The organism is Photobacterium leiognathi (genome assembly GCF_030685535.1).
GTDB lineage: Bacteria > Pseudomonadota > Gammaproteobacteria > Enterobacterales > Vibrionaceae > Photobacterium > Photobacterium leiognathi.
Map to the genome: position 1 here is coordinate 1 of NZ_CP131599.1, position 115343 is coordinate 115343.

Here is a 115343-nt window from a genome sequence, read left to right on the forward strand (position 1 = left end):
ATTAACTAAAACCCAAAGACCTTAAATTTGTTTTAAGGTCTTTTTTTATTCAATCAAACATTAGAGAAACAAAAATAAAACAACGTGTAATTAAACACCACATGGAATAAACAATTCTTAACATAATCTTTTTTAATACTTTCTATGTTTTGTAAAAAAGTGTAAATGAATACAACACAAACAGTAAGTGATTGATAAATAGATACTTAATTATATATCCAACTAGATTGGATAATTTGATTATTCATACCTCAAACCTATAATTCACGTAATTTTATAAATTAGAGATAGTAAAATTTGGTATTAACTTCCATGAAGAAAAGTATCATTCGTTTTTTATCATTAAATATCATTTTTGTGCTTTGCATGATCTTGTACAACTATGTACATATTAATATGATTGAATATGATATTAAAAACCATTACGACCGAATTATTTCTGCCAGTAACGAGTTTTATCAACACTATTTAAACACAGAAGTAGAGAATAAAGAGCCGGGTATATATACCGAATCAACTTGAAGATGCTGTTTTTAGAACCTGAAAGTTATCATTAATTCGAGATATCAACGAACCTGCGATCTCTGGAAGAGTCACAGTAAAAAATTGATCTATTGCAACCTTGAAGTCTCGTTTGGTTTTGAAGTAAACATTGTTTCTCGACTTCTCGTTCATTACTTTCCATAACCGCTCTATCGGGTTGAGATTAGGGCTATAAGGCGGAAGGTAATGGAGTTCTATATTGAGGACAAAGGCAGCGCCTTTAACCAAATCACTGCGGTGATATCCCGCACCATCCAAGATAATATGAAGTTTGTGGGTTAATGGATAACTGTCTCTTAACTTACAGAAAAAGCGAACAATCGTTTCACTGTTCATGCTCTCATAATCGTGAACAATAGTTGCACCAATATCCGACAGATTCAGTGCACCAATAATGTTTAATCGGCTACGATTACCGATTGTTTCAATCAATTTATCTTGCCCAGTACGTATCCAGCCATGAGATATTTTTGTGGATAATGTTGGGTGAACAGCGTCGATAAAGACTATCGATTCATCTTTGCCACAACTCACCTTTAGGACGTTATAAGCCTCAATAAATGCTTTCTGCTCTGATTCATCAAACTTGTGTGGCACGCCTTTCGGTTGCTTGTAGCTAAAACCATGGAGGTGAAGCCATTTGTTCATACCCGAAACCGTGTAATCGAGCCCAAATACCTCTTTAACATAGGTGACAATCTGATGAGTATGAGAATTGGTTTTCTCAGTTAAATGCTCGATGAGGTGCATGGTTTGACTTGCTGAGAGCTTACTCTGACTTCCACCGTTTTCAGGCTTAAGCTTTTCAGAAAGAACGTAGTCGCTCAGGTGGCGTGCAACGGTCGACTCATGAATGCGAAGAGCTTGAGAAATCATAATTTGACTCCAACCTTCAAAAGCCAGCAGAACTGCCTTTATGCGGTCGCACACTCGACTATCACGCTCAATGTGGTGCATTTGTTCGAGTCGTAATTTCTGTTGAGGAGTCAGTATAATTTTCATGCGCTTAGCATGATCCTGATTTTAGAGAAAATCAAGCAACTTCAATGATCACGGGTATATACATTATCAGGTGATAAGCATCGTGATTACGACCTGTCGCAAGGCGGATTTATAGTATCTGAAAAAAGCGACGTACCTAATCTCAATAAATATATAAATTTATACCCAAGTGACTTCAATATGCCTGATTCAGAGCAAAGTCACTGAGTTGAATTCAAGGAAGACAACGAAGCGGAATAGCGGGCTCTTTCCAAGTTGTCTGACGCAAGAAGTCGGCTCAGTGACACGCTCCCAAAGGGCGAACGTCCTTAGCTCTCAAACTTTGTTAACGATTCTCAATGTAGAACCACTATATCTTCGAATCGTTGCCGCGCCTGAGAACTAAGGTCGTCTCGCTGAACACTGCATCTTGAGGTTGCTTGGGTATTATTGAAAGCCATGAATAAAAAAATGGATAGAAGCTCTCGCCCCTATCCATTGTATTTTCAGCTTATCACTTACGCTTACATGCTCTTATTATTTCGGAGCATTACATGCCAGCACTTAAGTGCATGCCGTAAAACATGCCACGACCGATTAGCTCTGCTACTACAATCATGGTAAACGCCATTGCCATCGGAAGTACTGTCACTTTCTTACGCTGAACCACAGGCAATAACCACAACACCATCGCAGCTACCGTTAAAACGATACGGGTTAGCTGTAAGCTTGTGTGCTCAGGTACGACGGCTAATGCAGTCGTCACACTGGTTTCAATGCTTGCAAGGTGCGATGAAAGCAACATCACAACCATCACGACAGCGAACATGCCAACCAGCCCCATGATAGGTAACAGCTTATTCGCCGCTGTGCTGTCATGTTTTGCTACTGATAGCAATAGTTGTGCTAATGCCGTACCGCTGATCAGCATAGTGATCATAAATGCCGCAGGTGTGAGCGGTGTGTACCATGTCGGAACGGTATCAATCATGTAAACCATGGTCATGGCATACATAAAGGCAACACCCACCAGCATTGCGCCCACCATAAAGGCTTTGCGAATTGCCACACTGCCAAGCTTTAATACTGACAATAACCAGAACATGCCACCTAAAGCAAAGAACGCACTGCCCGTTGCAATTTCATTTGATAGCCAAGAGCTACCCAACATGTTCAACGCATTCATTGCGCGCAGTGGGCTACCAAGGTGCATGATAGACGCTAAAAAGCCCACACCCATGATTGCCCATAAACCGAACATCGCTTGATGCAGACGCTTTTCCGCTGCCAGTGACAGCTGTTTTGTTAACATCATGGTGGCTAACACTAAAAATGCACCAACCGATGTTTGTGCCAATACCGTGAAAACGATAAGCGGCCATTCATGCCATGCCATATTACACTTCCTTCGGGTTTGCCAAGTGACCTGTGGTATCTCCACATGGACGCGCATGGCGGTTCGGTTTAATGATGATGTTTGGTTGCGTTAATGATGCTTTTGGTAGCGGTGCGACTTCTGCATGGCTGCCGTATTTAGCACGTAGCTCCGCAATAGGACCAAACTCCAATGCACGTAGTGGACAAGAATCCACACAAATAGGTTGTAACCCTTGACCCACACGCTCGTAACAACCATCACATTTGGTCATGTGACCTTTTTCAGCGTTATATTGTGGTGCACCGTAAGGACATGCCATACCGCAGTACTGACAACCGATACATTTTTCAGTATCCACCACCACAAAACCGTCTTCTTTACGCTTGTGCATTGCGCCACTTGGACACACCTTGGTACAAGCAGGTTTAGTACAGTGATTACACGCAATAGATACGTAGTAAGAAAACACGTCTTGACGCCATGTACCGTTATCTTCTACCCAATTACCACCTGCGTATTCATACACACGACGGAAGTTAACACCCACATCTAAGTCTTTGTTGTCTTTACAAGAAAGCTGACACGTTTTACAACCGGTGCACTTACTTGAATCAATATAAAAGCCGTATTGTTTCATGCTTTAACCTTATGCCTTTTTCACCAGTTGAACTTCCACTAAGTTAGTGTGCTGTGGGTTACCTTTCGCCAGCGGACTTGGACGCTGTGACGTTAATACGTTGATACAGCCACCTTTATCGACTTTGCGTTTATCCGGTGCGTACCATGCGCCTTCACCCAACGCGACCACACCTGGCAGAATACGAGGAGTCACTTTAGCTGGAATTTGAGTTTCACCACGATCGTTGAAAATACGGATCAAATCGCCATTTGCGATACCACGTTGCTGGGCATCAATCGGGTTAATCCACATTTCTTGACGTGCCGCTTCTTTGATCACATCGACGTTGCCGTAGGTTGAGTGACAACGGGCTTTGTAGTGGAAACCTGTTAGCTGCAATGGGAATTGCTCACGCTTCTTCGAGTCCCAACCATCAAACGTCGACACATAAATCGGCAATGGGTGGATCACTTCATCATCTTGTAGCTCCCATGTTGCCGCAAGGTGTGCTAAACGCTCAGAATAGATCTCAATCTTGCCCGATGGTGTAGTTAGTGGGTTCTTCTCTGGATCTTCACGGAAGTCTTTGTAAGCCACAAAGTGACCGTTTGGATCGCGGCGCTTGTAGATACCTAGCTTACGCATGGTTTCAAAATCAGGCAGTGATGGATCTTGCTCACGGGTTAATGCATACAAGTGACGTAGCCACCCTTCTTGATCGCGACCTTCAGTAAATTGCTCGCCCACGCCCATACGTTTTGAAATTTCAGAGCAGATCTCGTAAATACCTTTGGCTTCAAATTGCGGTTCAATCGCTTTATCAGCAAAAATGAAGTACGGCATGTTGGCCGCTTTAGTATCCATACAGAAATCAGATTGCTCTGAGGTTGTTAGATCCGGCAGTACGATATCGGCATATTTGGCAGATGACGTCATGTGGTTATCAATCACCACAATCAGCTCACAGGCTTTGTCGTCTTGTAAAATATCGTGCGTTTTATTGATGTCCGAGTGCTGGTTGATCAAGCAGTTACCAGCGTAGTTCCAGATCATCTTAATTGGTGATTTAAGCTGTTTAACACCACGGACACCATCACGTAAATCGGTCATCTCTGTGCCGCGTACAATCGCATCTGTCCATAGGAACATTGGGATCGACGCTTCAATTGGGTTCGTTAAGGTTGGGAAACGAACAAACGGAATGTTGTAGTCAGATTCACGCGCACCAGTACCACCACCGTTAATGCCCACGTTACCCGTTAGCAGTGCCAACATTGCGATCGCACGACAAGCAATTTCACCGTTTGCAGTACGTTGTAAGCCCCAGCCTTGCAGTACTGCACAAGGTTTGGTTGAGCCAATTTCACGGGCTGTTTTAATAATGGTATCAACTGGAATGCCCGTAATTTGTGCCGCCCACTCAGGGGTTTTCACAATACCGTCTGCGCCTTCACCTAAGATGTAAGACTTGTAGTCACTCTTCGCTGGTGCTGATACTGGTAGGGTTTTCTCATCGTAACCGACACAGTATTTATCCAAGAATGGCTGATCGACCAAATCTTCTTTGATCATCACATACGCCATCGCAGCAACGAACGCAGCATCTGTACCAGGACGAATTGGGATCCACTCATCTTCACGACCACCAGCAGTGTCGGTGTAGCGAGGGTCAATCATGATCATGCGCGCTTTTGAGCGCTCTTTTGATTCCATTAGGTGATGGATCAAACCACCGCCTGACATACGGGTTTCAGCAGGGTTATTACCGAATTGAACAATCAGCTTGGTGTTTTCAAGATCAGAGAACGAGTTACCTGCGCCCCAACCACCATAGGTGTAGTTAAGACCTTCTTTGATTTGTGCTGTTGAGTAGTCGCCGTAGTGATTTAAGTAACCACCACATAAATTCATCATACGTGCCACAAGCGATCCCGCTGGCGGCCATGATTTAGTCACAGTGCCGCCAAGCGTACCTGTGCCGTAGTTAAGGTAGATCGCTTCGTTGCCATGATCTTTGATGATTCGCTTCATGTTATTAGCGATTTCATCGTAAGCCTCATCCCATGTAATACGTTTGAATTTACCTTCGCCACGATTACCGACACGCTTCATTGGGTACTTCAAGCGATCTGGATTGTAAACACGACGACGCATTGAACGACCACGTAAACACGCGCGCACTTGGTGATTACCGTATTCGTCATCACCTGTGTTATCGGTTTCTACCCATTTGATTTCACCATCAACTACGTGCATACGTAATGGACAACGGCTACCACAGTTTACGGTACACGCACTCCATACGATTTTTTCGTTCACCGCTTGCTCGGTGGCAGCAGCAACAGGGCTAGATTTAAATGGCAGGGTCATGGCGCTGGCAGTCGCAGCCAATCCACCGACAGCACTCGACGTTTTCATAAAATCACGTCTTGAGAGGCCACCGGAAATCATTGCTTTCAGTGTGTTTTTCATAGGACAACTACTCATAAAAAATGCGAAAAGACTCTCGCGGTCTTTTTCTGGGCGTCCTTTTACACTTAAAGCAGAGGATGAAATATTGCGCTCAATCAATAAACCGTATTTGAAATATAAAATTCCACCAACGTTAAATCACAACTGAGAAGTTAGTCACAAAATTTTATAAATTTAAATTATCCAGAATATTTAACAAATTTATAATCATATAAATAAATATATCAGCACCATGACTTTTTTGATTTAGCGCAATTTTTTCCGCTTGTTAACTCGGTATGCTCCGCCAAAAATTTATAAAGTTGAAATAATGCATTACGAATCTACACTTTTTCGCCTTCTTGGTGGCTTATTGTTCTACTCACCAAGCTCAAACAACGGCTCCACCATTCTGCAAGCCTTCGCTGAACAAGATGATGATTTATTAAAAAATATTGCAGCACTTGCGCACGCTGTTAACAGTGACGAACTTGAATCCGATCACTTCCATTTACTGCAAGGTAGCGGTGATATGCCATGTCCGCCTTGGGGATCGGCGTATTTAGATAAAGAAAATGCCCTGTTTGGCTCATCGACCTTGCAATACCGTGAGTTCACTCGCCAGCAAGGCTTTGCCTGCGATACCGGAATGCGTGAGCCTGAAGATCACATTGGTTTAATGCTGATGTTAGTCTCAATATTGCTAGAGCAAGATAATAAAGCGGCAGCGCATGAGTTATTTACTCAACATCTCATGCCATTTGCCCCTTTCATGCTAGAGAGCATGCAGCAACATGCAAAAACCGATTTTTACCAACAACTTGCCGCTTATACGCTGGCATGGTTGACCATCTATTGTGAAGAACAACAATTGGAAATCGTGAACCGTCATAACTACTGGCAAGAGGCGTAATGATGAAACACGATAGCGCCGATTTAATGCAGCAAGAGAGCGAAGTAAACCACAGTCGTCGTGGTTTATTTCGCGCGCTATCTCGTGGTGTTTCACAATCAGTTGAGACACCAGAGGCAGGAAAGATAAATGCAGGAAGACCACTTGGCGCTGTTGAAGAAAGTCTATTTACGCATCTCTGTGATAACTGTTCGGCATGTGTGAGTGCTTGCCCACAGAATATCTTAACTATGGGTAACAATGGGCCTGTGATGGATCTCAGCTGTAACCATTGCACCTTTTGCCAAGCTTGTATTAATGCTTGTCCGACTCAAGCACTTAATACTCTAAACATCACAGATACAGGCTGGCGTCCCACTTTTAGTAAAAGCTGTAACGCTAAGATCTTTGATAATTGCCAAGAATGTGTCGATGATTGCCCGAAACAAGCACTCAGCCTGATTGCTAACAGCACGCCTATTTTAAATGATGATTGTAATGGCTGCGGAGAATGCCTATCGAGTTGTTATATTGGCGCGGTGTGTTAATAAATTAAATAATCAATGGCTAACAATCAGAGAAGTAACAGAATCACTCCCTGAAATTATGCTATCGATACAATTAAATTAATAATTTAAACAGTACATGGCGCTAGCGAAACTTATAGTTAACCCCTATTGATATTGCCATTCCGTCATTTTTTACAGAGACAAGCTGAGTGGCTCCCATATTGTATTCTTTCGGTTCGTAATGTTCTTGCAGCCATGCTCCAGTCACTAGCCAATTATCATTAAATTTATAACTCATTCCGAGACGGTATCGCTTATCTTTTCCGCCTAGACTATCAATCACTTCATCTTCACTATAACCCGCCATAAACAACCAATCACCCCATTGGTAACTACTCGATATGGCAACGCGTTTGCTATTTCTCTCCCCAACAAGTAAACCAAATGGGTCGTTGTATTCACTGTAGTGAATGCCTTTTCCATCCCACATTGTTTCACTAACAGAAACATTTATTGTCCATACTTCTGTTGGTAACCAAGAAAAATAAAAACTAGTTTGAGAGGGTAAGTCAAAGTTAGCCTGCTTATCACCAAAGTCACTGCCATATTGATGCTTTACCGCAAAGCTTAAATCAGATCTTGGTTTCCAAGTTAGGCTCAGAGCCCCAGACCAGCCGTTGTCTCTGCCTTTCCATCGGCTATGTTTATCGTGACCAAAATGGCGACGATTCTGCTCTAGCTCGTACTCGGCATGCATATATTCAGCACTTGCTGCAATGCTCAATGTTCCCCAACGGTACGCTAATGTAGGCACAGCCGAAAGCACGATTGGGCTAACCCGTGTTTCATAAAATAATGGAAGAAAACTCGGACCAATTTCAGGCACAGAAATATCAGCTGCAATTCGACTATAAAGACCAAATCCGGCATAAAAATTATGACTTAATGGCGATGATATAAAGAATGATGGTATTGGATGTTTCTTTTCGTACTGAGACACCTTACCAAAGATTTCATAATCTGATGTCACGCTGTATTGTGTCATCGCAGCGGTGATATTTTTAACTTCCAACTGAGTAATACTTGAGGGCGCAAGCGCAAGTACACTGGCATCCAATGCAATAGCACCATTAGCAGACGCCAGCGCAGTATTGGTTGCCGATGATTCGGAAAAACTTAATCCTGTCGCAAATAGTGATGAAGAAAAAAATAACGGGAAAAATGAGATAATTTGGCGAGACAAAGAAATTCCTTAATATAAATATGCACCACGTGATTCAGACATATATAAAGAAGCACTTAAGTACGTTTAAAACTAAAATATATTAATAATTTTATTTATATAAATATGGGGAGACTGGTTAAAACTTATATTTATACCAATAAGACATCTGCATCTTTACTTATTTTAAATAAGCACTGATTTCAATCACATCACACTATAGAAGATCATTTTTTATGCTCATATCTCATTGTAATTATTGTTATTTTACACATTTATATTATGTGCTTTATAAAAAATAAGTAATCAAATGTAAATTTGAAAACACTCGCCCTTAGTTAGCAACGAAACTCAATAAATACCTTTAAGGTAAGAATGTATTTAACCCACATCGGGTAACAAGACTATGAGGTAACATCACTAGTTCACAGTTTCGATTCTCTTCACAACAGCATAAACCACTCATCCTTCATAACGACCACTCATCACACTATTCTGCCACTCACACATTGAGCGCATGCAGTGAATATAAGAGGCGAATATCATACGTCCTAAGCTTCCCCAAACACTCAATTAAGGACAATTGCTATGATGTGGTTTCTCACCTGTGTCGCAGCCCTCATTGGCGGCTACTTCATTTACGGTGCTTTCGTAGAGAAAGTATTCGGCATCAATGAACAACGTAAAACCCCTGCTCATACCAAAACTGATGGTGTCGACTTTGTACCTATGTCGACCAAACGTGTTTACCTTGTTCAGCTACTCAATATTGCAGGTGTTGGCCCTATCTTTGGTCCAATCATGGGTGCACTGTATGGCCCTGCCGCTATGCTTTGGATTGTAGTCGGCTGTATTTTCGCAGGCGCAGTACACGATTATTTCTCTGGTATGTTATCTGTCCGTAATAGCGGTGCGTCAGTGCCAAGTATTACAGGTCGCTACTTAGGTAATGGCGCAAAACATTTTATGAACATCTTTGCCATTGTCCTATTGCTTCTTGTGGGTGTGGTATTTGTTTCTGCCCCTGCCGATATGATCACAAATCTGATCAACGAACAAACTAGCCTAACGGTTAACGTTACCACTATGGTTGTGCTGATCTTTGGCTACTACATTCTCGCGACGATTGTGCCTGTCGATAAAATCATTGGTCGATTCTACCCACTGTTTGGCGCACTGCTTATCTTCATGTCGGTTGGCCTAATGACTGCGATTGCGTTCTCTAGCGAACACACAGTAATGGGTGATTTCAAAGTAAGTGAAATGTTTACTAACCTAAACCCAAATGACATGCCGCTATGGCCTGCGCTGTTCATTACCATTGCATGTGGTGCTATCTCTGGTTTCCATGCGACACAATCACCACTGATGGCGCGTTGTATGCACAATGAGAAAAACGGTCGTTTCGTATTCTACGGTGCGATGATCGGTGAAGGTGTGATTGCGCTAATTTGGTGTGCTATTGCGTTGTCTTTCTTCGGCTCACTGGAATCACTATCAGAAGCGGTGAAAAGTGGTGGTCCGGGTAACGTGGTTTACAGTGCATCCTTTGGTTTATTAGGTACATTCGGTGGTATCTTGGCTTTCCTTGGTGTGGTGATTCTACCAATTACGTCTGGGGATACTGCATTTCGTTCAAGCCGTTTGATCTTGTCTGAATACTTCAACGTTGAGCAAAAAACACTGCGTAATCGTCTATTAATGGCTGTGCCACTGTTCGTATTGGGTGGCATCTTAACTCAGGTTGATTTCGGTATTATCTGGCGTTACTTCGGCTTTGCTAACCAAACCACGGCGGTAATGATGTTGTGGACGGCTTCAGCTTACCTATTGCGTCATAACAAGCTGCACTGGATCACCACAGTTCCAGCTATCTTTATGACTACAGTGTGTGTGACCTTCATTTTAAACAACAGCACACTCGGTTTTGGTCTTCCAATGCAGATCTCAACTATTGCAGGTATCGCTTTCTCGCTCTTCGTGACAGGTTATGTGATCAAAACATCGAAAGGCAAAGGTGAAACGGATTTAGCTGATGAAGAGCAAACACCAACAACCTCTGAAACAGCTTGATAAACCGATACTTTTATTTACCTCGTCATTGTTCATAATGATGTAATAGTAAGAGCCTGCTCAACGCAGGCTCTTTTTGTTTGCCTTACAATCTCGGCATTCTTTTCAAGGTTAGGCTCACCATGGAACTGGTTCTCTCCCTGCTACAACAATTGTGCGTTTACTTAGTATTGGCTTATATGCTGAGTAAAACCCCGATCTTCTTGCCTTTGCTGAGTATGTCATCTCGCCTCAGCCATAAAGTGATTTGCTATTTACTGTTTTCAAGTTTCTGCATTCTTGGCACTTACTTTGGCTTACATATCGACGATGCAATTGCGAACACCCGTGCTATTGGTGCTGTAATGGGCGGATTATTTGGCGGTCCAGTGGTGGGTTTTGCGGTTGGTTTAACGGGCGGTATTCATCGCTATACCCTTGGTGGCTTTACCGATCTTGCCTGTACTATTTCAACCACTGCCGAAGGCTTAATCGGTGGTTTACTCCATGTTTACCTGCTTAAACGTAACAAAGGCGCATTGTTATTTAACCCTTGCATGGTGTTTGGTGTCACCTTTGTTGCTGAAGTGGTGCAGATGCTCATATTAATCACTGTCGCCAAACCTTTCGAGCAAGCCTATGAGCTAGTTTCTACCATTGCCGTTCCAATGATCATTGCCAATTCCGTTGGTGCGGCCTTGTTTATGAGTATTCTGCAAGATCGTAAAACGATATTTGAAAAGTATTCAGCCACGTTTTCACGTCGCGCTTTAACCATTGCAGATCGCTCGGTGGGGATCCTCAGTACCGGTTTTAACAGTGACAATGCCAATAAGATCGCGCGTATTATTTACGAAGAAACCAATGTCGGCGCAGTTGCCATTACCGATCAGGAAAAAATCTTGGCCTTTGTCGGTATTGGGGACGATCATCATCAACCTAACACCCCCATTTCATCGCAAAGCACCTTAGATTCGATGGCAAAAAATGACATCATTTACCTCGATGGACGTGAACATCCTTACCAATGCTCATTAGCATCACACTGTAAGCTGGGGTCGGCTCTGATCATCCCGCTACGAGCAGGTAATAAAGTAGTTGGCACCATTAAACTTTATGAGCCTAAACGTAAGCTCTTTTCTACCGTCAATATGTCGATGGCAGAAGGAATTGCGCAGCTATTATCAAGCCAAATTCTCTACGGTGATTATTTGCAGCAACAAACCTTATTATCACAAGCTGAAATTAAGCTGCTACATGCGCAAGTAAATCCTCACTTTTTGTTTAATGCACTTAATACCATCAGTGCCATCACCAGACGCGATCCTGATAAAGCCCGTGAGCTTATTCAAAACTTATCGCAGTTTTTCCGTAGTAACTTAAAACAAAACATTAATACCGTGACGCTGCGTGAAGAGTTAGCCCATGTGAACGCCTACCTCACGATTGAGAAAGCCCGTTTTACTGATCGCTTAACCGTGAAGATTGATATTCAAGATAAACTGCTTGATACCAAGCTACCAAGTTTTACCCTACAACCTCTGGTTGAGAACGCCATTAAACACGGTATATCCGAGATGTTAGAAGGTGGAACAGTGAAAATTTATAGCAAACCTCACCCACAAGGTGATGAAATCATCGTTGAAGATAATGCGGGTAATTATCAGCCACCAGCAGATAATCATGTCGGTTTAGGGATGGAGATCGTCGATAAACGGCTATCAAATCAATTTGGTCGTGACTCAGCGCTAAAAATTGCCTGTGAGCAGCACCAATTTACCCGAATAAGCTTTATTATCCCCCACGCACAATAAGTACAATCAAAGCACATAAAAGGTCATGTTAGATGTTAACTGCGCTGGTCATTGATGATGAACAATTTGCCCGTGAAGAGCTGGCTGAGTTATTAGAGGAAACGGGTCACATTGAAGTGATTGGAGAAGCGGCTAACGCCATTATGGGGCTCAAGAAAATCAATGAGCTAAAACCTGATGTGGTGTTTTTAGATATTCAAATGCCGCAAGTTACAGGCATTGAATTACTCGGCATGTTAGATCCCGACACCATGCCATATGTGGTGTTTGTGACCGCTTACGATCAATATGCGATTCAAGCGTTTGAAGATAATGCTTTTGATTATTTGCTCAAGCCTGTTGATCCTAAACGCCTTGCTAAAACCATTAACCGCTTTCATAAAGTCGTCACGCAATCAGACCAGCCTCAAGCAGTATCAGCCCTTGTGCCAGAAAAGCTAGAGCAAATCCCTTGTATTGGTCATAACCGCATTGTGATCATTGCTACCGACAATGTTGAATGTGCATATAGCAATATCAGTGGTGTTCATGTTCGTACGAGTGAGCAAACCGCAAGCACACAACTAACCCTAAAAATCTTGGAAGAAAAAACGCCACTGGTGCGTTGTCATCGCCAATATCTCATCAACATTAAAGCGATCAGCGAGATTAAATTGCTGGAAAATGGACTAGCCGAAATCATCACCACAACAGGATTTGAAGTACCAATCAGCAGACGTTATCTAAAACCCCTGAAAGAGATGCTTGGTATTGTAAGTTAGTCACGCCTTTCCCATTCATGCCTAGACATCAAAGATCTCGGTAATTACAGATAATCAGTACCGAGATCCTTGTGTTCACTCTTCACCTACCTACCAGTAAGCGACTTTTTACATAAAAATAAACTGACGATATAAATCATTAAGTCTTGTTCTGATCTCGCTGATTTGCGTTTCATCATTGGCATCACAAGCTACCAATAGCAGTTTTTCAGTCGCTGTGATCTGCTGGCATAACTCAGATAAGTTGGCACAAAATGCAGTGGTATGTTGTGCTGGCTCTTGGTTTTCAATATTCGCTTTTTGACGTTGAGAAGACGCTGGCGTGATCTGGTGAGCTTGGTTGTACGCTTCCTGACGCTCACGACGTTGTTGTGATTCACTCATCGCTTGCTGCATCGCTGGCGTAATTTTATCTGCATACAAAATCGCTTTACCGTTAGCATTACGGGCTGCTCGACCAATAATTTGGATCAGTGCCTGAGTTGAACGTAAAAAGCCTGCGTGATCGGCATTTAACACCGCCACTAATGACGCTTCTGGAATATCTAGCCCTTCTCGTAACAAGTTAATACCGATCAGAACGTCATACTTACAGGCTCGTAAATCATCAATAATTTCAACTCGCTGCTCGGTTTTTACATCCGAATGAATATAGCTAACCTTGATCCCTAATTCGGTCATTACGTCATACAACGCTTCTGCACTCTTTTTGGTTAAAGTCGTTACCAATACCCGTTCATCTTTTTGAGTTCGTTCTGCAATTTCTTTGAGTAAATCTTCAGTTTGGCTAGCCAATGGGCGTACTTCAACAATCGGATCAAGTAACCCCGTTGGACGAATGATTTGCTCTGTCACATGTTGTTGTGATTTTTTAAGCTCATACTCTCCCGGTGTTGCTGAAACAAAAACTGTTTGCGGCTTTAATTTCTCAAATTCACTAAACATTAATGGACGATTATTCTTCGCCGAAGGTAAGCGGAAACCGTAATCAATCAAGGTTTCCTTACGGCTTTCATCGCTACGATACATGGCTGAGATCTGCGGGATCATCACATGAGATTCATCAATAAATAACAGACCATCTTTTGGTAAATAATCCAATAAGGTTGTTGGTGGTAAAGCGGGATCGCGATCGTTAAGATAACAAGAATAGTTTTCTAGTCCTGAGCAATAACCAAGCTGCTGCATCATCTCAATATCATGCATAGTGCGCTCATATAGCCTTGCCGCTTCTACAATGCGATTTTGATCATTGAGTTCAGCGACTCGCGCTTCTAAATCTTTTTCAATTTCAATACTCGCTTTTTGTAATTTTTCTCTTGATGCGGCATACAAGGTTTTTGGTGACACAAAGTAATGTTCAATATCGCCTAAAACTTTTCCAGTAAGTGGATCTATCCATTGCAGCTTTTCGATCGTGTCGTCAAACATCACTACACGTACGGCTTTTGATTCTGAATCTGCAGGAAAAATATCAAAAATTTCACCATGAACACGGAACGTTGCTCGTTCAATAGTACGCTCACAACGGCTGTATTGCAGTGCCGCTAAACGTTGAATGAAATCTTCACGATCTAACGTCATCCCTACCGATAATGGAATTTGTACTGCACGATACTGCTCAGGATCGCCTAAACCATAAATCGCAGAAACCGAAGCCACCACAATTACGTCTTTACGCTCAATTAACGATTTTGTGGTCGATAAGCGTAACCGCTCAAGTTGTTCATTGATCGCGGAATCTTTACGAATAAAACGATCACTGCCGGGAATATAGACCTCAGGCTGATAGTAATCGTAATAAGAAACAAAATACTCAACGGCATTTTCAGGAAAGAAACGTTTCATCTCGCTATAGAGTTGGGCAGCCAATGTTTTATTGTGCGCAAGAATTAAGGTTGGGCGTTGCAGGCGATGGATCATATTTGCCATCGTGAACGTTTTACCAGAACCCGTTACACCTTGAAGCGTTTGATGGGTCACGCCTGATTGAATATTACCAATCAATCGCGCTAACGCTTCTGGTTGGTCACCAGAAGGTGGATAAGCAGAATGCAAAATAAACGTGTTCTGAGACATAGACATTACCTTTTAATAAGTGGCTGTTGTCAGTATACATAACGAGTGACTTTTTACCGCTTAAAGCCGCTTAACCTAACAAAAAACCATTTGAAATATTTTTATAATCAACAAATTAAAAGTAAAACACCGCATTTAACTGCCTATTAAAACAGTCAGCTTTGGCTAGCAGCATATTAGAATTAACCACTCGATACATAACTAACAGTGATGTTTTACATACGGTTTCATGCATATATTTTGATATGTTAACACCATAAAGTGAGCTCATCCTTTAGAACGAGATACCACGAGGCTCACTATGACAAACCGTTTTGCACCCTCAGCGATTTCACTTGCACTTCTAGTTTCTTTTTCAGCAACAGCTGATTACGCCAGCTTAGAGACCTACCAAGGTAAACCTGCAACCAAGCATACTCAGCAAGCCAATACGACATTGGCAAAAACACTACCTTGGCAAGATATCAGTGCTTTTGAGCGCACAAATAAAGGCTTAATTGCAGAGTTTGGCAGCCATGAAGCTGGCGAGCTAAAAAACCGTTTTGACTACATGTCTGATATGAGTGTGGATCAATTACCTGCATCGGTAAATCCATCTATTTGGCGTCAAGGTATGCTGAACTATACCGCAGGCGGTTTGTATCAAGTCACCGATGGCGTATATCAAATTCGTGGCGCAGATTTATCAAATATGACGATTTATCGCACTGATAACGGTTATGCTATTCATGATCCTCTGCTATCGAAAGAAGCGGCGGCAGCATCATGGGAGTTTGCCAAAATGCATCTGCCGAAAATTAACGGTGAGCACAAAATTACCGGCATGATTTATTCACACATGCATGCCGATCATTTTGGTGGTTCTCGCGGTATTTTTGAGTCAGGTGATTTTGTTGAAGGTGCGCCTATCTATGCCCCAAATGACTTTATCAAAGAGCTGGCTGATGAAAATGTCATTGCAGGTGCTGCAATGGGACGTCGTGCTAACTACCAATATGGCACTACACTCGATAATAACACCCAAGGTATTGTTGATAATGCGCTCGGTTTAGGTACATCACGGGGTGAAGTAACCCTGGTTGCCCCAACACAAGAAATTGAAGAGCGTGAAAAAATAGTCACCATTGACGGATTAGAGTTCCATGCCATCAATATGCCAGGTGCCGAAGCGCCAGCAGAAATCGTGCTCTATATTCCTGAATACCGCTCATTAAATACAGCGGAATTAACCTACGACGGCATGCATAACATCTACACCTTCCGTGGGGCAAAAGTGCGCGACGCACTGGTTTGGACTAAGTACCTAACCGAGCTAAAACTGCACTATGTTGATAATGGTCTGGTTGACAATATTCATGCCGCCCACTCAGCCCCTGTTTGGAATGATGTAAAGACCAAAAACAATGAAATTGCAGACTATATGACGCTCCAGCGTGATAACTATGGCTTTATTCATAATCAGGCGATGCGCCTCGCGAATCACGGTGTAACGATCCATGACGTTGGACGCGAGATTGAAAAAATCGTGCCTCAATCTCAAAAAGACACATGGCATACCAATGGCTATCACGGCTCATATAGTCACAATGCACGCGCGGTGGTGAATTTATATCTTGGTTATCATGATATGAACCCGGTTAATACCAACCCATTACAAACAAAAGATAAATCATGTGTCTACGTAAAAGCCGCTGGTGCAGATACATTATTTAAAGCAGGACAAGCATATTTTAAAAATGGCGAATATCAAGAGGCATCACAGTTGTTTAATGATCTCGTGCAATGCGACCCAAGTAATATCGATTACCGATTTGCCCTCGCTGATAGTTTTGAGCAACAAGGCTACCAGTCTGAAACCATGGCTTGGCGTAATTCATACCTACAAGGTGCTGTCGAGCTTCGCACCGGGGAGATCCAACCATCAATTAAACTCGCATCAGCAGATGTGATCGCCAATACTCCAACAGGGATGTTCTTAGACTTCCTAGCTGTAAGACTCAATGCAGAGAAAGCAGAACAAACTGGGTTAGACTTTAATTTTGGGATTCATCATCCAGATTTAGATGAGTCTTACTACGGTGAAGTTTCCAACTCTAATATGGCAAATATTCAAGTTGAAGAATTACCTAAAACAGATGTTGCCCTACAAATCACGAAAGCAGATATGACGGCAATGGTTTTAAGTCAAGTAACTCTTGATGAGTTAGTGAAATCCGGCAAAGCAAAACTAACGGGGAATACGTCTCTGGTTACTCAACTTGCTAACTCATTAGATGACTTTGATGGCATGTTTGAAATCCTTCCAATGCCCGAAAAATAAGTACTTCTCATCATGAAGTAAAGCCTCTGTGTTCAGCCTGTATCTGGTTAAACATAGGGGCTTAATTATCTCTCACCCACCTAATTATCACTTTATCTACATTTCCATAGTAGCCATAAAAGGCTCTGATAATACGAGTGCGTTATAGCCATACGTATCACTGTTACCCTAATAGTAAGAACCAAGCTTTTAATCCAGATATGCTTATTAAAAAGGATTCGAAGATGATTCCTTGCCATTTTAATATTAACAGCCACTACTCATTTTTTTCTGCACGGGAAACTAGGATATTACATCTGTCACCCCAAGATACTTTAAGGTTATATCTTGGGTTATCGGATCCAATAATAACTATATTTATACCTTTCTGGGAGGAGTATAATGACTCGCATGAAGGCATTCCCTCCACTGCAGTCAAATCTTCATTAAATTTAAACTCTACTCCACCATGCATATCTGAAGCCATCATAGACTTAATAGTAACAGGAACGAGCTGTCGCCCTTCTGTACCCAATTTCGAATCATCAGATGCAGCAAACACCGATGCAGAAGCTAATAACGACAAAAGTAACGTTTTTTTCATGTGACGTACCATAATAATCTCCTTAAATATAATTCGCACACATCAAATGCAATCAAGCGCATATTGATTGCAACATGCCCAGTAGATGCTAGTACAGGTAAAGAGAATTACTATTTTTTTAAAGCGAATTTTCTATCTGCTTTATTTAAACAAAAAGTTGCAGGCAACATTTGTTTCTTATATCGATAAATCAATTTGTGAAAAAGTTACGGTGATATTGGTAATGGGGCATTTTGTGCAGGCTTTACCGAAGCAGGTGTTGATTCATGCCAAGGAGATAGCGGGAGAACAGGATGCGCGGAACCAAATAAGTATAGTGTATATGCTGATATTGCAGCATTAAGTGAGTTTATCGCTTCAATTATGAATATAAAAAAGCCTACAAAATGCAGGCTTTTTTGTAGCATTAGTTTTTATCGCAATAACACTGCAACACTCTATTATAGTGCTGTTTTGCTTCATCTATTTCAGCAAAAGTATACGAACTAATAGACACCTCTGCCCCTTTACTTGAGCGATCATAAACATAAGCCATTAGCTCACTTTCAAAGGTTTTTTGTTCAAGTAACAGTTCTACTTTTTGACCTTGCTGATTCTTATAAGAAATATAATTTTGAATGTAGCACTCACCACGTATTCTGCCGCCGCCTGTTTTAACATGGTTACCAAGTTTGTTAGTTGTAGGATCAAAATCCAATAACGCGACGAACAATTCTAAACTTTCTACGACGTCTTTATCTTTCGCACCAAAAACACGATTAGCCGCACGAGGAAAACGATCTCTTAATTGCTTTTCTAATGCACGTACGATGTCATTATGATCTGACGGAGAAAATTTCCCAGGCTCTAACTTTCGATAAAGGCTAATAAGTTGCGCTTCTGTGTTTCTACCTGACAAGATAGAAGCCATGATTTTATCTTTTAACGGTGTATTCATTTTTATTAAGAAAAACAGGAAGATAATGCGTTTTAACTCAAAGCAATAATGGTATCAATAATGAATAAACATTATGAAACAATTCACTGAAAAATGACTTACATTTATTTCTCAATTTGCTGAATATCGATACAATCTTGCCGACTGACATGTAGAAGTACAAACATATAGAAGAACTAAAACAATGAATAACACTAACGCATTTCACTTACTACTTAAGCAAAGTCGTGAAGAACACGGTATGACGCAAGTTGATGTCGCGAAAAGCCTTAATATTGCAAGGCAGACTTACTTAGATTTAGAGTACGGACGCACACAACCACGACTAGATACACTCTTAACACTAGCATCACTTTTTAATAAAAGTGTCGCGTTTTTTGCGGGTGAACGCCCCTCATTAGATGGGTTTGAAACAAAAGCGTTATTTGAAGAGTTGCAACAACGTTATGTGGCGCTTTCCGATAACATGCCTGATACAGCCACAGCTACCCCAGAATAAAAAAAAGGCCACTGACTGATCAGTGGCCCTTACCGACAATATCTACAGACAGCACCTAGATACATCGACGGTTAAATATTTTGCAAGGATTAGGTTGTAAGGCTGAGAACCCCCCTGTCTCTTATACACAAATCCCTAAGCCAATGCTTGGGGATTTTTTTGAACTAATTTTATGTTTCATGATCTGATCATCTAAGCAATGATAAGGATGATTATGATGACCTATATAGAACCAACTCTTTGGGCTCAAAAACAATTCGGTCAAGCCGATCTTAATGACCCAAGACGCACTCAAAGACTCGTTGCTCTAGCTACCTCTCTGGCTGAACAACCTGGTGTCCCTATCTCAAAACTCATCATCTCCCCAGCCGATATGGAAGGGGCTTATCGCTTTATTCGTAATGACCAAATCAAAGCAGAAGATATTGCAGAAGCTGGATTCTATGTCACAGCACAAGAAGCTTTAGAGCAACAAACACTGCTTGCATTGGAAGATACCACTTCTCTAAGTTACTCACATCACAGCATACAAGATACACTCGGGCATTCCAATCAAGGTAATCGACACAGAGCAATGTTCGTTCATTCAACATTGCTTTTTGCTCCCGAAACTCACACTGTGGTTGGTTTAATCGAACAACAACGCTGGACCCGAGATATTGAAAAACGTGGTCAAAGACACCAGCACGCAACTCGACCATACAAAGAAAAAGAAAGTTATAAATGGGAACAAGCATCTCGCCATGTTGCAGAGCGACTAGGCGAGAAAATGTCAGAGGTTATTTCTGTATGTGATAGAGAAGCCGATTTATTCGAGTACCTCACTTACAAGCACGAGCAACAACAACGATTTATCGTTCGCTCAATGCAAAGTCGCTGTATCGAGGAGCATGATAATCGTCTTTATGACTACGCTTCCAAGTTGTTATCAGCAGGAAGCAAAGAGCTAAAAATACCGCAAAAAGGCGGTCGTAAGTCTCGCACGGCTCATCTAGACATCAAATATGCTCCCGTGACACTTAAGTCTCCCGCCAATAAAAAAGAGTTCGATAATATCTCTCTCTACTATGTTGGATGTATAGAGCAAGGTGAGAGTGACGACAAGCTCGCATGGCATTTACTGACATCAGAGCCTGTAACGAACAAAGAGGAAGCACTTAAAATCTTCAGTTATTATGAGCGTCGTTGGCTGATAGAAGATTTTCACAAGGTTTGGAAAAGTGAAGGCACGCAAGTTGAACAACTGAGAATGCAAAGTAAAGATAACTTAGAAAGGCTCAGTGTTATTTTGGCATTTATTGCTACTCGTTTACTCCAGTTAAGATTTATGAACGAATCTAAAGAGTTATCTAGTAGCTGTTGTGAACGGGTGTTAAAAGGTAAAGCGTGGAAGCTTATGTGGTTAAAATTAGAGAAGAAAAAAATGCCCAAAGAAGCACCAAATATATCGTGGGCTTACAAAAGTATTGCACGGTTAGGTGGTTGGAAAGATACCAAGCGGACGGGTCGCGCTTCTGTAAAGACATTATGGCAAGGATGGTTTAGGTTACAAACCATCCTTGAAGGATATGAACTAGCTAAGTCTCTTGAACACAATGACTTGTGATCAAGAGACAGGAGAAACCCCAGCCTTTTTGTAGGGTGTTGCGTATTACATGCGTGCTTTGAAGATCGCTACGATTTCTTCTAGGCTCGCTTTGCGTGGGTTCGTTAAAGAACACGCATCGTTTAGAGCGTTTTGCGCCATGAACGCTAGCTTATCTTCAGTTACACCTAAATCAGCTAGGCGTTGCTTGGTGCCTACCTTTTCAGATAGTGCATCAATGGCTTCAAGGGCTGCATTTACTGCTTGCTCTTGGGTCATTGCTGCAGTGTCGATACCCATTGCTTTCGCAATATCAACAAAACGCTCTGGTACTTGCTTCGCGTTAAAGCGCGAAACTTCTGCCAATAGGATGGCGTTACATAGGCCATGAGCCAGGTCGTAAACACCACCTAATTGGTGTGCCATTGAGTGAACGTAACCTAAAGATGCATTAGAGAATGCCATACCAGCAAGGTACTCGCCGTACTGCATTGCATCACGTGCTGCGCGATTTTGACCGTCGTTCACAGCAGTTTCTAGGTTGTTTACAATCAGCTCAATCGCTTTAATGGCAGAGGCATCAGTGATTGGTGTCGCTGCAGTTGAAACATACGCTTCAACGGCGTGCGTTAATGCATCCATACCGGTTGCAGCGGTTAGGAACTTAGGCATTGCTACCATTAGCTCTGAATCGTTCACTGCAATAATTGGCGTGAAGTGCTTATCAACCACTGGGTATTTGGTTTCATCTTCTTGGTTAGTGATGATTGCAAACACTGTCATTTCTGAAGCAGTACCTGCTGTTGTGTTCACGGTTACCAATGGAAGCTGTGGCTTTTTAGAAAGGTGTACACCTTTAGAGTAATCACGAATATGACCACCGTTCGCTGCCACCAATGCGATACCTTTAGCAGTATCGTGTGATGAACCACCACCGAATGAAATCACAAAATCAGAATGGCTGTTTGCAAGTAGCTCTAGGCCATCTTCAATGTTTTTCTCTGTTGGGTTTGGCTGCACACCATCGTAAATAGTGAAATCAATACCGTGAGCGGTTAGCTCGTCAGTTAGCTTGCTAACTAAACCCACTTCAACTAATACACTGTCTGTCACGATTAGGGCTTTTTTCAGCTCTTTTGACGCAAGTTCCGCACCTAAAGATTGAATAGCATTAGGACCCATTAATGTTACAGGTGGCATGTAGAATACATTGCTCATAATGAAGCTCCGTTAATATTTAAGAATTTATGTTGGCTTATCGCATGTGCCATAAACCGGAATTTTTTACAGAGTGTGAGTAGCAAAGTGAGTGTTACCAGCACCGAATCGTTATGGTTGTTGTTGGTGTCGATGCCGACATCTTCTCATTTACTGAAATATAAACAATAGAGTTAAAAGTAAATAACTATTACGTACAGGTAATAATAAAAGTGAGCGTATTGTTTGCAGCGCTCAGCGGCTTATTTATCTGCTGCTGATAGTAGTTTTTCAGCAAAGCTTAGGTGCGCTTTAGGTTGAGTGAACACCACACCAGAGTGTGAACGCTCTGCAGTGCCTTGTTTTTGGTAGTGCTCTACATTCATGCTGTTAGCAACAGCTTTTTCAAATTGTACGTTACCTGTGAAGTCGCCATCTTTAGCTGAAACGTTGTAAGACATAGCGATAATAGCGGCTGCGATGGTTGCTTTAATAACTGTTTTCATGAGTAATAAAACCTTGTGTATTTATGTTTGTGAACGCCTTGTGCGTTTCGATGGGTGTATTATTAATAATTACCTAAAAAACAACAACACACCCAAAACACAAAAGATTATTACCAAAATGTAATAATAAGTACCAAGGTAAGGTATGTAGAGAAAGGAAGGGAGCAGTAGAAAGCGAAGCCATCTAGTAATCACTACTACGTTTGGCATAGATTGACGAATCAGTGTGACGTAGTGTTATTAAGATACAGCCTAAAGTGACATCTATAAGAACAGATCATAAAGCTAAACTCATTTCTGCTCCTTTCCTCTTGAGTGCTTTTACTTATGCGAATAATAGTAATGTAATTTTTGATTAGCTGACTGTTTATCTGAACAACTATAATCAAGCATGATATCTATTTTATTTCATATAAAATAAAAGATTTAGTCTTACCTAAAAACCAAAGATAATTAAAATATTATGATTTTAATTCTAGTAAGAAAGATTTTTAAATACATTTTTTTACTTTCTAAACCGAAATAAATTTAAGATTAACCTCATGATAATTATAACTTTAACAGAATGCCTTTGACATTGTTTGAGATGTATTATTCTTATAAAAACAAGACCTTACAAAACAAATTAAATGCTAATTTAAATTTATTTCTAACATTAACCCTTTCATTAAAAATTTATTTTAGGTACAGTGCCGCCGTCACTGTCTAAGTTTAACTGATCTTTTTAATTTAATTTTTAACTAAAAAAGCCATTTACCAATAACTCTTTTTTTTGCTACTTTGAATTTAGTTATTTTAAGTTTGGCTTATTGGCACAGCTCAGATTCAAGCGTTTTAAAATATCATCTCAACACATAACAAGGTCATAAATACAGACAAAAACTGGCTAGTAACAGCAACGTTATACTAAATATGGAGACCTAATGGATTTAGAAATTTATCAAGTTGATTCGTTTACGACAAAAGCGTTCAAGGGAAATCCTGCGGGAGTCTGTATAACGGCCAATGGCTTAAGTGAAAGTTTGATGCTTTCAATTGCTGAAGAAATGGCTGTATCTGAAACGGCATTTTTATCGCTTTCTGATATGACGTTAAGGTGGTTTACACCTAAAGCAGAGGTGAAACTATGTGGTCATGGAACACTCGCTGTTGCTCATGTGCTTAAAGAGCGTGGACAAGTAAAGTCAGGTGATAGCGTTAATTTTAAAACACTATCAGGCACTTTAACTGCACTCATCAATGAATCTACAATCGAATTGGATTTCCCATCACCAGTCATTGAATGTGATATTCCTCAATCCCAAGAACTACTCGACAATTTAGGTTTAGAAGAAAGTCATGTTCGCTTCTTTGGAGGCTTTGAGACGAAGGTCTTTATAGAAGTTGACAGTGAAGAAACACTACTAAATATTCAGCCCAATTTTGAAGCCATGAAACAAAGAAATGGTCGTGGTGTTCTAGTAACTACCCAATCGGAAAGTAACGAATTCGACTTTATTTCGAGATACTTTGCACCTTGGGTTGGAGTAAATGAAGATCCTGTTACAGGTTCAGCACACTGCGCTTTAACCGTATATTGGTCAGAAAAACTGGGTAAGTTAGATTTTAAAGGTTATCAAGCATCTGAACGCGGTGGGCATGTTGCGACTGAACTTTTATCTAATGGACGCACTAAATTGATAGGTGCTGCAGTAACCGTCATTAAAGGGATTATGCAGGTATCTGCCGCATAACTGCAAATCAGGGTATGTGTCAAATAGTCGGCACATATCTAAACGTTAGACAAAACCCAAACTACCTCTTAGTCAGTAAATATAACTGTGTGGCTCTTTCCTTTCCGTTAACATAACAAAATATTCCACAACACAACTTCGTCAAAAACTACCTCGATAAGAGAAGTAGTCATTGGTTTTTAGCGATAGCTACGTACGTAAAGAATCTATAAACAGGTTTAGCAGATGAGGTTGTTGAGGATGGTAAGCACTAATCGCAACAATTCTTCTTTGGTACTTTTTATGAGGTATCGTTATGATATTAATGTCATTTTTGAATTTATCTAATGCAAACCAGTAAGGAATAACAGAAACACCGACGTTATCCGCAACAAGTTGAGTGATAATTTCCAAAGAATCGAGATCAAAAATAGGCTCTAATGTTATTGCTTCAGCTTGAACATAAGATTCAGCGATTTTGCCTCCCCAACACCTTGGGTCATAACGAATATATGGATTCTGACTCAATATTTTTTTTGCCGTACTGTGCACACTCTTATGACAGATCACAGCTAACGGCTCTTCTCTTAATATCCAATACTGTAAGCTTTTGGGAATGTCTCCGAATGGCATCATCATAATTGCAGCGTCAATATCGCCATCAATCACTTGTTGATATAAATCAATAGAGTTCCCGGGGGTAATACTAAATTTAGCGTCAGGTGCTGCCGTACGAAGATACTGTAATATAGAAGGTATATAAGCCGTTAACGATGTTGAATTTACACCAACGCTTTTGCTTTCGGCAATAGCATTAAACAACTATTCGTAGGTTGTACAGTATTCCCCGCTCGACTAAAAAGCTTACACTTAAACTCTCTTTCAAGTGATTGAATTCTCTGACTTACAGCCGCAGGTGTGAGAAGTTGCTCTCTTGCAGCAGCTGCAATAGAACCTTGCTCAACAACGGTAATAAGCGTTTCAAGAAAGCGAGTATCCATAGTTTTCCTTACGAATGAAGAAACAATAACTTAGTTTTTCTAATGACTTTTTCCCACTAAAGTATCGTTACTTTTTAGTGAAGTCCAACTCAAGTGCTGAATAATAAGAGAAATCCTAATGTTAACAACACAATGCTCCCAACAAGACGATACCAAAAGCAAACCTAACCGTCCGGGAGGATTATATTCTAGCTATGTAAAAATGGGTGATCAGTTATATATATCAGGACAAACATCAAGAGTTGATGATTGTGTTATGCAAGGGCGATTAGGGGATACCCTCACCATTGATGATGGAAAAAAAGCCGCTCAACTATGCGCACGTAACGTACTAGATCAAGTTGATCAATTCTGCCACGACAATGCAGCTGAAATAAAAGCAACGATTAAATTACAAGTTTTTATGCAAGCTACTGAGAATTTTAATGATCATGCCAAAGTCGCTGATGGTGCCTCAGAATATTTACAAGAAAAGCTTGGAGAGCAAGGTCGACATTGTCGAACCGCTGTTGGGGTAGCAAGCCTTCCTCGTGGTGCTGCTGTTGAAATTGATGCCATTTTTGAATTAGTAAGCGACTGATTATGTTAAATAAAAAAGAAATAGAAACCGCTTATAAGCGCGTACAACCACATCTAAAGTCCCTGCCTTTAATGACAAGTGATTATATTAATACACAGCTTAATGCTGATGTTTTCTTTCAATTTGAAGGTGCTCAAATCACAGGCTCGTTCAAGGTTAGAGGTGCATTGAATACGCTGCTAACGTTAAAAGAGCAAGGCAAGATCCCTAAGCATGTTGTGACATTTAGTTCCGGTAATCATGCTCAAGCCGTCGCGTATGCATATAAAAAATTAGCGATACCTGCGACAGTTTACATCCCCAAAACAGCCGCTGAATTTAAAATAAAAATGACACGCTTTTTAGGTGCAAAGGTTGTTGTGACTGATGATAGAAAAGAAGCAGAGTGCTTTTCGCAACAGCTTGCAGAGCAAGGGGCAACATTCATCCATCCCTACGATAATGACGACGTTATCTTAGGACAAGGTACAAGTTGCTATGAGGCATTATCCAATGGATTACAGCCTGATACGATTTTTGCACCAATCGGTGGCGGCGGCTTAATTAGTGGGACATTGCTCGTGGCGCAACGATTATCCCCCTCTTCACTTATTATCGGTGGTGAGCCACAGCAAGCTAATGACGCTTATCAAAGCTATATAAAAGGTAACATTGTTGGTTTTAACAACTCACCAAACACAATTGCAGATGGCGCAAGAACCTTGCAGATCTCTGAACGTACTTTCCACCAAATAAAGCAACTGGATGATATTTTGTTAGCTTCTGAAAAAGAGATAAAAGATTGGACCAGACTTCTTTTTTCTCATTTAAAAGTTACGGTTGAACCTACCAGTGCTGTGGCAATGGTCGCTTGTCAAAAGTGGTTAACGCGTCAGGATCAAAAAAAGCGTAAATCTGTACTTGTCATTCTTTCTGGTGGCAATATTGATGACACCACTTTTCAGGCACTTTGGGATAAAGAACATATAGAGTAAAGTTGCTCTATCATAAGTTATTCAGTGGTCTTTGATATCTACCGCTGGTTTAACAAGAATTAGGAGCCAATATGACGATTGCCCCCTTGTCATATTAAAGATAGTGATGATTAATAATGTAGGTTACTGCCTCAATCTACAGATTTACCACTCACCAACAAGCAAACGACTTTTCACACCATTAACTTGCAAGCCCATCACTTCAAATACATCATCAAAATTGCGACAAGCTAACGGTAAATGAGGCAAAGATAATACGGCTTCATCAAAAAAACGTTTCTGCTCTTGCTCGGTTTGCCACGCGATTTGCCACCAATTGACGATACGCTCTCTCGAATCAATTAAACGACGTCGAGTCGGCACACGTGCTCGTTTTTGGTTATTTTCGGTTTTACTTGCTGGCAATAAATTCCATTTATCATTATTCGGCCAGTAAGCAAATGGTAGACAGTGATCTACTTGATAATCAGGTTGTAAGCGTCTACCACTCCAAACACTTTCCAGCTCAACACCATTTTGCTGTAAAGCCTTGATCTTTTGGCGCACACCACTGGTATCATGGCTTTCATCAATCCATTTCAAGCAATCGAAATAGGTTTGTAAAGGAATACCTCGCTCTTCATTTAATTTATAGCGACGCATTTCCGCTATCCATTGATTAACGACTAATGGCTCAATCCAACTACTATATAAACGCAAACATTCCCATAAACTTTCGTCTAACACGAAATTACCAAACTCAGCTAACGCTTCAAGTTCCAGCACAAAAGCATCCGTTGTACGTGCTTTCTCTCGTTCCATTTGAAATAAGGTATTCTTTTTATCACCTTGATAAATAAAGGTAACAGGACCATCTTGAATCGTTTTTAAACTATCTCGAATTGCAGTTTGGAGCGCTTTTGCTTCATCACCAACAAACATAGCTCCTATTGATAAATCATCTGCACTAAGATGCGTCAGCTTTTTCCAGCCTTGTTCTTTTACAAAACCAAGACCTTTTTTACAATCACTACTTTGCTGAATACCACAACCGTCAATATCAATGTCTATCAAGCGCTTAAACTGTCGTATCCAGTACAGCGCCACTAAGCCTAGTGGTAAACGTACCTTGTTATCTTCACGGCTAAGTACCGCACCGGGATGTGCATCTGCGATATGTAAAAGTGTACGTAGTAACGCCAATTTATAAGTAGCAGATTTGGCATCATTCACAATGATTTGCCTAACCTTGAGCAGATCGCCTGTACCATCATCAGGCAACTGCATCACTACTGTTTGCCATTGCACGCAATTGCGGCCTAATTCATCAGCGTCTAAGTCAGAAATCAAGTTAACTTGAAGCGCATGTTTCTGTGCCAACTGTTCTAGCTCTTCAACACTGACATCATAAGCTTTTCGAACATCAGAAAAGTCGCCATAGCGCAGCGAGATCACTAACTTTCCACTCGGTGCGAGAAGGTTGGATAATTTACGAAAAGCACGTTCACGCACAGAAGATGAAAGGTGCATCCAGACTGCAGATAACAAAATACAATCAAAACGAATACCAAGCTCAACAATGCTGTTTAGCTCTGGTAATTGATCATCAAGCCAAGTGATTTTATCCGCATACTCTTGCGTATATTTTTCACCTTGTTCACGTAATGCTTGCGCGGGCTCTATCGAATAAACATCACAATGATGCTTCGCAAACCATAGTGCATCACGTCCTGCTCCTGCACCAACATCAAGCACTTTCAAAACATTTTTTGATGAACTAGCAGGCCAATGTGCTTGCCAATTTTGATGCACTTTCTCAAAGCTCAACGACTGGTATTGCTCACTCAGGATAAGCGCATTTTGGTCATAAAAATCAATGGTTTTAGACATGATGATAGTTCAGAAAATAACATGTTTTCATCATACTGTAAGTCATTGATATTCACGATATGAAAATCAGTAAGTTATTAAGTTTACGAAGGTTTAAATAATGTGTGAGCGATAATCTAAAGATATGAATGTGATACTTGTATGAAAATGTAATTCGAAATGAATGCAACATCTCATTCTGACCAACCAGAAACTCTCTTTTCCCTTTAAATGTATTCGGATCCTGAGAATCTCTATACCCAAGTAACTTCAAGATGCAGTGTTCAGCGAGACGACCTTAGTTCTTAGGCGCGGCAACGATTTGTAGATATAGTGGTTCTACATTGAGAATCGTTAACAAAGTCTGAGAGCTAAGGACGCTCGCCCTTTGGGAGCGTGTCACTGAGCTGACTTCTTGCGTCAGACAACTTGGAAAGAGCTCGCTATTCCGCTTCGATGTCTTCCTTGAATTCAACTCAGTGACCTCGCTCTGAATCAGACATATTGAAGTCGCTTGGGTATAGATGTAATCAATGTCCCAGAGAAGCGGTTCTCTTCGTATAAAGATTAACCGTCGAGGTTTCCATAGTCTCTATTGTAGTGATAACAACTAGCACAAAGTGCTAGTTGTTATTGAGTGACAATTACTTGGTTAAAGTAAGAGAGTGAACAGGTAACCCTAAGGTCTTCAATTGCGGTTCTAAACTCTTAGCATCACCGACAACAATAATCTGATAGTCTTTAGGATTAAACCATTTATGTGCTAACTCATTCATCGTGCTTTTACTGATACTATCAACAATATGATTGCGCTGAGCGACAAAATCTTTAGGTAGATTATAAGTTAGAATATCACCTAGTAAGGCTGCTTTCTGACTCGGAGTCTCATAACTAAGGGCATCTTGCTGACCAACCGCTAAGCGCATAAAGTTAACCTCTTTATCGGTTACCCCTGATGTACTCATTTTCTTAAGTTCAGCTAAGAATTCTTTAATCGAAGCAACAGTAGCATTTGCGCGAACTTGAGCGTAATACACGCCGAGCCCTACCTCTTTACCACCACTGAAGTAACCGCCAGCCCCATAGGTATAGCCTTTATCTTCACGTAAATTCATGTTAATTCGACTATTAAAGTTACCCGCTAAATTAAAGTTCGCTAACTGAGTTTTAAATAGCTCACCCGTTGCATCAAATGGCATCCCTTGACGCGCTAAACGGATCTCCGTTTGTGGAGCATCAGTCTTATTCACTAACCAAATTGCTTGCTGCTTTAATACAGGTAGAACTTGTGGCGTAATACTTGGTGCTGGTGCCCCTTGCCATTGACCAATAGGCGCTAATGCTTTCGTTAATTGAGACTGGGTAATATCTCCTACAACAACCGCATCAGCACCGTTTGGCGTGTAATAACGCTGGTAGAAATCTTTCACATCTTGCAGCGTAATATTACTCAATGTTTTCTTGGTACCACCTTCTGGACGACTAAATACCGTCCCTTTAAATAATACTTCTCGGGTTGCTTGGCTTGCTAACCAATCAACATTTTGGTGCGCATAAACAATACCTTCAATCATCTGCTTTTTAAGGCGGTTAAAATCACTTTCTTTAAACGCTGGATGGAATAAACGCTGCTCTAATAACGCCATAGTTTCAGGTAAGTTTTTGGTTAATGTGCTTAGTGATATTGTTGTGCCATAAAGCCCTGCATGAACAGAAATACTGCTACCTAGCGTCTCTAACTTAGAAGCTATTTCTTCAGCAGTAAACTTCTCTGAACCTTCATTCATCATGGCTGCGGTTAGCTCAGCTAAGCCTTCTTTACTCGCAGGATCTAAACGATGTCCAGCTGGTACTGTTAACTGCAAGCTAATGGTTGGGGTTTCTTGATACTGAGTACCAATCACTTTGATCCCGTTCGCCAAGCTAAACTCATATAGTGTTGGCATTACCGCTTTAACAGGTTTTGAAGCCTTCGGCATTACTGAACGATCAAAGTTGTCTTTGACGGTGCGATACGCCAGATCTTTATCTTCAATCTTGGGATTTTTCGGTAACACACGAGGGGCTGGCGTATAGTTAGGTTTTGCCGCCTGCAGCTGTAATTCACCATGTGGAACAACACTTACCGTAACACTAGGATGCTGATAAATATACTGATTATAAGCCTGCATAACGCTTTGCGTGTTCACTTTATCAATGTTCGCTAGATCCGTTGAAATATAGTTCGGGTTACCAAATAATGTCTGATAAGCCGCTAGTTGTGAGACTTTACTGTCGACACTTTGTAAGCCATAAATCATACTCGCTTCAACCGAACCTTTAATTTGATCCAGTTGTGCTTTTTTGATCCCTTGTTGTTCAATACCATTAATTACTGACATTACTTCTTTACGTAATGTATCTAGGTGACCTTTGCCACCACTTGGTGCCCTCGCATACACATACATGGTACAAGCAAGCTCTGCACAATCTTGAAAGGCCTCTGCATCAACAGCTTTACCTGTCTTCACCAGTTTTTGATAGAGCAAGCTATTAGTACCGTTACCAATCACTTGGCCTAAAATATCTAGTGATGGTTGTACCGTTGCACCTAAATACGCTGTCGGCCATCCCATAACTAACATAGGTTGCTCAATATCATCTTGCAATGTAATGTAACGATCAGACGGCAATGTCACAGGCTGCTTCGGTGCATTCTTCACTTCAGGACCACGCGGAATAGAGCCAAAGTATTTATTTACCCACTCTAATGTCTGCGCTTTATTAATATCACCACCAATGGTCAACGTAGCATTATTAGGTCCATACCAACGAAGGAAAAAGGCTTTTAGATCGTCCACATCAACACGATCTAAATCTTCCACATAACCGATGGGTTGCCATGAATATGGATGGCTACGTGGATATAGGGCTTCATCCATTCTTTCATCAACCAAACCATACGGACGGTTTTCAACACTTTGTGCACGCTCGTTTTTCACCGTATCACGCTGAATTTCGAACTTACGCTGTGATACTGCATCCAGTAAGAACCCCATACGATCGGACTCTAACCACAAGACTTTTTCTAGCTGATTCGCAGGTATCGTTTCATAGTAATTTGTAAAATCACGGCCTGTACTACCATTTAGATCACCACCCGCTTCAGTGATCAATTTAAAATGCTGTTGATCACCAACGTGCTTAGATCCTTGGAACATCATATGCTCAAAAAAGTGAGCAAAACCTGACTTGCCTTGTTGCTCGTGTGCTGAGCCCACATGGTAAGTCACATCCACACTCACTAACGGATCAGAATGATCCGGCGATAAAATAACAGTCAAACCATTAGCTAAACGGTATTTGCTATAAGGGATCATAACTTCACCCTTCACCGCTTTGACTTGCTCGACAAACGTCACTCCTTTCGGTAACGCTTGCGTTGATGACGACTCTACAAATTGACTATAGCTCGCTAGTGACAGCAAAACACCACTCAGGATCCATTTTTGCATTCTCGAATTCCTTAAAACGGTAATGATGGAAAAGTCTCGGTACTACTGAAGCTAATGCGATATAACGTGATGTTTTTCAAATAAATATAATTACAGTACACCACCAAAATCACATTCATAACTAACGGCCAAACATAAAGAACTCCTATAATTGACATTCAGCACAACAGTAAAACCTAGTACTGTATTTTTTAAACCACAATAAAACTTTATGACTTTCTTTTATCAGGAAGTAGGTGAAAAAAATGTCGAAAATAGTAATTCTGAGTCCAGAAAAACGAAACAACAACACGAGTTGATCTTGATGTGATTGAACAGCTTTGCGATTACTTAGATATTACGGTAGGTGAGTTGTTTGAAATCCAGAAAGACAGCAAAACTGATTAGATTATCTAATAACGACAGTGCTAACCGATGAGATAATGATTAAAGCCTACGAAAAATGGTGGTCACCGTTTGGTCACCGAGGATTTTTTTAGTGATTTTTTACAGACGTAAAAAAACCCGCAATTGCTTGCGGGCTTTTCTATTTGGCTCCTCCTGCTGGACTTGAACCAGCGACATACGGATTAACAGTCCGCCGTTCTACCGACTGAACTAAGGAGGAATTGTTTGGAGCAGGCAGCGGGAATCGAACCCGCATCATCAGCTTGGAAGACTTAAACCCACCCGTAATTTAATTAGAAAAAAGAGAAAGTGAAAAGTTAAGTTTTTTAATTTCAGTATATTACAAACACCACATTTGTATAACCTTTAGCCGTTTTTTAAGCAATTAGACCACTTACGATCGCATTTTGGTCACCAATTTATGTGTATCTTTTACACATAAATTTCACTTCTATTGTTTCTTTTGATAGAAAAATCATTATAAAAGCTAATTAATAAAACAGTCTGACTAACTTAAAACACTTAAGAAAGTAAGTTAATTTTTCACATCTCGATTTGGATAAATCTAGCTTTTCCTCAATCCCATACGGCACAACTGACGAAAGTCTTTCGGGCTCACATCAGTATGACGCTTGAAAAATTTAGTCATATTCGTTGCTTCATTAAAGCCAAGTTGTTCAGTTATATCTGTGATTGAATATTGGCTAAAAGCTAACTGAAGTTTTGCTTCAATCAAAGCTCGTTCATCCAGCAATTCTTTAACACTTATCCCTGCGTTATCTTTCGCTAACTTATCTACCTGTTTAACACTTTTCCCAATAGACAAGGCAATCTCTGCGACTGAAAGGCGTTGACGAAAGTGTTCATCGGTGTAACTTTTTAAACGGTAGAAATCACTAACACCTAACTGCACTTGTTTGGCATTAGCCTTATAGATAGGTACGATGGTTTTTAGCAATACGCTACGGAGTAAACTGCGAATGATTTCTGTGCGAAATTCAAATTCAGAATAGAACTCTTGCACCATAACTCGAAACAGAGCGTCGATATCATCGGTGATATTGTAGATGCAAAGTAGAGACTAACGACTGATCACAGATAAACGCTTTCTCTTCATACTCAGCCGCTAACTCAAATTTGCTGTCTTGATAATGTAGACCCGCCAAATTTTGATACCCACCGACGAAGTTTCCATCAATTTAAATACTGCGTTGAAACTGCTCGGCGGCTAAATCGCTGTCACCTTGATAAAAGTAGTTAAATCCAAGGTGGCAATACACCATTGGGCTGTTTTCATTGAGAGAAATAGACTCCTGCAACATTGTTTTAGTCATCTCGTAATCGCCCAATTGCTGATAAACAAAACCACATTTACTTTTAAATTCATGCTCAGAAAGCAGCGATTTATATAGGTTGGTAACAATCATGGCCAACTGACACATCTGCGCAGCCATTAAGGTTTCAAACAAAAATTTCAGTTGGGACTCTGTAATTGAAAGTGACTCAAATAACTCACTCATTACTAGAGTAAAACTGTAAGCGCCTCATAAACCCCGCATTCTAATCACCTAACACGAATAATAAGATCAAGTCTCCAACCATAAGGAGATTTGAAATGGGAAAACGACGCACCAATCAAGAATGGCAAACGCTCATCGAGCAATCTGAATCGAGTTCATTGTCAACGCATGCATTTTGTAAGCTCAATGAACTCAATCCCTCAACGTTTTATGCTAAGCGCCTGCAACTCAAAAAAGCATCTTTCTCTCAAAGCTTTGTGCGAGCTGAGGTCGTCGAAAAGACGACGAAGTATCAAGCTCAAATAGCAACCGCTAACATGACTCTTCTTATCAATGATGTTGAACTGAGCATTCCGCCAGGCACGCCAGCGGCCTACCTGGCAGAGCTTATCGGTGCGTTGTCATGAAACGCATGCTCAGCGCCCCAGAGATTTACTTATATCGTGAAAGCGTCGATTTTAGAAAGTCCATCAACGACCTTGCTGCGATTATCGAAAGTGACACCAACTTACCTTTAGGAAGTGGTGCGCTGTTCCTGTTCACCAACAAACAGCGTGACAAAATCAAAGTGCTGTACTGGGATAAAACAGGCTTTGCGCTTTGGTATAAGCGCCTTGAAAAAGCCAAGTATAAATGACCATCAAAAGAGAAAAATGAGGTGTTTAGCTTAACTCAATTCGAGCTTGATAGACTGCTTGCTGGCTTCACGATTATCGGCCACAAACCCGCTCGAATAAACGATTTTACAATGACTTAATCGATAATTTAGCCTTATCCACCAAGCGTTAACGGCACGATTTTAGTATAATAAATGCCATGAAAAAGACGCCAAATATTAACCCTGAAAGCCAAGATGTTGCCGAGCTACAAGCGATGGTGAAAGCATTGATGGCGTCAGAAATCCAATTGAAACAAGAGCGCCAATCTCTACTTGAACAGCTCAAGCTTGCCTTCGACCGTCAGTTCGCTAGACGCTCGGAGGCATTAAAGCCTTGCAATGAATCGCAAGGTGATCTCTTCAACGAAGTGGAATGTGAAGCCGCTAAGGAAGAAGAGGTTGAAGTGGTCACGACAGCCACTAAAAGGAAGAAACGCGGTAAACGCAAGCCACTTCCAAAGACCTTGCCTCGTGAGGTTATCGAACTCGATTTAGACGACCATGAAAAGCAGTGTTCATGCTGTAATCATGAACTTCATAAAATCGGTGAAGACCGCAGTGAAAAGCTGGAGTTTTCACCAGCCGTGCTCAAAGTGCTGGAAGATGTTCGTCCTAAGTATGCTTGTCGTCAGTGCGAGCAAACTGAAGACAACAGCCGTATCGTTCAAAAGCCAGCGCCGCAAAGTATTATCCCTAAAAGCTTCGCGACAGAAAGCTTGCTGGCAAATACCAATACGCAATGCCACTTTACCGCCAAGAGTCGTTGTTTACTCAGTCGGGAATCGAGCTATCGCGAACCACCATGGCAAGGTGGGTTATCCAAGTCAGTGAAAAGTTCAAACCACTCTATGCCGCCCTAAAAGAGCACTTACTTCAACAAGTTGTGATTCAGGCGGATGAAACACCACTCAATGTTCTCAAGGAAGATAAGCAATGCTACATGTGGCTCTACTGCTCGGGCGCAGACTCGCCCGATGCCGCACTTCCTAACGTGAAAAATATCGCCTTGTACGATTATCAAAACAGTCGAGCGAGAGCATGCCCTGTTGCCTTCTTAGGGGATTACAGTGGTTATCTGCAAACCGATGGCTATGGGGCCTATGATGGGCTTCACCAAGTGACCAATGTTGGCTGCTTGGCGCATGCACGTCGCAAGTTCATGGATGCTAAGAAGCTGCAAGGCAAAGGTAAGTCAGGTAAAGCAGATAAAGCGCTTAGCAAAATCCAGAAGCTCTATGGGATAGAATCGCGCTTAAAAGGTGCGAGTGTCGAAACACGAAAAGCAGAACGTCAACAGTATGCTAAGCCGATACTGGATGAGCTGTACGAGTGGATGACGACTCAACGAGTGATAGCATCTAGTCCGCTCGGCAAAGCGATAAAATATACGCTCGGCCAATGGCCCAAGCTCATCCGCTATATCGATGACGGTCATTTATTAATCGACAATAATCGCGCTGAACGCGCAATAAAGCCGCTGGTCATTGGCAGGAAGAACTGGTTGTTCTCGAACACACCAAATGGTGCTGCGGCGAGCGCGATGCTTTACAGCATCGTGGAAACAGCCAAAGCCAACGGGCTTATCCTCTATGACTACATGGTCAAGTGCATGAAAGAGCTCGCGAAAGCTGAGCCTGATATCGATGCGCTCCTACCTTGGAACTTCAAACATTAACAACATCGCCCCGTGGGTTCATGGGGCGCATACGTAAAACTTTCATGCTCTAACCAGTCGAGTTGATTTTATCTTGTTCACGATCTGCTTGGGCAAATTGGGCACTTAAAAACATCAAACGATCGTTAAACTTTGACTCAACGTCTTGTTGTGATGGTAGTGAAAGAAGTTGGTTTTGTAGATATTGATAGAGTTCTAACCATTTAGTGCTGATCATACATAACGTCCGACTTAAATTTCAGCACTAATATTGAGTATTTTATTAATGGTCAAAAGGTTATTTTTACCCCTGAAATGGTAGTTTTTCTCCCTTTACTATCAAATATGTTTTTAATCAATTATTAAAATATAATAAGCGCTATATCCATCATCATTTTAAAACTCTCTTATATTCATAGCAAACGCATGTATTTCTTTTTATTAAAAAAATTAAAAGTGTAGATAGAAGCTAACCTACGTTTTTTGTATTCACACTTAGCTATTAATAATTGGTTAAAATGTATATCGAGGGCTTAGACAGTTAACTTCCGTCACTCCCTCCTTTTATTAAAGATACAAATAAGCTAACAGCAGTTAATATACGGTCACAGACAACAATGCCCTTCTATGAAATGAATGCGAAGGGCATTATATGAATGATTACAATGTTATCGCATCAAGATCGTTGGCATATTTTTGCAACAAGTGATGCTCTTGTTTTTGTTGCTCATCACTATCGTTAATAGCCAGAATTTGATTTTCCAACAGACCTTTTTGAGCATTAAAGAAAGCATCGATCATGTCACTAACAGATTTCGTTAATTCACGGATCACGATATTACAAATTTGTTCAACCGCTTGATGAACCTCAATAGCTTGTTGACGCTGAGCTTGATTTTGTTTTTCCTGCTCAGAATGCGCTGAATATGTATCCCAAAAGAATGTCACAACTTGGATCGCAATTGCAGCTCTACCAGCCCATTGACCTAGTGTTTTTTCCCAACGTCCTTTTAAGCCTGGTATTTTTAGCTTACGCCCCATTAACAAGGCTTCTTTTAAATTGCCTTCATTTGAAACAAACTGTCTCATCTGAGATAAGGCGTTATCAACAATAGGATTGGAAACAGACTCTAGATCATGATGTGTCATCGTCGATTCAGAAGACAGATCAACCAATAAACGGCTGGAAGATTGACCTAATTGATTTTGCACCCACGTTTCCATTTCACTATAAAGCGGTGAAAATAGACTTTGCAGACGACTGTCAAACTGAGCTTGGTCAGTAGAGCTCCGTAATATTTGACTAACTTCTGATTTCGATAGCGTAACTTCATGAGAAATATAACTGCGAGCTTCTATTTTTAAGGCATTTTGCTGTGCTGTTTGCTGGCGACATTCATCATTAAGAGTACGAAGCTTACCGGAGTCACTTTCAAAATAAGACAAGGACTCCAATGCGGGCGTATACCACAAATTGTGGATCAATCCTTTCACTTCTTCTAACAACCGAACTTGGGTTTCCTGCTCTTGTACCCAATCAGAAAAAGCAGCGATAAAATCAAGGTACCCAGAATGTTCAAGTAATTTATCACTGTGTTTTAAGCGACCTGTCAACGCCGTTTTTACGTTCATTGGATAAATTTGAATATCTCGAACCTGCTCTTCTGATATGCCATATTGCGAAGCCAATTGGCATAAGATCGTCATAATTTGACGATGAGAGGCTATTTTATCTTCAATGTTAGTAAGCTGATGATTCAAAACAATAAAAACATGTTTACCTTGCTTTACCATATCAAATAAACGTTCATAAACATCTTTTGCATCTTGATCACCTTCTCGGATCACAAACAACATCGCACTGGTACGTTTAATTTGTTCATTCGTTGTATTTTCATGCTCTATTGGTGCGTTAACCCCTGGCGTATCTAATAAGTGATAACCATTCCACTCATAGCAATCAATGCTATCTGTTGTTGGAATATCGTTCACCACAGCCGACTCAGTCCCTAAAAGAGCATTTACCAACGTACTCTTACCTGCATTATAAGAGCCATAAAGCATCACTTGCAGTGTCTTATCAGCAATACGCTGCTGGATCTCAGATTGAACACGAGTTAATGCGGCAGCATCCATATGTTGACTGACAATCGATTTCGATTGCTCAAGGTTTGACAATACATCACAAAAAGCATGATTCATCGCTTTAACTCCACAACTTGTGTTTCAAACAATTCAATTTCAAGCGCTATACGCTCAGCAAAACGTTGGGTCGGTAGGATAGAGGTAATCACATCTTCAAACACGTTTTCAACCAACTTTGGCAAGACTTCATTAATTCGTGAAACCGTTTTAGTAATCACACGTTCACTGGAAACCCCCACCGTTTCTTTTACGGTTTCAGTTTCAACAAAATATTCTCCAGCATAACTAGCCGCCGTACCGCCAAGCAAACCACCAAGGGCGCCGCCAATAACAGTTCCCACACCAGGAAAAATAAGACTGCCAACATAAGCTCCTGTTGCAGCACCGCCCGCGGCACCAACACTTGAGCTCACACTTTTTGCAACTCCCCCTTTCACTTGCTCAATATCAACCGTAATGTCTTCAAATTCACCTAAAGAATCACTCGATAACGCACAAGAGACTGCCTGCATTTGTGAAACGTACTCAGAAAGAACCTTTTGCAAAGAGTCATTAATAGTGTGCTCTAATAGCTGATTGATCTCTTGACTCATAGCCTCTTTATTTCGGCTTTTCGCATGTCGTTCAACAATATCGGGGATATTAACTACAACCTCATTAGTAATTTCAAGAGATAAGGATCTTTTGCTATGGCGAAGATCATTGATGACCTCTTGAGAGTCTTTGATCAATGCATTAACTTGTGGTTTTACATGTTGATTCAAAGAGCCAAGTACATCAGTGTCAAGAAAGTTGATGATTTGCTGCTCAGCTTTTTTGACTTTATAGGCTTTGGCTTCGTTTATAATGCTCTCTAAACACCCAAACAATCGATCTAATCCAGCCTCAGCAAAGGCATTGTCAGAATCACAATATTTTTTATAGGCAAATACAGAAATAGAAACCGCAAGCTTAACAGGTACTGCCAAATCCAAGCCACGAACACGTTGAATTACATCATCTTCCTGAAGGAGTCTTACATCCTGTGATTTGTTTTTCAGTATTTGGATAATATCGTCGTTTTCTTCATCGTATTCTTCATCCATTACATCACTACGAGTAATAACCGATTGAAGCGGCTTTTTCTTTTCTAGCTCCAGTTTGAGATCGTTCAGCTCTTGAACTTGACCTGGAGAGCTTGATGGAGTTAGCCAAAGTACAGCATCGGCGCTATCAGTAAATCGTCGAGTTAAATCTCCGTTTTCATCATTAACTGAATGTAAACCTGGAGAGTCCAGTAAAACTAAATTATTACCTAACTCAACCCCTTGAATCGTGACGGTTGTTTCAACAACACCTTCAGCAAATACCTCATCAAAATACTGAACCTGACCATTTTCAAATCGAAATCGCTTGATTTGTGATGCATCAAATTGAGATGTTAAAAAGTTACAAAAAGAGCTCTTACCAGCATTCACCTTGCCAAACACCAAAAAAATCACCCGATCTTGGTATTGCTCAGAGAGTGCTTTCATAGGTGACGCGGCTTCTAGCTTTTGCTCCCATTCATCAATGCTCAATAACACCGATTTTTTTAACTGCTCTGACAGCTGATACAGCTTATTATCGTGATTAATCTTTGAAAATTTTACATTCAATGCCTGACGCAATGTTTCTTGCAATACATCTTTCTTATGCTTTAACGCCTCTTCCTTACCTGATACAGCACGAAAATCGGCATCAAAAGTCTCTAAAGCCGTTATAAATGGATTTTGATGCATAATTTTACTTCATCTCATTTAACTGATTATATAGTTTTTCAATATCGGCTAATTGAGCATCTAAGCTCATCACTTCATTCTGTATCTGAGTTGCTTTACTCGAACTGTAAAAAGCAGTTTTGGTTTTCTTTTCCATCAATGAGGAGTCTGAAATAGCTAAAGCTGCTAAATCTTTATATGACATTTCCGTAATGCCATATTTCTCAATAATCACTTTTGATTTTTGCTGAGCAAATGACTGCAACGCTCTGACTTTTTGCGCTTTGATACGGGCTTGCTCTTGGCGTTGGGCTTCTTGACGTTTTTTTTCCGCTTCCGCTTGTAAACGCTCTCGCTCTTCTCTTGCTTCACGTCGAGCACGACGTTCTGCTTCTTCTCTTTGCTCTTCATCGTAAGCATTTTTTGCAAATGCCGTAACGCCAGCAGCCACTGCTGCACCAATTAACCATGGAATAGCCATAATCTTTTACCTTCTCGCCGATACAGCACTAACCAATTGTGCAATTTCTTGTTGATAATGTTTATATTGAGAACTCAAACGATATTGATACTCCGATAAATCCTCAATAACTTGTTTTTTAGCTTGGTCTAGCTCAACAAGTAATTTACTTTTTAAACGATGGATCTCATTAGCTCTAAAAGTCGTAATTTCTTTTTTCAACGTTTCTGTCAATGTAAATATGGAGTTCATCCCACTTTTTTCGCAAAAAATAGGCTTCGATTCTTGTATCCCTTTTAAATAACGGGTCGCTGATACAGAAATCACATTCAGATCCTGTAAATCCATTGAATTTTTTAACTGCTGAGCAATCGTTTGTTGAACAAGAGATAAATCTTCTGGTGTTTTTTGATCGATTTGAGTCAAAATCAAAAACATCTTTTTACGATAATTTTTATCTTGTTTGGCTAATTGCTGAAACACATTCATTTCATATTTATCTAATTCACCTGCTGTGACTTGATGAACAAGAAAAATAAAATCAGCAACTTCAAATGCACCTTTCATTGCAGCAGCATCATCTTCACCGTGAACATCAGCATCAAGTCCTGGTGTATCTACCCAAATAACATGATTATGTTCATAATCTTCATTACAGATCGTTTCTCGCTTATCAGCTGTTTTAAATTTATTATGACCGACAATGGCATTTAATAATGTGCTTTTACCGTGATTGTATTTACCAAACACCGCAATTCTTGGTAAGCTCTTTTTATCACTTAATAAATACATTAAGCGTTTTAAATTTCGTTCAGAACTTGGAATAATGCGAGTAAATTGTTCTATATTCATTTTATAACTACTCTATATATTTCATCATAATGACATTGTTCTTGAAGTTGATTGCATACTTCGGCATTTTTTTGATAATACTCATCTAATGAGATCACAGAGAGAAAAAATGCCTGATAGCCTTCATCAATTCGACAAACTAAAGGCCGCTGAGCGTATATCTTGCAGCCTTTCTCGAATGAGTAATGTTTACAGATCCCATTACCATTATGATAATTGTCTAACGCTCTTACTTGGCTAATGTTTTGACAACACAAACCGCATCTTGAGCAAGGAAAACTCATAAATGAATCAATGCCTCACCTTGAAGCAACAATGCAGAGATCCCTTTAGCCCATTCGCGATATGTAATAGCTAAATTAGGATTTAACTCAAAATGCTCAACAATCATATCAATCAAACTTTGTTCTTCTTCAGACACAACACCATCGGCATAAATTAATGCCATCAGTTCCAGTAAAGCAATTTTCTTATGGCTTTCTAATTCAAAGGTATCAAGAATCACTGATAAGTCGAAATTGTGATGATTATAAGAAATATCATCCATTTGCATTTCCATACAATATTTTGCAATGACGACCTGCTCTTCAGATGAAAAGTTCTTATCAGAGTGAGCTATATGATGAGCTAGGTGTAAGAAAGCTTCTTTTTCACCTAAATTTAATCGATTTAAAAACATACAACACCTACACAGTAAAGAAGTGCTTTGTTATATACCTTTTTTATTAACTATAGTGTGACAACACACAAAGAAATAATATTTAAAAACATGATGTTAAATGAGCATTTCTGAATCAAGTACATCTTTTACATTACGCACATTAATATGCAACAGCAGCATATATTTAACCCATAAGATATAACACACACCCTCAACATTAATGGGGAGAAATGTAGCTAAGACGGTAGAGTCATCCTTTGAATTAGTCACATGAACCATCGACCTAGTGAAAATTGTCTATGAATAACGATGAACCGATTCCAAGGCTATAAACTCAATGTGGGGGCTTTATGATCTAAACAACCTTAGGTAACCATCGCTTTCGTCAAACACAGGGGTTTATTGATTACCGATTGGAACTAATAAAACGGTCGGACCTAAACTCTCCCGATTACTCAACGCTATCAACTAGAAGTGGCACAGTCGTATTAACAACACCTCATTTCAATAAAGGTGAAAGCCATCCTGTGATATTGCAGCTTTCGCAATTGATTCTACTGGGTTTAAGGTAGTTTGATCCTGACGGATAGCGGACAAAAACATGCTTAGTTCGAAGCACACATGAAAAAGTCCATTTGGGCACCAATAATAATCATTATATTAGTCGGTAGTTGAGGTACGAAGGTAAGCACGGATCTGCATGGTTTCCCCTCAATTGGTTCAATTTAAGTTGGTTTCTAAATTCAGTTCAGTATAGATGGTTTTACAAATGAAGCGGTAAGGGTTGAGAGGCGGTAGGGAGTGGTTTTGTTCGGGTATACCTAAAAACAGTCATTCAAACAATATAACTCTCTTATAGAATTTAAACTTTAGTTACATCAGAATACAGACTGTATGATTTAACACTTAAGTTTACACTGACTGCTTTCTAGAAAATGTCGTAATATAAAATTAAGAGATATGAAAATAAAATTACTAGGTTTATTGATATTTAGCTTTCCCTGCTTTGCTCTTTCGTCAGCTGGTTATGAAGTCTCTGTGATGGTTAAAGATTCAGAAAAAGAGTTAATTTTCCCGCCAATGGAAATGCCTTCATTCGGTAAAAAAGTAATTTCTCAAGCAGGGGATTGTATATACTCTGGAGAAATCACCCAAGAAAGTAAAACTTCTATTCGATTAGAGGCGAAAATGTCTTGTCATTATAAAGACGGTGACTCTTTTATGGACATGCCAGGATTCTCTCTCAATAGTTCTGGTCAAGAAGCGAGTATCGAAATTGGGGATGAAGGTGCAAATATGTGGAAGTACAGTGTTGAGGTTAAGCCCAAAAGTTAAGTTTATATATCAATAGACTTCGGCGTTAATAGTTAACTTTGACGCTTTGATTTATAACTTTTTTAAAGTGCCACCTAAGATTTAGGTGGCATCTATTCGATTAATTTTCTATAAAAATCATTAATAACGTTTCAAAACGTCAATAATATTAGCTTTCTCATGGGCATTAATAAGAGCATTGATGTCACCATCATTCTGGAATAATTCAGACAAGGCCATAATTGTATTAATGTGGCTATTAGAATCTTTTGCCGCTAAGGTAATTGAAAGGTACACATCGCCATTATCCTCTGATTCAAAGTTAACACCACTCTGGAATACAGTTAGCTGAAGAGCAGACTCATTAACTCCATCTTCAGGTCTGGCATGAGGCATCGCGATTTTAGGAGCTAATACGTAATATGGACCGATTGCTTTATGTTGTTGTTTTATCGCTTCTACATAGCGAGGTTCAACTTTATCGTTACTTATCAATGTTGAACATGCTAAATCAATGGCAGAATCAACTGAAAGATTTGATTCAGAGGTAATAACAATACCTTCAGGACCAATTAAATCATATAAACTCATGATACAACCCACCCTAATACTAGTCCAACTACACCAAAGTCAAAATCAGAGAATGTTGTTGCTTCAAGCCCTAGACCACCAAGCACTGGCAGTAACAGCATAGGTAATATTGAAATACAGATCCCCTGCGTGAACGCACCTAAGATTGCACCTCGTAAACCACCTGTCGCATTACCATATACACCCGAGGCACCTCCGACAAAGAAATGAGGAACGACTCCAGCAACAATAATTGTCCACCCCATCATTCCTTGAATAGCCATCATAAGAAGACCAGCAGAAAAAGAAGACAAGAAACCAATTAACACTGCGTTTGGTGCTACAGGAAAGACCATTGGACAGTCCAGAGCAGGTTTTGCTCCAGGTACTAATTTATCTGAAATACCTTTAAATGCAGGAACGATTTCAGCGATTAACATCTTCACGCCTTGCAGAACGATGTATACGCCACCAGCAAATGTTAAAGACTGCATAAAAGTAAATACAACCCAGTTTTGACCATTGGAAATCGTATTAACAAACTGTCCACCAGCAATGACAGATGCAATCATGAAAAATACTGCCATTGTTGCTGCAACTGCGACTGGAGTATCTCTTAGAAACATTAAGCTTTTGGGTACATTAATATCTTCTGTTGTTTTAGAAGTATCACCAAACTTGCTGCCAATATAACCAGAGATCACGTATGACAGTGTAGAAAAGTGTCCCATTGCTAATTGATCTGTGCCCATGACTTTTTCAGTATATTTTTGGGCGATAGCTGGCATTATAACCATGAGTGCACCAACGATTAGTGAACCAATAGCAACTAATGCTGTACCTTTAATTCCCCCCGTAGATAAAATAACTGCAACTAACATCGACATGAACATCGTGTGATGTCCCGTTAAAAAGATATATTTTAACGGTGTAATACGAGCCAAAATAATATTAACAATAAAAGCAAAAAACATGATTAGTGCCATTTCATAACCAAACGTTTCTTGAGCAACAGCTACTATCGCTTCGTTATTGGGAATAACACCACTTACGCCAAACGCTTCTGTAAATACTGTTGAAAAGTTATTTAAAGCGCCAATCAAAGCATTTGCACCAAAACCAAGAATTAAAAATCCCATTACCGTTTTGATGGTGCCTTTTAATATTGTTGATATATCTGATTTCTGTGCAATTAAACCAATAAAAGCAATTAGTCCAACCATAATGGCGGGCTCTTTTAATAAGCCCAGCATAAATTCAAAAAAGTTGTGCATGGCTATAACCTTAAATAAATACTTTTAGTTGGTCTTCAATAGATGCTTTATCAAAAATATTTTTAAGGCTAACAATATTTTGTTTTCCAGCCGCTTCTAATTGTGTTGCAACATCAGTTGCTGCTACCCAAATATCAGCATTACTTGATGATGCCGATGATAAATCCTCATGATCAATATCCGCAACGAAACCGATTTTATTTGCTACATCTTTAACAGCCATTTCCATCATTAAAGAAGTGCCTAAACCGTTACCACAAACAACTAAGATCTTTTTCATTTTAATATTCTCTCTGTAGGATATTCAGGGGAAGCTTATTTCCAGCCCTTTTATTATGCAGAAAGCTTAAAGATTAAATTAACTTTAGAAATAGATCTAAGTCACAAAAGCAAAATGAGATTGTGAGGCAGATCAACTAATAGAATAATTAAAACAAATGATAATTCTTAATTTTTTATGGAAAATAAAAGAGTGTGATGAATATTACATTATGCTTTATTGCACTTTTTCCTTATTTAAAATATATAGCCGAATCTAATTAATTGATGATAGAAATCACTTACCATAATCTTTTAGCATTTTCTTAAGGAGAGTATTTACATCCTTTGTTTTTTTATTTCTTTTAGTAAGAGCACTTAATGAAGAAGGCGCTTCTAAGGTCTCTTCCTTTCCATCACTTTTACCTGTTTTTTGAAGCATTTTTTGAACAGAGGCCATTAGAAGGCGAACATCTTCCTCCCTGTCATTTTTCAACAAGACGACATTTTCTGACTCAACTGCCACAATAGTTAAGACGCCATATTTCACTGATTCAATTTTTTCACCGACCATTATTGATTCAGGAGCAACAGTACTATCAGTCAGCTTTCCCGCTCTAAGTTTTGCAGCACTAATAGCCCTGATGTTACCTGTGTTTTCGAAGAATACGATAACTGTATGAGTGTTAAAATAATCGATCACTCTAACGTAACCATGTTTATTCGTCTTAAACCTTGCGCCATTCTGCATATCTTGCGGAGCGGTCATTTTTTTTGCTTCTATCATCACAACAACATCCTAACTACACTGGCAATATGATAGCCATTTTTATACTCCATCCCAAAAGTTATGTATAAATAGATATCTAAATTCATTCTATTTATTCGCTATGGCAGTACTCGTATCAAGATAAATGCATTTCCCGATGAAATAGATTTATCACCTGTGACCAATAAATACATTTGAGAATAATACTCATCATGTTTTTACATAAAATATTGAGCTAACTTGCACTTTATAAATTATCTCTCTTTTACTCAATTTGAACAACAAAATAAGCACTAAGTTTTATATTGTCATATATATAATTATTGGTGGTCAAGATAGTGAAAAAACTTCTGTCATTAAAAGAATTAAAAAGATGTACCTTTAGTGTGCACCCAAACGCCAAACCTGCCTTTGACTTTTTCTTTAATCACACCCATCTATTCTGCAGGAGTCGATTAAACACTTCGACTTTGCATGTACTTAATCAAAACCAAACATTTTATGGAATAAAGAAACAGGAAGATGAAATAGCACTATTTTCAGGATATGAATTTATCGGATTTGATTTAGCCAATATCGATGTAACACAACACAATGTCATTATCTTGCCCTCACTCACTGATGAAGAAATCACACTGCAAGCATGGATTGCCACTTTACGCGTTGTATTAACCTCAGCCCCAACTGAGCATCTAGAGAAGTTCAGACGTGCATTAAATGATTCTGTACCATCTTACTGTATTAGGCACCTATTCGAGCAAAAATCTATTACGCAAAAGGTTTGGAGTGAGATAAACGCAGTATCTCGCGATACATTGGCAAAACAAAATCAAAAGATGAATAAGACAAAAGAACCTCAAATCTCAATTTTCGAGCGACTTGAAAATGAATATGCTGGATAAAGGTGAAATAACATCGCGCTTCAAAGAAAGGAACAAAGCTCGCTTTTTTCAAGCGTTGTTTCCTTTTTCAAAAAAAGAAAATGCTGCCATCGCAAAGGAAGTAATTCGGCTTTGTGCATTACTATCAGATAAACACCGTGATTCTTTTGAAGAGTACTATTTATTAATTGAGGAAGCACAAAAACACCAAGAGATTTCTTCAATTGATACGATTTCCCTACTGGAAATGATTACGAAGAAGAAACAACTTGGAACTCACTTTATTCCCGCTTTTATTTGCTCAACATTATTGCGTACTTCTTACAACAAAGATAAATTTGAACAATATAAAGCCTTGGCCTTACTCACTATTGCTCGTTTATCTTACATCGGTGAACATGACTCAAAAATAAAGACACTGAGTGATGAAATTAGACTCTTTTGTTAATACAGCCATAAAATGATAATTACAGCTATTAAATGATAATTATCACAACCATAAATTGCTCTTTCCTTTTCATGGTCTAAACTTTAGTAAGTTTACGACATTTCTCTGTAGAGGCAATTTATATGTCTTGCCTACCAACGCTCTCGACAACAACTATTTCTGCTTTAGAGAATGCTTTTGATACGCCCGCTCGTAATCTAAAAAAATCTCGCGGAAAGAATATTCATCGTTTTGCAAGCGCAAAAATGGGAAAGAGGATCACTGTAGAATCATCTCTAGAGTGTGATGCTTGTTATCATTTTGATTTTGAAGCAAGTATTGTTCGATTTTGTTCACAACCAATTCGACTTATATATTTTATCAATGGGAAGCGTCACACCTATGTTCCTGACTTTTTAGTTCAATTTGATACCCATGAATTTGTTTTATATGAAGTCAAATCAGATTATGCCAAGAATAAACCTGATTTTGATTTTGAATGGGAAGCAAAAGTCCAAGCCGCATTTGAATTAGGACTAGAATTAGAGCTTCTTGAAGAAAGAGATATTAGGGATAAGGTGATATTAAAAAACCTAAAACTCATGCATCGATACGCTTCAAGAGATGATTTGGATAATGCACAAAATGCTTTGTTAAGTCTTTTAAAAAATAATGGTACTCAAACTGCAAGATCATTAGGGGAACATTTGGGCCTAAAAGGTCGAACAATTTTACCAATTCTATGCAATTTACTATCAAGGTGTTTACTCTATACGTGCTTAAATAAGCCGTTGTCACTTGAATCTCAATTTAAGTTAGGTAGTTATGCCTAAGAAAGCATTTTCGAGTTTCTACAGAAAAGTATCAGCGACAGAAGCTCAATCTGCATCGAGTGAATCTGAATTTGAAGTTAATTATTCAGAAGTTGCTACGTATAAAGATATTTCTGCGTTTCCAGATAAAATTGCTGCGGAGATTTCATTCCGACTAAACATTCTTTGCTTATTGAACCTTAAATGTAAAAAGATTGTTCCTAAATCAATTGAGCCACACCGCGTAGAATTACAGCGGAATCATGAGAGAAAAATACCCAGTGCAATAACCATTTATCGATGGTGGCTTACTTTTCGAGAATCACAGTACAACCCCATTAGCTTAGCCCCTGATTTTAAAAGTAGAGGTAATAGAGAGGCAAAAGTTCCAGCACTTGTTGATGCTATTATGGAACAAGCTGTAGAAAGTGTTATTTCTGGGCGAAAGGTCAATATTTACTCTGCATATAAACATGTTCGGCGCAAAATTCGTCAATATAACTTAAAGTACGGTACGAAGTATGAGTACCCCGCATATGAATCAATAAGGAAACGAGTAAAAAAGAAAACACCGTTCGAAGTTTTAGCAGCAAAGAAAGGCGAACGAGTAGCCAAGAGAGAATTTCGTCGAATGGGGAAAAAGATCCTTACTTCTAGTGTACTAGAGAGAGTTGAGATAGATCATACTGTCGTTGATCTATTTGCCGTACACAAAGAACATAGAATCCCATTAGGGCGACCTTGGCTGACCCAGTTAGTTGATTGTTACAGTAAAGCTGTTATTGGCTTCTATTTAGGCTTTGAGCCCCCTAGTTATGTGTCGGTTTCATTGGCGCTCAAAAACGCTATACAACGCAAAGATGACTTAGTTTCTTCATACGAATCGATTGAAAATGAATGGTTATGTTATGGGATTCCTGATTTACTGGTAACAGATAATGGTAAAGAATTTTTGTCTAAAGCGTTTGATAAAGCATGTGAATCACTGTTGATAAATGTACATCAAAATAAAGTCGAGACACCCGATAATAAACCGAATGTTGAACGTCACTACGGTACTATCAATACTTCTCTATTAGACGATTTACCAGGGAAAGCTTTCAGTCAATACCTTCAGAGAGAAGACTACGACTCCGTGGGAGAAGCAACTCTTACATTAGATGAAATTAAAGAAATTTACTTGATTTGGTTAATAGATATTTATCATCAAAAACCGAATAAAAGAGGAACTAATTGCCCAAACATCGCATGGAAAAGAGGCTGTGAAGCATGGGAACCCCAGGAGTTTTCTGGAACGAAAGAAGAGTTAGACTTCAAATTCGCTATCGTAGACCATAAGCAACTTAACAAAGAAGGTATCACCGTTTATAACGGACTTGTGTATAGCAGCGAACGTTTAGCCAAATATCGAGGGCGTAAAGGAAATCATAAAGTTCAGTTCAAATATAATCCTGAGTGTATGGCTACTATTTGGGTATTAGATCAAGATGAAAATGAATATTTCACAGTTCCTGCTATTGATTATAAATATGCAAGTAGTGTATCCCTCTGGCAGCACAAGTACAATATGAAGCATCTAGAAGAACTAAATTCTAAAGACTATGATGAAGACAATGAAATTGATGCTGAAATAAGAATTGAAAAAATTGCAGACCAATCAATTCTTAAAACCAAAAAAATCACCGCTCGGCGACGCGGAGCAAGACACCAAGAGAACAGTGCTAGGGCTAAAACCGTTAGCGTAACTAAGCCTGCACCTGACAAAGCAAATGAAGAAAATACTGTCATTGATGATAGCGATTGGGAGATCGATTATATTTGAAGGTTTCCGTGTTTATGAACACTCGTGAAGAGCGAATATCAAAAGCAAAAAAAGCATTTGTATCTACTACAAGTGTGAGAAAAATTTTGAGCTATATGGATAGATGTAGAGACCTATCCGACTTTGACTCTGAACCAACTTGTATGATTGTTTTTGGCGCATCGGGCGTGGGTAAAACGACTGTGATAAAAAAATATTTAAGTCAAAACAAACGAGAGTCTGAAATGAGGGGCGATATAATTCCAGTCCTACATATCGAATTGCCGGATAATGCGAAGCCAGTAGATGCTGCAAGAGAGTTGTTGTTGGAAATGGGTGATCCACTAGCGCTTTATGATACAGATCTAGCCAGATTGACAAAAAAACTCACGGATTTAATACCTTTGGTTGGAGTTAGGTTAATTATTATCGATGAGTTTCAACATTTAGTTGAAGAAAGATCAAACCGGGTTCTCACGCAAGTAGGTAACTGGCTAAAAATGATACTTAATAAAACGAAATGTCCAATCGTTCTTTTTGGCATGCCATATTCAAAACTTGTACTGGAAGCAAACTCACAACTAAATGGACGATTCTCCATTCAGTTTGAACTGCGCCCCTTCAGTTATGAGAGTGGTAAAGGTACATTCGAAAAATTTTTGAAGCACCTTGATAAAGCTTTACCTTTTGAAAAGCAGGCTGGTCTAGCTAACGAAAGTTTACAGAAAAAATTATACGCATTCTCTCAGGGAAACATGCGCTCATTGAGAAATCTAATTTATCAAGCATCTATTGAAGCAATTGATAAGCAACATGAGACTATCACCGAAGAAGATTTCGTTTTTGCATCCAATTTGACCTCTGGTGATAAACCTTCTACCTGGAAAAATCCTTTTGATAAGAATGTTAAAGTGACGAAAGACATGTTGCGGTCACCACCAACGGATATTGGATGGGAAGACTATTTGAGAAATACCACGTCAAAGAAAATTAGAACTTCAAAACAGAGAAAAAACTATTTCGATTAACACCAAGATTATCAAAATTTATCAATATCAGACCAGAAGAATCATGATAGTAGTATCTGCAACTAAACAGGCATTTGAACTAATCAACTAAAGATCTCAAAAACGTCACATTATCTGTATCGACCACTCTAGCTCATGGGCAAACTCGAAAAAGCGATGAGGTAATTCTCACTCGTATTTATACAATAACTGATATTGGTTTATGGTAAAAGCTCCCTCACATCACACTCAAGCACTTTTGCTAGTTGATATGCTTTTTCCAATGTAATGTTTACTTCACCACGTTCAATTCTACCAATGTAACTTCTATCTATATCTGCTTGTAGTGCGAGTTGATCTTGTGAAATACCTATATCACGGCGCTTTTGACGTAAGTTTGTACCAAATCGTTTTGCTAAGTCTTTCATTTTAATAGAGACCTAAAATGAAAGACTATCCAATATTGATGATTATGTTACCACGGACTATAATCCGCAAATTAACATAAGAAATGTTCCCATGACTGATTTAGTAAAAATACATCCTGATATATTGATGGCTTTAAATAAAGTAAATATCGAGCAGTTTAAAGTAACGACAATTCGAGACTTAATTATGCAAGTGTCTCCTAGTTATACAAATAAAGACACTGCTAGACTTTTTGTGTCGCGAAATCTGATGGATTTAGTAGAAAAAGGAGTATTAACTTCTATCGGTTTAAGACACAGAAAACGCTTTAAAAAATGTGATGATTTCCATTTGATAAAATTCAAAACTAAAAAGCCACACAAAAACCAAAATGAAAAAAAAGCACTAAAGATTCAATCAACTAAACCTGCCTTAATTTCAGATAGTTGCGTCAAGTTATTAAAAACACAAAAAGCTAAAATGGAAGCTGAATTGTCTATCAAGATGGCTGAAACAGAACAATACCAAGTCATGATTGAAGAGTTTCCTGAAACAACTGACGTTGCATTAGCACTTCACTCTGAAGCAAAGACAAATGCAGCAGAAATCATCGGCAAGATTCGAGCTATTTCTAACCTACTGTCACATAGTCATAAATAAGGAATAATATGCTTCGATTCTGGCAAAGCGAATGTATATCTAAAGCGCTCAATCATTACAAAAATGGATATCACCATTTTCTTGCTCAAGCTACTCCTGGAGCAGGAAAAACACTGATGGCTGCTCATTTATCAGAAGAATTATTTAAAAAAAACATGATAGACCTTGTCATTTGTTTTTCACCTTCCAAAGCTGTTGCTTTAAATATTCAAGAAACATTTTCTAGCGTTTTAGATTGTTCGTTCAACGGTCAAGTAGCATCACTTGGGTGTTCAATGACATATCAATCAATGCAATACCTCCCTAATGATTTTTGGAAAACAATCTCTCGTCGTCGTGTCTTATGTATATTTGATGAAATTCATCATTGTGGAGGGAATGAAGACTCTGATACCAACAGCTGGGGGCAAACCCTCGTACATGATATTCAAAAGTCAGCGCTTTATACTCTGGCATTGACTGGAACACCTTGGCGATCAGATCGATTACCCATAAGCTTACTATCTTATACCGATCCTGAAGGACAGGTAATTTGTAATTATCAATATTCTTTAAAACAAGCAGTCAACGATTTCGTCTGTAGACGCCCGAATATCGCATTAATTGATAATGAAAAAGTCTCACTTCAAAATGAAACTGTTTCCGATAAATACAGTTCTATTAATGATCTCCTTGAGTATAGTAATGCGCATTATGCTTGTGTCCTTCATAACAATGATGCTTTAAATGCTATTATAGGTTTAGCCGTCAAAAAACTAGATACAATAAGACAAATTTCACATAAGGCAGGAGGCTTAATCGTTGCTGCTTCTATCGCGCACGCCCAAATAGTCGCTCAAATACTAGAACAACAATTTAATCAAAGCTGTGTACTTGTGACTTATAAAGAAAAGCAAGCAAATAACTTAATACAAGCATTTAAGCATAGCAATACTCAGTGGATTATCAGTATTGGCATGATTAGCGAAGGAACCGATATTCCTCGGCTCCAAGTTTGCTGTCATCTTAGCAACATCCGAACAGAACTACACTTTCGTCAAGTTTTAGGCCGAATTTTAAGAACTACAAGTTCATTAAATCAAGAAGCATGGTTGTACACATTTGCAGAAAGTAATTTGGTGAGGTTTGCGGAACAAGTCGAAATGGATATTCCTGACAGTTGTTCACGAATATCTATATCTAACAGCAGCGATTGGGTTGACAATGATTCAGGTTTTACTCAAGAACCTGAGACTCTTAACATAGAGAATAATCACTCAAATCAACCATCTAAACTTATATGGGAAAATTCTAACGAAATCAGTTCTTCCTTTGCAAATACTCGAACCGAATATTCATCGATTATATTAGGCAAATATCATACTCGGGTAATCAATGCTTTTACTTATGATTAATAAATTCAATCGTGATTATTTCCATAAGTATCTATCAATAATTAGACCTTTATTCATAGTTTAAAAGTAGGTATGCGATGTTTTTACAGAGACCCAAACCGCACTCAGATGAAAGTTTAGAGAGCTTTTTCATCAGAGTCGCAAACAACAACGGATATGAAGACATTCATCGCTTTCTCCTTGCAACAAAAAAGTACCTGCAAAATTTACAACATAATAAATTTGAAGCATTTCCTACCGATATAACCCAAATTAACCCTTACTCATCTAAAAACAATCATGGTTCAAGAGTTGCGGCGCTTCATAAAATAGCTCTCATGACGTTTAATGAGTATGCTGAGATACTCTCTTTAGCTATAAACAGAACATCATTAACCTATTCACCATCAACAACAGCTTTAGTCCGTGGAAGTGAAGTCATTCCTCGGTCATTATTGAGGTCTGACGCCATTCCATGCTGCCCAAAATGCTTAAAAGTAGACGGATATGGGAGCTATCTATGGCACTTCAAAGGCTATGATTATTGCCATAAACACCATGTTTCCCTGAAGAACACCTGCAACTGTGGTGCTAAATATGATTACCGAACATCTGGTCTAAGTGGTATTTGCCAAACATGTAATACACCACTTCCACTAAATACAAAAGATACAAACAACCCTAAAAAAATTATTGCTTTATGGCTTTCGGGCAAGAACGAAACTCTCCTCCCGGAATTACCTCAAAGCTATCGGTGGGGGTTAATACATTGGTGGACTAAGATCAGTAAACAAGAGTTTGATGCAGCTTCATTCATCAGCTTTTGGCAGCTTTGGCCTGAATCCTTTCACAATCAGATCAAAGCTAAAATAGAATACAACTTAGAGTATTCAACAAATCATCGTGATGACTTAAGAGTAAAAGATTTACTCGATGATTTATTCTTTAGTTGTATTCGATTACCTGAAAGAAATTTAAAATACAATCTCATACTCAATGAGATCCTAAGCTTTATAGATACTCATTTATGGCAAGATGATGGGTTACTAGCTAACCTAAAAATGAATGCTATTGAAGTCTGTATATTTCTTAACTGTTCACAAGAACAAGTTATATCGCTAGTTGAACAACGACTTCTTAACACCACCCGTAAATCCAAACAAAACCAACCATTACGTTTTACAGATTATCTATTCCATTTAGGCGACGTTTATTGTCTTTGGATTGCTGCATTTCAGACCGATGAGTTCAACCGTACGTTTATCATCTCGAGGTAAGTAAAATAATGATGACACTCACTGAATTGATTGAAACGTCGTCTGATATAACGAACGACCTCAGAAGAGCTTTTCGTCCACTAAGTCCACATATCGATATTACGGGAAATGAAAGCACAGCCCTCATCATTTTAGCGAATCTCACAGCTAAAACATTAAAGCAAAATAATCTACTCGATAAAGATAATTGCCTAAAACTATTGAGAGATAATGACTGGTGGTCGAGATGTATAAATACAGTTAAATTTCGACATAGCCATAACGTTAAATTCCCTAACATTATGGCTATTGGCATAATCAGGGCTCTACCAATAGGGGAGATACCTCGCTACTTATTATCTTCATCAAAGTTAGAGAAGCATGCATGGGCATATTCGAAAAATGCAAAAGACGTTAATATTTCAAGCTTTTTAACAAGTGAGTTTGTATGGCAAGGGAAGATCTGTTGTTTAGGTATATTACTTTCTGATGAGAATCATCATCTATGGGAACACTTAAAGAAACTTGGTTGTTATCAAAAAACACGTCAACTCGTAGTCAAGCAGCTCAAGAAAATACCAAAATATCATATTAACACTTCTTTAAGTGACAATTATATTAAACAGGTATCTTTCCCTGACGGAGAAGGCTCTTATTTATCGTTATCACCCGTTACCTCTCAAACGATGCAAAATGATTGCTGCATAGCACTCAATGAACAATATCGACTGAGTAAAATAATGAGAGTTAGCCGAGTTACAAATATGGGGGTACTTCCGATTAGTTGCAGTGGAGCCCTACGAATGTTAAGTCATACTGTTAACTTTGGGCTAGCTAAACATTACCAAAAAACAACGCATCATTATTGGTTAGATAAAGACTCTATTAAAGCTTTTTACGACTTTTCTGACTCATCAAACTGGCTTATGCCTCGCCGACAAAAACAAATCAAAATCGATCAGATCAAAGATACGATTGCACAAATGCTATCTCGTTGGCTAGCCTCACAAAATAATATACATCAGCATAACAATTTAGAGCTTATTCATAAACTAAACAATGAGTTATCAAAAATACAGAAACTCCGAAAATTTGCTTATGAACCGAAAGTATCAAAGCTTTTACTTGGCCAAATTGAAAAAGCAAGAAATACACAACAAACTCATACTCCACCAAATGAGCACTTCAATAAACAACTTCTTCTATTACCTAATTTATCTGTTTGTGGAGCATCTGCTTCGAGTTCATCGGTAACAATCGGAATGCCTGCAATGACCGCATTTTATGGCTTCATTCATGCCTTTGAGAGAAAACTGCAGCCAGCATTTCCTAATATTAAAATTGACTCATTTGCACTCTGTATTCATTCATTTCACCTACAAAAAAGAGGCTTAACTCGAGAGTACGTTAACAAAACGAATGGAAATATTTCGCCTCCAGCAACTCATGATGAATGGCTCTGTGACTTTAACGCAAGTTTGATTCTTAACATAACAAACTGTTCCCCATTTAATGAAAAAATGGTTTTAAGGGCAATTCCCAAAAGGCTGGCAGGAGGAAGTGTAAAAATAAGTATTAATGATATAAAAAATATCGAACTAGGTTCTAGCTTTATTAGATTAGTTGAGCGGATACCTTGTGCAGAAGGGAAATGGCTCACTCTTTCTAAAGAACCAATTCAAAGCTTTGATGACATTAGCCAACAGATCAAAAAGTCTCAGCAACACATTCCAACTAATATTGGATATCACTACCTAGAATTCCCCTGTGAAAGGCCTTTCGCCTTGAGAAAATATAAGCATGCTTTCGTTGAGCCAATCATTGGCCTAATAAAGCTAATATCAATCAATGATAGGACAAGTTTGAATGACTTATTTTGGTACCAAATTAATAAACCAAACTACACCACGATAGAAACAAGGGATAAACATAATGAAGCTACCAATTCACCTTTCCTACGAACGCTCAATTCATCCCAGTGATGTTTGCTTCTTTTCTGTTTTACCAGATGGCAACAGAGATCCATTATCATTTGTAAGCCGAAAGGTTCTCGGCCAAAAGGAAGCCGCAAAACTTGCTTACGATGAGGGTGGAAACCCAAAAAAAGCAGCAACGCCTGAAGTTTTAGCAGAAGGAAACCCACACCGAATAGACTATTGTAGTGTTCCCTCTGGCGCAGAACACATTGATTGTATTTTCTCTGTGTCATTCTCTTCAGAGCTACGCAAACCTTACAAATGCAGTGATCCTAACGTTAAGAAGACCTTAGTAAAGTTAGTTAAATTATATGAATCGAAGATAGGTTGGGAAGAGCTCACGAGCCGATTTCTTCTAAATATTACGAAAGGGCAATGGTTATGGAAAAACACAAAAAAAATGTATCGGCTAGATATAGAAATTCAACCTTGGCCTTGGAAAGAAGATCCTGTCACTTTTGAAGATATTAAAACAAACTATTGCACTTACAATGACTTCGAATCCGATACTCAATGGCAAAAGTTAAAACAACTCATAATAAATGCATTTTCCAAAGAAGACGGCCTCGCTATTTTCGAAGTAAAGGCGCGTTTAACCCTACCGACCAATGCAATACTTTACCCTAGCCAAGCATTTATAGAAAAAAACAAAAACAAAAACAATCATGAAGCGAGTCGTATATTTCAACATACCTTAATCAATGGACAAAAAAGCCCTATTATTGGTAGCTATAAAGCTGGAGCTGGTATTTTCATGATTGATGACTGGTATCCTGATGCTGACGAACCAATACGTATTGGGCGATTCGGTGTCCACCACCAAGATGTAACGTGTTACCGCCATCCGTCCACTGAACAAGACCTTTTTTCTATATTAATGCAGGCTGATCAATATATAACTTTGCTCTCTAGCAAAAGAAAACTGCCTGAAAAGAAAATAAATGAACTGCACTTTTTAATGGCTAATCTTATTAAAGGCGGGCTATTCCAACACAAAGGAGAGTAAGTTATGAATTGGTATTATATTTCAATTCACTTTATTTCAACTCACTGTAATAACGAGGCTCTTGCAGCTAAATGTATAAAAATACTGCACGGATTTAGCTATCGTAAAGAAATACGTTCAATTGGTATCTCTTTTCCTAATTGGTGCGAAGAAACTGTAGGAAATAAAATATCATTTGTTAGTACAGACAAGATTATTCTGGAGTCCTTAGTTAAGCAAAAATACTTCATTGAGATGCACAATCTTGGCTTTTTCACCATATCAGAAACATTAGTTGCCCCAACTGATTGCGATTTTGTATCTTTTAAACGTTATCAAAAGATTGATAAATCATCGGCAGCAGGGTTTAACCGGAAAATTCAAAGACTAGCTAAAAGAGCAAAAGCTAGAGGTGAAGAGTTCGATTTCACGAAATATAACGTACATAAACAATACGATTTAAAATCTATCACTCATTGAAAGAAGAGAGCAAAAGTAAAGGAAAAGATTTCAGATTAAATATCCAGAAAACAAATGAAGTAAACCTAAACGATATACCTCTTTTTAGTAGCTACGGATTGGCAAACACAGATAACTCAATACAGTCAGTACCTTTTGTTTAGCTATTTGAACTACCTAACATAATGTCTTGAATATAGTATTTTATCTGACAACAGACTAGAAAAAGCTATATTTTAAAAGTTAAAACAAACTGCCGAATAGGTAGCTGACAAACAAATAAAAAATATTTTTCGACCTCCAAACGGATTACTGCCGAATAGGTAGATATTTAATAGCAGAGGCTTTATTACGTAATTTGTTAGAGCCAAATCAGGAAGTAACGTTCTGATCTGCTATATTAGTTAATCATCATAGCCTTATGACGAACCCTTGTTACAAAATAACAAACTGTGAACAATACTACAAAATCCTAATCAACAACGGCTCACTCACGTTTGAATTGATGTCTCTATGTCATTAATAGTGTTACAAAGTTTTATTGATTCTGTATTCTAAATTACGGTCTTTGGAGTTGACGAACATCCTTAGCCCCCTTCAAAGCAAATTTAATTACTTTAAAAAGTACGCTAATTCAGTCCCGACATATTCCCTTGGTAGTTAGCATAATGACAAAGTCGCTTGGTAATTACGATACGACAGAATCGCTTGGTGATCACACAAAGCAAACCATGATTCTTAAAACGCTTTGAGGCAAAAACTGCTTAGATTATTTGCTCTATTTCGGTTAGCAGATATTAGGAAAAGTAAGGGTGATACTCGGTATAACCTTTGATGATATTTCCATTATTTACTTATATAAGGTGGCTTGGGCTTGTCCAACAATTCGGTTATGTGCGTAGTTCGATATCTTGCACTGAACACAGAGGCTTTACTAATTTTGCTTCGTCTTGATAACGATTTCTAGCCTCCCAAAGATCAACTGCGTGTTGGATATTAAGCCAAAACTCCGGAGTATTACCTAACGCAGCAGAAAGCTTAATTGCAAGTGGGACTGTCAATGTACCACCATTAATCAAATTACTGATCGTGTTGCGGTGAACACCCATGGCCTCTGCTAGAGTTTTAGATGTAACTCCCATTGGGTCTAAAAACTCAAGTTTAAGCATTTCACCTACACAAACTGGGCGACGCTCAGTTCTACTCATTCCCTTTAACCTCAATATTTATGAAAGTCTATTCAGTGCTTCTGCCACACCGTAAACCCACTGAAAAATAAACAATACTATTTGTTTACTCTTATCTAGAATATATCTTTCAAGCTCCCTGAAAGATGTTCAGTTGTCACACTTTTCCTAGATAGCCATGTTGATAAAACCTAAGTTTCGATCTTTATTGTTACAATTGGATTCTGACACCCATAATAGAAACGAGCTTCGGAAGAAGAAAAGTTTCAATCTTTAATGTACACCCACAACTACGGCAATAGCTTGCCGTAGTAAATTTGATCGTCATTGATCATTAATGGTTGAAGTGTAAAGTTCGCTAATCGCACTCAACTTTGACTCTAATATCAACTTAGTTGAGTTACTTAAATGCCTTTCATTAAGGATCTTGATATTACGTTTTAACTGCCCGTATGTGCCATTAAGGTTTAATTTAACGCCTTTGTTAGTTACATAAAGAGAGCAATAACGACGTATATCACGTTCCTGATGCCTGATTTGCGTTAAAACTGAAGCATTGTGATCACGTTGCTCTCTATTAACATTCTTATCACCATTTTTGCCTCGCACATTCTCCTTTTGCGACCATGATGGTGATAATAATGACTCAGCCTGCCTGCAAAGAGAGTACCACCTAGACCGTTTTAACCTTTCATCTAGCGCTTGAAACCCATAGTGTTTAACGTAACTAAGTAGTGATTCTCGCTCTAATTGAATGGCGTGAAGATCTGTTACATTCTTCTCTCTCTTCCTTATCGCAGCATTAAGTAACTCTAATTTATCGGTTAATGCATCAAACTCGGATGCAAGTTTCAGATCAGCGTCAGACTTAAACATTCCAAATATCGACCAGTATTCATCTACCAACTGCTTACAAGAGTTTTTATCTGTGTAATTGAGATACGATACATCGCTATCGATAGAACAATCAGTGCTATCAAGATAGTCATTAATCTTTCTCGATATTATTATCGCTTCTTCGTTATGTAAGAGCGCAAGATCAAACCGTTGCATCACGTTACCAGATGAGAGTTCAAGATTTTTCAGAACAAGGTAGAGTTCGTGAAGCCGCTTTAAAGAAGTTAAAAACTCTTCCTTTTGAGCATTAATCTTCTTTAATCTTTCTTCGTGCCATCGCCTTTCTTGTAATAAGCTGTTTTCCTTAGCGACGAATTTAGCAGTAATATCTGTATGATGATTTTTGGCTTTGTTAAGCGATTTTTGGAGCCGTTCAACTGTTCGTTTTTCAGCGGTATATCGAACATCAGAGAGGCGGCCTTTTGCTCGGTCTAACTCAGGATCCAAACTGCGTAATAAGGTTAGCGCTTGAGTTATTTCACCTTGCTTCATTTGCTCAATATCATCTATTGACATGCAACTTAGTGGCTTAATACGAGATGAAAAGCCGTGAAGCAAAGAACGGACTTTTCTAATATCCGTCGTAAGATCATGACGAAAAGAGCGTGTAATAACCTTGTCTATCTTTTGGTTTAAATGGGCAACAATAGCTGATGTTCTGCTACTTACTAATGTGAAATCCAGATCAGACCTCAACTCATTAGTTTGGGCTATATGCTCCTGTGGTAGATACTCAAAACAGCCAACACGACGTTCCAGCTTACGCAACGTCAACAAAGCATGTGAGGTCTTTACCCTTTGTTGCTTGAGTTGATTTAAGCCCTCTATCCCTGTGTTGAGTTCAGTGTAAAACTCCCCCATAGAAATAAATTGAGAGGTGATCTTTAAATTAGGGATGCAATTGCCTAGTCGCCTGAGATTCTCAAAATCAACTTGCTTAAACTTTCTTAATGGTACGAGTGTGAGCTTGCGACGAAGATTTCTTGCCGTAAGTAAGTTGGCTGCAGCCTTAGAACGGGAGTAACTAAGGTTCTTTCCAGCTCTTGAGCAATAGCTTTGCAGCCGTAAAGATAGGGTATTAACTCGCTTTTGAGTGCGATTATTTTGAAATTCAAAGTTAACTAGTTTGTCTCTAACAGCTTTAAGCGCAGTAAGAATAGAGTCAGGGGTATCTTTGTAGCTAAGATGAGTTTTACAGTAATGATAAGCCTTTCTAAGTCGTACTAAGTGGTAAGCAACGTCATTTCTATAATTGATCAAGTTTGGCTTTGTATCTACAGCAAATGGTAATCGTTCATTTGGAGAGAGTGACATTTCTGAAATAGAGACTTCCTTTGATGAAAACTCAACGTCAAATTCGTTATCACTTATTTTTTTGATAACAGGGTACTTAGCTAAAACGGTCAGTTCGCCATTCTTGTTAGTTGCCGTTAATTGATTTTCACCGAAGTAAAAAACATTGTTGGCGGCTCTATGCTGCCCTCTAATAGCGAGATATGAATTATTTGAGCCGAACATAATGTAATCTTCAACAGCAGCACTATTAATTCCATTATCTACAGGGAATAGCCATAATAGGTTAATACCCTGTTTTCTAAAGAAAGCCTCACGGCTATAGGCAACATAAGTCGTAATCCAGCTACGATAGAACTCTACTGCCCATTTGTTAGCTTGTTGGTCCTCAAAGTAAATATCCGGCTTTCTGCGTGTGTTAACTTCATCATCATTAGAAAATATGAAATGGCTATTGATAATACTTTGAGATAAGACAGACTTACTACGCTCTAACTCAGAGATAACATCGTACTTACTATTAGTTCGCCACTCATTCTCTTTGTCAGAACAATAACTCTTATACAGATCATTACAAGCACCCGTATAGAAAGGGCAAGAGCTAATCTTTTCAATATTACTGTCTTTAGCGTGCTTGTTGTGACAAAAAGCGTAAGTAAATTGTTCTTTACTGTCTTTTTCTCCAGTATTTCTTCTGCCATAAAGCGGGGAGTTGCAGAAAGAACAGCGTAGATAATGCTCATCGTGATCATGTTTTGCTTTGTTGATGTTAGCTAGGATTTCCTGATACTTAACATCAGTTGGCTTGAATGGGTTTTCTAGCAGTCGCCCAACAGTTGTTACTTTTTTGGGGTTACCATAAAACACCTCCCACAATGGCAAGCTAACTACATTAATCACTGACACCGTTTCTCTCCTAAACTAACTAGCTTGCATTGCATCTACACACATACAACGAGAACAGCATTTTATTCCTTCGCCAGCAAAAAAGTAATAGATAGCGAGATAAATTGAGTTTTAAAAAAGGTATTTGTGTCAGCGGTAATTGCTCTAACACATTTTTTGGACAAAAGTTTGTTAGATAGCCAGCTCTATTCAGGCTAGTTGATATTAGGAAAAGTATTGGTAACGTCTTCACAAAGTACCTTTAGGGTACAAAAAGACCGCCACTGTGGGCGGTCATTTAACAATAAAGCTATTTATGCGTACTAACAAACCTAACACGTTATTATACATTTTCTACAACCGACCCGGGGATGTTAGTGAACTCCATGTTATGCCCTCTTTAAACATATGATTAATATCGTATGTTTCATCAAGACCAAACATCATCGTCCAAGCCATAAAAAGAAAGCTATCGGGAAAAGACGACAATCGTTCAAACTCAAAGCTGTCAATTTTGATATTGGCAAGCTCAGTTTTGGTTTCAGCAGGTTCAATTACCAAGTGAAAAACCAAAGCATATATAAACGAGTTATCATAGACATCGCCTTGTGCCGCATATCGCACATGAAGCTTAATAGGAATGCCGACGCTTTGTTTCTTTACTTTTTGTACATTTTTAAATTTTAAGCCCGCCTTGAGCTTAGTTACTAACTCATGGTCTAACTCAAATAATCCATCACCAGAAACATAGTCTTTTGATGCAAGAAATTCTTCTGGATATACAATCTCTGCTGACAGCAAGTGCTTTTCGCCACTTACGGTTCTTAACTTAACTAATTGACTCATATGAGGGATAGTTTCACTAATTACTACTACTTTCTGCGCGTTATGATAACTTGCCTCAACATATTCCTGATTACTACATGAAGTTTGTAATGCAAGCAATGAGACCAATAATGCAACGATCTCTACAACTTTATTCTTCAAGGTTTCTAGCACCTAATCCTCCAAAATGTATAACAGTATATTAATAAGCATTCTTACTTTCGCGCAAAAAAACTGTTCATATATACAGTAAATATAACTAATCCAAAATCACGTTAATACGATATGAATGAGTATTTGATCTAACACATTTCGGGGCAAAAAATACGTAAACCTAACAATTAGGGATCTATTTGTTCCAATGCCTTTTTACTGTTGCTATTCCTAGACCTAATTCTTCAGCTACTTCTTTTTGCGATAGACCTTCAGCTTTTTTTTCTTTTACGATCATTGTTGTACCAATAGCCTCTGGTCTTCCCAGCTTTTTGCCCTGCATTTTTGCCCGTTCGATACCTTCTTTTGTTCGCTCTCTTATTCTATTTCTTTCAAACTCAGCAAAAGCTGCGAACATTTGCAGCATTAACTTTCCTTCAGCACTTGATAGGTCAGCAACGGGAAGATCTAAACAAACAACACGAATTTTTTTATTCGTTAATAGATTAATCGTTTTTTGAACATCTATATTATCTCGTCCCAAACGATCTAATTTTAAAACAACTAGTATATCGCCAGCTTCCATTTGATGATCGATGAGCGTCTTAAACTTGTTGCGTTTCAGTGCTTCAATTGAACCTGAAACAGTTTCACTTACTACACGGTTATCAGAAACTTGATAACCTTTCTCACGTATAGCAATGATCTGATTTTCTGTATTTTGTTCTGTTGTTGAAACCCTACAATAAGCAAAAGTTCGCATCGACATAAAACTCCATTCTAAGCGGTATCATTAAAGGTGGCATCAGATAACTTTAGTATCATAAACTCATAACTCTATTTTTATGATGCTCTTTTAGATAGCTATAACATGGCATCATTAAATGGATGTTTTTTGATACCAACAGAACAAATCAACTTTAATACTTTTTAGCAATTATGCTTAATTTCATCGTAGGTAAAGACTGAACCTGATTAATTCCTACCCTATAGCCTTCTTCGCTATTTTTTCAAAGCTTTCACTTAATTCATTTTCTTTATGGTAAGTCACAAGCAGATGTTTCATCGCTCGTGTAAATCCAACGTATAATAAACGAACAATTGAAGATACATCTTCAGCGTCCTGATAATGATGACTACTGTCTATGATCACGACAGTATCAAACTCAAGCCCTTTACTACTATGAATGGGTAAAATAGCTAACTGATTCTTTTTAGGATCATACTTTTTCTTATAGTCAGACTTCGCTAACCAAATACAATCAACTCCTGCTTTTTTTAATGCATCAAATGCTTTTTTACCCATATAACTACTCGGATACAAAATAGCTATATTTTGTAATAACCGCCCGTCAGCAATCCATTTATTAACGCACCTTACTAGGAAGTGAACCTCTGATTCAGCGTCCGTAAACTGGCGTACAATTGGGTTATCTCCGGAAATTCCTGCGGCTTCTGGTTTAATCACGGGTATATCATCATGATCAGCTTGTTCAAAATACGTTTGAGCAAACTGATATGAGAATTTCAGTATCTCTTGAGTATTACGATAGTTTAATTTTAAGATCGTTGTACGACCTTGTGCTTGAATACCAACACTAGACAATGAAAAATTAAGCCCATTTTTATGCTTATAAATAGACTGAGCATCGTCATATAACAACAATAATGAGTTCGTGTCAGGATCAACCATCTGCGTAATCAACTTTAGCCAATCAGCTTCAAAATCATGTCCTTCATCAATTAAAACGGCACCATACTGCGCTCTAGGTATATCACCCTTATCAACCCCAGCAATAACGCTATCAACTTGCCTTTCCCAAACAGCATTATCACCATCAACTAACTTGACGTGATAAGTACGTAATTGTTGTCCACACCAATCATGGAAATGGTAAACCTGTACTTTGTGCTCTATTTCTTTATCTCGTATAAAACTACGTAATTTTGATGCCAATGTAATATTGAAACACAATACCAATATTGGTTTGTGCAGTAAGGCGGCCAAGTGAAGACAACGATAGCCTAATATGAGTGTTTTACCTGATCCTGCGACGCCATGAATAACTCGGTGTCCTTCACCTAAGCTTCGAGCCAACTGTTCTTGCTGGATATCCATAATTTTAATGATATCAGGCATATTTCCTGAAAAATTCTCATGCTTAAATTCAAAATCATCTTCCTCAAATAACGATGCTTGATCCGATGACTGAATACGTATTTCAGGGTAAAGATGCCACCTAATACGATCTATTTGAGGAAGTGTTAATTGATTAGGAAATGTATAGTTAAACATCTCCCATAATTGACTCTGGAATACTTCTATATCCACACTCTCAGTCATTTCATCTTTACAAATAACCAAATGTGGCTGTAAGACAGTATCTTGCGCGTCAAGGGGAATAGCATCATTTAATTGTTTGCGAGTAATATTTGTTAATACCACGCCATAACCATAGGGAAATACTAATGAACCTTTATATTTTCCTTCATGATTAATTAATTGCAGATCAGATTTTAGTTTATTTAATACCGTGTAGGTGCACTGTCTAACCTGCTCTAAAGGATTCGCTTTTCGCTCTAATCCTTTATCCGTATGCAATGTAACTTGGGTGCTAGTAAGATCTGAAATTGATGATAATTTCCAATCTTTGACTTCCAGAAAAAGTAAACCACGATCAGGGTGCAATATAATGAAGTCAGGATAACGACGCTTTTTTCCTACAGGAATATCAAACCAGCACAGATAATCATCTTCTAAGTGACTTTCAAGTCGACGAGCAAAGCGCTTTTCTCCCGATGTCATTTTTTTTAGGCATGTGGTTAATGCAGGGATCAAAATAGCCATACTCGTACTCAATTACACGTTCAATATTAACTAGCGAAAAATACCGTATAAGAGTCAGTATGAATATGATATAAAACACAAATTCGCTATTTGATAGCTTATTTACGATGCAGTCCTCATTTATTAATAAATTGAGCGTATTATTAGCCTATAACCACGTTAACGCCGATTAGGATTATTATGTCGATTGATTTCTACAACAACCATGCTGATGATTTTTACCAATCCACCGTCGACGTTGATGTAAGCCCATTACTCGACCGATTTATTCCTTATCTTCCAATATCTGCACATATACTCGATGCAGGGTGTGGCTCAGGTCGTGATAGCAAAGCCTTTCTCAAACAAGGTTTTCAAATAACAGCCATCGATGCCAGTAAAGCGTTAGGGCAAAAAGCTGAAAATTTAATTCAGCAACCAGTAGAAATCACTACGTTTCAAGACTTTGAAACAACGGATAAGTTTGATGCTATTTGGGCATGTGCATCACTGTTACATGTGCCATCACATGAGTTAAATGATGTTTTTAAAAAACTATCAAACTGTTTGGTTGATGGCGGCATTTTCTATTGCTCATTTAAGTACGGTGACGATGATATAGAAAGAAATGGGCGTTCATTTACTAACTGCGATGAAAATAGGTTAAGCAAATTTATCACCAACGCATCGCTTTCAATCAAAGAGACATGGATAACTGGCGACTTGCGCCCAGGACGTGAAGATGAAAAATGGCTGAATGTTATTTTGGAGAAAAATAATGACTGATAGTATTTCTCTTTACTCTGACCACAACCTAACCGTTGGATCTCATCACGATCCACTTTTAGATAAACTCGTTACTGCCATTAATCATGCTTCGACTATTGAGATCTCAGTCTCTTTCATTATGAAGTCAGGCCTTGATTTACTTTTTGATGCTTTATTGGATGCGCTTAATCGCGGCGCTGAACTACGTTTATTAACTTCAGATTATTTATCTGTCACGCAGCCTGTCGCACTTAGAGAATTAATGCTGCTAGTTGATAAGGGTGCAAATATCCGTGTTTTTCAGTGTGAAGGTAATATCAGCTTTCACCTTAAGTCCTACATTTTTATTAAATCCCATCATGATAAAATTGAGCAAGGGTGTGCGTGGGTTGGCTCAAATAATATGAGTAAGATGGCCTTAACTCAAGGTCATGAATGGGCATTACGTTTAGATTACGAACAACCTGATCATTCAAAAGCTGCACTTGAGTTTCATCATATTCGTCAACAGTTTGATCATCTCTTCGCTAACTCTCTAACACATTCATTATCACATGAATGGATAGATATATATAACACACGCTATAAGAAACAAAACCCGCATTTTATACACCTAATAACAACTGAAGCTGGGTCAGAAGTAGACACTTTTGTACCTAACAGTATTCAGACAGAAGCGCTGCTAGCCTTAGAACAAACTCGCTTAAATGGTCATCAACGAGGATTAGTCGTATTAGCAACTGGAATGGGTAAGACTTGGCTGTCAGCTTTTGACGCCAAACAAATGAACGCCAAAAGAGTCTTATTTGTTGCTCACCGAGAAGAGATCTTATTAAAAGCTGAACGTACTTTTATACAACTTAATGAGAATATAAGAACGGGACGCTACAATGGCACATCGAAAGATACTGAAGCCGACTACCTTTTTGCATCGATTCAAACTATCGGTCGCCAAGAGCATCTTGCCTTATTTGATAAAAAGCATTTTGATTATGTGATCGTAGATGAATTTCATCATGCTAGTTCATCAACCTATCAAGCATTGTTAGCCTATTTTGAACCTGCTTTTTTACTAGGATTAACCGCAACACCAGAGCGCTCAGATCAAGCAGATATTCTCTCATTATGCGATAACAATCTAGTATTTGAGCGAAATCTTGTTCAAGGTATTGATGATAAAATATTAGTACCATTTGATTATTTCGGCATTTACGATCAATTCGTCAATTACCAGGAAATACCGTGGCGAAATGGTAAATTCGATCCAGCTGCATTAGACACAGCCTTTGCGACTCAACAACGCGCACAACACATTCTAAAGCACTGGAAAGAAAAGAAGCTAACACGAACTCTTGCCTTTTGTATTTCAAAAAAACACGCTGACTATATGGCGAATTTTTTCTGTATCAATGGATACAAAGCTGTTGCCGTATACAGCGATTCTGCAGTGCCGCGTAATGAAGCCTTAACAGCATTACAAAATGGTGTTATCGATATTATCTTTTCAGTTGATCTGTTTAATGAAGGAACAGATATTCCATCAATAGATACGATATTGATGATCAGACCAACAGAATCCAAAATTCTATTCTTACAACAATTAGGACGTGGTTTACGACAATCAAAAGAAACTCAAAAAGATAAATTATTAGTGCTCGATTTTATTGGTAATCACCAATCATTTTTAACTAAACCTTCGGCGCTACTTGATATATCAAGCACACGAGAGATCGCTAAACGTTCAGCTAAACTAATCACGCTTACTGATGGCTGTTTTATCAACTTTGATCCTGAATTAACACAATTTTGGCAAGAGCTTGCCAGCCGTTACAAAACCACCAGTATTGATGAGTACAGAGAACTAAAAAACATTTTAGATCATCGTCCTACCGCTACAGAGTTTATGCAAGCTAATTACAGGTTAGATAAGGTCAAACAACAACATAGTAGTTGGTTTTCATTAGTTGCCACAGAAGAGCAAACACCAGAACTGGTACATTTGGTCAAACACTACGGAGAGTTTCTGCATAAAGGCATTGCTCAAACGTCCATGACAAAGTGCTTTAAAGCTATCTTACTTGAAGCTTTTTTAAATTTAGACGGCTTCACAATACCACCGACTACAGAAGTATTAGCTGAGCAAAGCTTACTCGTGCTTAATCGTTATCCTGAATTAAAAGAAAAAGATGTTGCAAAAGCAGAACAGCACTGCCAACCAACAGATTATCGATGGCATCAATATTGGTTAAAAAACCCGATAAAAGCATACACAACAGCGAATAAAAATGGCGAACAATGGTTCTCTATTATTGACGGCAGGTTTACTGCTAATTTCAATGTTGAACAAGAAGATAAACAACAATTACATGAAGCTGTAAAAGAATTGGTTAATTTACGATTAGCTCAATATGTACAAAGATGTACCAAGGCTCAGATTTAACCCTCTTTTTATCGTAAAATAACCTCATGAAAAATATAAACTTTTTTAGTACGATTAAAAATTAGGTTTTTATTACGTTTAAGACTTAACCTTTTAATTCATTTAATCTATTTTTAATTATGTAACAGTTAACTGCCGAGTAGGTAGCTGATAAGTAAACTTCAAGTTAGGGCGTAGTGCCGACACCGTTAACTGCCGAGTAGGTAGCTGAAAATTTACTCACCATTGCTCATTTATCTGACATTGGGATGACTGCCGAGTAGGTAGCTGATAAGAACTAGCGAATGCACTTGAACGCGATATAATAGATTACTGCTGGATAAAATTACTCATTCACAAGTCGTTCTAAAGGAGCTATTACTGCATCCCGAAAGGAAAGCATAAAAGCTCCTAACATTCCCAATGAACACAAGCCCCTTCCAAAAACTATTACTTAATACCTATCCCTGGACATATATAAATAAAATGACGATAAATGTATAAATACAAAACCTATGTAAGTAATTTTCTTTCATATAATCTGAAGATGTATGAACTCTTTCACAAACTTTTCAACTTATAGTTGTTTCTAGTGATTTCAACATATGGTTGTTTTTTATTATCTAACTGAATTTAAATAAATATAAATTTTTAATTTATGGTTGTTTCAACAGTTCACGGATGACACGCTCATCATATTTGATACGAGCTGCTAGCTCTGCTGTTGTAAGATAGGTATTGTCCATCGTACAATCTCCTATAACTCGATTTGGTTTACAAAAAGCTTAAATGCTCTCCTACAGAACAAAATGTAACACAATATTGACCTATTGCAACCATTTTTAACCTATAGGAGACTATTTTTATCAGGAGAAGAGCATGCTGAAGTGCCATTTATCTAAGCTAATGGGCGAAAAAAGATTAAAAATTTCTGATATATCAAGAAATACGGGAATAAATAGAGGCACAATCACACGTTTATATAACGAAACAGCGACACGAGTTGATCTTGAAGTCATTGAGCAGCTTTGCGATTACTTAGATATTACGGTAGGTGAGTTGTTTGAAATCCAGAAAGACAGCGAAACTGATTAGATTATCTAATAACGAAAGTGCTAACCGATGAGATAATGATTAAAGCCTACGAAAAATGGTGGTCACTGATTTGGTCACCGTTTGGTCACCGAGCATTTTTAAGTGATTTTTTACAGACGTAAAAAAGCCCGCAATTGCTTGCGGGCTTTTCTATTTGGCTCCTCCTGCTGGACTTGAACCAGCGACATACGGATTAACAGTCCGCCGTTCTACCGACTGAACTAAGGAGGAATTGTTTGGAGCAGGCAGCGGGAATCGAACCCGCATCATCAGCTTGGAAGGCTGAGGTAATAGCCATTATACGATGCCTGCTTTGCATTACAGCAAAGAATGGTGGTGGGGGAAGGATTCGAACCTTCGAAGGCAGTGCAAGCAGATTTACAATCTGCTCCCTTTGACCACTCGGGAACCCCACCGAAATAATGGTGCCGACTACCGGAGTCGAACTGGTGACCTACTGATTACAAGTCAGTTGCTCTACCTACTGAGCTAAGTCGGCACAAAAATTTCGTTTTATCATCAAGCCAAAGCTTAACAATTAAATATGGCGGAGAGATAGGGATTTGAACCCTAGATACGCTATTAACGTATGCCGGTTTTCAAGTACAGTGCTTTCAACCACTCAGCCATCTCTCCTAAGTGCGAAGAATAATATCGACCTAACTTGCTGCTGTAAAGGGAAAAATTCGAAAATAAGTTTAGGTAGTCACTTTTCAACCAAATATCGATATCTTACTCAAAAAAACAACTACAGCCTTGATTATAAAAAATATTTATTGTTGCTATCTCCTTCAACAATAATGATATTCCGAAACAAAATTTTAAATACTCTGTCCATGATATGGGCTCATAAATAAAACACCCCGATAGCAACGCTTCGGGGTGTCGTTAGTTAACTATTTATTCGAATGAAAATAAATTAAATTTGTTTCCAAGGATCTCCAGCATCAGGTTTATTTCCTGTCGTCCACCATTTCGCTTGGTATTCACTACCTTGATAGCTTACCTTGTCGCCACCAACGTAGATTGCACTTGCATCCCATGCTGGCGAGCCTGTTACAGGCGGATCCACAGGTTCTACAGGATCGACTGGCTCAACTGGGTCGATAGGTGGTTCTACAGGATCAACCGGGTCAACAGGATCTACTGGTGGCTCTACAGGGTCAACCGGATCTGGCGTTACAGGAGTACCACTTTCTAGAGCCCAAGGGCCGCCACTTGCAGGGTTATCGCCTTGTGTCCACCACTTGGCTTTATAGACAGCACCTTGATAACTCACTTTATCGCCGCCAACATAAACTTTATTGCTTTCCCATGTAGCAACGCCATCAACTGGTGGGTCTACAGGATCAACTGGCTTGTCTGTGTCTGGTAATTTATCAACCACACGAACATCCGGCCAATTGGCGTGTGAGCCATAGAAGTTTTCTACACATTTTTCGTAGTCACCTTCAACTAGCGCAGAATAAGCCGTTTGGAAACCGACTAACTCACACTCAAATGAAACACCACCCGGGCGATCTGAGTAATATTTCCAGTTTGCATCCCAGTTGGTATAAAGCACATCGGTTGCACCATTAAGGTTTAAACTTCCGTAGGGTGTTTGCTGCCAACAGGTATTTTTCTCATCAGCAGCAATCGCAATTTCGTAATGCTCTGCTAAGCCTTCCCAGTAACGAATACGGTTAACAGGTTGACCTTTGTCTTTATTCTGCTCACCACATTCAATACCACCATTGATCACGTTAATAGTCGTACCAAAGCCATAGGTAATACCCGCATCTAATTCACGTTGTGATGGTTTCCAAGTACGGTCAATCACGTGCAACATGGCAGGTTTTGGCGCTTGCGGTGTTAAGAAGAACCAGATGGCAGAAGCGAGGTTTAACCAAGAATCGGCGACTAAACCTGGATCATTCAGTAACACAGTTGCATCACCGTCAAACATCACTTCAGAGAAGGCACCATAGTTAAAGTGATAAGAAAGCTGTTTTGCGCCTCGTCCAAAGTAGCCCTGACCATCAGAACACGGCCAACGTTTGTTTTGCCAATCGTTTTGTCCACAGCCTGTGGTATAACCCGCTTGACCTTCAGACCACCCCATTTCACGCACATGCACTAGTGCTTGCTGCCACTCTTCCAGTGCTAGTGGGTTATCTGAGTAGTTGTCTTTACTAATATGACCGCCTGTTTCTTGCGAAAAGTGAGCAAAAGCCGTCACGATAGAAGTTTTACAAATCTTGTCAGCATCTCGACCATCGGTGTAGTCGCCACAGAACGCAGGGAATTTACCAATCGCACGTAAGAAACGAGTATAGGTATATTCAGGTGCCGCCATTTGAGTTAGGAAGTTCCACTCAGTTTCAGGGAACACGCGCTCAACGCGTTTTACGTTATCAGGGTTGGTTGCAGCATCAGGATAGATAGCTTCTACAACAGTATTAGGGCGAGTCTCTAAAGCTTTGGCCCATACGTCATACATAGGATCGGCAGTTTTAGCATCTTCTGCTGCTTTAATCTCTGAACGCTCAATAATATAACCGCCCGGATTTTCAGGATCTGGCTGAGGATTCATGGCATAACTGCTTGTTGCAGTGAAACCCGCCAGCAGTAACGCTATTGGAGTTATTTTCGTCATTATTAATTCCTTTTAGAATACGATTTCGCTATCTTTCAGAACTAAAATAAGCCTTAAATACCAACCAAACTGCTTAATAAGAGTAACGCTATATATTTTAATGTTTAAAAACTCATTTTAGTTATCAATATATATAAGCGATACATTTTGAGCGGCAATTTTTAAATGTTAAAAGCGTGTTATGAGACGTACTTTTATGTACCTTGCAATAATGGCACAACTTTAATACTCACCAATATCACACTCTACACAATTATTTATAACATCATGGTGATACAAATAGTCTACGTTACTATTGATTTAGATTTATAATTCAAAAGACAGGAAACACAAGCAAGTAATTGATTTTATTTGTAAATAAAACACACCAAAACAATCCAATATACAACAAAACTAATAAAAACAAGCTTCACATTACAAATCGAGAACCAAGATCACTACTATTTTTTTGAACCACTATCGCTATAGTTTCTCGCTCATAAAACAATAAATAATTATATTAGTAATATAGAAAGATGATCAGTGCGATTATTTACAAAGTAATAGTCTGTAAATAATAGAGGAACATTGAGCTGACACGTAAAAATACAAAATAATACGCGCAGATTTTGAATGGGCTTAATACAAACAGTAATCTAAAATAACTATTATTAAGAAATCGATAGGAGCAATTATTATGATAAGTTGTCATCAGCACGATTACATTGAAATTGCCTGTATGCTCCACCTAAATATCAGCCTTACTTACAGAAATGGTGAAACCGTAACGGGTATTGCGCAAGATACTTGCTATAACGCTCAACGTGAAGAATGTATTGAGCTAAGAGTGGATAATGCGGTATCGACTATCGTGTTAGATCATCTTGCTTCTATGCATGCCAATACAGCAAACCCGCATTTTGATACCATTAATTTTTAAATTTACATTGTAAATAATGGCTAAAAATCATCTAAAGAATAAAGAAAAAGGAGACTCAATTGCTTGAGTCTCCTTGTATTTAGTTAAAAAACTTAAATATACCGTTTAACATATTTAAGTTATTTATAGGTAAATGACATCTCACCATCTGAATCAGTATAAAGTGCAGCTTTTGATTGTTTAATTAACTGTGCAGCGTATGAAGGAGTAACAGCACGTAATTCGCCTTTAGCTGAAACAAACTCACCTTCCCATGCAACATCACGGTATTTACCAGCTTCTAAAATTTCTACTACTACTTTCATAATTACTGCACCTTAAATCAAAATATTAAATAGCGACGGAATCGTATGCCCCGTTGATGTTTTTAATTTAGCAAGTTTCGATTATTTGTCATCATAGTAAAAATGAAACGTTAGTTATTCATAAATGGAGCATTAAGAAAAACTGAACGAAATGCTTAATTAGTTTCAATTCTTGTTTATATAATCACTTATCCCACAACACCGAAGTTTTAACATAACCAATTGAATATTAATAAATAAATCGACATCACATTGTTTCAATAGCATTATAAAAAATACGGTTAAATCGGGTAAATAATCAATTCACTTGTATGTAATAGGTGTTTTCATTGATGAATAAAATGCAAGATTGCATTTATGATCTTTTCAATAACCCATTTTTGGTCTTCGCCTGTGCAATATCGGTCTTGATGCTGAGTAAGAAATAAAAAGGGCAACCTCAGTTACCCTTTCTTATGCTCAAACATTGCTATCAAAGCGCCATTACAAAGACCAATGATCAAAATAGATATGGTTTGCCTGCCAATCGACTTTCTCTTGATTATCAGCAAGCAAGTATTTTGCAACGGTGAAAGCAAATTCAAAGCTCACACCTAAACCTCGTCCTGTAATGAAGTTATCAGCAACTACCACTTTCTCTAGCTGGAAATCCCCATCTTCAAATTTATCAGCCAATTTATCACCCGTAGTATAAGGACGACCTTGCAATAAATGGTGTGCTGCTAGCACTTTGGCTCCCGATGAGCATAAAGCACAAATGTACTTATTCGCTTCAATATGTCGCTTTAGAAAAGCAATCACATTCGGGTTTGCTGATAGATTATCGGTTCCTTGTGGGCCGCCCGGCATCATGACAGCATCGTAAGTGTCATCAAACTTATCAACTAAGGTAAAGTCTGCGGTGATTTTGGTGTTAAAGTAAGTATTGAGCGCTGTGGTTTCCATGCACGATAGCACGTCAACCTCGATGTCTAATCGACGCATGATATCGATAAAGACAACCGCTTCCCCTTCTTCAAAACCATCAGCCAATAACACAGCAACACGTTTAGTTTCAGACATTTCACTCTCCTACTGCTGAGTTAACTTCACCGCTTCACGTACGTTGCGAGCAATGCTATCCCAATCATGGGCATTTATCGCAGTCGTTGGTGCAATCCATGTTCCGCCACAAGCGACTACTTGAGGAATGGCTAAGTAATCCAATAGGTTTTGTGGATTTACCCCACCTGTTGGCATCAACTCAATTTGACTATATGGACCAGTTAAGGATTTAAGCATGTTAATGCCACCAGAAGCTTCTGCTGGAAAGAATTTTAGCGCTGTTACACCAAGCTCTAACGCTTGTTCAACAAGGCTTGGATTATTCACACCCGGGATCATCTTAATATTGTTTTCAATACAATATTTCACTGTAGTTGGGTTAAACCCTGGGCTAATAACAAAATCAGCACCCGCCTCAATTGCTGCATCGACTTGCTCTTTAGTTAATACCGTTCCTGCACACAACACAATCTCAGGGAACGCTTCACGAATGCGACGAATCGATTCTGCAGCAGCGGCTGTTCTAAACGTAATTTCAGCCGCAGGCAGACCGTTTTCAACTAATACTTTGGCTAACGGCACCGCATCATCGGCATTATCAATTTGGATCACTGGCATTACTTTTAAATCACGTAATTTTGCTATCCATGCTTGAGTCATCATAAGTTTTCATCCATCAATTTTGTTAAAGAACGCGTATAAGTTTCAGGGATCACCGCCCCTTTATGCTGAATCACTTGTGCTGCAAGCTGGTTACCCCAGTGACAACATTCACTCATTGGCATACCTAATGCCCAAGCAGCTAAGAATGCAGCATTAAATGAGTCGCCTGCGGCAGTAGTATCAACAATATTATCAACCACATTGCCTTGAACAATGCCCGACTGTCCGAGTTCGAACCACTGCGCACCGTCTTTACCTAACTTCACCACCACTTGTTCAACATTGGATAAGCGCTTGGCAATCACATCAGGTGAGCTATTAACGGTGCCATGAAGTAGATCTTCATCATCAGCCGTTACCAGCGCAATATCTGCCAAACTATAGAGCTGAGACATCCACTCATGCGCATTTTGTCGGCTGCGCCATAAACGAGGGCGATAGTTAGAATCGATAGCGATTTTCACCCCAGCGTTGCGCACATCAGCTAATGCTGCAAGTAACTTCATCTTGCCGTGATCAGGTAAAATCGCTAGCGAGATCCCAGATAAGTACACTAAATCACAGCTTTTCATATACTCAACAGCTGTACGAAATTGGGGATGATCGCACATTTGTCGAGCTGCTGAATCATTACGCCAATAGTGGAAACTGCGCTCACCATTTGGGTCGATTTCAATGGCATACATGCCCGGTAATTTGTGGGTTTCACGCAGCACATAATCACAATTGATCCTTTCTTTTTGCCAAGCATGGATCATGTGATTACTGTAATTATCAAGGCCAAGTGCGGTGATATAGGTCGGAGCAAGTTGCGGTAATAGGCGAGATAAATAAATAGCGGTATTTAATGTATCACCGCCAAAACGCTGCTCTTGTTGGCCGAATGGCTGACCACTAAATTCAATCATACACTCGCCAATAATCGCGACTTTTTTTGAGAGTGACTGGAGTGATTCCATGATTTTCTCCAATGCAGAAATAAAAAAAGCTATGTTTAACGAATTATGGGGGAAGTTAAACATAGCTAATAACGGGCGCTAAGCGCATTCGTTCAGTCTGAGTTTCATTTAGTTTCGATAACCATGAAAGGGTGACTCAGTTGTTACAGCTTACCTTCACTACCACAAACGCGGATCTTATCTAGCACGACTTGTTTCATCGCGTTTTTGCCCGGAATGATGTAATGACGAGGATCGTTAGCTTTCGGATTTTCAATAAAGTACTGCTTTACTGCATCTGAAAACGCGATCTTAAGCTCAGTTGCTACATTCACTTTAGTAATACCCAACTCAATGCAGCGACGCACATCGGCATCTGGCACACCTGATGCACCATGCAGCACTAATGGCGTATCAGTTTTACTGCGAATAATGCCTAAACGGTCGAAATCAAGGCGTGGCACTTCTTTGTACATGCCGTGAGCCGTACCGATAGCAATGGCCAATGAATCAACACCTGTTGCACGAATAAACTCAACAGCAGCATCCGGATCGGTATATAGCGCATCTTTCTCATCAACGATTAAATCGTCTTCTTGTCCACCTAGGCGACCAAGCTCTGCTTCAACCGAGCAATCCCAACGGTGACAAAACTCAACCACTTGGCGAGTTAGGGCGATATTTTCTTCAAAACTATGGTGAGAGCCATCAATCATAGCTGACTTAATACCCGCCTCTACTTTTTGGCGAATATCAGAAAAAGACTCATGGTGATCAAGATGTAGTGAAATTGGCATTTCATAACGCTTTGCCGCTTCCTTACAAATACCAACCAGATAGTCCGTACCTGCATAGCTGTAGGTACCTGGCGTCCCAGCCAAAATAACAGGAGAACGCATCTCGGCAGCGGTTTCGACAACTACTTGCACCGTCTCAAGATTATGAATATTAAACGCAGGGACAGCGTAGCCACCCAATTGCGCTTTGTGCAGCATTTCGCGAGATGAAACCAAAAACATAGAAAACCTCAATCCTTCGTTAACTTTCGATGAAGATATTATTCGAAAATAAATGTAAATAAAGAGCTATTGATCACATATCGACTTTCAAATCGAAAACAAGTAATAAAATAAAGATAAAAACACTTTCGTTAACTTACGAAATAACCAAAAAGGACTAAATGACAACGTAGATAAAAAGAACAAAGCGGATAAAGCGCAATAAAAAACCGAAGCAGAGCAGCACCCAACTTCGGTTGTTTTATTTATGCGTTAGGATGTGGCTTAAAAGAAATGCGACATCTTTGAGCTATAGCTGGTGATCCCTTTGCGCAATAAGTTGTTTTTAGGTCGCTCTGCTCGGCCTAATAGCATTTCGAGGGCTTTATTGGCATAAGACTGAGACTCTAACCGACGTGATAACGGATCTTGCTGCTCGGTATATTCCTGTTTAAACGTCACCACAATTTCTTGAGTTTCAGCAATGCCTTTAACATTGGCTTGGATTGCTTCAATATCAAAATCATAGCTTTGCTGCTCTATCATTAGCGGACTTTCTTCTGCTTGCCATAGTTGACAACGATTCCCCATATATAACGCGATAATTAACCCACGCATCGACCAAAAACTGCTGGCAGGTCCACTATAGTTATCCACTAAACGTCCATCATCATGGAATAAACCTTGGGTTGGCGCGCCATACTGCATCGCGCCATTACCGATGAAGTAATTCAGGTTTAAGCGAAAAGCCCGTTTCGCTTCACCCATTGAAATTGCAGAGCTATGTTGATCAACCGCTGCTAACAAAGGCGCTGCAGCAGCTAAGCGATAACAAGCACTGCGACCAAAGAAAGGTAAGCCTTGCGGGGTAAAGAAATAACGATAACCTTCGACAAAGTCACTCAACGATTGATGGATAAATTCAGGGTCGAAATTAGAGTCAATTTGATCAAGCCAATAGAGCGAGTAGTGAAATCCCCATGCGTTGTAGTAATCATAATTGCCTTTAGCACCATCGCGGAACCAGCCATCACCGACAAAAAACACTTTAATACGTTGGTATTTATCGTGATCGATACAGTCTTCACCCGTCAGGGCTTTTAGAACAAACTGCACCGTTAATGGAAATAAGTGCCAGTTATTATCGACCGTTATTAAGCTATTCACTTGCTTAAACCATCGGCTTACCTGCTGCTGCTCAGCCTCGCTATAGTGCTGCCACACCCACTCTTTTGATAGCCATAACGCGAGTGCTAGATCGGCTGATTCACACACCCGCTGATCGCAATCATGTAATACGCCCCAATAGCCGGGATGCTTAGGATCAGTTCCCGCCAGAAATGCTTGAGAGAGCACTTTAACGACATCAATGCGTTGTCCATCTAACCCGCTCATCTGTGATTCATGGCTAAAATACAGCCATGCCGCCAATACAGGTAATACTCGGCTTACGCCTTCCACGGCATCGGTTCGGGCGCTTTGCTGGCTTGGTCTACCTGGGTAATAAGCATGGCTATGATCCCAAACGCTATAGTGACAAAACGCTTCCGTCACATACTTCGCTAAGTTATCGCATAACAATTTGAGATCGGTTTGTTGCTGAAATAATGCCTGTAATTGCTGATCATGCTTATCATAAGCAGGCTTTTTCATTTTTAAGCGGATCAAACGCTGCTTAAACAAATGCCAATACATCTTCGCATCTGGATGTTCATAAGGCACTTTCGGACGCTCAGTAGCAACAATGTGTTTAATTCGAGATTCAATATGCTCAGAAGAAGAAGTTGAAGGCTGTTTTTCAGGTGTTTTCGTCGTCATTTGTATTTCCTTCCATGACATATAATCAAAGCGACTTAAAAAATAATGAAGAATAAAAAAGATGGATCCGTCACTTATAAACGAAACAAAAAGAAAGCCATGCTCGTTGTCATGGCTTTCTTGGTTTAATCACATCACTTCTGCGCTAATGTTGGTGCAGGTTTAGCTGACTCAGTTAACACATGGTAGCGATCTTGTCCCCATGCCACAGGTTTAGGCTTGTTTTTGATCCAGTCATAAAATGCATTTTTCATTTCAGTGACTTTCTCTGGGTGTTTGGTCGCTAAATCTTGTGACTCTGACGGATCTAACTTGTCATTAAACAATTTCACCTTATTTGAGCCATCATCGTAGAAATACAATGCCCAATCTTGATCACGTATTGCCCATGAGCCTTTTGATAGTTTTTCAAGGTTTGGATTATTCGGGATCGTATCGCTTTCGTATGTGATCCACTTCCAGTAACCGTACCAAAAACCATCATTTTCTTCGCTGTAGTGCTTAGCACCCGGACCTGCCCAGTAAATATAATCATGCGGTGATTGCTCGGCTTTGCCAGCCAGTACCGGCATGATGTCTTGACCATCAACTTTCATATCTTGTGGGATCGTAATACCTGCTGCTGTTAGTGCTGTTGGCAGAATATCAAGTGCTGAAATTAAGGTATCGCTCTTGCCACCAGCAGGGATATGTTTAGGCCAAGATGCGACGAACGGTACACGTACCCCACCGTTATACATCTGTCCTTTATAGCCACGATCCATGCCGTTCATTGGCATTGGTGATTCATGTACCGCACCGTTATCAGACAAGAAGAAGATCAAGGTATTCTCTAGCTCGCCTTTTTGTTTAAGCAGATCCATGATCTGACCTAAACCTTCATCTGCAGCATTGATTGCAGCAAAATATTTATCAGCTTCAACGTTACCAGTATTAAATCGATCCATGTATTTTGCAGGTGACGCTTGCTCTAGTGGAATATGCGGCACGCTGTAAGCAAGGTTAATGAAGAACGGCTTATCGCCACTTTGCTCAATGAAATTCAGGGTTTCATTAGTTAGGTTATGGGTCAAATACCCCGGCGCAGGAATGTTCTTACCGTTTTGATAAATTGCAGGTGAATTCCACAGCGCAGCGCCCGATGCATAGAAGCTATAGGAGTAATCAAAACCGCGCTCTTCGGGGCCAAAACCTTCACCGACCACCGGAATTTGAATATCGTGATAGTCACGAGTTTGCGCTTCTGCTGCAACTTTATTTTTACTGGCTATTTTCGCATTGTGCCACTTACCAATGTTGGCAGTGCGATAGCCATTTTCTTGAAATAATGCAGGCAATAATTTGATGTCGAGTGGAATCCCCTGCAACGCATCATCATTACTGTAAGTGCCAAAGCTCGTTGGGTAACGACCCGTGAAAATACCAGCACGAGAAGGGCCACACACAGGATGCGCCACAAAAGCATTGGTCATCTTCACCCCGTTTTGCGCCAGCTGTGCCACATTTGGCATTGCTCGTTTAGCCGCATCAATCATCTTATCGAGATCGCCTTGATAACGTGCAGGCACAGGGCGTTTAGCTAACTCCGCTTTATCTAAACTGTCTAAAGCAAAATCTAACTGACCCGTACCTAAGTCATCCATGATCACTAACAACACGTTTGGTTGCTCGGCAGGTTTAGCGGCAAAGGTGGTAACCAGTGCGACAACACATGCTGTGGCAACTAAACTGGCAACCACTGTCTTCTTCATCGAGGACAGATCCATGATTCACTCCTTGTCTCAATCGTTATTAATATTGGATTAATTGTTTATTTATAAGGTGTTACAAAAACAGGATGTTACGAGAAAGCATGTTGACCACGAGCATGGGCAATCATCGGTAAGGCATCGGCGGCCGTTCCCCCTTGCCGGATTGCTTGGCTCATTAAGTGCATTGCAGGTGCAGTATGACGGAAGATCTTTTGATACGACGGGCACAAGTAATTGTGTTTATGTTTTTGCCCATCTTGCTGAACAATACGGTGTTTCGGGCAGCCGCCATAGCATAAACCATGGACTTCACAGCTTTGGCACTGCTCGGTTAATTTAGCGGACTTAGCTTGTCCAAAACGTTGTTGTTGTTTACTGGTTGCCATCTTAGTTAATGACAGTTCAGCCACATTCCCTAAACGGTTAGCCGGATAAACATAGTGATCACAGGAATAAACATCGCCATTAGCTTCAATCACCATCGCTTGACCACAGTTTTTCGACTGCACACACACCGATGCGGGATAACCTAACCACGTCGCTAATACGCTATCAAACATACGCACATAGATTGTGCCTACGTCTTCTTTAAGCCATTCATCAAAAACCTCGGTCATGAACTGACCATAGCCATGAGAAGGGACTGAGAAGTAAGTTAATGGTGCATCTTTGGCGGTTGCGTAATGATGAGATGAGCCCTGTGCAGAGCCTTCCACTTCAACAATGGGAATAAACTGTAAATGACGAGCACCTAATGATTTTAAAAACTGATAAGTCTGAGCGCCTTTATCCCAGTTCTGATCATTAATCACCGTGAGGACGTTAAATTCCACTTGATACTCAATCAAATATTCAATGGCACGCTTTACCCGTTCAAAGGTCGGTTTACCATTGACTGAAATACGGTATTTATCATGAATGTCAGGTGTACCATCGATAGATACCCCAATTAAAAACTGATTGTCGGCAAAAAATTGCGCCCACTGTTTATTGATAGCAACAGCATTGGTTTGAAAACTATTGGTGATGGTTTTGCCGTTGGCATATTGACGCTGGTATTTCACCACATTGCGGTAGAAATCAATCCCAGCAAGCGTTGGCTCTCCGCCTTGCCATGAAAAGTCAATCTGATCGCTATCTTGCGAGGCAATATAATCACGAATATAACGTTTTAAAACATGCTCAGGCATCACATCTGGTTGTTGAGACCCAGTGCTTCCACATCCGCTCACTTCATCGAGCATCGCTTCTTTTTCGAGATAAAAGCAATATTCACATTTTAAGTTACAGCGATAACTGGTTGGTTTTGCCATCATGTGAAAGCGTGCTGCTGTCATGTTCTTTCCTTTTCTTACTTATCCTTTCATAATGCCGCTATATTACGAAAGAATACGAAAGATAAAGCAGATAAAGATCACAACAACAAAAACAAATGAAAGTTAAATGCTATTTCTTTTTTAGAATTGAAAGCCAAGGGAATACTAGTAATTCCAGTTATCTATCCCCTAGACAAAAGTGCAACTTAACTCTGCAACAAAAGCACTCGTAAGCTGCGATGGAAAAGCATATAAAACCATTTTTTCATTCTATTGTTATGCCCTTCATACTCGCTCTACTGTTCAGCCTTTCCTCGAACCTCGATAACTTTGTTATTGGTTTTTCTTATGGCGTACAAAACAAACGTATTGCCTTAGTGCCCAATATGATTATTGCGCTGATCACAGCCGTCGTAACTTACCTTTCAATGGTATTAGGGCAATGGTTAACCCATTTGATCTCGCATCAAGAATCATCAGATATTGGTTCGATTGTTTTTATCGGACTTGGGCTCTGGTCTATTGGTAATAGCTTCTCGAACAATAAAAAAACACGCCATGACGACACCAAAGAGCTTGGGATCAAAGCCGCAGTAGGGTTAGGAATATTACTATCAATCAATAATATTGGTGTGGGGATACTAGGGAGTGTGTCTCGACTTAATATCAACTTAATAACAATACTGACGTTTATTACCAGTATCTTACTGACTTATCTTGGCAACCATTTAGGCAACAATGTGATCGGAAAATGGCTAGGTAAATATAACGATTTAGTATCAGGACTATTACTAGTGATATTAGGCTTACTGTCTTTCTTTTATGCACTCTAATCTAAAAAATGGAGCTGGTTTGCCAGCTCCATCTTTCATTGCTATTTCACCGTAAAGGCATAGCTGCGACCTTTTAATCCAGTCACATCAATTAATAGCGTGCGGCGATCGCCAAGTTGTAAGCGCTGCTCTGGATCAGACTTAATCTTCACCTAGCTTTTTAAACTCAAGTTCAAGCAAGGTTTGCATTTGTAGCGGATCGCTTATCGCAATATGATGCTCGCCATCGTCTTTCTCCACCATTAAGGCCATTTTACCTACAGCGGTGATCTGCGATGTGATCTCAACCGCTTGTGGTTGCCAAACATTAGCAGCAATCACTTTGTCTTCTTTGTTTTTAATAATATGGGCAACGTCATCTTGTCTGAATACCTTGATTGGCTTTTCTTCAACAAACTCAGCGATATCATCAAGATCGCTATCAGGTAGCACAACATAAGCGTAGCCATCATGGGCTGGTGAATGATCTATGGTTGCCGTGACAAATTCAGCACTAACATCGCCTGTTTTAGTGCCGATCTCGCTCCAATTACCTTGGCGAACTTCGCGTTTTACCGCCAATTCAGTCGGGGTTAAGAACACATAACCTAACGCACTATCTTCCAACGTTGGATTATCAATCAGCAAACTTTTCACTGTTGGGTTCTGAGCCGCTTGCCATTTCACCCCATTGACCAAGATATCGGTTTGCCCCTGTTCCGAAAGCTTGCGATTAGCAACCGTGGTCGTAACATTCGCTCCTATACTCGATTCAATATTCGAGCCTAGCATCACCACCATATCTTCAAACATAAACCACGATTTTTTAGCCGTTAAGGTGTCGTTCCAGTTAGAAAAATCCATCCCAGCACTACCAGCATCGTCTAATTTTACCGAGCCAACCCACTCCATTTGTGATTTACGACCACCAGCAATTTGGTTACGTTGGCCTTCACAATCACTCATGACTTGATCATCAACCGTAGTGCCTGACAAACGATAGCTATCAATGGCTGACCAGTAATTATGGTAATGATCGAGCTGCTGGTTATAGAAATAACCCATGCCATCACCAGTAAACCAACCTTTGCGGTTTTCGTTATTCATACATTCAAAGTTACCTAAACGACTTGAATGCATTGCAAGGCTAAATGCCCAATCATCGGTACGATAGACCACGCGATCCATTGCAGGGAAAGCGAAAAAGCCCTGTTGATTATCTTTTGCAACAATCGTTTCATCTTGAACTAATTGCTGTGCTTTTTGATAGTTACCAACGTGATTCAGTGATTCAAAGAAATCGATATACGTATCTTGGCTGATCTGGGTTTTAATTAGCTGTTTGAGCGGCGTGACATACTGTGCAGGTGCACCATCAATATAATGAAGTAGCGATGCTAATACGTTATGACCAACATCATGTCCTTGCTCTTGAGGGCGAGAAATAGCACGACCATTAACAAACTCCATCATGGTGCCGCGATAAAGCAATGGTGCATAACTCTTAAAGATTAATGGATAGATCTCTTGTAATTTAGGATCGGTAACTTGCCACTGAGTATTGGCAACTAGGCTCATTTGCGCCCCTAAACCACCCAGTAACACATTGCCGTAAGTACCGTTATAGGCAATATCGTAATGCTGTAAGAAGCTACCATCTTGATAGAAACCATCGCTTTGTTCGACATAGTTAACCACTGGAGAAAGCGCATTGATCGCTGCGGTAATTTCGGTACTGTCGTTCGCTAAAATCCCACGTAATAACACCACTAGGGTATTGTCGGTACGGTTGCCACCTGTTGATTCACGGTAATGAGGATTACTTGATGTATCAGCCCCAGGCCCTGCACCTAAATGAGTTGGAAGCGGAGTAAAGTAGCGAGTGGCATCAAGATAAGAGGCAATCAAGGCTGGCGGAAGCTGCTCATATAGCACCACGAGAATATTATGGATATCTTTTGGCGTCCCTAGCTCCCAATGCCACCAGTTCCCCCACTCTTTCACACCCACTTTGTAGTAATGCTGATTTAAGAAGGTTAAACCATCAATGATCGCTTCAAGTAACTGCGGATTATGTTGCAGTGCGCCATCACGTAATTGATACGCTTTCGCCATAATAAAAAGGCGTTGATAGGAAGTACGTAAGTTTGCCCCTAATACTTTTTTACCGGCTTCGGTTTGATCATCAAGCGCCAAATCATTCCACAATGAAACTCGACCAGCATCAGTATTAATACTGTCCCAATGCTTTTGAGCGCCATTATTGGTTGTGATCACCATTTGCTTTAGCTTGTCATCGAAAGCAGCATCCGGCGCACCTAAAAAGCTTTCTGACCACTTTAAACGCAATTGCTGAAAAGCTTCTTGTTCAGATGGTGTCGTTTGCAAGCTAGAGACTTGGAAAGTCGCTGCTTGATCAGTAGGTTGATGCAATGCCACATTGTTAACCGTTGCCGAAACAACACTTGGAGTAATAGCAAGAGCAATAGAGACAGAGAGTAGGGATAACGTTTTCATTATAAGTCCTTTTGTTTTTATTTTGTCGATAAAAAATAACAAAAGAAAGAAAACGAAACACAACGAAGATCAATGTTTTGCTTTTAACATAAAAACAAAAATCGTTATCGGACAACATATCACAATCGAAAATAGTGACAGAGAATAAACGAAAATAGCTTCATGTTATTACCACCTAATTTAATAAAGCTCCCCTCTTAAAAAAACAGAAAAGCCGATGGCGATAACGAAAACGTTATATCCATCGGCTCAATTTACCTAGCCTTTAAAACTGATCTTTTTATATTAATTCACTAATTCAGCAACAGCCGTGGCAGCCAATAAAAACGCCCCTGCGCCGTAATCAATATTATGTTCAAACTGTACATCACGAGGGTTAAATGCTGGAAGCTGTACCCAACCAATCATGCCGTTATCGTGAATACAGGTTTGTAGCGCTGCCCATGCTTTTTCAACTACAGGTAAATAGGTTTCAGCATCTAATAAGCCTTGCTTGATACCCCACGCTAAACCGTAAACAAATAAGGCAGTCGCACTGCTCTCTTTGGCAGGATAGCTTTGTGGATCTAATAAGCTGGTACGCCAAAAACCGTCTGCTTGCTGGTATTTAATCACTTCAGCGGCTAAGTCAGTAAATAGCGCTAAGTAACGCTCACGCTCGGCATAATCTTCTGGCATACGAGCCATTAAACGAGGAACGGCTGCTAATACCCAACCAATACCACGGCTCCAAAAGACTTTTTCACCATTCGCTTCACGTAATTCACTGCTTTTGCCATCTGGGATATAGCGATAGTCACGGTAAAACAGCCCTGTTTCAGGATCTTTTAAGTGCTCAACTGAATCCCAGAAAGCGGTATTCATGTAATCTAAATATTTAGTCTCACCAGTCACTTGCGTCAGTGCGGCAAAACTTGGTGGAGCCATAAACAGAGAATCACACCACCACCAATCTTTACGTCCTTGCTCTGGGGTGTTCACCATTACATCTAACGCTTTAATGGTTGGCTCTAATGCTTCTGGTTGATTCACCACAGGGTAAACATCAAGGTAAGCCTGACAGCAAATATGATCATCAGCGAAACGATCATTAGGGCCAGTTCTAAAGCCTGTATGCAAGGTGTAATTCATCACCCCATCAAGGTATTCCGTATCGTCAGTTGCCAACCATGCTGCTGACACACATGACCAAAATACCCCACGTTCCCAATCAGTATCTTTAATGAAGCGAGTTTTACCACTGCGACGTACCACGCTACGGGTTTGGTTTTGTGCTTGGTAACGGTAAACACGTTTCATTGCCGTCAAAATATCTTGTTTTGATCCTAATGCCGTCATCATGCATCTCCTTAACGTGCTAACCAGCCACCATCAACTGCAATGGTGTAACCATTAATGTAATCACTTGCGCTTGATGCTAAGAAAACTGCTGGGCCTTCTAGATCAGACGGTAAGCCCCAACGACTTGCAGGAATACGCTCTAAAATAGCCGCATTACGCGCTTCATCAGCACGCAGCGCTTCAGTATTATCAGTCGCCATATAACCTGGGGCAATCGCATTCACATTAATGTTGTACTGCGCAAGCTCTGTTGCCAACGCACGGGTTAAGCCCATCACCGCTGATTTACTTGCTGTGTATGACGGCACACGAATACCACCTTGGAATGACAACATAGATGCAATATTGATGATCTTGCCGCCATTACCTTGCTCAACAAAACGTTTAGCCACAGCTTGCGATAAGAAGAACAATGTCTTTTGGTTAATGTTGATCACATCATCCCAATCACTTTCTGAGAACTTAAGTAAATCTTCACGGCGGATAATGCCTGCGTTGTTAATTAAGATATCTACTTTGCCCATCACTTCGACAGCTTCTGCCACAATCGCTTCTAGGCGATCTTGCTGCATTAAATTCGCTGTGATGTAGTGAAATTTACGACCTAACGCTTCCACTTGCGCTTGTGTTTCAGGCGCTGCTTGATGACCAATACCCACGATGTCAGCACCCGCTTTCGCTAAACCTAGCGCCATGCCTTGACCTAAGCCTGTATTACAACCTGTAACGATGGCAACTTTACCTGTTAAATCAAATAGATTATTCATGTTAAATCCTTTTTGAAGATGCAAAGTCCCGACCAAGCCATCATTATGACTTAGCTATGCTTTGCATCTCGTTTTAATCAGTAATAGAAAGGTGGCGAAAACAGACTTATTTCAAATCAGCCATCGCTACATGGTCCATGTCGTGGAAAGTTTGGTTCTCACCCACCATGCCCCAAATAAAGGTGTAAGCTGCAGTACCCACACCTGAGTGAATAGACCAGCTTGGGCTGATCACCGCTTGTTCATTGCGTACCACAAGGTGGCGTGTTTCTTGTGGCTCACCCATGTAATGGAACACGATGTTGTCTTGGCTCATATCAAAATACAGATACACTTCCATACGGCGTTCATGGGTATGGCAAGGCATGGTATTCCATAGGCTACCCGGTGCTAATTCAGTCATGCCCATTAATAGCTGACAGGTCGGTAATACTGACGGGTGAAGGTATTTGTAAATAGTGCGAACGTTGCAGTTCTCTTGGCTACCGATTTGCTCTGGTGATGCGTCTTCACGGGTGATTTTGCGGGTTGGGTAGCTGTGATGTGCTGGTGCACAGTTTAGGTAAAAACGAGCTGGTTTATCCGCCATCACACTTTCAAAGCGAATATCTTGTGCGCCCATCCCCACATAAATCGCTTCACGTGCACCAATTTCAAAGGTTTCACCATCCACAATCACAAGGCCAGCTTCACCAATATTGATCACACCTAGCTCACGACGCTGCAAAAAGAAATCAACCCCGATCTCTTTACCGCCTTCAAACATAATCGCACTGTCAGTCGGCACAGCCGCGCCAACAATGATGCGATCGATATGGCTGTAAGTTAAGTTGATTTGACCTTCTTGGAACATGTTTTCAATTAAAAACTGCTCACGTAAACCTGCGGTATCAAGTTGCTTTGCATGTTGACTATGAATTGGTTGACGAATTTCCATGTATAACCTCGTACATCATGTTATTCACTCACTCGCTTCTTGAGTGATGAGTGACGATAATCTCGTACCTTGAGCGGTGGCTTATTGCCACTGTCCATCAATCAAGGTCGCTTGAATTTGAAATTGTGGATCTAATAACGCGAAACTGGCGTTGTAACCGGGTTTGATAAAACCTAACTTGTCATCAATCCCTACATATTTAGCTGGCACTGACGTTGCCATTTGCACCGCTTCCCATTCAGGGACACCAACCAGCATAATCATGTTGCGAAGCGCTTGATCTAAGCTGCAAGTACTGCCTGCCAGCGAGCCATCGTCAGTACGAGCTTCACCATTAGTAACGGTGATCATCTGTGCGCCAAGTTGGTACTTACCATCACTTAATCCACCAGCACGCATACAGTCGGTGATTAACGCTAGCTGTTGATAGCCTTTCATTCGATATGCCAGTTGCATCATCACAGGGTGAACATGAATACCATCAGCGATCAGCTCTGCTAGCATGTCGTGAAACATCACCGCCCCAGCACAACCCGGCTCACGATGATGTAAACCACTCATGCCGTTAAATAAATGCACACCACAATCAGCGCCATGTTGATGTGCTGTGGTAACTTGCTCGAAGTTGGCACTGGTGTGCGCAATGGATGTTTTGATCCCTTCGGCAGTTAGCCACTGAATCGCTTCATCTGAACCTTGGTATTCAGGTGCTAATGCCACACGGATCAGTGAATCACCTGCCACTTCTTTTAACTCAGCTAACGCTGCAATGCTTGGTGCTTGTAAATACTGGGTTGGATGCGAGCCTCGATACGCTTCTGTAAAATATGGCCCTTCGAGAAAACTGCCTAATAATTTGGCACCCACTTGCTTTGGTTGCTGACAAAACTCACGTACTTGCTGTAGTGCGTTGATGATATCTTGCCAAGGCGCAGTCACCGTTGTACCAACCCATGCCACCACACCGGTTTTCGGCAAAGCATCAGCAATGGTTTGTAGCGCTTGCGGGGTCGCATCCATCACATCCGCCCCAGCGCGACCGTGAATATGAATATCAATAAAGCCCGGTACTAAGGTTTGCCCTTCAAGCTCAGTTACATCACAATCTAGCGGTTTTGTTTCGGTGATCGCTTCAATTTTTCCATCATTAACAATAACGTACTGATTGTAAGCAATCCCTGTTGGCATAAAAATTCGTTGTGGATGAAGAGCAAATCGCATCATTACAGTCCATCTTCACATTCAAGTTCAGTAGGCTGCTCCATGATGCTATTTAACTCACGGCGCATGTCCTTCATACATGACATACCAATATCCAGTAAGGTATCCACAAGCTCTGTTAACTCAGCATCATCACGCTCAAAAGCAGCATTAGCGATCATCGGTAAGTTCGCGCCACCAATTAGCTCAACATTTGGCGTATCCATCATGATTTCTAATGCACGGTTAGCAGGAGAGCCACCAGGAATATCCGTTAAAATCAGCACTCCATCACCACTATCAACATCTTTCACCGCTTGACGTAATGACTGCTCTAATTCTTGTGTCGACATGCCTTCAACAAAATCAATAAACAGCATTTGCTCTTGTTCACCAGCAATGGCGCGCACCGCCGTTTCCATACCTGAAGCAAAATGAATATGACCCGAAACAACAATACCAATCATGATCCTTTCCTTTGAAAAAGGAGGGGGAGCATTTTCCCCCTCAAACGTATTGGTGATGAACTCACCGTTGATGTGGATGTGTTACAAAATACCGACTAAGTGACCGATAACACTGGCAGCTAGGGTTGAGAAGATCAGCACTGGCGGCTTAGCCCAGAAACCTGTTCCCTTCACCAGCTTGAGCATAAAGAACACTAATGCCAGTGGTAGCAGGTTTGGCATGATCTTATCGAACAGTGCCGATTGCAGCTCGACCACCTTGCCACCCAGTTCGACCGAGGCGGTGGTCTGTACCTTGATAAAGGTGGCGGAGAGCGCACCAATCACGAAGATACCCATAATATTGGCCGCTTTTGCCAGCTTCTCGGTTGAATCACTCATGTTAACCATCGCAGCAGTACCTGCTTTATAGCCCATGAACATCAAACCGAAGTACACTGCAAAGTGAACAATTTGGTACAAGAAGAAGAACACGAACGGACCTGCAATCGAACCTTCCATTGCAATTGACGCACCTAACGCTAGGGTTAATGGCATCAAGGTCATGTGGTCGATAGCATCACCGATACCACCCGTTGGTCCCATACCAGCAACTTTCATTACGTTCACTGTTGATGGCTTTTCTTTGTTCTCTTCCATCGCAATGGCAGTACCAAGTAGGAAGGTGAACAATTTCGGTGACGCATTGAAAAACTGAAGATGGTTCTTTAATGCCTTCGCCAAATCCGCTTTGTTGTTACCGTGGATTTTCTTTAACGCTGGAATAATCGAGTAAGCAAAACCACCAGCCTGCATACGTTCGAAGTTAAAGTTACCTTCCATGAATAAGCCGCGGATTGAACATAACCACAGATCTTTTTTAGTGATCACTTTACGTGGTGTGGTGTCTTGGTATGCATCGATATCATCAACCAAATTGACATGTTGTTCCGTGTTTTTATCGCGAAGTGTGCCCGCAGTGATATCAGATGCCATCTTCAAATTCCTCTACTTGGTTGTTTGAGCCACCGTTGTTTGAACCGCTAAAGAAGTAGTAAAGTGCTGCAATGGATGCGCCGATGATTGCGACAGCCATGATTGGTAGTTTTAAGTACGTTGTCATTACGAAGCCGATGAAGAACACACCTGCCACTTCCTTTGACCACATGATTTTAAGTAACATTGCGAAACCAATCGCAGGAACCATTTTCGCGCCAATACCAAGACCTGTTAGTAACGCTTTTGGTGCATTTTCATCAATCCAGGTTGCTGCATGCTCACCAAAGTAAACAGTGATGAAGGCAACTAAGGCATAGAGCATTGCACGTAACGAAATAGTGGTGATAAGTAGCTTATCGATGCCAGCTGAATCTCCACGCTCTGCATAGCGATCCGCTTTACCCATAGTGAATGATGTCATTGCGAAGAAACCAATCACCAACATCTGCATCAATACCGCAATCGGCATACCGACACCCATTGCCACTTCTGCTGACTGACCCGTCATTACCGCAAAAGCAACCGCAGCAATCGTACCTAGGGTTACATCTGGCGGCTGAGCACCTGCGTTAGGCACTAGGCCTAGCCATGCTAATTCCAGTGTTGCACCAGCGATCAAGCCGATTTGCATGTCACCCATAATAAAGCCAACAACTGGCCCTGTGATCAGCGGACGGTGAATGTTTAATGCGACATCGTATTTATCGATACCACAGAAAAATGCCCATACCGCTACTAACGTAGCTTCTAAAAACATGATTTATTCCTTAATTACACGTTTGGATTAGGCTGTCGCTGTTATGCCGCGCTCATCGCCAGTTCAAGTACATTGATTGGGTTTTGATCCGGTGTGTTTTGAATCGTACACGTCACGCCTTTCGCAACCATACGCTCAAACGCATCGATGTCTTTGTCATCCACAGACACAGTTTTATTAATTTGGCGTTTGCCTTCGTGGTAGTGCATGTTGCCAACATTACAGTGAGTAATTGGCACACCACCTTCCACTAAACGCGCAACGTCAGTTGGGTTATTACAAAGGATGAAGATTTTTTGTTGTGCTGAAGCTTTGTGGATCACATCAATGGTTTTTTGAATAGAGAAGAAACGAACCGCATATTCACCACCTGCTGATGCTTTCATACCCGCCTGCATAAAAGCAGCATTTGGGCCTTCAGCTGCATCGTCATTAGCAACTAGAATAAGGTTTGCACCAGAATGTTTACCCCACGTAATACGAATTTGACCATGTAGCAAACGTTCATCAATTCGTGTCCATACAATATTTGGCGTTGTCATGATTGTTCTACCTTTCGTAATTATTTCAAATAATCATATAAATAATGGATAGTAACTCCTTGTACTACACGGTTAACTTCTCCAGTAGGACATGGGTTATCAGGTGTATTCCCTAACGCAAGTGCGCGGTGGAACGAGTACATTTGCGCATACAGCATGTAAGGGAAAAGTAATTCAACATCCGTCGCGTTTTCCATGCCTTCAACACGAATAACATCAGCACGCGTTTCAAGTTCATCCGCATGTGCCGTAATCGCTACTACTCGAGCAGCAATATTGTCGCGACAAAGTTCAGCTAACAGATCCAGATCATATTTACGGGTATATGGGTCGTTACTAATGAACACCACGATCATAGAGTTCTTATTAACAATTGATTTTGGTCCGTGGCGAAAGCCCAGTGGAGAATCGTAAGTGGCAACCACTTTACCTGCTGTCAACTCCAGTAATTTAAGTGCCGACTCTTGTGCCAATCCTTGTAGACCACCACTGCCTAAGTAAATAACCCTCTCTAGTTCTTGATTAGCAGTATCCTGTATTTTGGTATTCAAATCTTTGATCAAACCCGCAGAACACTTACAAATACTTTCGATTTCTTTCGTGTAAGCGTTGCCATACATTAAAACCGAAAACGCTGCCAGCATCATTGATGAAAAACTTGATGTCATGGCAAAAGATTGATCGTTTGTCTCACTCGGCATTAAAAGTGCAAATGATTGCTTATCATTTTTGCAACGTTTATATAACTGTCCATCAGCATTACAGGTCAGCACTAGGTGGAAACACTCGGCTAATGACTGATTAGCAAGTTCAACTGCCGCCACACTTTCTGGGCTATTACCTGAGCGCGCAAATGACACTAATAAGGTAGGAATATTTTCCGCAAAACACTGATTAGGATTAGACACAATATCGGTTGTTGAAATAGCCTCAACACGACGCTGTAAACGCTGAGAAAGACCTAGCGCTAATGAACGACCAGCAAAAGCTGACGTGCCCGCCCCTGTTAAAATAATGCGCAAGTTCGGATAGCTATAAGCCTTATCCATAAAGCATTTAATTTGCGCTTCACACTCACGTGTAATTGCCGCAGTTTGCGCCCAACAATCTGGTTGTTGGCTTATTTCTTTTGCAGTCCAATAGCCTGATAGCTTTTGTAAATCCGACTCTGAATAACCTAAATACTGTTCCATGTGTTTAAACCTCTACGACTATTTGTTCTGAACATGCTTTTGAATAAGCGCGTAATACTTGACGAATTGTGTCTAATACCAATGAGTTAGGTTCTAACGAGATCAACCCTTCACGAACATGTTGAAACTGCATTGGCATATATTGACTAAGAAGGGGCAACGGAATATCGACCCGAGATAAATTTCTAAATAAGGTGGCTTGCGCCTGATTAATCACATCATCAGGCCAGTAATAACGCATCCGATCACTGAAACTAAAACAACGAGAAAAGCGCTGCTCGGATTCACTGCCGTGGTAATACTTTTGCCAATGCTCTGGCGCTTCACACATGCGAGTTTCGATTAACTCACGCAAATTAGAGCAATGGGCTTTGGGAATAATTTCAGCTTCGATTTCGCACAAATTAAACAGGGCTTCACGCATCGCAAACGTCAGTGCAGGGCCTACTTTTAAAATGGCAAAATGATCACGAACCAGTTCGTTATACGCTTGCTGAGTTTGGTAATCGGTTGAGTGGGCTTCAAACACCATTTGCGGATAATCATCGACAACTTTACTCAGTAAATTTGCTTTTTCTGAGCAATAATCAATAACCCCAATATGATCAAATTCCACCCCAGGTTGCACCACTAAACCAATCACACGCGGCCATATATGACCAATATTGAAAGATTCGAATGCGTTTCGGTGGGTTTCGATTGTTTTCGTTGCAGCTTGCGGTGAAGTGACATCTACCGTATTCAAAGTTTCAGCAGCACCGCCCGGTACTGGTACTTCTGTACCAATCACGTAAACCAAATCACTTGAACCGAAAGTCGCAATTGCTGTGCTTTCAGCAACAACTGCTAGACGTGCCGCGCGCTGTGCCACAATCTCATCAGATAACGGGCTAACATCATCAGCACATGCCATGCTGCAATCTAAATGGATTTTTTTAAAACCAGCACTGACGTAAGCGGCGATCAGATCTTCTGATTTTTGCATTGCCTCTTCAGCAGGCAGATGTTGCCAGCGGTTAGGGCCTAAATGATCGCCACCGAAAATGACGTTAGATGAAGGGAAATCGTAATGCTTGGCTTTCGCTAAAACGAAATTACGAAAGTCCACAGGTGTCATACCTGTATAACCACCAAATTGATCAACTTGGTTGGAAGTCGCTTCGATCAACAATACAGAATTGTCGTTCTGCGCTTGAAGAATAGCTGCGTCAATCACCAGAGGGTGTGCAGAACACACCGCATAAATACCAATCTGGCTTCCAGCTTTGTGACGTTGAACGAGGCTTTGCAGGGTGTTCATTAATTAACTCCACAATCAACATCTGTAATGTGATCATGGAGTTAATGGTCAGTTTTCCTTTTCGACAATAATAACTTCAACTCGCATATCACGAAGACCAGCAAGGTAATCTTCAGGGATACCAGAATCCGTTACCAAGATATCAATATTTCCAAACTCGCGGATCATGTGGCAGCTACGCTTACCAAACTTAGAAGAATCCGCAACCGCAATCACTTGTTCAGAAATTTCACACATCAAGCGATTTAAACTCGCTTCTTGTTCGCTGTGTGTAGTGATACCTGCTCGCAAATCGAAACCATCAACACCTAAAAACACCTTATCAAAGCGGTAATTTTTAAGGCCAGCTTCTGCTTGTGAGCCCGAAAAAGACAGTGCTTCTTTACGAAGAACACCACCTGACATCAAAACCTCAACACCGGGTGCTGAAGACAACTCCATTGCCACATCCAGACCGTTAGTCATGACAACAACATTTTCCATCGCCTTTAAACTGGCGGCGATTTCTCTTGTTGTTGTCCCAGAATCTAGAATGACTGTGTCACCACTATGGATCAGTTGAGCAGCCGCTTTTCCAAGAAGAGATTTAACTCCGGCATTATTACGACGCTTTTCATGAATCGTTAATTCAGCAATCACACCTGAGTTTGGAATTGCAGCGCCATGAGAGCGCACCACATAACCATTCTTTTCTAAGAAACTCAGATCACTGCGAATAGTGACACTTGAGACATTAAATTTTTCGGCGAGATCCTCAACACGGGCTTTACCATCTTGATTAACCACGGTGACGATTTCCATTCGCCTTTCGATTGCACTTTTCACTTTTGTCTCCTTGTGAAACCAAACTACTAGCTTTCATTTGATTTCGAATTCAGCTTACACCTAAAAAACAATGTCACAACGCAGAAAGATAAAACTTTTGAACCCTTTCACAATCTTTCGATACGTTTCACTTTTATCTTACGTAACATTACGGAAGTACTTCTATCATATAGAACGAAAGTCAATAAACCAACTCTCCCATCATTAAAATTTATAAAATCCGTCAAGTTAACGACAATTATTATTGCAACAGCACAAATAATCACATCAAACCGCTTTCATTTTCTTTTATGTGATCAATAACGCAGTCAATTAACTTTCATTACCTTACGATCCGAAGCAATTCAAAACACAGATACTCTCGCAATATATATTTTCAATTAATAAGGATTTGTTAATGTCTATATCACGTAGGGGATTACTAAAAGGTATGGCTGCCAGTAGTGCTGTTGCTGCAACGTTTTCAGCAGGCTACACTCAAGCTGCCACATCACCGCAAGCTAGCAATATTGCACCACAGAAAAAACCAAACTTAGTCATCATCTTTCCTGATGAGTTTCGTGCTCAAGCCTTAGGCTTCATGCAGCAAGACCCATCAATGACACCAAATTTAAATAAGTTTGCTCGTCAAAGTACCGTACTACGCCAAGCCGTCTCTAACTTCCCGTTATGTACCCCATTTCGCGGCATGTTAATGACAGGGCAATACCCGTATCGCAACGGTATTCAAGGCAATAGCCATACTGGTGTTGAAGGGCAATTTGGCGGTAAAGACTTTGGTATTGAGCTAAAGAAAAGCACCGTCACTTGGTCTGATCTGCTGAAACAACAAGGTTACAGCATGGGTTACATCGGCAAATGGCACTTGGATGCGCCAGAAACGCCGTTTGTACCAAGTTACAATAACCCAATGGAAGGACGTTACTGGAACGATTGGACAGCCCCAGATCGTCGTCATGGCTTTGATTTCTGGTATGCCTACGGTACGTATGACTTACATATGAATCCAATTTATTGGACGAATGAAACCCCACGAGATAAGCCACTACATATCAATCAATGGAGCCCTGAGCACGAAGCTGATATTGCGATCAAATACTTACGCAATGAAAACGGTCAATACCGTGATAGCTCACAGCCATTTACCTTAGTGGTTTCCATGAACCCGCCACATTCACCTTATGATCAAGTTCCACAAAAATACCTTGATCGTTTTAGTGGCAAAACCTCACAACAACTGAATAACCGCCCGAACGTGCAGTGGGATAAAGCCTATCAAGAAGGCTATGGTCCTAAATACTTTAAAGAATACATGGCGATGGTAAACGGCGTTGATGAGCAATTCGGACGCATTATTGATGAGCTAGATCGCTTAAACCTAACTGAAGATACGCTAGTAGTGTTCTTCTCTGATCACGGTTGTTGCATGGGCTCAAATGGTCAACCAACCAAGAACGTTCACTACGATGAAGCGATGCGTATTCCAATGATTTTCCGCTGGCCGGGTAAGATCAACGCACAACAACATGATCTATTGTTCTCTGCCCCTGATATTTACCCAACCTTATTAGGTTTAATGGGCATGGAAGATCTGATCCCAGATACCGTAGAAGGCACAAACTTCGCCAATACCATTAAAGGCATCAAAGGCGATAAAGAGCCAAGTTCCCAGTTCTACACCTTTATGCCGTATGGCGGTCAGTCTTATGGTCGACGTGGTATCCGCACCTCACGCTACACCTTAATGATCGATCGTAAAGTCGGTAAACCTTTGACTTACGTGCTGCACGATAACCAGATCGATCCTTATCAAATGGAAAATATTGCCGCAGCAAACCCAATGCTGATTGAAAAGTTAATTCAAGACGAATTAATCCCTTGGCTTGAGCACACTGGCGATCCGTGGCGACCAACAACAGTTCCGGCACACAGTGCCAATGCGTATTTATGATCCCTGTTCCATCGCGTTTTAAACCCTAAACAGCACATGTTTACGCTGAATTACAAAAATAACCAAGCGTAAGCACATTAATATAAATTAAGGACAATCCATGAACACCATTACTAAAGTACTTCTAGCAACTACCCTAGTTTCAGCTTCTGGCTTCACCTTTGCGAACGATTATAAAACCACCATTGAATACCGCCACGAATACCGTGATGGTGCTAAAAAACATGGCGATCGCATTAAGGCTTTCTTAGATACTAGCAAGAACATCGGCTTTGAATTAGACGCACGTTATAACAACGATCAAAAAGACACCATGTTCGATGGCATGACCATGAACGGCTCTGAATTCTCAGCATTTTACTACACTAAACTCAATCCTAACTTGGTAGGTATTGGTGGCTTGTCGCTAGATTTCACTTCAGATGGTTTAGTGTATGTGCCATACGCACGTTTAAATTACCGCTTCGATAACGGTATTCGTGTACAAGGTCGATACAAGTGGAAACTTTGGGACTACAGCATGAACAACACTGCTGGTGAAGCTTATGTATCTAAAATTCAACAAGCTGACTTCTGGCTTGGCTACAACACCAATGACTGGGATTTCCAATACGAATTCCAAGTATGGAAAGAAATGGAAAGCGGTGCACTGCCACAATTTGATGATAAAGACACGAACTACCTACATAACTTCCGCTTGATGTACACCTACAAAACAGCAGAAGGCACCATGTGGCGTCCATTTATTGAAGTGGGTAACGTAAGCCAAAGCCGTTACACCGATAACCGCCAAACACGTTACCGCACAGGTATTAAATACACTTGGTAATCTGAGCTAAAAATGACAAAAAAGCCTCATGGTGAATGTTCACTGTGAGGCTTTTTGTTTTGTGGGGAAAGGTGACATAAATAATATCCATCAATATAACATTAACCACAATAATAAATTAACACTCTTACATTCACTTCCAGAATAATCAATATTATAAAGCTTTACTACGAGATAAATTTTATTAATATGCTATTACAAACAAGTTAATTAAAGATTTTTATAATGGGAAATTATTTAAAAACAAAAAATAATCAACGAGAAATAATACATATTCTAAAAGAATTAAATTGGAGCAAAAAAAAATTTGCTGGTTATTACTGTATAAATGAATCTGAGCGTGATGTAGAAGAGGAATACATCAATAAATTTTATGAGAAATTAAAAAAGCATTTAAAAAGAGATACTACAGATCCAAGTATTCTAGATAAATATATCAAATGCCTTAAAGATTCAGATGAATATAAAAAAAACAACATCAAAGAATTCATTCCTCTGACTGGCAAGTTCCAAGATCATTGCATACTAGTTGAAGAAACAAGTAAAGAATATAAAAGTATTATAGAAGTTGCCACAGCTTATGCTCTAGCCGTTGGAACTGCGTGGGACTTTAATGTAATACCAATAAAGTCTGTTGTTAATGATGATGAAGATAGATTTATTGTTATATGGACAGGAGATATAGGTCATAGCGGTGGTTCAGGATCATGGGGACCTGCAATGTGTGAGGTTATAAAAAACCATTGGGGTGAGTATTATGTAGATACTGCAGAACACTTTTTCGATGTAGGGTTACGTAAAATAACTGAAATCGTCGGTTGTATTGATCATCAACTAATTTTCATTGGAAAAAATTATGATACAAATGATGCAAACAATTACCCATCACTAAAATATAAAACCTATCTAATGAAAAACTCTAATCTAAAGTGGGATATAGTTAAAACCGAATTAATAGATTAACAATTATAGCATTAGGCTTACAATATATATTGCAAGCCTAAGCAATCTATTTAATCACCTAAATAATCATCATTGTTAGGGTTATGAGCATCAGCCCAATCATCCATATCTGAATCATTATTTGGATTATTTATATCTGACCAAAGGTCTAATTCTTCATTAGTCATATTTGATGTATCTGGCATTTATAGATTCCTTTACTTTTCATTAAATAAATTTACTAGAGCATTCTCGTTGGGACACAAATATAATAACAAAACCAAGCGGGACAACTCGGGACAAATTGAGAAAAAACAATAAAAAAATAATCTCATCACCCACCAGCCACAAAAAAAGGGCAGAAAATTCTGCCCTTTTGTTTATTTCAACCTGCGCCTGAATTACTTCACAACCACATCTTGGTAAGAGAACTTACCGTTATCTAGCGGCTGCTTGTGCTCAGTTTTCGCATTGAAATCTAGCTTAGATAAATCCACACGGCGGATAGTGCTGTCGTGCATGGTTTTGTAGAACAACAAACCATTGCCTTGATCGATAACAGATGTCCACTGTGTCGCTGTTGGCAAATTAGGGATATGTGATTTGTCGTTAAACTCACTACCAATTGGAATATCGAAATTGTTCAGAATATGGAACGCTTGCGATACCGCTTGTTGTGACGTTTTCATCACTGGTGCGCTATTTACATAGAATGCCGCACGTACAAAGCGTGATGGTGGTGAAATGTCACCCGGTAGACCAACAAAGTTAGAACCCACACCAAACGATTGTGCTTCTACACCATTAATTTTCTGAGGAGCACTGATACCCGGATGCAAATTAATGTAGTTGTTTAGGTTCGTTACTTGCCAGTTGTAGTCTGGCGAGTTGGTTAGCACTTTAGCCGTGTTTTTATGAATGTTGATTTTACCGTGATCCATAATTTCGATAACAATGCTGTTGCCTTGCTTATCAGAAACACGCCAGTGTGCTGTTGGCGAAGGATTACCTTGCTCATCAAAGTACACTGTTACGATCTTGATTTTGCTTAGTGCCGCTTCAACTTCTGCAACTGTTGAGTATTGGCTTAACATCCAGCGAACAAAGTCCATATCTGTGATGTTGTTTGCCGTATCTTTCGGATCGTATTTCGCAAGAGAGCCGTAACCACGGAAGTAGAACAGACCTGCTGTTAAACCTTTCTCGTTAATACCTTCAGCAATGAAGCGATCATCACTTACTGAAATACCAGCAAAACCGTATTTGCTCTTCCATGTTAGACCTTGCTTTTGATCTGGCATGGTTGAGGTGTAGCTGTAATCGCGTGGAGACACAATTAGCTTACTGTTTAAATCACTATGACCCCACTCGATAGTACGAGCTTGGATATGATCATTACCTGTTGTACCTAGTGTAATACCAGTACATGCATTTGCTGCTGTGCTGAAGCAAGATGCAAACAGCAATGTTAATAACGTCTTTTTCATAAATACGCCTGTGAATGTAAACGCATATACCCAAGCGACTTCAAGATGCCTGATTCAGAGCGAGGTCACTGAGTTGAATTCAAGGAAGACAACGAAGCGGAATAGCGAGCTCTTTCCAAGTTGTCTGACGCAAGAAGTCGGCTCAGTGACACGCTCCCAAAGGGCGAGCGTCCTTAGCTCTCAGACTTTGTTAACGATTCTTAATGTAGAACCACTATATCTACGAATCGTTGCCGCGCCTGAGAACTAAGGTCATCTCGCTGAACACTGCATCTTGAGGTTGCTTGGATATACAATAATATGAACCGATGATAGTACATTTTGGCAGATAAAAAACAATGTTTTTTCGGCTTTTATGTATAAAAAAACCCACAAAGCGTGGGTTTTTAGTTATTTATTCATTATAACTGAAATAGTTAGGCTACGATTAAATCGCCCAGCCATAGGCATAAAACGCCACCAGCGCAATCGCAATAACAACGGTGCCGATGTTTAGCTTTTTCACTTCACCAGAGATAAGACGACCAATAACCAGTGCTGCAAAACCTAGCATGATACAAGTAACGATATTACCTGTTAGTACAATAAATACGGCACATAGCAAACCAGACAGCGCGTCTACTGAATCTTCCATATCTAGCTTGCTTACGTTACTTAGCATTAATAAACCAACGTACATAAGTGCAGGTGCTGTTGCGTAAGCAGGTACTAGGTAACTAAGCGGTGCAAGGAACAACATAAACAGGAACAGTACGCCAACTGTTGTTGCAGTTAAGCCTGTTTTACCACCAGCTGCTGTACCTGCTGCTGATTCAATGTATACCGCCGCTGGTGAACCACCGACGAAACCTGCAAAAATACTACTTACTGAGTCCGCAGTTAGGGCTTTACCACCGCTAATAATGTGACCACGTTGGTTAAGAAGATTCGCTTGTCCTGCAACTGCACGAATGGTGCCTGTTGCATCAAAAATAGCTGTCATGACCAATGCTAGTACGGTTGGTAAAATCACCGGGTTTAATGCGCCCATGATATCCATAGAGCCCAGTAGTGATTCACCGTCGTGACCAAATGTTGGCAACGCGAAGAAGCCGTGGAACGTCACTTTTGGATCGAAGATTAAACCGATAATAGAAATGGCGATGATCACTAATAAAATGCCACCCGGTACACGACGCTTTTCTAAACCTAAAATTGCCGCTAGACCTAAGATAGACATGATCACTGGAAACGCAGTGAAATCACCAAACGCAACAGGTAAACCTTCCGCTGGGTTTTTGATCACAAGGCCAACACCGTTAGCTGCGATCAATAGTAAAAACAGACCAATACCAATGCCTGTACCGTGAGCAATGCCGTTTGGCATGTTCTTCATGATCCAAGTACGTACACCTGTTACGGTGATCACGGTAAACACTACACCCATTAGGAACACAGCGCCCAAGGCAACAGGAACGCTCACGCCCTGTCCTAACACTAGGCTAAACGCAGTAAAGGCAGTTAGTGAAATCGCACAGCCAATGGGCATTGGTAAACGTGCCCATAAGCCCATTAACAATGAACCAAACGCCGCTACTAAACAGGTCGCAATAAATACGCCCCCCTGATTAAAGCCAGCTGCACCTAACATGCTTGGCACCACAATCACGGAATACACCATAGCTAAGAAGGTGGTTAAACCGGCGATCACTTCCTGTTTTACATTGCTACCACGAGCAGAAATTTCAAAGTAACGATCCAGTTTACCTTGAGGCTCAGAATGAGATGGGCGTTGATGTGTGCTGTCAGCAGACATGGTAAATTCCTATTTAATCTATGTAACGACGCTTTTTTCAGCTGAAAACATCTGAGCTTACATACGCAAACGTTTTCTTTTTTGTGAAAAATAAAAGGCTGATGTTTCCATCAACCCTATTTTTGCGCGGCGATCATACCTATAAATCCCTATCTTGCGCTACTGATAAATCATATTTCTTATTTAAAAGAGTGTGTTTGTTACATTCTCGATATAAAAATATACAAATAGGCAATCACTTCTTAAAAAATCATCACTCCAAAATATGTGATATCACTAGCAAAGGCACTATTTGTACTCCAAATGGGAGAAAACCTTTCTCTTTCTTATTTAATTGAGCTTCAAATAGGTAATTTTTTTCTTCGTTATCGAGCGTATATTTGCATTGTTTCCCATACCCTTACTGATAAAAGGGATAAGTGAAAAACATCGGCATTCTATTTCTTCTTTTTGTCTTATTTTTCTCCAGTTGGAGCGTAAAGGTGGTTGTGATGAGAACGGATCTTTGGCCTGCATTTATTAACGTGATCAAACGTGATGTGGTTCCGGCATTAGGTTGTACTGAGCCTGTTTCTGTGGCGCTTGCGGCGGCTATCGCTATGGAGCAATTTCCATCACAAGATCGCACCATCACTCACATTGAAGTGAAAGTATCACCAAACCTAATGAAAAACGGCATGGGTGTAATGGTACCGGGCACAGGCATGGCAGGCTTAGCCATTGCGGCTGCGATTGGTGCACTTGCAGGTAACAGCCAAGCTCAACTCGAAGTATTAAAAGGCATTACCGACAACGATGTTGAACAAGCTAAAACGTTATTAAATGCCAACAAGGTAAGCGTTGGTGTGGCAGATGTAAGCAATATCCTTTATGCCCAAGTGAGTATCTACAGCCAAGATCACTGCGCTTCCGTCACGATTGCCGATAGCCATACCCAAGTGTTAGCTATTGAGCTTGATGGCATCACTACATTCCGAGCACAGCCGCAAACCCAGCAAGCTGACGACAACCATCACAATCCTTTTATTGATGCTTGCGCGCAAGATGTGTTTGATTTTGCGACCCAAGCACCACTTGAAGATATTGCGTTTATTGAACAAGCCTTTGAGCTTAACGATGCCCTATCGCATGAAGGTTTAAACAGTAAATACGGGTTAGAAATTGGCGCAACGTTCCAGCGCAATGTTGATCGTGGTTTGCTCTCGGGCGGTCTATTAACCGATGTTTTACGTCGTACTGCTGCCGCTTCTGATGCGCGTATGGGTGGTGCAATGAAGCCTGCAATGAGTAACTCTGGCTCTGGTAACCAAGGTATTGCTGCGACCATGCCTGTGGTTGTGGTTGCTGATTTTATTAACGCTGATCGCGAGCATTTAATTCGTGCCTTGATGCTGTCTCACCTAATGGCGATTTATATTAAGAGCCATCAAAACAAGTTATCGGCATTGTGCGGTGCAACCACGGCATCAATGGGTGCGGTATCAGGTATTACTTGGCTATTAGGCGGTAACTTTGAGCAGACCAGTGCTGCGATTTGTAGCATGATCGGTGATATTACGGGTATCATTTGTGATGGTGCGAAAGCAAGCTGCGCGATGAAAGTCTCTTCTGCAGCAGGCTCGGCGGTGAAATCGGCATTAATGGCATTAGATGGTATTCGAGTTACAGGCTGTGAAGGCATTGTGGCGGATGATGTTGATAGCACTATTCGTAACTTGTCAGCATTAGCAAATGGGGCGATGACCCATACTGATGTTCAAATCCTTGATATCATGGTTAATAAGTAATCATTCTTCACACCACCAGCGTTTGATAGCTCGCTGGTGGTGCTTTCCTACACTTAAATAGCTTTTCTTTTTTCTTCTGAAAAAGAGTAAGTTTTCCTCCCTGTTAGTTACTAAAAACAAAACAATCATTAAAAGCAGGATATTACCTGTTCTATATCTTTTTAAGAGATATGTTATTACTTTTAGTTATTTAGGAAATATAACACCAGATCCATAATCCGATCATTCGCTGTCAGCATAACAATGATTATAAGCTGGGATATATGACTAAATCTGAAGTAGACACCACCCTCTCTGATAAAGAACGTCCTCTCTATCAACAAGCCAACATGACTCCACAACAATGGAAAGCTGCCACTAAGTTCGACAGTGTTGATATTGGTTGGATTGTAATGAGCATCGGTATGGCAATTGGCGCAGGAATTGTTTTTCTCCCTGTGCAAGTTGGCGTAATGGGCCTATGGGTCTTTTTACTGTCTTCTGTGATTGGCTACCCTGCGATGTATTTGTTTCAGAAACTCTTTATCAATACTCTTGCTGAATCAAAGAAATGTACCGACTACCCTGGGGTGATCAGCGGTTACCTAGGTAAAAACTGGGGTATCGCCTTAGGCATTTTATATTTCATCATGCTGGTGATTTGGGTATTGGTGTACTCCCTTGCCATTACTAATGACAGTGCCTCTTATTTACATACCTTTGGGGTAACTGAGAGCCATTTAAACCACAATATTTTCTATGGTTTAGCGTTGATCTGTTTGCTGAGTTACATCGGCTCGAAAAGTGAAAAGTTCCTGTTTAAGATCTCTGGTTTTATGGCAGTTACCGTGATTGCTTTAGTCGCTGTGATGGGCGTACTGCTGATCCCACAATGGAATTTTAGCAACATTACCGCTGTTGGTAATTGGGGCAAGATGATCAAAGATGCGATCATCACCTTACCTTTTACCCTAACCTCGATTCTGTTTATTCAATCATTAAGCCCAATGGTCATTTCATACCGTTCACATGAAAAATCCATTGAGGTAGCACGTTATAAAGCCTCACGTGCGATGACCATTGCCTTTAGTATTTTATTTGTGGTGGTGTTCTTCTTTGCGGTGTCGTTTACCTTTGCTATCAGCCAAACGGAAGCACAGCATGCACTAAAAGAAAATATTTCTGCCCTTGCGATGATTGCGCATTACTTCCCGGGCAGCTGGGCAACCATCGTGGGTATCGTAATCAACATCTTTGCAGTCGTGACATCGTTCTTCGGGGTGTTCTTGGCGTTTAAAGAAGCGTGTAAAGGGCTGGCAATGAACATTCTTGAACGTAAGTATGCCCATGAAGAAATCAATACTGAGCTAGTAAATAAACTGACGACGGTATTTATTATTCTGATCGCATGGACGGCAGTGGCATTAAACCTACCGATCTTATCGTTCACTTCTATTTGTTCGCCAATCTTCGGTATTGTTGGCTGTTTGATCCCGGCATACTTGGTCTACAAGGTGCCAACATTGAACAAATATAAAGGCACAGCAACCTACTTGATCATCATCACAGGTATTTTGCTCTGCATCTCACCACTATTAGCTTTCCTTTAATAGCTAACAGCTAAAAATCAGACATAAAAAAACGCCGTTGTACGCAGCTTTAATAAGCTTGAGTACAACGGCGTTTTTATATCAACTTAGTGTTTAAGCAGGCGTCATTGCCACTTTTGCTTTCTTCGCTTTAATGCGTTTCTGAGCCAGCGCCACATAGGTTAATACCATGATGCCACCAATGTAATGGTAAGACTCTAGTTGCTCGTTAAGCATTACGCTTGCAATACCTGCCGCCATGATAGGCAATAGGTTCATGAACATCGCGGTACGATCGGCACCTAAACGTTCAATTGATAGCATCCATAACCAAGGCGCAATCACTGACGCAAGCAATGCAGCATAAGCAATCAAAGGTACAGCAGATGCTGTGATTGCCATACGATCGCTACTGAGTAGTAGTGGCGTTAGCATGATGACCGCAAATAGACACTGCACATACACAGATTTCCACGTCGAGAACGGCATTTTCCAACGCTTTAGTAGCACACAGTAAAGTGCATAAACTACCGCAGCGATCAGCATTAGGAAGTCACCTTGCTTGATGCCTTGCGACACTAAACTTTCTACATGACCGTGGCTTAACATCAGCACTAAACCACTCAGTGATAATACTGCGCCAACCAATGCGAACGGTGATAAGCGTTGACCTAAAATAGGCACACTTAAGAACATGCTGATCAAAGGCACTAATGAAATGATCAGGGCAATATTCGTTGCTGTGGTTGTCGCTGCTGCGAAGTAGCCTAACGATTGGTTTAGCACCATGCCTAATAAACCAAGGAATGCTAATTTCGCTAGATAAGGTTTAATCACCGCACGATCACGCCAAACAGATTTAGCGACAAAAGGAGTTAACATGACTAATGCGAAGAACCAGCGATAAAACGATATCGCACCGGGATCGATGACACTGAATGCCATCTTGTTGACAATGGCGTTCCCTGCCCATATTGCAACGGTAATTAAGGGTAATAGATAGAACATTGTCTGCCTTTCTCAGATTTTTCTGGTCCAGATACCTATATCTGGATCTTTAACGCGCTATTCTGTCACGTCTTTTCAGATACATATATCTCTAATCGGACATCATAAATCTTTTGTCGGACATATTAATCAGCACTAAAAGTAAGGTGATTTAAACCTTTAGAGCAGAACATATTGAATTCCCGCTATTAATTCTTTTTCCCGATATTCACCGTAGAAACGGTAGCAAAAAGCCCAATGGATTGAACATCTCATTGGGCTTTATATATTTTTAAATACACAATTACGCTGTTTTCATAACAATCACAGCCGCAATCACTACAGCAATACCCACCCAACCGATAGGCTTGAGTTTTTGCTTAAACAGCAGCGAGCCACCAATCGCGGTACCTAAAATACCAATCGCTCCCCACGAAGCATAAGCTACCGCTAAGTCGATCTCTTTGACCGCTTGCGCTAACAGGGTAAATGCCAACATGACTAATACGATCGCGGTAATACCCCAGCGTTTATGACTAAAACCGTTTGATCGGGTTAATGCCATGTTCGCTAAAATATCGACAAACGCAGCAAGGACAACAAAACCAAATGATAGTGTGAAAAATTGACTCATTTTATTGCCTCCTGTTGTTATGCCGACACGCTTTTGGGCGAGTGGCTTTGGTTATCGTTATGGCTTTCACCGAGTGTCACTAATACGATCCCGACGGTTGCCATGGCTAAACCAATCAGCTCTTGTGTATTTAACTGCGCATCAAACACAAACACCGAAACCATTGTAATAAGCGCAATACCTAGCCCTTCCCAAACCGCATAGGCCACACCAATGGCGATCTTTTTCGCTGCCAATGATAAGAAGAAATACGACACACAAATCAGTGCATACATCACCCAGTAACCCCAATTTCCCCCTTCACTGGAAATAAGGCTCATGGTACTGGTGCCCGCCACTTCTGCGGCAATGGCTAATAATAAGAATATCCGTGCTAACCACATGATTGACTCCGCTATGCTATTTTTTAGGCAGATAGCATCAAATTTCACGCATTCTCGTAGTGAAAATACATAAAGTTAATGTATCTACTAGCGAGATTACCGCAGAGAACAAAAACGCAATAGGTAATTGAGATATTCAAATTTGAATATCTCTTCGCGGGGAAATAACACAGAAATGATCAGAAAATTTAGCCTAATGCGGCCTGTATCACCTGATGTAAATGTTGGTAAAGCGGATAATTACGATGGGTTTGAAGATAACCACCTGAGACCACAAAATGACTGAAATTACGGTTCACCACAAGCATAGGATAGGCATGTAATTCCGACATTAAATCAGCAGTACTTTCGCTGGCAAACATGATCGCATTGGTTTCTAACAGCATTTGGCAAGCGACCCGTAAATTGAAGGTTTTGAGTAACACTTTTGGCTCATAACCCATACGCTGATATTCAGATTCAACGGTACACAAAGGTTTATAAGCAGCAGGTGCTGGCAGCGAGACCAATGGCAATGGTGCTATCGATGCCCAATCATTACTATCAAGCTGTAAACTGGGGTGATCTTTTTTCGCCAAGATCACTCGCTTTTCCTTAAATAACGGCTGCATGTAGATATCTTTCGCAATATCCGTTTCTTGATCCAGAATGCAGTAATCGACTTTCCCTTCCAGCATGTCATCTTGGCTGATGCTATCCCAATTAGAAAACACCAATGACGCCTTTGGAAACGCCGTATGGCAACAAGATAATAGATGTTGACCATGCTCATCCATCAAATAGGGATCAACCACAATAGAAATCGAGCCTTGGTAGGTTTCTGGCTTAAATTCAGAGAATTCCAGCAACACTTTTTCTATTGGCGCTAAGATATTGTCAAATTCATCAGCAAGACGGATCGCAAGAGGTGATGGCTCCACCCCGTGGGCTTTGCGCACAAACAACGGATCATTAAAGAACTGTTTAAGCCTCACCACACCACGACTGGCGCTTGGTTGTGAGATCCCTAACTGCATAGCTGCCAATTTAATACTGCGATGTTCCACCACCGCTTTTAATAACCGTATTAAATTCAGATCTAATTCTTCTAACTGATGCGACATTTGCTTTCTTACCTATATAACACCTTTACTGATGATAAAGCCTAAAACAAAACAAGATAGCCAGTTTAACGGCTATCTTGTTTAGATATGAGGGCAAATACGACGCAGAGATAAACTAAAAAGCGGTATTAATCTGGGCAAACGTTACGGGCGATCATAAACACTTCATCGGCGGAATAGAGCGATTTGATGGTCATTTCCACTTCTGCACCTAATAGCTTCTGATAGATCTGTTGAGCATAGTTATCTGCACGAGTATTTACTATGATGTGCTTTAATTTACTGCCTTGCTCCGCTAATAGCTGTTTCACTTGTGGTAGCGATTGAGTGATCAGTTGTGTCGCAATCCCTTGGTTGTGATGACTAGGTAAAACGGCAAGCTGTTCTAATTCTAAAATCACTTCAGGACGAAAACCGCTTTTTTGCCCCCATACAATGTAACCTACCACTTCATCATTAAGCTCTGCGACAAAATTTAAAAAACGCGGTGCGGCATTAAAATTACATTTGATCCACTCATAAGAGCGTTGCTGACGTACAAACGCCTGTTGATGCACCTTTGCTGCTTGCTGTAAATCAGCCTCTTCCATTAAACGAATAATCACATTAGTTCCTTCTGTTATATCCACCACTCACAGGTGATGAATTACCAATCTTTCTTGCAGCTATTCCAGCACTCATTGGCAACATGGGTAAAGTAAAATCTCAATCTAGATAACCCGTTAACTGATGAAAACCAAACAAACAATAAAATCAAAAATCACCTTATAAACAAAAAGGTATAGTTATGTTACATATGCTTACGTTATCGCTATACCATTACGTATACTTGATAAAAATAGCCCTTTAGAATGCGCGCCATTATCTCTTTCAATTGGCATAGCACACATGCGTTTTGCGCACTCTCTTCTGCTTAGTAGCTTAGCGTTAACCTCTTCTTTCTCTTACGCCCAATCTTTTACTCTCCCTATTTGGAAAGAAGAAGCCCAAGCTTTAGGTTACGAATTACCAAAACCGATAGGCTTTAACTTGAGTTACATGGCGCTAGAGCAAAGCATTGATGTAACTAGCATTGGCTTTAATGGTCTTAACCTGCCTTCTTTTGTGCGTAACATCGATATGCAAGCAGAGCAAGGCAAACAAACCAGCGAAGTGCTCACCCTACGAGCTGATATGTGGCTATTTCCGTTTCTTAACCTCTATGTGTTAGGTGGCAAGATGACGGGCACATCGGAAACTGCTGTGAACTATGATGTTGCTATTAAGCCTTTATTCCCAAACCGTCCTGACCATCACATCAAAGGTCGCATTGATAACTTCAAGCTTGATCTTGATGGCTACTTATATGGTGGTGGTGTAGTACTGGCTGGTGGCTATAAACAAATCTTTGGCTTAGTTGATATCAGCTACACCGAAACAGAGCTGACCGTCATCGACGGCAGTATTTCTGCATGGGTGATCAGCCCCCGTCTCGGTTACGACTTTTATCAACAAGGGTTACCATTACGTGTTTGGGGCGGTGCGATGTTTCAAAACGTTGAGCAATCGCTATCAGGAAAGTTATCTGATTTAAACCTACCACCATTTATTGAAAACATCGCAAAGAACGGAACATTCCATATCGAGCAACAACTGTCGACGCCATGGAATCCAATTCTAGGGATGCAATATCAGATCAACCCAAATCTGTACTTGCTGGCTGAAGCGGGCTTTGGCGATCGCACCAGTTTATTTACTTCCATTGATTTTCGTTTTTAAGTCAGAGATCAGCAATGAAACCTTGGCAACTTTCCCCATTATTGATTGTTAGTAGCTTTTCTTACCTAGCCCATGCTGAAACAACACAATCAGGCTGGATAGATCAACTACTGGAAAAACTCGGCGCTAGTGAAACGATTGATACTTCAGAAGGTATTGATTGGGGAGTATTGCCGGGGCCTTTTGCTAATCCCGAGCAAGGGGTTGGATTTGGCATGGCTGCGGTAGGGCTTTACTCACCAGCAGACTGGACGCCTAAAACACCTTATTCCACCTTGGCGATCAAGTCCTATATTTCATCAACAGGCTCTTATGGTTTAGGGGTTGAAAATCGCAGTTACTTAAATGAAGACAAACTGCGTTTGATTGGGGATGCATGGATCAGCCATTCACCGCAACACTATTGGGGAATAGGTAAAAAAGCGGCACAAAACGATGATAATAAACGTGAGTATAACGGCCAAATCATTAAGCTTACGCCGAAAGTCTCATATGAATTTTTGCCAGACCGCTATATTAGTCTAGGCTGGGACTATCAACATTATTCACAGCAAACCTTAGCGTCAACAAATAGTATTAGTGAGTACAAACTTTCAAACCAACAAAGCAGTGGTATAAGCGTAGCTCTGGAATATGACAGCCGAGATTTTGAGCCTAATCCATACAGTGGGCAGTTGTGGTTTGCCGAATGGATCGATTACAAAACCGCATTGGGCTCTGATCAAAATTACACTCGTCTTACTCTGAATTATCGCCAATATGTTCAACTCAATGGCAATAACATTTTAGCTTGGGATGTCTACGGGCAACGAGTAGATGGTGATATCCCTTGGTATGGCTACGCAGAAATGGGCAACGATGAACGTATGCGTGGTTACTATACAGGGCAATACCGTGATCGTTATTTGCTATCCGGACAAATAGAGTGGCGTCATCGTTTTAACCAGCGCCATGGCATGGTGACTTGGTTTGGCGGAGGTAACATCGCAAATAAAAGTGAGCAGTTACTTTCAAGCAAGTTCTTGCCTACATTTGGCGTTGGCTATCGCTTTGCCTTTAAACCTCGAATCAATGTTCGTATTGATTATGCGCTTGGCAAAGACAGCTCAGGTTTTTATTTTCACATAAATGAAGCCTTTTAATGAAAACAACTACCCCCTTTATTGCAGGACTTAGCCTATGTGCACTATTAATGAGTCCACACAGTAACGCCTTGGATGCCCCCGTTGGGGTTCGTCCTTGTTGTGCTTTTGGTCAAGATCTAGAAACCGAACTATTAGGCATACCTATTCCCTTTTTCTCGGTTGAGAATATTGTCGATAGCCAAGAATTAGGCAAGCACATCTATAACGACGGTTCAGAATATATGTTCGCCAGCCTAATGGGGCTGAGTGATGAAACCAACGGGTTGCTCTACACCACAAAAGGCGGATTTATTGATACCGCCCATGTCCGTGATACTGCCGATTTTACTTACTACTTATATCAGAAAATCTATAAACACTTAGGTACTGATTATCGGATCAGTCTGCCAGCAGAATTACGTGCACGTCATATTAGCCTGAAAAAAAGTAAGCAAACACTTACTTTACAGGAAAGACATGATATCAGTTTAGATCTTGCTGCATTACTCGCTTTTCGTTTAGCGCAGTGGCATGAAATCGTGCAATGGTTTGGCTATCAATCAATCGTTGGATTTCCTGAGTTAGTTTCTGCTTTTTCACCAGAGGATCTCTATTCCAACATGCTTGGTGCGATTACCGCCAAGCAGGTGTTAGAACAGCAACCCGAACTTTCACCATCAGATTTTTCTCAAGCGCTAACACATGCTTTTGAACAGCAATTACAGCAACTAGGCAGTGTTTCTCTCCAAGAGACACAACGCCAGGTTCAACAACTCAATGGGATTTGGTGGGATCATGAGACGCGACTACCACAAAAATGGGCTGTGCTAAAACGCGATTATCAACTTGGTTTAACCCGCTATCCAAATGGTGTAAAAAACGGCACACCACTCTCTCTATCTACCCAGTTAAGTAACGGTGATAGCAATGCAGTTTGGGCTGAATTGTACTTACATAATGTCGGTAATGAAGAAGCCTTTAGCAAACTACCACCAAGGCTAAGAAATGCCATGGTTTGGCAGCCAGCACAATTTCAGCAACTTGCCGATTTTGCTCAGCAGCAAGATAAGCAAGAACGTGGGGAATGTACGCAGGTTAAAAATAGCGTGTACTAACTAACACTTCATATAAAAAAACTCTCCTAGCGTAATCTCTTTCTAGTTGAAAGCATGCAAGGAGAGTTCTGTTATTTGATAAAAGGTTACAAAAGCCAATTATTGAGGACGATATATATCCATGAAGCTTTTTACTGACATGGGTTTATAAAAATAAAATCCTTGGTATTGTTTAATACCCCATTGCTCAAGCATTTGCTTCTGTTTGAGCGTCTCGACCCCTTCTGAAATCACCGTAAGCTGCAACTTTTGAGCTAGCAAGACTAAGCACTCCACTACGTGGATCGATTTAGGGTTATGCTCAATTTGATCGATAAAACAGCGATCTATTTTTAAGTAATCAAATTGGTAGTCAGTCAAATAATGGGGCGCAGAATAACCAGTACCATAATCATCTAACGCAAAGTACACATCGTGTTGATGATACTGTGCCATGCGCTCAACGACATCAGAATGTGAAAATGGTGCTGACTCGGTAAATTCCAAAATTAGCTTACAGTGCGGTGCGAGTTGCAAGCTAGCCTTATAAATATTGGGATCAAACAAACAGCTTTCTGTCAGGTTAAAACTTAACTTTAACCCTTGGCTTAATAGCATCAATGGACTTTGATAAACCTGCTTCATTAACGATAGTGTTAATAGCGGCGTTAATTTTGTCTTCT

The 115343-nt window shown here is 40.1% G+C and carries 100 protein-coding genes, 6 tRNA genes and 2 pseudogenes (1 of these 108 running past the window's edge); 40 read left to right on the plus strand and 68 right to left on the minus strand.

Going from position 1 to position 115343, the window contains the following annotated elements; genetic code table 11:
- Positions 1–513: 513 nt before the first annotated feature.
- The 4 genes from Q7674_RS00005 to Q7674_RS00020 form a co-directional block, all read right to left on the minus strand.
- Complete coding sequence (locus tag Q7674_RS00005; protein WP_305422151.1) at positions 514–1545, minus strand: IS630 family transposase; 1032 nt, start codon at positions 1543–1545, stop codon at positions 514–516.
- A gap of 529 nt (positions 1546–2074) precedes the next feature.
- Positions 2075–2920, minus strand: coding sequence for a DmsC/YnfH family molybdoenzyme membrane anchor subunit (locus Q7674_RS00010; RefSeq protein ID WP_045066135.1), 846 nt, complete (start codon positions 2918–2920; stop codon positions 2075–2077).
- A gap of 1 nt (position 2921) precedes the next feature.
- The gene (locus Q7674_RS00015; protein WP_008988756.1) at positions 2922–3539 is read right to left on the minus strand and encodes a DMSO/selenate family reductase complex B subunit; all 618 of its coding nucleotides are present in this window, start codon (positions 3537–3539) and stop codon (positions 2922–2924) included.
- Positions 3540–3548: 9 nt separating this feature from the next.
- The gene (locus Q7674_RS00020; protein WP_045066137.1) at positions 3549–5993 is read right to left on the minus strand and encodes a DmsA/YnfE/YnfF family dimethyl sulfoxide reductase; all 2445 of its coding nucleotides are present in this window, start codon (positions 5991–5993) and stop codon (positions 3549–3551) included.
- 310 nt (positions 5994–6303) lie between these two features.
- Between Q7674_RS00020 and Q7674_RS00025 the strand changes: the two genes are divergently transcribed.
- Positions 6304–6885: a TorD/DmsD family molecular chaperone gene (locus Q7674_RS00025; protein ID WP_045066139.1), complete on the plus strand. Its 582-nt coding sequence runs from the start codon at positions 6304–6306 to the stop codon at positions 6883–6885.
- The gene (locus Q7674_RS00030) at positions 6885–7412 is read left to right on the plus strand and encodes a 4Fe-4S dicluster domain-containing protein (protein WP_237156793.1); all 528 of its coding nucleotides are present in this window, start codon (positions 6885–6887) and stop codon (positions 7410–7412) included. The genes Q7674_RS00025 and Q7674_RS00030 overlap by 1 nt, the downstream gene beginning before the upstream one ends.
- 103 nt (positions 7413–7515) lie before the next feature.
- On the opposite strand, the gene Q7674_RS00035 is transcribed toward Q7674_RS00030, so the two are convergent.
- A complete protein-coding gene (locus Q7674_RS00035; protein ID WP_045066142.1) occupies positions 7516–8616 on the minus strand; it encodes an OmpP1/FadL family transporter in 1101 nt (366 codons plus the stop codon).
- Positions 8617–9183: 567 nt separating this feature from the next.
- Here Q7674_RS00035 and Q7674_RS00040 point away from each other — a divergent pair.
- The 3 genes from Q7674_RS00040 (at position 9184) to btsR (ending at position 13222) form a co-directional block, all read left to right on the plus strand.
- Positions 9184–10668 (plus strand): carbon starvation CstA family protein, encoded by a 1485-nt coding sequence (locus Q7674_RS00040; RefSeq protein WP_045066144.1) that lies wholly within the window; start codon positions 9184–9186, stop codon positions 10666–10668.
- A 122-nt stretch (positions 10669–10790) separates the two neighbouring features.
- Positions 10791–12461, plus strand: coding sequence for a sensor histidine kinase (locus tag Q7674_RS00045; RefSeq protein WP_045066146.1), 1671 nt, complete (start codon positions 10791–10793; stop codon positions 12459–12461).
- Between the two features lie 32 nt (positions 12462–12493).
- Positions 12494–13222: a two-component system response regulator BtsR gene (btsR, locus tag Q7674_RS00050; protein ID WP_045066147.1), complete on the plus strand. Its 729-nt coding sequence runs from the start codon at positions 12494–12496 to the stop codon at positions 13220–13222.
- Positions 13223–13330: 108 nt separating this feature from the next.
- On the opposite strand, the gene uvrB is transcribed toward btsR, so the two are convergent.
- Positions 13331–15301, minus strand: a complete 1971-nt coding sequence (uvrB, locus tag Q7674_RS00055) for an excinuclease ABC subunit UvrB (protein ID WP_305422158.1) — start codon at positions 15299–15301, stop codon at positions 13331–13333.
- Between the two features lie 301 nt (positions 15302–15602).
- On the opposite strand from uvrB, the gene Q7674_RS00060 reads away from it, so the two are divergent.
- Positions 15603–17621, plus strand: coding sequence for an alkyl/aryl-sulfatase (locus tag Q7674_RS00060; RefSeq protein ID WP_045066149.1), 2019 nt, complete (start codon positions 15603–15605; stop codon positions 17619–17621).
- A gap of 256 nt (positions 17622–17877) precedes the next feature.
- Here Q7674_RS00060 and Q7674_RS00065 read toward each other — a convergent pair whose 3' ends face one another.
- Together Q7674_RS00065 and Q7674_RS00070 are read right to left on the minus strand one after the other, a co-directional pair.
- Complete coding sequence (locus Q7674_RS00065) at positions 17878–18204, minus strand: hypothetical protein (RefSeq protein ID WP_144083130.1); 327 nt, start codon at positions 18202–18204, stop codon at positions 17878–17880.
- A gap of 406 nt (positions 18205–18610) precedes the next feature.
- Entirely contained in the window at positions 18611–19114 is a 504-nt protein-coding gene (locus tag Q7674_RS00070; RefSeq protein WP_045066152.1) for a hypothetical protein, read from the minus strand.
- A 211-nt stretch (positions 19115–19325) separates the two neighbouring features.
- Here Q7674_RS00070 and Q7674_RS00075 point away from each other — a divergent pair, with 211 nt between their 5' ends.
- Both Q7674_RS00075 and Q7674_RS00080 read left to right on the plus strand, forming a co-directional pair.
- A complete protein-coding gene (locus tag Q7674_RS00075; RefSeq protein ID WP_045066153.1) occupies positions 19326–19640 on the plus strand; it encodes a helix-turn-helix transcriptional regulator in 315 nt (104 codons plus the stop codon).
- 217 nt (positions 19641–19857) lie between these two features.
- Positions 19858–21246 (plus strand): IS4 family transposase, encoded by a 1389-nt coding sequence (locus Q7674_RS00080; RefSeq protein WP_305422580.1) that lies wholly within the window; start codon positions 19858–19860, stop codon positions 21244–21246.
- Positions 21247–21291: 45 nt separating this feature from the next.
- Here the strand turns inward: Q7674_RS00080 and Q7674_RS00085 are convergent, their stop codons facing one another.
- Both Q7674_RS00085 and Q7674_RS00090 read right to left on the minus strand, forming a co-directional pair.
- A complete protein-coding gene (locus Q7674_RS00085; RefSeq protein ID WP_042117060.1) occupies positions 21292–22443 on the minus strand; it encodes an iron-containing alcohol dehydrogenase in 1152 nt (383 codons plus the stop codon).
- 242 nt (positions 22444–22685) lie between these two features.
- Positions 22686–22928 carry a hypothetical protein gene (locus Q7674_RS00090; protein WP_045066417.1) on the minus strand — a complete coding sequence of 81 codons (243 nt, stop codon included), beginning with the start codon at positions 22926–22928 and terminating at the stop codon, positions 22686–22688.
- A gap of 923 nt (positions 22929–23851) precedes the next feature.
- Here Q7674_RS00090 and Q7674_RS00095 point away from each other — a divergent pair.
- Positions 23852–24661: a PhzF family phenazine biosynthesis protein gene (locus tag Q7674_RS00095; RefSeq protein WP_045066416.1), complete on the plus strand. Its 810-nt coding sequence runs from the start codon at positions 23852–23854 to the stop codon at positions 24659–24661.
- A 189-nt stretch (positions 24662–24850) separates the two neighbouring features.
- Here the strand turns inward: Q7674_RS00095 and Q7674_RS00100 are convergent, their stop codons facing one another.
- A complete protein-coding gene (locus Q7674_RS00100; RefSeq protein WP_237156754.1) occupies positions 24851–25462 on the minus strand; it encodes a LysR substrate-binding domain-containing protein in 612 nt (203 codons plus the stop codon).
- On the minus strand, positions 25423–25641 hold the full coding sequence (locus Q7674_RS00105) for a LysR family transcriptional regulator (RefSeq protein ID WP_237156755.1): 219 nt from the start codon (positions 25639–25641) through the stop codon (positions 25423–25425). Before Q7674_RS00105 ends, Q7674_RS00100 begins: the two co-directional genes overlap by 40 nt.
- A gap of 118 nt (positions 25642–25759) precedes the next feature.
- Between Q7674_RS00105 and Q7674_RS00110 the strand changes: the two genes are divergently transcribed.
- Both Q7674_RS00110 and Q7674_RS00115 read left to right on the plus strand, forming a co-directional pair.
- A complete protein-coding gene (locus Q7674_RS00110) occupies positions 25760–26221 on the plus strand; it encodes a RidA family protein (protein ID WP_045066415.1) in 462 nt (153 codons plus the stop codon).
- Between the two features lie 2 nt (positions 26222–26223).
- Positions 26224–27195, plus strand: a complete 972-nt coding sequence (locus Q7674_RS00115; protein WP_045066413.1) for a serine/threonine dehydratase — start codon at positions 26224–26226, stop codon at positions 27193–27195.
- A gap of 144 nt (positions 27196–27339) precedes the next feature.
- Here Q7674_RS00115 and Q7674_RS00120 read toward each other — a convergent pair whose 3' ends face one another.
- Together Q7674_RS00120 and Q7674_RS00125 are read right to left on the minus strand one after the other, a co-directional pair.
- Positions 27340–29064, minus strand: a complete 1725-nt coding sequence (locus tag Q7674_RS00120) for a class I SAM-dependent methyltransferase (RefSeq protein ID WP_045066411.1) — start codon at positions 29062–29064, stop codon at positions 27340–27342.
- Between the two features lie 623 nt (positions 29065–29687).
- Positions 29688–32537 carry a M16 family metallopeptidase gene (locus Q7674_RS00125; protein ID WP_107229628.1) on the minus strand — a complete coding sequence of 950 codons (2850 nt, stop codon included), beginning with the start codon at positions 32535–32537 and terminating at the stop codon, positions 29688–29690.
- A 285-nt stretch (positions 32538–32822) separates the two neighbouring features.
- Between Q7674_RS00125 and Q7674_RS00130 the strand changes: the two are divergent.
- A pseudogene (locus Q7674_RS00130) lies at positions 32823–32924 on the plus strand (helix-turn-helix domain-containing protein); the annotation flags it as partial.
- A 144-nt stretch (positions 32925–33068) separates the two neighbouring features.
- On the opposite strand, the gene Q7674_RS00135 reads toward Q7674_RS00130, so the two are convergent.
- From Q7674_RS00135 to Q7674_RS00145, 3 genes are all read right to left on the minus strand, one after another.
- Positions 33069–33144 (minus strand) — tRNA-Asn (locus tag Q7674_RS00135).
- 345 nt (positions 33145–33489) lie between these two features.
- Entirely contained in the window at positions 33490–33951 is a 462-nt protein-coding gene (locus Q7674_RS00140) for a helix-turn-helix transcriptional regulator (protein WP_080892253.1), read from the minus strand.
- 172 nt (positions 33952–34123) lie between these two features.
- Complete coding sequence (locus Q7674_RS00145) at positions 34124–34444, minus strand: tetratricopeptide repeat protein (RefSeq protein ID WP_237156757.1); 321 nt, start codon at positions 34442–34444, stop codon at positions 34124–34126.
- Between the two features lie 95 nt (positions 34445–34539).
- Here Q7674_RS00145 and tnpA point away from each other — a divergent pair, with 95 nt between their 5' ends.
- From tnpA to tnpC, 3 genes and pseudogenes are all read left to right on the plus strand, one after another.
- Positions 34540–34851, plus strand: coding sequence for an IS66 family insertion sequence element accessory protein TnpA (tnpA, locus tag Q7674_RS00150; protein ID WP_045065525.1), 312 nt, complete (start codon positions 34540–34542; stop codon positions 34849–34851).
- Entirely contained in the window at positions 34848–35081 is a 234-nt protein-coding gene (gene tnpB / locus Q7674_RS00155) for an IS66 family insertion sequence element accessory protein TnpB (protein ID WP_305422169.1), read from the plus strand. Before tnpA ends, tnpB begins: the two co-directional genes overlap by 4 nt.
- 179 nt (positions 35082–35260) lie before the next feature.
- A pseudogene (tnpC, locus tag Q7674_RS00160) lies at positions 35261–36777 on the plus strand (IS66 family transposase).
- A gap of 49 nt (positions 36778–36826) precedes the next feature.
- On the opposite strand, the gene Q7674_RS00165 reads toward tnpC, so the two are convergent.
- The 6 genes from Q7674_RS00165 to Q7674_RS00190 form a co-directional block, all read right to left on the minus strand.
- Entirely contained in the window at positions 36827–36994 is a 168-nt protein-coding gene (locus Q7674_RS00165) for a hypothetical protein (protein ID WP_237156758.1), read from the minus strand.
- A gap of 422 nt (positions 36995–37416) precedes the next feature.
- On the minus strand, positions 37417–38958 hold the full coding sequence (locus Q7674_RS00170) for a GTPase (RefSeq protein WP_052679903.1): 1542 nt from the start codon (positions 38956–38958) through the stop codon (positions 37417–37419).
- A complete protein-coding gene (locus tag Q7674_RS00175) occupies positions 38955–40661 on the minus strand; it encodes a dynamin family protein (protein ID WP_305422173.1) in 1707 nt (568 codons plus the stop codon). Before Q7674_RS00175 ends, Q7674_RS00170 begins: the two co-directional genes overlap by 4 nt.
- Before the next feature lie 4 nt (positions 40662–40665).
- A complete protein-coding gene (locus tag Q7674_RS00180) occupies positions 40666–41121 on the minus strand; it encodes a hypothetical protein (protein WP_052679904.1) in 456 nt (151 codons plus the stop codon).
- 6 nt (positions 41122–41127) lie between these two features.
- On the minus strand, positions 41128–41952 hold the full coding sequence (locus Q7674_RS00185; RefSeq protein WP_052679905.1) for a GTPase: 825 nt from the start codon (positions 41950–41952) through the stop codon (positions 41128–41130).
- Between the two features lie 280 nt (positions 41953–42232).
- Positions 42233–42631: a TerB family tellurite resistance protein gene (locus tag Q7674_RS00190; RefSeq protein WP_045065528.1), complete on the minus strand. Its 399-nt coding sequence runs from the start codon at positions 42629–42631 to the stop codon at positions 42233–42235.
- A gap of 942 nt (positions 42632–43573) precedes the next feature.
- Between Q7674_RS00190 and Q7674_RS00195 the strand changes: the two genes are divergently transcribed.
- The gene (locus Q7674_RS00195) at positions 43574–43948 is read left to right on the plus strand and encodes a hypothetical protein (protein ID WP_045065530.1); all 375 of its coding nucleotides are present in this window, start codon (positions 43574–43576) and stop codon (positions 43946–43948) included.
- A gap of 120 nt (positions 43949–44068) precedes the next feature.
- Here the strand turns inward: Q7674_RS00195 and Q7674_RS00200 are convergent, their stop codons facing one another.
- From Q7674_RS00200 to Q7674_RS00215, 4 genes are all read right to left on the minus strand, one after another.
- Positions 44069–44518, minus strand: a complete 450-nt coding sequence (locus Q7674_RS00200; protein WP_045065531.1) for a PTS sugar transporter subunit IIA — start codon at positions 44516–44518, stop codon at positions 44069–44071.
- Positions 44515–45771 (minus strand): PTS ascorbate transporter subunit IIC, encoded by a 1257-nt coding sequence (gene ulaA, locus Q7674_RS00205; RefSeq protein ID WP_045065533.1) that lies wholly within the window; start codon positions 45769–45771, stop codon positions 44515–44517. Before ulaA ends, Q7674_RS00200 begins: the two co-directional genes overlap by 4 nt.
- A gap of 10 nt (positions 45772–45781) precedes the next feature.
- Positions 45782–46051, minus strand: a complete 270-nt coding sequence (locus tag Q7674_RS00210) for a PTS sugar transporter subunit IIB (protein ID WP_045065534.1) — start codon at positions 46049–46051, stop codon at positions 45782–45784.
- A gap of 276 nt (positions 46052–46327) precedes the next feature.
- Positions 46328–46798, minus strand: a complete 471-nt coding sequence (locus Q7674_RS00215) for a hypothetical protein (RefSeq protein ID WP_045065570.1) — start codon at positions 46796–46798, stop codon at positions 46328–46330.
- Between the two features lie 338 nt (positions 46799–47136).
- Here Q7674_RS00215 and Q7674_RS00220 point away from each other — a divergent pair, with 338 nt between their 5' ends.
- The 5 genes from Q7674_RS00220 (at position 47137) to Q7674_RS00240 (ending at position 51747) form a co-directional block, all read left to right on the plus strand.
- Positions 47137–47700, plus strand: coding sequence for a hypothetical protein (locus Q7674_RS00220; protein ID WP_237156759.1), 564 nt, complete (start codon positions 47137–47139; stop codon positions 47698–47700).
- Positions 47684–48127 carry a hypothetical protein gene (locus tag Q7674_RS00225; protein WP_045065537.1) on the plus strand — a complete coding sequence of 148 codons (444 nt, stop codon included), beginning with the start codon at positions 47684–47686 and terminating at the stop codon, positions 48125–48127. Before Q7674_RS00220 ends, Q7674_RS00225 begins: the two co-directional genes overlap by 17 nt.
- A 122-nt stretch (positions 48128–48249) precedes the next feature.
- Positions 48250–48939, plus strand: a complete 690-nt coding sequence (locus Q7674_RS00230; RefSeq protein ID WP_107229630.1) for a TnsA endonuclease N-terminal domain-containing protein — start codon at positions 48250–48252, stop codon at positions 48937–48939.
- Positions 48932–50740: a TnsB C-terminal domain-containing protein gene (locus Q7674_RS00235; protein WP_045065539.1), complete on the plus strand. Its 1809-nt coding sequence runs from the start codon at positions 48932–48934 to the stop codon at positions 50738–50740. Before Q7674_RS00230 ends, Q7674_RS00235 begins: the two co-directional genes overlap by 8 nt.
- A 14-nt stretch (positions 50741–50754) precedes the next feature.
- On the plus strand, positions 50755–51747 hold the full coding sequence (locus Q7674_RS00240; protein WP_045065540.1) for a TniB family NTP-binding protein: 993 nt from the start codon (positions 50755–50757) through the stop codon (positions 51745–51747).
- A 200-nt stretch (positions 51748–51947) separates the two neighbouring features.
- Here Q7674_RS00240 and Q7674_RS00245 read toward each other — a convergent pair whose 3' ends face one another.
- Positions 51948–52154: a helix-turn-helix domain-containing protein gene (locus tag Q7674_RS00245; RefSeq protein ID WP_045065542.1), complete on the minus strand. Its 207-nt coding sequence runs from the start codon at positions 52152–52154 to the stop codon at positions 51948–51950.
- A 91-nt stretch (positions 52155–52245) separates the two neighbouring features.
- Between Q7674_RS00245 and Q7674_RS00250 the strand changes: the two genes are divergently transcribed.
- The 6 genes from Q7674_RS00250 to cas6f all read left to right on the plus strand — a co-directional run bounded on the left by Q7674_RS00250 (position 52246) and on the right by cas6f (position 58864).
- Positions 52246–52794, plus strand: coding sequence for a VspR family transcription factor (locus Q7674_RS00250; protein ID WP_305422181.1), 549 nt, complete (start codon positions 52246–52248; stop codon positions 52792–52794).
- 8 nt (positions 52795–52802) lie between these two features.
- A complete protein-coding gene (locus tag Q7674_RS00255) occupies positions 52803–54188 on the plus strand; it encodes a DEAD/DEAH box helicase (RefSeq protein ID WP_045065545.1) in 1386 nt (461 codons plus the stop codon).
- A 77-nt stretch (positions 54189–54265) separates the two neighbouring features.
- Positions 54266–55444 carry a TniQ family protein gene (locus tag Q7674_RS00260; protein WP_045065547.1) on the plus strand — a complete coding sequence of 393 codons (1179 nt, stop codon included), beginning with the start codon at positions 54266–54268 and terminating at the stop codon, positions 55442–55444.
- A gap of 8 nt (positions 55445–55452) precedes the next feature.
- Positions 55453–57405, plus strand: a complete 1953-nt coding sequence (locus Q7674_RS00265; RefSeq protein ID WP_045065548.1) for a type I-F CRISPR-associated protein Csy2 — start codon at positions 55453–55455, stop codon at positions 57403–57405.
- A complete protein-coding gene (csy3, locus tag Q7674_RS00270) occupies positions 57356–58405 on the plus strand; it encodes a type I-F CRISPR-associated protein Csy3 (protein WP_305422186.1) in 1050 nt (349 codons plus the stop codon). Before Q7674_RS00265 ends, csy3 begins: the two co-directional genes overlap by 50 nt.
- A gap of 3 nt (positions 58406–58408) precedes the next feature.
- Positions 58409–58864, plus strand: coding sequence for a type I-F CRISPR-associated endoribonuclease Cas6/Csy4 (gene cas6f, locus Q7674_RS00275; protein ID WP_272898476.1), 456 nt, complete (start codon positions 58409–58411; stop codon positions 58862–58864).
- Between the two features lie 869 nt (positions 58865–59733).
- Here the strand turns inward: cas6f and Q7674_RS00285 are convergent.
- The 5 genes from Q7674_RS00285 to Q7674_RS00305 form a co-directional block, all read right to left on the minus strand.
- A complete protein-coding gene (locus Q7674_RS00285) occupies positions 59734–60051 on the minus strand; it encodes a HigA family addiction module antitoxin (protein WP_045065551.1) in 318 nt (105 codons plus the stop codon).
- 303 nt (positions 60052–60354) lie between these two features.
- Positions 60355–63126 carry a competence protein CoiA family protein gene (locus Q7674_RS00290; RefSeq protein WP_305422189.1) on the minus strand — a complete coding sequence of 924 codons (2772 nt, stop codon included), beginning with the start codon at positions 63124–63126 and terminating at the stop codon, positions 60355–60357.
- 333 nt (positions 63127–63459) lie between these two features.
- On the minus strand, positions 63460–64104 hold the full coding sequence (locus Q7674_RS00295) for a hypothetical protein (RefSeq protein ID WP_045065555.1): 645 nt from the start codon (positions 64102–64104) through the stop codon (positions 63460–63462).
- A gap of 175 nt (positions 64105–64279) precedes the next feature.
- Positions 64280–64846: a recombinase family protein gene (locus Q7674_RS00300; RefSeq protein WP_045065571.1), complete on the minus strand. Its 567-nt coding sequence runs from the start codon at positions 64844–64846 to the stop codon at positions 64280–64282.
- A gap of 219 nt (positions 64847–65065) precedes the next feature.
- On the minus strand, positions 65066–66931 hold the full coding sequence (locus Q7674_RS00305) for a 3'-5' exonuclease (RefSeq protein ID WP_045065556.1): 1866 nt from the start codon (positions 66929–66931) through the stop codon (positions 65066–65068).
- A 180-nt stretch (positions 66932–67111) separates the two neighbouring features.
- Between Q7674_RS00305 and Q7674_RS00310 the strand changes: the two genes are divergently transcribed.
- The 3 genes from Q7674_RS00310 to Q7674_RS00320 all read left to right on the plus strand — a co-directional run bounded on the left by Q7674_RS00310 (position 67112) and on the right by Q7674_RS00320 (position 71192).
- Complete coding sequence (locus Q7674_RS00310; protein WP_045065558.1) at positions 67112–67696, plus strand: class I SAM-dependent methyltransferase; 585 nt, start codon at positions 67112–67114, stop codon at positions 67694–67696.
- Positions 67689–70118, plus strand: coding sequence for a DEAD/DEAH box helicase family protein (locus tag Q7674_RS00315; protein WP_305422193.1), 2430 nt, complete (start codon positions 67689–67691; stop codon positions 70116–70118). Before Q7674_RS00310 ends, Q7674_RS00315 begins: the two co-directional genes overlap by 8 nt.
- An 858-nt stretch (positions 70119–70976) precedes the next feature.
- Positions 70977–71192, plus strand: coding sequence for a helix-turn-helix domain-containing protein (locus Q7674_RS00320; protein ID WP_045065561.1), 216 nt, complete (start codon positions 70977–70979; stop codon positions 71190–71192).
- Positions 71193–71347: 155 nt separating this feature from the next.
- On the opposite strand, the gene Q7674_RS00325 is transcribed toward Q7674_RS00320, so the two are convergent.
- The 6 genes from Q7674_RS00325 to Q7674_RS00350 all read right to left on the minus strand — a co-directional run bounded on the left by Q7674_RS00325 (position 71348) and on the right by Q7674_RS00350 (position 73830).
- A tRNA-Asn gene (locus Q7674_RS00325) sits at positions 71348–71423 on the minus strand.
- Positions 71424–71429: 6 nt separating this feature from the next.
- Positions 71430–71504 (minus strand) — tRNA-Gly (locus Q7674_RS00330).
- Positions 71505–71523: 19 nt separating this feature from the next.
- Positions 71524–71608 (minus strand) — tRNA-Tyr (locus Q7674_RS00335).
- A 7-nt stretch (positions 71609–71615) separates the two neighbouring features.
- A tRNA-Thr gene (locus tag Q7674_RS00340) sits at positions 71616–71691 on the minus strand.
- 46 nt (positions 71692–71737) lie between these two features.
- Positions 71738–71828, minus strand: a tRNA-OTHER gene (locus tag Q7674_RS00345).
- Positions 71829–72111: 283 nt separating this feature from the next.
- On the minus strand, positions 72112–73830 hold the full coding sequence (locus tag Q7674_RS00350; RefSeq protein WP_023935025.1) for a chitinase: 1719 nt from the start codon (positions 73828–73830) through the stop codon (positions 72112–72114).
- A 676-nt stretch (positions 73831–74506) separates the two neighbouring features.
- Between Q7674_RS00350 and Q7674_RS00355 the strand changes: the two genes are divergently transcribed.
- On the plus strand, positions 74507–74749 hold the full coding sequence (locus Q7674_RS00355) for a Rho-binding antiterminator (RefSeq protein ID WP_008988518.1): 243 nt from the start codon (positions 74507–74509) through the stop codon (positions 74747–74749).
- Positions 74750–74868: 119 nt separating this feature from the next.
- Here Q7674_RS00355 and Q7674_RS00360 read toward each other — a convergent pair whose 3' ends face one another.
- From Q7674_RS00360 to Q7674_RS00395, 8 genes are all read right to left on the minus strand, one after another.
- Complete coding sequence (locus Q7674_RS00360; protein ID WP_008988519.1) at positions 74869–75054, minus strand: hypothetical protein; 186 nt, start codon at positions 75052–75054, stop codon at positions 74869–74871.
- Positions 75055–75537: 483 nt separating this feature from the next.
- Positions 75538–76116: a DJ-1/PfpI family protein gene (locus Q7674_RS00365; RefSeq protein ID WP_045064949.1), complete on the minus strand. Its 579-nt coding sequence runs from the start codon at positions 76114–76116 to the stop codon at positions 75538–75540.
- Positions 76117–76125: 9 nt separating this feature from the next.
- Positions 76126–76758 (minus strand): bifunctional 4-hydroxy-2-oxoglutarate aldolase/2-dehydro-3-deoxy-phosphogluconate aldolase, encoded by a 633-nt coding sequence (locus tag Q7674_RS00370; protein ID WP_107229634.1) that lies wholly within the window; start codon positions 76756–76758, stop codon positions 76126–76128.
- Positions 76758–77720 (minus strand): sugar kinase, encoded by a 963-nt coding sequence (locus Q7674_RS00375; protein ID WP_045064952.1) that lies wholly within the window; start codon positions 77718–77720, stop codon positions 76758–76760. Before Q7674_RS00375 ends, Q7674_RS00370 begins: the two co-directional genes overlap by 1 nt.
- A gap of 143 nt (positions 77721–77863) precedes the next feature.
- Positions 77864–78718 (minus strand): tagatose bisphosphate family class II aldolase, encoded by an 855-nt coding sequence (locus Q7674_RS00380; RefSeq protein ID WP_045064954.1) that lies wholly within the window; start codon positions 78716–78718, stop codon positions 77864–77866.
- 264 nt (positions 78719–78982) lie between these two features.
- Positions 78983–80515, minus strand: a complete 1533-nt coding sequence (locus Q7674_RS00385; protein WP_045064956.1) for a DUF2264 domain-containing protein — start codon at positions 80513–80515, stop codon at positions 78983–78985.
- Positions 80516–80649: 134 nt separating this feature from the next.
- Complete coding sequence (locus Q7674_RS00390; protein ID WP_305422199.1) at positions 80650–82281, minus strand: sulfatase family protein; 1632 nt, start codon at positions 82279–82281, stop codon at positions 80650–80652.
- A 74-nt stretch (positions 82282–82355) separates the two neighbouring features.
- Positions 82356–83603 carry an anaerobic sulfatase maturase gene (locus Q7674_RS00395; protein ID WP_045064959.1) on the minus strand — a complete coding sequence of 416 codons (1248 nt, stop codon included), beginning with the start codon at positions 83601–83603 and terminating at the stop codon, positions 82356–82358.
- Between the two features lie 218 nt (positions 83604–83821).
- Here Q7674_RS00395 and Q7674_RS00400 point away from each other — a divergent pair, with 218 nt between their 5' ends.
- On the plus strand, positions 83822–84415 hold the full coding sequence (locus Q7674_RS00400) for a manganese efflux pump MntP (RefSeq protein WP_237156760.1): 594 nt from the start codon (positions 83822–83824) through the stop codon (positions 84413–84415).
- A 141-nt stretch (positions 84416–84556) separates the two neighbouring features.
- On the opposite strand, the gene Q7674_RS00405 is transcribed toward Q7674_RS00400, so the two are convergent.
- From Q7674_RS00405 to agaR, 12 genes are all read right to left on the minus strand, one after another.
- Positions 84557–86911: a polysaccharide lyase 8 family protein gene (locus Q7674_RS00405; protein ID WP_305422202.1), complete on the minus strand. Its 2355-nt coding sequence runs from the start codon at positions 86909–86911 to the stop codon at positions 84557–84559.
- A 285-nt stretch (positions 86912–87196) separates the two neighbouring features.
- Positions 87197–88252, minus strand: a complete 1056-nt coding sequence (locus Q7674_RS00410) for a glycoside hydrolase family 88/105 protein (protein ID WP_045064962.1) — start codon at positions 88250–88252, stop codon at positions 87197–87199.
- Positions 88253–88260: 8 nt separating this feature from the next.
- On the minus strand, positions 88261–89019 hold the full coding sequence (gene kduD / locus Q7674_RS00415; RefSeq protein ID WP_045064964.1) for a 2-dehydro-3-deoxy-D-gluconate 5-dehydrogenase KduD: 759 nt from the start codon (positions 89017–89019) through the stop codon (positions 88261–88263).
- Positions 89020–89125: 106 nt separating this feature from the next.
- A complete protein-coding gene (gene kduI, locus Q7674_RS00420; RefSeq protein WP_008988531.1) occupies positions 89126–89956 on the minus strand; it encodes a 5-dehydro-4-deoxy-D-glucuronate isomerase in 831 nt (276 codons plus the stop codon).
- A gap of 81 nt (positions 89957–90037) precedes the next feature.
- Positions 90038–91180, minus strand: a complete 1143-nt coding sequence (gene nagA, locus Q7674_RS00425) for an N-acetylglucosamine-6-phosphate deacetylase (RefSeq protein ID WP_425260788.1) — start codon at positions 91178–91180, stop codon at positions 90038–90040.
- Entirely contained in the window at positions 91180–91623 is a 444-nt protein-coding gene (gene agaF / locus Q7674_RS00430; RefSeq protein WP_008988533.1) for a PTS galactosamine/N-acetylgalactosamine transporter subunit IIA, read from the minus strand. Before agaF ends, nagA begins: the two co-directional genes overlap by 1 nt.
- 81 nt (positions 91624–91704) lie before the next feature.
- On the minus strand, positions 91705–92598 hold the full coding sequence (locus Q7674_RS00435) for a PTS system mannose/fructose/sorbose family transporter subunit IID (RefSeq protein ID WP_305422205.1): 894 nt from the start codon (positions 92596–92598) through the stop codon (positions 91705–91707).
- Positions 92588–93358, minus strand: coding sequence for a PTS N-acetylgalactosamine transporter subunit IIC (gene agaW, locus Q7674_RS00440; protein ID WP_008988535.1), 771 nt, complete (start codon positions 93356–93358; stop codon positions 92588–92590). Before agaW ends, Q7674_RS00435 begins: the two co-directional genes overlap by 11 nt.
- 41 nt (positions 93359–93399) lie before the next feature.
- Positions 93400–93900, minus strand: coding sequence for a PTS N-acetylgalactosamine transporter subunit IIB (gene agaV / locus Q7674_RS00445; protein ID WP_008988536.1), 501 nt, complete (start codon positions 93898–93900; stop codon positions 93400–93402).
- 20 nt (positions 93901–93920) lie between these two features.
- Complete coding sequence (locus Q7674_RS00450) at positions 93921–95093, minus strand: SIS domain-containing protein (protein ID WP_045064967.1); 1173 nt, start codon at positions 95091–95093, stop codon at positions 93921–93923.
- Positions 95094–95097: 4 nt separating this feature from the next.
- Positions 95098–96393, minus strand: a complete 1296-nt coding sequence (kbaZ, locus tag Q7674_RS00455; RefSeq protein ID WP_045064969.1) for a tagatose-bisphosphate aldolase subunit KbaZ — start codon at positions 96391–96393, stop codon at positions 95098–95100.
- Between the two features lie 48 nt (positions 96394–96441).
- The gene (agaR, locus tag Q7674_RS00460) at positions 96442–97218 is read right to left on the minus strand and encodes a transcriptional repressor AgaR (protein WP_008988539.1); all 777 of its coding nucleotides are present in this window, start codon (positions 97216–97218) and stop codon (positions 96442–96444) included.
- Between the two features lie 397 nt (positions 97219–97615).
- Here agaR and Q7674_RS00465 point away from each other — a divergent pair, with 397 nt between their 5' ends.
- The 3 genes from Q7674_RS00465 (at position 97616) to Q7674_RS00475 (ending at position 100961) form a co-directional block, all read left to right on the plus strand.
- Complete coding sequence (locus Q7674_RS00465; protein WP_008988540.1) at positions 97616–99169, plus strand: sulfatase family protein; 1554 nt, start codon at positions 97616–97618, stop codon at positions 99167–99169.
- Positions 99170–99269: 100 nt separating this feature from the next.
- The gene (locus Q7674_RS00470; RefSeq protein ID WP_305422209.1) at positions 99270–99998 is read left to right on the plus strand and encodes an oligogalacturonate-specific porin KdgM family protein; all 729 of its coding nucleotides are present in this window, start codon (positions 99270–99272) and stop codon (positions 99996–99998) included.
- 225 nt (positions 99999–100223) lie between these two features.
- Entirely contained in the window at positions 100224–100961 is a 738-nt protein-coding gene (locus Q7674_RS00475) for a hypothetical protein (protein ID WP_107229632.1), read from the plus strand.
- Between the two features lie 50 nt (positions 100962–101011).
- On the opposite strand, the gene Q7674_RS00480 is transcribed toward Q7674_RS00475, so the two are convergent.
- The 3 genes from Q7674_RS00480 to Q7674_RS00490 all read right to left on the minus strand — a co-directional run bounded on the left by Q7674_RS00480 (position 101012) and on the right by Q7674_RS00490 (position 104222).
- Positions 101012–101146 (minus strand): hypothetical protein, encoded by a 135-nt coding sequence (locus tag Q7674_RS00480; protein WP_272898478.1) that lies wholly within the window; start codon positions 101144–101146, stop codon positions 101012–101014.
- 195 nt (positions 101147–101341) lie between these two features.
- The gene (locus tag Q7674_RS00485; RefSeq protein WP_045064971.1) at positions 101342–102427 is read right to left on the minus strand and encodes a linear amide C-N hydrolase; all 1086 of its coding nucleotides are present in this window, start codon (positions 102425–102427) and stop codon (positions 101342–101344) included.
- Positions 102428–102854: 427 nt separating this feature from the next.
- Entirely contained in the window at positions 102855–104222 is a 1368-nt protein-coding gene (locus Q7674_RS00490; protein ID WP_305422212.1) for an NCS2 family permease, read from the minus strand.
- Between the two features lie 491 nt (positions 104223–104713).
- On the opposite strand from Q7674_RS00490, the gene Q7674_RS00495 reads away from it, so the two are divergent.
- Together Q7674_RS00495 and Q7674_RS00500 are read left to right on the plus strand one after the other, a co-directional pair.
- Entirely contained in the window at positions 104714–106009 is a 1296-nt protein-coding gene (locus Q7674_RS00495) for an L-cysteine desulfidase family protein (RefSeq protein ID WP_045064975.1), read from the plus strand.
- 329 nt (positions 106010–106338) lie between these two features.
- On the plus strand, positions 106339–107598 hold the full coding sequence (locus tag Q7674_RS00500; RefSeq protein ID WP_107185543.1) for an SLC5/6 family protein: 1260 nt from the start codon (positions 106339–106341) through the stop codon (positions 107596–107598).
- 93 nt (positions 107599–107691) lie between these two features.
- On the opposite strand, the gene Q7674_RS00505 is transcribed toward Q7674_RS00500, so the two are convergent.
- The 5 genes from Q7674_RS00505 to Q7674_RS00525 all read right to left on the minus strand — a co-directional run bounded on the left by Q7674_RS00505 (position 107692) and on the right by Q7674_RS00525 (position 111274).
- The gene (locus Q7674_RS00505) at positions 107692–108585 is read right to left on the minus strand and encodes a DMT family transporter (protein WP_305422215.1); all 894 of its coding nucleotides are present in this window, start codon (positions 108583–108585) and stop codon (positions 107692–107694) included.
- Positions 108586–108868: 283 nt separating this feature from the next.
- Positions 108869–109198, minus strand: coding sequence for an SMR family transporter (locus Q7674_RS00510; RefSeq protein WP_008988548.1), 330 nt, complete (start codon positions 109196–109198; stop codon positions 108869–108871).
- Between the two features lie 17 nt (positions 109199–109215).
- Positions 109216–109581: an SMR family transporter gene (locus tag Q7674_RS00515; protein WP_008988549.1), complete on the minus strand. Its 366-nt coding sequence runs from the start codon at positions 109579–109581 to the stop codon at positions 109216–109218.
- A gap of 188 nt (positions 109582–109769) precedes the next feature.
- Positions 109770–110684: a LysR family transcriptional regulator gene (locus tag Q7674_RS00520; RefSeq protein WP_305422217.1), complete on the minus strand. Its 915-nt coding sequence runs from the start codon at positions 110682–110684 to the stop codon at positions 109770–109772.
- 128 nt (positions 110685–110812) lie between these two features.
- Complete coding sequence (locus Q7674_RS00525; RefSeq protein WP_080892233.1) at positions 110813–111274, minus strand: GNAT family N-acetyltransferase; 462 nt, start codon at positions 111272–111274, stop codon at positions 110813–110815.
- Between the two features lie 298 nt (positions 111275–111572).
- Between Q7674_RS00525 and Q7674_RS00530 the strand changes: the two genes are divergently transcribed.
- The 3 genes from Q7674_RS00530 to Q7674_RS00540 are packed head-to-tail and all read left to right on the plus strand — an operon-like array spanning position 111573 to position 114681.
- The gene (locus Q7674_RS00530; protein ID WP_045064982.1) at positions 111573–112442 is read left to right on the plus strand and encodes a hypothetical protein; all 870 of its coding nucleotides are present in this window, start codon (positions 111573–111575) and stop codon (positions 112440–112442) included.
- A gap of 14 nt (positions 112443–112456) precedes the next feature.
- On the plus strand, positions 112457–113584 hold the full coding sequence (locus tag Q7674_RS00535) for a BamA/TamA family outer membrane protein (RefSeq protein WP_045064984.1): 1128 nt from the start codon (positions 112457–112459) through the stop codon (positions 113582–113584).
- On the plus strand, positions 113584–114681 hold the full coding sequence (locus Q7674_RS00540; RefSeq protein ID WP_045064986.1) for a DUF4056 domain-containing protein: 1098 nt from the start codon (positions 113584–113586) through the stop codon (positions 114679–114681). Before Q7674_RS00535 ends, Q7674_RS00540 begins: the two co-directional genes overlap by 1 nt.
- A 99-nt stretch (positions 114682–114780) precedes the next feature.
- Here the strand turns inward: Q7674_RS00540 and Q7674_RS00545 are convergent, their stop codons facing one another.
- Positions 114781–115343, minus strand: the end of a protein-coding gene (locus tag Q7674_RS00545; RefSeq protein ID WP_237156761.1) for an EAL domain-containing protein. Its footprint extends 721 nt past the window's final position; 563 of the gene's 1284 nt are visible here — the last part of the coding sequence; its start codon lies beyond the right edge, outside the window; it ends in the stop codon at positions 114781–114783.

Excerpts from the sequence above, each read along its gene's own strand:
- Q7674_RS00005 (WP_305422151.1), bottom strand. The coding sequence starts at position 1,545 with ATGAAAATTATACTGACTCCTCAACAGAAATTACGACTCGAACAAATG.
- Q7674_RS00010 (WP_045066135.1), bottom strand. The coding sequence starts at position 2,920 with ATGGCATGGCATGAATGGCCGCTTATCGTTTTCACGGTATTGGCACAA.
- Q7674_RS00015 (WP_008988756.1), bottom strand. The coding sequence starts at position 3,539 with ATGAAACAATACGGCTTTTATATTGATTCAAGTAAGTGCACCGGTTGT.
- Q7674_RS00020 (WP_045066137.1), bottom strand. The coding sequence starts at position 5,993 with ATGAAAAACACACTGAAAGCAATGATTTCCGGTGGCCTCTCAAGACGT.
- Q7674_RS00025 (WP_045066139.1), top strand. The coding sequence starts at position 6,304 with ATGCATTACGAATCTACACTTTTTCGCCTTCTTGGTGGCTTATTGTTC.
- Q7674_RS00030 (WP_237156793.1), top strand. The coding sequence starts at position 6,885 with ATGATGAAACACGATAGCGCCGATTTAATGCAGCAAGAGAGCGAAGTA.
- Q7674_RS00040 (WP_045066144.1), top strand. The coding sequence starts at position 9,184 with ATGATGTGGTTTCTCACCTGTGTCGCAGCCCTCATTGGCGGCTACTTC.
- Q7674_RS00045 (WP_045066146.1), top strand. The coding sequence starts at position 10,791 with ATGGAACTGGTTCTCTCCCTGCTACAACAATTGTGCGTTTACTTAGTA.
- btsR (WP_045066147.1), top strand. The coding sequence starts at position 12,494 with ATGTTAACTGCGCTGGTCATTGATGATGAACAATTTGCCCGTGAAGAG.
- uvrB (WP_305422158.1), bottom strand. The coding sequence starts at position 15,301 with ATGTCTCAGAACACGTTTATTTTGCATTCTGCTTATCCACCTTCTGGT.
- Q7674_RS00060 (WP_045066149.1), top strand. The coding sequence starts at position 15,603 with ATGACAAACCGTTTTGCACCCTCAGCGATTTCACTTGCACTTCTAGTT.
- Q7674_RS00065 (WP_144083130.1), bottom strand. The coding sequence starts at position 18,204 with ATGAAAAAAACGTTACTTTTGTCGTTATTAGCTTCTGCATCGGTGTTT.
- Q7674_RS00070 (WP_045066152.1), bottom strand. The coding sequence starts at position 19,114 with ATGGCTTCTATCTTGTCAGGTAGAAACACAGAAGCGCAACTTATTAGC.
- Q7674_RS00075 (WP_045066153.1), top strand. The coding sequence starts at position 19,326 with ATGAATAACACTAACGCATTTCACTTACTACTTAAGCAAAGTCGTGAA.
- Q7674_RS00080 (WP_305422580.1), top strand. The coding sequence starts at position 19,858 with ATGACCTATATAGAACCAACTCTTTGGGCTCAAAAACAATTCGGTCAA.
- Q7674_RS00085 (WP_042117060.1), bottom strand. The coding sequence starts at position 22,443 with ATGAGCAATGTATTCTACATGCCACCTGTAACATTAATGGGTCCTAAT.
- Q7674_RS00090 (WP_045066417.1), bottom strand. The coding sequence starts at position 22,928 with ATGAAAACAGTTATTAAAGCAACCATCGCAGCCGCTATTATCGCTATG.
- Q7674_RS00095 (WP_045066416.1), top strand. The coding sequence starts at position 23,852 with ATGGATTTAGAAATTTATCAAGTTGATTCGTTTACGACAAAAGCGTTC.
- Q7674_RS00105 (WP_237156755.1), bottom strand. The coding sequence starts at position 25,641 with ATGGATACTCGCTTTCTTGAAACGCTTATTACCGTTGTTGAGCAAGGT.
- Q7674_RS00110 (WP_045066415.1), top strand. The coding sequence starts at position 25,760 with ATGTTAACAACACAATGCTCCCAACAAGACGATACCAAAAGCAAACCT.
- Q7674_RS00115 (WP_045066413.1), top strand. The coding sequence starts at position 26,224 with ATGTTAAATAAAAAAGAAATAGAAACCGCTTATAAGCGCGTACAACCA.
- Q7674_RS00120 (WP_045066411.1), bottom strand. The coding sequence starts at position 29,064 with ATGTCTAAAACCATTGATTTTTATGACCAAAATGCGCTTATCCTGAGT.
- Q7674_RS00125 (WP_107229628.1), bottom strand. The coding sequence starts at position 32,537 with ATGCAAAAATGGATCCTGAGTGGTGTTTTGCTGTCACTAGCGAGCTAT.
- Q7674_RS00140 (WP_080892253.1), bottom strand. The coding sequence starts at position 33,951 with ATGGTGCAAGAGTTCTATTCTGAATTTGAATTTCGCACAGAAATCATT.
- Q7674_RS00145 (WP_237156757.1), bottom strand. The coding sequence starts at position 34,444 with ATGAGTGAGTTATTTGAGTCACTTTCAATTACAGAGTCCCAACTGAAA.
- tnpA (WP_045065525.1), top strand. The coding sequence starts at position 34,540 with ATGGGAAAACGACGCACCAATCAAGAATGGCAAACGCTCATCGAGCAA.
- tnpB (WP_305422169.1), top strand. The coding sequence starts at position 34,848 with ATGAAACGCATGCTCAGCGCCCCAGAGATTTACTTATATCGTGAAAGC.
- Q7674_RS00165 (WP_237156758.1), bottom strand. The coding sequence starts at position 36,994 with ATGATCAGCACTAAATGGTTAGAACTCTATCAATATCTACAAAACCAA.
- Q7674_RS00170 (WP_052679903.1), bottom strand. The coding sequence starts at position 38,958 with ATGAATCATGCTTTTTGTGATGTATTGTCAAACCTTGAGCAATCGAAA.
- Q7674_RS00175 (WP_305422173.1), bottom strand. The coding sequence starts at position 40,661 with ATGCATCAAAATCCATTTATAACGGCTTTAGAGACTTTTGATGCCGAT.
- Q7674_RS00180 (WP_052679904.1), bottom strand. The coding sequence starts at position 41,121 with ATGGCTATTCCATGGTTAATTGGTGCAGCAGTGGCTGCTGGCGTTACG.
- Q7674_RS00185 (WP_052679905.1), bottom strand. The coding sequence starts at position 41,952 with ATGAATATAGAACAATTTACTCGCATTATTCCAAGTTCTGAACGAAAT.
- Q7674_RS00190 (WP_045065528.1), bottom strand. The coding sequence starts at position 42,631 with ATGTTTTTAAATCGATTAAATTTAGGTGAAAAAGAAGCTTTCTTACAC.
- Q7674_RS00195 (WP_045065530.1), top strand. The coding sequence starts at position 43,574 with ATGAAAATAAAATTACTAGGTTTATTGATATTTAGCTTTCCCTGCTTT.
- Q7674_RS00200 (WP_045065531.1), bottom strand. The coding sequence starts at position 44,518 with ATGAGTTTATATGATTTAATTGGTCCTGAAGGTATTGTTATTACCTCT.
- ulaA (WP_045065533.1), bottom strand. The coding sequence starts at position 45,771 with ATGCACAACTTTTTTGAATTTATGCTGGGCTTATTAAAAGAGCCCGCC.
- Q7674_RS00210 (WP_045065534.1), bottom strand. The coding sequence starts at position 46,051 with ATGAAAAAGATCTTAGTTGTTTGTGGTAACGGTTTAGGCACTTCTTTA.
- Q7674_RS00215 (WP_045065570.1), bottom strand. The coding sequence starts at position 46,798 with ATGACCGCTCCGCAAGATATGCAGAATGGCGCAAGGTTTAAGACGAAT.
- Q7674_RS00225 (WP_045065537.1), top strand. The coding sequence starts at position 47,684 with ATGAATATGCTGGATAAAGGTGAAATAACATCGCGCTTCAAAGAAAGG.
- Q7674_RS00230 (WP_107229630.1), top strand. The coding sequence starts at position 48,250 with ATGTCTTGCCTACCAACGCTCTCGACAACAACTATTTCTGCTTTAGAG.
- Q7674_RS00235 (WP_045065539.1), top strand. The coding sequence starts at position 48,932 with ATGCCTAAGAAAGCATTTTCGAGTTTCTACAGAAAAGTATCAGCGACA.
- Q7674_RS00240 (WP_045065540.1), top strand. The coding sequence starts at position 50,755 with ATGAACACTCGTGAAGAGCGAATATCAAAAGCAAAAAAAGCATTTGTA.
- Q7674_RS00245 (WP_045065542.1), bottom strand. The coding sequence starts at position 52,154 with ATGAAAGACTTAGCAAAACGATTTGGTACAAACTTACGTCAAAAGCGC.
- Q7674_RS00250 (WP_305422181.1), top strand. The coding sequence starts at position 52,246 with ATGACTGATTTAGTAAAAATACATCCTGATATATTGATGGCTTTAAAT.
- Q7674_RS00255 (WP_045065545.1), top strand. The coding sequence starts at position 52,803 with ATGCTTCGATTCTGGCAAAGCGAATGTATATCTAAAGCGCTCAATCAT.
- Q7674_RS00260 (WP_045065547.1), top strand. The coding sequence starts at position 54,266 with ATGTTTTTACAGAGACCCAAACCGCACTCAGATGAAAGTTTAGAGAGC.
- Q7674_RS00265 (WP_045065548.1), top strand. The coding sequence starts at position 55,453 with ATGATGACACTCACTGAATTGATTGAAACGTCGTCTGATATAACGAAC.
- csy3 (WP_305422186.1), top strand. The coding sequence starts at position 57,356 with ATGAAGCTACCAATTCACCTTTCCTACGAACGCTCAATTCATCCCAGT.
- cas6f (WP_272898476.1), top strand. The coding sequence starts at position 58,409 with ATGAATTGGTATTATATTTCAATTCACTTTATTTCAACTCACTGTAAT.
- Q7674_RS00285 (WP_045065551.1), bottom strand. The coding sequence starts at position 60,051 with ATGAGTAGAACTGAGCGTCGCCCAGTTTGTGTAGGTGAAATGCTTAAA.
- Q7674_RS00300 (WP_045065571.1), bottom strand. The coding sequence starts at position 64,846 with ATGCGAACTTTTGCTTATTGTAGGGTTTCAACAACAGAACAAAATACA.
- Q7674_RS00305 (WP_045065556.1), bottom strand. The coding sequence starts at position 66,931 with ATGGCTATTTTGATCCCTGCATTAACCACATGCCTAAAAAAAATGACA.
- Q7674_RS00310 (WP_045065558.1), top strand. The coding sequence starts at position 67,112 with ATGTCGATTGATTTCTACAACAACCATGCTGATGATTTTTACCAATCC.
- Q7674_RS00315 (WP_305422193.1), top strand. The coding sequence starts at position 67,689 with ATGACTGATAGTATTTCTCTTTACTCTGACCACAACCTAACCGTTGGA.
- Q7674_RS00320 (WP_045065561.1), top strand. The coding sequence starts at position 70,977 with ATGCTGAAGTGCCATTTATCTAAGCTAATGGGCGAAAAAAGATTAAAA.
- Q7674_RS00350 (WP_023935025.1), bottom strand. The coding sequence starts at position 73,830 with ATGACGAAAATAACTCCAATAGCGTTACTGCTGGCGGGTTTCACTGCA.
- Q7674_RS00355 (WP_008988518.1), top strand. The coding sequence starts at position 74,507 with ATGATAAGTTGTCATCAGCACGATTACATTGAAATTGCCTGTATGCTC.
- Q7674_RS00360 (WP_008988519.1), bottom strand. The coding sequence starts at position 75,054 with ATGAAAGTAGTAGTAGAAATTTTAGAAGCTGGTAAATACCGTGATGTT.
- Q7674_RS00365 (WP_045064949.1), bottom strand. The coding sequence starts at position 76,116 with ATGTCTGAAACTAAACGTGTTGCTGTGTTATTGGCTGATGGTTTTGAA.
- Q7674_RS00370 (WP_107229634.1), bottom strand. The coding sequence starts at position 76,758 with ATGACTCAAGCATGGATAGCAAAATTACGTGATTTAAAAGTAATGCCA.
- Q7674_RS00375 (WP_045064952.1), bottom strand. The coding sequence starts at position 77,720 with ATGGAATCACTCCAGTCACTCTCAAAAAAAGTCGCGATTATTGGCGAG.
- Q7674_RS00380 (WP_045064954.1), bottom strand. The coding sequence starts at position 78,718 with ATGTTTTTGGTTTCATCTCGCGAAATGCTGCACAAAGCGCAATTGGGT.
- Q7674_RS00385 (WP_045064956.1), bottom strand. The coding sequence starts at position 80,515 with ATGACGACGAAAACACCTGAAAAACAGCCTTCAACTTCTTCTTCTGAG.
- Q7674_RS00390 (WP_305422199.1), bottom strand. The coding sequence starts at position 82,281 with ATGGATCTGTCCTCGATGAAGAAGACAGTGGTTGCCAGTTTAGTTGCC.
- Q7674_RS00395 (WP_045064959.1), bottom strand. The coding sequence starts at position 83,603 with ATGACAGCAGCACGCTTTCACATGATGGCAAAACCAACCAGTTATCGC.
- Q7674_RS00400 (WP_237156760.1), top strand. The coding sequence starts at position 83,822 with ATGGAAAAGCATATAAAACCATTTTTTCATTCTATTGTTATGCCCTTC.
- Q7674_RS00405 (WP_305422202.1), bottom strand. The coding sequence starts at position 86,911 with ATGAAAACGTTATCCCTACTCTCTGTCTCTATTGCTCTTGCTATTACT.
- Q7674_RS00410 (WP_045064962.1), bottom strand. The coding sequence starts at position 88,252 with ATGATGACGGCATTAGGATCAAAACAAGATATTTTGACGGCAATGAAA.
- kduD (WP_045064964.1), bottom strand. The coding sequence starts at position 89,019 with ATGAATAATCTATTTGATTTAACAGGTAAAGTTGCCATCGTTACAGGT.
- kduI (WP_008988531.1), bottom strand. The coding sequence starts at position 89,956 with ATGGAAATTCGTCAACCAATTCATAGTCAACATGCAAAGCAACTTGAT.
- nagA (WP_425260788.1), bottom strand. The coding sequence starts at position 91,180 with ATGATGCGATTTGCTCTTCATCCACAACGAATTTTTATGCCAACAGGG.
- agaF (WP_008988533.1), bottom strand. The coding sequence starts at position 91,623 with ATGATTGGTATTGTTGTTTCGGGTCATATTCATTTTGCTTCAGGTATG.
- Q7674_RS00435 (WP_305422205.1), bottom strand. The coding sequence starts at position 92,598 with ATGGCATCTGATATCACTGCGGGCACACTTCGCGATAAAAACACGGAA.
- agaW (WP_008988535.1), bottom strand. The coding sequence starts at position 93,358 with ATGTTTTTAGAAGCTACGTTAGTAGCGGTATGGGCATTTTTCTGTGGT.
- agaV (WP_008988536.1), bottom strand. The coding sequence starts at position 93,900 with ATGACAACGCCAAATATTGTATGGACACGAATTGATGAACGTTTGCTA.
- Q7674_RS00450 (WP_045064967.1), bottom strand. The coding sequence starts at position 95,093 with ATGGAACAGTATTTAGGTTATTCAGAGTCGGATTTACAAAAGCTATCA.
- kbaZ (WP_045064969.1), bottom strand. The coding sequence starts at position 96,393 with ATGAACACCCTGCAAAGCCTCGTTCAACGTCACAAAGCTGGAAGCCAG.
- Q7674_RS00465 (WP_008988540.1), top strand. The coding sequence starts at position 97,616 with ATGTCTATATCACGTAGGGGATTACTAAAAGGTATGGCTGCCAGTAGT.
- Q7674_RS00470 (WP_305422209.1), top strand. The coding sequence starts at position 99,270 with ATGAACACCATTACTAAAGTACTTCTAGCAACTACCCTAGTTTCAGCT.
- Q7674_RS00475 (WP_107229632.1), top strand. The coding sequence starts at position 100,224 with ATGGGAAATTATTTAAAAACAAAAAATAATCAACGAGAAATAATACAT.
- Q7674_RS00480 (WP_272898478.1), bottom strand. The coding sequence starts at position 101,146 with ATGCCAGATACATCAAATATGACTAATGAAGAATTAGACCTTTGGTCA.
- Q7674_RS00485 (WP_045064971.1), bottom strand. The coding sequence starts at position 102,427 with ATGAAAAAGACGTTATTAACATTGCTGTTTGCATCTTGCTTCAGCACA.
- Q7674_RS00490 (WP_305422212.1), bottom strand. The coding sequence starts at position 104,222 with ATGTCTGCTGACAGCACACATCAACGCCCATCTCATTCTGAGCCTCAA.
- Q7674_RS00495 (WP_045064975.1), top strand. The coding sequence starts at position 104,714 with ATGAGAACGGATCTTTGGCCTGCATTTATTAACGTGATCAAACGTGAT.
- Q7674_RS00500 (WP_107185543.1), top strand. The coding sequence starts at position 106,339 with ATGACTCCACAACAATGGAAAGCTGCCACTAAGTTCGACAGTGTTGAT.
- Q7674_RS00505 (WP_305422215.1), bottom strand. The coding sequence starts at position 108,585 with ATGTTCTATCTATTACCCTTAATTACCGTTGCAATATGGGCAGGGAAC.
- Q7674_RS00510 (WP_008988548.1), bottom strand. The coding sequence starts at position 109,198 with ATGAGTCAATTTTTCACACTATCATTTGGTTTTGTTGTCCTTGCTGCG.
- Q7674_RS00515 (WP_008988549.1), bottom strand. The coding sequence starts at position 109,581 with ATGTGGTTAGCACGGATATTCTTATTATTAGCCATTGCCGCAGAAGTG.
- Q7674_RS00520 (WP_305422217.1), bottom strand. The coding sequence starts at position 110,684 with ATGTCGCATCAGTTAGAAGAATTAGATCTGAATTTAATACGGTTATTA.
- Q7674_RS00525 (WP_080892233.1), bottom strand. The coding sequence starts at position 111,274 with ATGGAAGAGGCTGATTTACAGCAAGCAGCAAAGGTGCATCAACAGGCG.
- Q7674_RS00530 (WP_045064982.1), top strand. The coding sequence starts at position 111,573 with ATGCGTTTTGCGCACTCTCTTCTGCTTAGTAGCTTAGCGTTAACCTCT.
- Q7674_RS00535 (WP_045064984.1), top strand. The coding sequence starts at position 112,457 with ATGAAACCTTGGCAACTTTCCCCATTATTGATTGTTAGTAGCTTTTCT.
- Q7674_RS00540 (WP_045064986.1), top strand. The coding sequence starts at position 113,584 with ATGAAAACAACTACCCCCTTTATTGCAGGACTTAGCCTATGTGCACTA.